General features: G+C 35.1%; 103 protein-coding genes, 2 pseudogenes and 1 riboswitch (1 of these 106 running past the window's edge). Of the genes and pseudogenes, 63 read left to right on the top strand and 42 right to left on the bottom strand.

The genetic code is table 11. The annotated features are described in order from the left end of the window. A protein-coding gene (locus tag K5S59_RS15740) for a hypothetical protein (RefSeq protein WP_088115963.1) crosses the window boundary here: on the bottom strand, positions 1-399 show its 5' portion. The gene continues 162 nt to the left of window position 1, outside the view; only the first 399 of its 561 coding nucleotides appear in the window; its start codon is at positions 397-399; the stop codon falls past the left edge of the window. A 279-nt stretch (positions 400-678) separates the two neighbouring features. Here K5S59_RS15740 and K5S59_RS15735 point away from each other — a divergent pair, with 279 nt between their 5' ends. Continuing rightward, entirely contained in the window at positions 679-1,557 is an 879-nt protein-coding gene (locus tag K5S59_RS15735; RefSeq protein WP_000713629.1) for a radical SAM/SPASM domain-containing protein, read from the top strand. 37 nt (positions 1,558-1,594) lie between these two features. Here the strand turns inward: K5S59_RS15735 and pepF are convergent, their stop codons facing one another. Together pepF and guaC are read right to left on the bottom strand one after the other, a co-directional pair. Continuing rightward, a complete protein-coding gene (gene pepF / locus K5S59_RS15730; protein ID WP_120451072.1) occupies positions 1,595-3,412 on the bottom strand; it encodes an oligoendopeptidase F in 1,818 nt (605 codons plus the stop codon). Between the two features lie 137 nt (positions 3,413-3,549). After that, a complete protein-coding gene (guaC, locus tag K5S59_RS15725) occupies positions 3,550-4,533 on the bottom strand; it encodes a GMP reductase (protein ID WP_000432444.1) in 984 nt (327 codons plus the stop codon). A gap of 240 nt (positions 4,534-4,773) precedes the next feature. Between guaC and K5S59_RS15720 the strand changes: the two genes are divergently transcribed. From K5S59_RS15720 to K5S59_RS15710, 3 genes are all read left to right on the top strand, one after another. Next, positions 4,774-5,805: an acyltransferase gene (locus K5S59_RS15720; RefSeq protein ID WP_000827022.1), complete on the top strand. Its 1,032-nt coding sequence runs from the start codon at positions 4,774-4,776 to the stop codon at positions 5,803-5,805. 187 nt (positions 5,806-5,992) lie between these two features. Next, positions 5,993-7,438, top strand: coding sequence for an ATP-dependent RNA helicase DbpA (gene dbpA, locus K5S59_RS15715; protein WP_000039363.1), 1,446 nt, complete (start codon positions 5,993-5,995; stop codon positions 7,436-7,438). A gap of 242 nt (positions 7,439-7,680) precedes the next feature. Further along, positions 7,681-8,919, top strand: coding sequence for a hypothetical protein (locus K5S59_RS15710; protein WP_001011937.1), 1,239 nt, complete (start codon positions 7,681-7,683; stop codon positions 8,917-8,919). A 192-nt stretch (positions 8,920-9,111) separates the two neighbouring features. Here K5S59_RS15710 and K5S59_RS15705 read toward each other — a convergent pair whose 3' ends face one another. Then, entirely contained in the window at positions 9,112-9,672 is a 561-nt protein-coding gene (locus K5S59_RS15705) for a DUF1836 domain-containing protein (RefSeq protein ID WP_098872831.1), read from the bottom strand. 164 nt (positions 9,673-9,836) lie between these two features. Between K5S59_RS15705 and trhA the strand changes: the two genes are divergently transcribed. Together trhA and galE are read left to right on the top strand one after the other, a co-directional pair. Then, positions 9,837-10,484: a PAQR family membrane homeostasis protein TrhA gene (gene trhA / locus K5S59_RS15700; protein WP_000995322.1), complete on the top strand. Its 648-nt coding sequence runs from the start codon at positions 9,837-9,839 to the stop codon at positions 10,482-10,484. A 168-nt stretch (positions 10,485-10,652) separates the two neighbouring features. Next, positions 10,653-11,669: a UDP-glucose 4-epimerase GalE gene (galE, locus tag K5S59_RS15695; RefSeq protein ID WP_098257952.1), complete on the top strand. Its 1,017-nt coding sequence runs from the start codon at positions 10,653-10,655 to the stop codon at positions 11,667-11,669. On the opposite strand, the pseudogene pelG reads toward galE, so the two are convergent. The 5 genes and pseudogenes from pelG to K5S59_RS15670 form a co-directional block, all read right to left on the bottom strand. Then, positions 11,658-13,165, bottom strand: a pseudogene (gene pelG / locus K5S59_RS15690) (exopolysaccharide Pel transporter PelG). The gene galE and the pseudogene pelG overlap by 12 nt on opposite strands. After that, on the bottom strand, positions 13,153-14,574 hold the full coding sequence (gene pelF, locus K5S59_RS15685; RefSeq protein WP_120451071.1) for a GT4 family glycosyltransferase PelF: 1,422 nt from the start codon (positions 14,572-14,574) through the stop codon (positions 13,153-13,155). The pseudogene pelG and the gene pelF overlap by 13 nt, the downstream one beginning before the upstream one ends. A gap of 3 nt (positions 14,575-14,577) precedes the next feature. Beyond that, positions 14,578-16,410 (bottom strand): DUF2194 domain-containing protein, encoded by a 1,833-nt coding sequence (locus K5S59_RS15680; RefSeq protein WP_120451070.1) that lies wholly within the window; start codon positions 16,408-16,410, stop codon positions 14,578-14,580. Continuing rightward, positions 16,394-17,314, bottom strand: a complete 921-nt coding sequence (locus tag K5S59_RS15675) for a tetratricopeptide repeat protein (RefSeq protein WP_000576663.1) — start codon at positions 17,312-17,314, stop codon at positions 16,394-16,396. Before K5S59_RS15675 ends, K5S59_RS15680 begins: the two co-directional genes overlap by 17 nt. Next, entirely contained in the window at positions 17,314-18,537 is a 1,224-nt protein-coding gene (locus K5S59_RS15670; RefSeq protein WP_120451069.1) for a GAF domain-containing protein, read from the bottom strand. Before K5S59_RS15670 ends, K5S59_RS15675 begins: the two co-directional genes overlap by 1 nt. 265 nt (positions 18,538-18,802) lie before the next feature. Between K5S59_RS15670 and K5S59_RS15665 the strand changes: the two genes are divergently transcribed. Continuing rightward, positions 18,803-19,621 (top strand): endo alpha-1,4 polygalactosaminidase, encoded by an 819-nt coding sequence (locus K5S59_RS15665; protein WP_120451068.1) that lies wholly within the window; start codon positions 18,803-18,805, stop codon positions 19,619-19,621. Positions 19,622-19,712: 91 nt separating this feature from the next. Here the strand turns inward: K5S59_RS15665 and K5S59_RS15660 are convergent, their stop codons facing one another. Then, positions 19,713-19,988: a hypothetical protein gene (locus K5S59_RS15660; protein ID WP_033656240.1), complete on the bottom strand. Its 276-nt coding sequence runs from the start codon at positions 19,986-19,988 to the stop codon at positions 19,713-19,715. A 426-nt stretch (positions 19,989-20,414) separates the two neighbouring features. Between K5S59_RS15660 and K5S59_RS15655 the strand changes: the two genes are divergently transcribed. After that, a complete protein-coding gene (locus K5S59_RS15655) occupies positions 20,415-21,005 on the top strand; it encodes an AmiS/UreI family transporter (protein WP_000542574.1) in 591 nt (196 codons plus the stop codon). Between the two features lie 99 nt (positions 21,006-21,104). Continuing rightward, positions 21,105-21,992, top strand: a complete 888-nt coding sequence (locus tag K5S59_RS15650) for an NAD-dependent epimerase/dehydratase family protein (RefSeq protein WP_120451067.1) — start codon at positions 21,105-21,107, stop codon at positions 21,990-21,992. An 88-nt stretch (positions 21,993-22,080) separates the two neighbouring features. Here K5S59_RS15650 and sodA read toward each other — a convergent pair whose 3' ends face one another. Continuing rightward, on the bottom strand, positions 22,081-22,707 hold the full coding sequence (gene sodA / locus K5S59_RS15645) for a superoxide dismutase [Mn] (protein ID WP_000094056.1): 627 nt from the start codon (positions 22,705-22,707) through the stop codon (positions 22,081-22,083). A 215-nt stretch (positions 22,708-22,922) separates the two neighbouring features. Between sodA and K5S59_RS15640 the strand changes: the two genes are divergently transcribed. Both K5S59_RS15640 and K5S59_RS15635 read left to right on the top strand, forming a co-directional pair. Next, on the top strand, positions 22,923-23,993 hold the full coding sequence (locus K5S59_RS15640) for a nitric oxide synthase oxygenase (protein WP_120451066.1): 1,071 nt from the start codon (positions 22,923-22,925) through the stop codon (positions 23,991-23,993). Positions 23,994-24,354: 361 nt separating this feature from the next. Then, a complete protein-coding gene (locus tag K5S59_RS15635) occupies positions 24,355-25,923 on the top strand; it encodes a BCCT family transporter (protein WP_098872833.1) in 1,569 nt (522 codons plus the stop codon). Positions 25,924-26,031: 108 nt separating this feature from the next. Here the strand turns inward: K5S59_RS15635 and K5S59_RS15630 are convergent, their stop codons facing one another. Then, entirely contained in the window at positions 26,032-27,330 is a 1,299-nt protein-coding gene (locus K5S59_RS15630; protein ID WP_120451065.1) for an MFS transporter, read from the bottom strand. A gap of 328 nt (positions 27,331-27,658) precedes the next feature. Between K5S59_RS15630 and lytS the strand changes: the two genes are divergently transcribed. From lytS to msrB, 6 genes are all read left to right on the top strand, one after another. After that, positions 27,659-29,428, top strand: coding sequence for a two-component system sensor histidine kinase LytS (gene lytS, locus K5S59_RS15625; RefSeq protein WP_098872834.1), 1,770 nt, complete (start codon positions 27,659-27,661; stop codon positions 29,426-29,428). Then, entirely contained in the window at positions 29,406-30,146 is a 741-nt protein-coding gene (locus K5S59_RS15620) for a LytR/AlgR family response regulator transcription factor (protein ID WP_000921825.1), read from the top strand. Before lytS ends, K5S59_RS15620 begins: the two co-directional genes overlap by 23 nt. Before the next feature lie 133 nt (positions 30,147-30,279). Then, positions 30,280-30,711, top strand: coding sequence for an antiholin-like murein hydrolase modulator LrgA (gene lrgA / locus K5S59_RS15615; protein ID WP_000104907.1), 432 nt, complete (start codon positions 30,280-30,282; stop codon positions 30,709-30,711). A 34-nt stretch (positions 30,712-30,745) separates the two neighbouring features. Beyond that, positions 30,746-31,438: an antiholin-like protein LrgB gene (lrgB, locus tag K5S59_RS15610; protein ID WP_000168869.1), complete on the top strand. Its 693-nt coding sequence runs from the start codon at positions 30,746-30,748 to the stop codon at positions 31,436-31,438. A gap of 327 nt (positions 31,439-31,765) precedes the next feature. Beyond that, positions 31,766-32,809 (top strand): AI-2E family transporter, encoded by a 1,044-nt coding sequence (locus tag K5S59_RS15605; protein WP_001165998.1) that lies wholly within the window; start codon positions 31,766-31,768, stop codon positions 32,807-32,809. A 91-nt stretch (positions 32,810-32,900) separates the two neighbouring features. Continuing rightward, entirely contained in the window at positions 32,901-33,866 is a 966-nt protein-coding gene (gene msrB, locus K5S59_RS15600) for a peptide-methionine (R)-S-oxide reductase MsrB (protein ID WP_000290149.1), read from the top strand. 25 nt (positions 33,867-33,891) lie between these two features. Here msrB and K5S59_RS15595 read toward each other — a convergent pair whose 3' ends face one another. Beyond that, positions 33,892-37,008: an efflux RND transporter permease subunit gene (locus K5S59_RS15595; RefSeq protein WP_001033506.1), complete on the bottom strand. Its 3,117-nt coding sequence runs from the start codon at positions 37,006-37,008 to the stop codon at positions 33,892-33,894. 290 nt (positions 37,009-37,298) lie between these two features. Here K5S59_RS15595 and K5S59_RS15590 point away from each other — a divergent pair, with 290 nt between their 5' ends. Next, positions 37,299-38,171 carry a TetR/AcrR family transcriptional regulator gene (locus tag K5S59_RS15590; protein ID WP_098872546.1) on the top strand — a complete coding sequence of 291 codons (873 nt, stop codon included), beginning with the start codon at positions 37,299-37,301 and terminating at the stop codon, positions 38,169-38,171. A 30-nt stretch (positions 38,172-38,201) separates the two neighbouring features. Here the strand turns inward: K5S59_RS15590 and K5S59_RS15585 are convergent, their stop codons facing one another. Together K5S59_RS15585 and K5S59_RS15580 are read right to left on the bottom strand one after the other, a co-directional pair. Continuing rightward, positions 38,202-39,173, bottom strand: coding sequence for a glycosyltransferase family 2 protein (locus K5S59_RS15585; protein ID WP_120451064.1), 972 nt, complete (start codon positions 39,171-39,173; stop codon positions 38,202-38,204). Positions 39,174-39,209: 36 nt separating this feature from the next. Continuing rightward, on the bottom strand, positions 39,210-39,593 hold the full coding sequence (locus tag K5S59_RS15580; RefSeq protein WP_000413277.1) for a GtrA family protein: 384 nt from the start codon (positions 39,591-39,593) through the stop codon (positions 39,210-39,212). A gap of 344 nt (positions 39,594-39,937) precedes the next feature. On the opposite strand from K5S59_RS15580, the gene K5S59_RS15575 reads away from it, so the two are divergent. Then, the gene (locus tag K5S59_RS15575) at positions 39,938-41,398 is read left to right on the top strand and encodes a glycosyltransferase family 39 protein (RefSeq protein ID WP_120451063.1); all 1,461 of its coding nucleotides are present in this window, start codon (positions 39,938-39,940) and stop codon (positions 41,396-41,398) included. 78 nt (positions 41,399-41,476) lie between these two features. On the opposite strand, the gene K5S59_RS15570 is transcribed toward K5S59_RS15575, so the two are convergent. The 5 genes from K5S59_RS15570 to K5S59_RS15550 all read right to left on the bottom strand — a co-directional run bounded on the left by K5S59_RS15570 (position 41,477) and on the right by K5S59_RS15550 (position 47,998). Next, the gene (locus K5S59_RS15570) at positions 41,477-42,940 is read right to left on the bottom strand and encodes an ArnT family glycosyltransferase (RefSeq protein WP_120451062.1); all 1,464 of its coding nucleotides are present in this window, start codon (positions 42,938-42,940) and stop codon (positions 41,477-41,479) included. 94 nt (positions 42,941-43,034) lie between these two features. After that, positions 43,035-44,588 (bottom strand): ABC-F family ATP-binding cassette domain-containing protein, encoded by a 1,554-nt coding sequence (locus tag K5S59_RS15565; RefSeq protein WP_000055399.1) that lies wholly within the window; start codon positions 44,586-44,588, stop codon positions 43,035-43,037. Positions 44,589-44,798: 210 nt separating this feature from the next. Beyond that, positions 44,799-45,620 carry a glycosyltransferase family 2 protein gene (locus K5S59_RS15560; RefSeq protein WP_120451061.1) on the bottom strand — a complete coding sequence of 274 codons (822 nt, stop codon included), beginning with the start codon at positions 45,618-45,620 and terminating at the stop codon, positions 44,799-44,801. A gap of 28 nt (positions 45,621-45,648) precedes the next feature. After that, positions 45,649-47,103, bottom strand: coding sequence for an oligosaccharide flippase family protein (locus K5S59_RS15555; RefSeq protein ID WP_120451060.1), 1,455 nt, complete (start codon positions 47,101-47,103; stop codon positions 45,649-45,651). 382 nt (positions 47,104-47,485) lie between these two features. Next, entirely contained in the window at positions 47,486-47,998 is a 513-nt protein-coding gene (locus K5S59_RS15550; protein ID WP_048560471.1) for an acyl-CoA thioesterase, read from the bottom strand. Between the two features lie 313 nt (positions 47,999-48,311). Here K5S59_RS15550 and K5S59_RS15545 point away from each other — a divergent pair, with 313 nt between their 5' ends. Continuing rightward, entirely contained in the window at positions 48,312-49,625 is a 1,314-nt protein-coding gene (locus tag K5S59_RS15545) for an ArnT family glycosyltransferase (protein WP_120451059.1), read from the top strand. Positions 49,626-49,718: 93 nt separating this feature from the next. Here K5S59_RS15545 and K5S59_RS30715 read toward each other — a convergent pair whose 3' ends face one another. From K5S59_RS30715 to K5S59_RS15535, 3 genes and pseudogenes are all read right to left on the bottom strand, one after another. Then, on the bottom strand, positions 49,719-50,525 hold the full coding sequence (locus K5S59_RS30715; RefSeq protein WP_483298343.1) for a methyl-accepting chemotaxis protein: 807 nt from the start codon (positions 50,523-50,525) through the stop codon (positions 49,719-49,721). Further along, positions 50,523-50,900: pseudogene (locus tag K5S59_RS30710) on the bottom strand (protoglobin family protein); the annotation flags it as partial. The pseudogene K5S59_RS30710 and the gene K5S59_RS30715, both read right to left, overlap by 3 nt. 250 nt (positions 50,901-51,150) lie before the next feature. Next, on the bottom strand, positions 51,151-51,783 hold the full coding sequence (locus K5S59_RS15535; protein ID WP_120451058.1) for a trimeric intracellular cation channel family protein: 633 nt from the start codon (positions 51,781-51,783) through the stop codon (positions 51,151-51,153). A 270-nt stretch (positions 51,784-52,053) separates the two neighbouring features. On the opposite strand from K5S59_RS15535, the gene K5S59_RS15530 reads away from it, so the two are divergent. The 8 genes from K5S59_RS15530 to K5S59_RS15495 all read left to right on the top strand — a co-directional run bounded on the left by K5S59_RS15530 (position 52,054) and on the right by K5S59_RS15495 (position 61,457). Then, on the top strand, positions 52,054-53,460 hold the full coding sequence (locus K5S59_RS15530) for an O-antigen ligase family protein (protein ID WP_000947788.1): 1,407 nt from the start codon (positions 52,054-52,056) through the stop codon (positions 53,458-53,460). Positions 53,461-53,537: 77 nt separating this feature from the next. After that, entirely contained in the window at positions 53,538-54,638 is a 1,101-nt protein-coding gene (locus tag K5S59_RS15525) for a glycosyltransferase family 4 protein (RefSeq protein ID WP_000865950.1), read from the top strand. A 15-nt stretch (positions 54,639-54,653) separates the two neighbouring features. Next, positions 54,654-55,394 (top strand): WecB/TagA/CpsF family glycosyltransferase, encoded by a 741-nt coding sequence (locus K5S59_RS15520; RefSeq protein ID WP_000453367.1) that lies wholly within the window; start codon positions 54,654-54,656, stop codon positions 55,392-55,394. Positions 55,395-55,685: 291 nt separating this feature from the next. Next, positions 55,686-56,885, top strand: coding sequence for an MFS transporter (locus tag K5S59_RS15515; RefSeq protein WP_000521100.1), 1,200 nt, complete (start codon positions 55,686-55,688; stop codon positions 56,883-56,885). Between the two features lie 261 nt (positions 56,886-57,146). Next, the gene (locus K5S59_RS15510) at positions 57,147-57,863 is read left to right on the top strand and encodes a LytR/AlgR family response regulator transcription factor (RefSeq protein WP_000698277.1); all 717 of its coding nucleotides are present in this window, start codon (positions 57,147-57,149) and stop codon (positions 57,861-57,863) included. Between the two features lie 121 nt (positions 57,864-57,984). Further along, positions 57,985-60,060, top strand: a complete 2,076-nt coding sequence (gene cstA / locus K5S59_RS15505) for a carbon starvation protein CstA (protein ID WP_000854301.1) — start codon at positions 57,985-57,987, stop codon at positions 60,058-60,060. Further along, entirely contained in the window at positions 60,053-60,256 is a 204-nt protein-coding gene (locus K5S59_RS15500) for a YbdD/YjiX family protein (RefSeq protein ID WP_000919823.1), read from the top strand. Before cstA ends, K5S59_RS15500 begins: the two co-directional genes overlap by 8 nt. A gap of 145 nt (positions 60,257-60,401) precedes the next feature. After that, the gene (locus K5S59_RS15495) at positions 60,402-61,457 is read left to right on the top strand and encodes a GGDEF domain-containing protein (protein ID WP_120451057.1); all 1,056 of its coding nucleotides are present in this window, start codon (positions 60,402-60,404) and stop codon (positions 61,455-61,457) included. Positions 61,458-61,537: 80 nt separating this feature from the next. Here the strand turns inward: K5S59_RS15495 and pdxK are convergent, their stop codons facing one another. After that, complete coding sequence (gene pdxK, locus K5S59_RS15490) at positions 61,538-62,362, bottom strand: pyridoxine/pyridoxal/pyridoxamine kinase (protein ID WP_000174251.1); 825 nt, start codon at positions 62,360-62,362, stop codon at positions 61,538-61,540. A gap of 134 nt (positions 62,363-62,496) precedes the next feature. On the opposite strand from pdxK, the gene K5S59_RS15485 reads away from it, so the two are divergent. The 3 genes from K5S59_RS15485 to K5S59_RS15475 all read left to right on the top strand — a co-directional run bounded on the left by K5S59_RS15485 (position 62,497) and on the right by K5S59_RS15475 (position 65,554). Then, positions 62,497-64,068 carry a GAF domain-containing sensor histidine kinase gene (locus K5S59_RS15485; protein WP_000485087.1) on the top strand — a complete coding sequence of 524 codons (1,572 nt, stop codon included), beginning with the start codon at positions 62,497-62,499 and terminating at the stop codon, positions 64,066-64,068. Positions 64,069-64,088: 20 nt separating this feature from the next. Next, positions 64,089-64,736 carry a response regulator gene (locus tag K5S59_RS15480; protein WP_000695795.1) on the top strand — a complete coding sequence of 216 codons (648 nt, stop codon included), beginning with the start codon at positions 64,089-64,091 and terminating at the stop codon, positions 64,734-64,736. 191 nt (positions 64,737-64,927) lie between these two features. Next, positions 64,928-65,554, top strand: coding sequence for an FMN-dependent NADH-azoreductase (locus K5S59_RS15475; RefSeq protein ID WP_000246739.1), 627 nt, complete (start codon positions 64,928-64,930; stop codon positions 65,552-65,554). 62 nt (positions 65,555-65,616) lie between these two features. Here K5S59_RS15475 and K5S59_RS15470 read toward each other — a convergent pair whose 3' ends face one another. Further along, positions 65,617-66,288 carry a transcriptional regulator YeiL gene (locus tag K5S59_RS15470; RefSeq protein WP_120451056.1) on the bottom strand — a complete coding sequence of 224 codons (672 nt, stop codon included), beginning with the start codon at positions 66,286-66,288 and terminating at the stop codon, positions 65,617-65,619. A gap of 106 nt (positions 66,289-66,394) precedes the next feature. Between K5S59_RS15470 and K5S59_RS15465 the strand changes: the two genes are divergently transcribed. Further along, complete coding sequence (locus K5S59_RS15465) at positions 66,395-67,090, top strand: YjjG family noncanonical pyrimidine nucleotidase (RefSeq protein ID WP_120451055.1); 696 nt, start codon at positions 66,395-66,397, stop codon at positions 67,088-67,090. A gap of 43 nt (positions 67,091-67,133) precedes the next feature. On the opposite strand, the gene K5S59_RS15460 is transcribed toward K5S59_RS15465, so the two are convergent. Then, positions 67,134-68,363, bottom strand: a complete 1,230-nt coding sequence (locus K5S59_RS15460) for a chloride channel protein (protein WP_120451054.1) — start codon at positions 68,361-68,363, stop codon at positions 67,134-67,136. Positions 68,364-68,677: 314 nt separating this feature from the next. Next, positions 68,678-68,782: riboswitch (SAM riboswitch) on the top strand. A gap of 95 nt (positions 68,783-68,877) precedes the next feature. Here K5S59_RS15460 and K5S59_RS15455 point away from each other — a divergent pair. The 3 genes from K5S59_RS15455 (at position 68,878) to K5S59_RS15445 (ending at position 72,502) form a co-directional block, all read left to right on the top strand. Continuing rightward, on the top strand, positions 68,878-70,179 hold the full coding sequence (locus K5S59_RS15455; RefSeq protein ID WP_120451053.1) for a bifunctional O-acetylhomoserine aminocarboxypropyltransferase/cysteine synthase: 1,302 nt from the start codon (positions 68,878-68,880) through the stop codon (positions 70,177-70,179). After that, positions 70,160-71,065: a homoserine O-acetyltransferase MetA gene (gene metA, locus K5S59_RS15450; protein ID WP_120451052.1), complete on the top strand. Its 906-nt coding sequence runs from the start codon at positions 70,160-70,162 to the stop codon at positions 71,063-71,065. The genes K5S59_RS15455 and metA overlap by 20 nt, the downstream gene beginning before the upstream one ends. A gap of 141 nt (positions 71,066-71,206) precedes the next feature. Further along, positions 71,207-72,502 (top strand): homoserine dehydrogenase, encoded by a 1,296-nt coding sequence (locus K5S59_RS15445; protein WP_000659102.1) that lies wholly within the window; start codon positions 71,207-71,209, stop codon positions 72,500-72,502. Positions 72,503-72,525: 23 nt separating this feature from the next. On the opposite strand, the gene K5S59_RS15440 is transcribed toward K5S59_RS15445, so the two are convergent. Continuing rightward, the gene (locus K5S59_RS15440) at positions 72,526-73,152 is read right to left on the bottom strand and encodes a YczE/YyaS/YitT family protein (protein ID WP_000943427.1); all 627 of its coding nucleotides are present in this window, start codon (positions 73,150-73,152) and stop codon (positions 72,526-72,528) included. 98 nt (positions 73,153-73,250) lie between these two features. On the opposite strand from K5S59_RS15440, the gene K5S59_RS15435 reads away from it, so the two are divergent. The 5 genes from K5S59_RS15435 to K5S59_RS15415 are packed head-to-tail and all read left to right on the top strand — an operon-like array spanning position 73,251 to position 77,716. Beyond that, the gene (locus K5S59_RS15435; RefSeq protein ID WP_000181972.1) at positions 73,251-74,228 is read left to right on the top strand and encodes a LacI family DNA-binding transcriptional regulator; all 978 of its coding nucleotides are present in this window, start codon (positions 73,251-73,253) and stop codon (positions 74,226-74,228) included. A 10-nt stretch (positions 74,229-74,238) separates the two neighbouring features. Then, positions 74,239-75,120, top strand: a complete 882-nt coding sequence (locus K5S59_RS15430) for an SGNH/GDSL hydrolase family protein (RefSeq protein ID WP_120451051.1) — start codon at positions 74,239-74,241, stop codon at positions 75,118-75,120. Next, positions 75,117-76,034 (top strand): ABC transporter ATP-binding protein, encoded by a 918-nt coding sequence (locus K5S59_RS15425; protein WP_000207735.1) that lies wholly within the window; start codon positions 75,117-75,119, stop codon positions 76,032-76,034. Before K5S59_RS15430 ends, K5S59_RS15425 begins: the two co-directional genes overlap by 4 nt. After that, positions 76,027-77,019, top strand: a complete 993-nt coding sequence (locus K5S59_RS15420; RefSeq protein ID WP_120451050.1) for an ABC transporter permease subunit — start codon at positions 76,027-76,029, stop codon at positions 77,017-77,019. Before K5S59_RS15425 ends, K5S59_RS15420 begins: the two co-directional genes overlap by 8 nt. Positions 77,020-77,038: 19 nt before the next feature. Beyond that, the gene (locus K5S59_RS15415; RefSeq protein ID WP_000786205.1) at positions 77,039-77,716 is read left to right on the top strand and encodes a uracil-DNA glycosylase; all 678 of its coding nucleotides are present in this window, start codon (positions 77,039-77,041) and stop codon (positions 77,714-77,716) included. Between the two features lie 42 nt (positions 77,717-77,758). Here the strand turns inward: K5S59_RS15415 and K5S59_RS15410 are convergent, their stop codons facing one another. From K5S59_RS15410 to K5S59_RS15400, 3 genes are all read right to left on the bottom strand, one after another. Then, positions 77,759-78,052, bottom strand: coding sequence for a DUF3817 domain-containing protein (locus K5S59_RS15410; protein ID WP_000953396.1), 294 nt, complete (start codon positions 78,050-78,052; stop codon positions 77,759-77,761). A 209-nt stretch (positions 78,053-78,261) separates the two neighbouring features. Then, positions 78,262-79,083 (bottom strand): Cof-type HAD-IIB family hydrolase, encoded by an 822-nt coding sequence (locus K5S59_RS15405; RefSeq protein WP_120451049.1) that lies wholly within the window; start codon positions 79,081-79,083, stop codon positions 78,262-78,264. Positions 79,084-79,472: 389 nt separating this feature from the next. Then, on the bottom strand, positions 79,473-80,756 hold the full coding sequence (locus K5S59_RS15400; RefSeq protein WP_220784063.1) for a purine/pyrimidine permease: 1,284 nt from the start codon (positions 80,754-80,756) through the stop codon (positions 79,473-79,475). A gap of 96 nt (positions 80,757-80,852) precedes the next feature. On the opposite strand from K5S59_RS15400, the gene K5S59_RS15395 reads away from it, so the two are divergent. From K5S59_RS15395 to K5S59_RS15385, 3 genes are all read left to right on the top strand, one after another. Further along, positions 80,853-81,845: a potassium channel family protein gene (locus K5S59_RS15395; RefSeq protein WP_000994003.1), complete on the top strand. Its 993-nt coding sequence runs from the start codon at positions 80,853-80,855 to the stop codon at positions 81,843-81,845. Between the two features lie 6 nt (positions 81,846-81,851). After that, a complete protein-coding gene (locus K5S59_RS15390; RefSeq protein ID WP_001167363.1) occupies positions 81,852-82,139 on the top strand; it encodes a YwdI family protein in 288 nt (95 codons plus the stop codon). A 63-nt stretch (positions 82,140-82,202) separates the two neighbouring features. Beyond that, positions 82,203-82,571: a DUF423 domain-containing protein gene (locus K5S59_RS15385; protein WP_000688322.1), complete on the top strand. Its 369-nt coding sequence runs from the start codon at positions 82,203-82,205 to the stop codon at positions 82,569-82,571. Between the two features lie 32 nt (positions 82,572-82,603). Here K5S59_RS15385 and gerQ read toward each other — a convergent pair whose 3' ends face one another. The 4 genes from gerQ to hemQ all read right to left on the bottom strand — a co-directional run bounded on the left by gerQ (position 82,604) and on the right by hemQ (position 86,029). Next, complete coding sequence (gene gerQ / locus K5S59_RS15380) at positions 82,604-83,032, bottom strand: spore coat protein GerQ (protein ID WP_000068635.1); 429 nt, start codon at positions 83,030-83,032, stop codon at positions 82,604-82,606. A 27-nt stretch (positions 83,033-83,059) separates the two neighbouring features. Continuing rightward, complete coding sequence (cwlJ, locus tag K5S59_RS15375; protein ID WP_000538171.1) at positions 83,060-83,482, bottom strand: cell wall hydrolase CwlJ; 423 nt, start codon at positions 83,480-83,482, stop codon at positions 83,060-83,062. Positions 83,483-83,657: 175 nt separating this feature from the next. Next, a complete protein-coding gene (locus tag K5S59_RS15370; protein ID WP_120451047.1) occupies positions 83,658-84,929 on the bottom strand; it encodes a serine hydrolase in 1,272 nt (423 codons plus the stop codon). Between the two features lie 356 nt (positions 84,930-85,285). Then, positions 85,286-86,029 (bottom strand): hydrogen peroxide-dependent heme synthase, encoded by a 744-nt coding sequence (gene hemQ / locus K5S59_RS15365; protein WP_001287591.1) that lies wholly within the window; start codon positions 86,027-86,029, stop codon positions 85,286-85,288. 280 nt (positions 86,030-86,309) lie between these two features. Between hemQ and pta the strand changes: the two genes are divergently transcribed. Continuing rightward, on the top strand, positions 86,310-87,281 hold the full coding sequence (gene pta, locus K5S59_RS15360; RefSeq protein ID WP_000067226.1) for a phosphate acetyltransferase: 972 nt from the start codon (positions 86,310-86,312) through the stop codon (positions 87,279-87,281). 48 nt (positions 87,282-87,329) lie between these two features. On the opposite strand, the gene lipL is transcribed toward pta, so the two are convergent. Both lipL and K5S59_RS15350 read right to left on the bottom strand, forming a co-directional pair. Beyond that, positions 87,330-88,175, bottom strand: coding sequence for an octanoyl-[GcvH]:protein N-octanoyltransferase (gene lipL, locus K5S59_RS15355; RefSeq protein ID WP_000071957.1), 846 nt, complete (start codon positions 88,173-88,175; stop codon positions 87,330-87,332). Positions 88,176-88,303: 128 nt separating this feature from the next. Further along, the gene (locus K5S59_RS15350; protein ID WP_000868363.1) at positions 88,304-88,996 is read right to left on the bottom strand and encodes an RsfA family transcriptional regulator; all 693 of its coding nucleotides are present in this window, start codon (positions 88,994-88,996) and stop codon (positions 88,304-88,306) included. A gap of 284 nt (positions 88,997-89,280) precedes the next feature. Here K5S59_RS15350 and K5S59_RS15345 point away from each other — a divergent pair, with 284 nt between their 5' ends. The 6 genes from K5S59_RS15345 to K5S59_RS15320 all read left to right on the top strand — a co-directional run bounded on the left by K5S59_RS15345 (position 89,281) and on the right by K5S59_RS15320 (position 95,306). Further along, positions 89,281-89,505, top strand: coding sequence for a YuzB family protein (locus K5S59_RS15345; protein ID WP_000526074.1), 225 nt, complete (start codon positions 89,281-89,283; stop codon positions 89,503-89,505). Positions 89,506-89,823: 318 nt separating this feature from the next. After that, positions 89,824-90,879, top strand: coding sequence for a FecCD family ABC transporter permease (locus tag K5S59_RS15340; protein ID WP_000388276.1), 1,056 nt, complete (start codon positions 89,824-89,826; stop codon positions 90,877-90,879). After that, positions 90,876-91,892 (top strand): FecCD family ABC transporter permease, encoded by a 1,017-nt coding sequence (locus K5S59_RS15335; protein ID WP_001260764.1) that lies wholly within the window; start codon positions 90,876-90,878, stop codon positions 91,890-91,892. Before K5S59_RS15340 ends, K5S59_RS15335 begins: the two co-directional genes overlap by 4 nt. 15 nt (positions 91,893-91,907) lie before the next feature. Beyond that, positions 91,908-92,720: an ABC transporter ATP-binding protein gene (locus K5S59_RS15330; protein WP_000212064.1), complete on the top strand. Its 813-nt coding sequence runs from the start codon at positions 91,908-91,910 to the stop codon at positions 92,718-92,720. Positions 92,721-92,909: 189 nt separating this feature from the next. Then, positions 92,910-93,854, top strand: a complete 945-nt coding sequence (locus tag K5S59_RS15325; RefSeq protein WP_120451040.1) for an ABC transporter substrate-binding protein — start codon at positions 92,910-92,912, stop codon at positions 93,852-93,854. A gap of 147 nt (positions 93,855-94,001) precedes the next feature. Continuing rightward, complete coding sequence (locus K5S59_RS15320; RefSeq protein ID WP_000262748.1) at positions 94,002-95,306, top strand: HD domain-containing protein; 1,305 nt, start codon at positions 94,002-94,004, stop codon at positions 95,304-95,306. Positions 95,307-95,345: 39 nt separating this feature from the next. On the opposite strand, the gene K5S59_RS15315 is transcribed toward K5S59_RS15320, so the two are convergent. Beyond that, on the bottom strand, positions 95,346-95,531 hold the full coding sequence (locus K5S59_RS15315; RefSeq protein ID WP_001147171.1) for a 2-hydroxymuconate tautomerase: 186 nt from the start codon (positions 95,529-95,531) through the stop codon (positions 95,346-95,348). Positions 95,532-95,643: 112 nt separating this feature from the next. Between K5S59_RS15315 and K5S59_RS15310 the strand changes: the two genes are divergently transcribed. Beyond that, on the top strand, positions 95,644-96,318 hold the full coding sequence (locus K5S59_RS15310; protein WP_000372449.1) for a site-2 protease family protein: 675 nt from the start codon (positions 95,644-95,646) through the stop codon (positions 96,316-96,318). A 25-nt stretch (positions 96,319-96,343) separates the two neighbouring features. Next, entirely contained in the window at positions 96,344-96,853 is a 510-nt protein-coding gene (locus tag K5S59_RS15305) for a YwhD family protein (protein ID WP_000136683.1), read from the top strand. Between the two features lie 34 nt (positions 96,854-96,887). On the opposite strand, the gene K5S59_RS15300 is transcribed toward K5S59_RS15305, so the two are convergent. Then, complete coding sequence (locus tag K5S59_RS15300; protein WP_000250890.1) at positions 96,888-98,939, bottom strand: transglycosylase domain-containing protein; 2,052 nt, start codon at positions 98,937-98,939, stop codon at positions 96,888-96,890. Positions 98,940-99,041: 102 nt separating this feature from the next. Beyond that, entirely contained in the window at positions 99,042-99,767 is a 726-nt protein-coding gene (locus K5S59_RS15295; RefSeq protein WP_001039755.1) for a glycerophosphodiester phosphodiesterase, read from the bottom strand. A gap of 152 nt (positions 99,768-99,919) precedes the next feature. Here K5S59_RS15295 and K5S59_RS15290 point away from each other — a divergent pair, with 152 nt between their 5' ends. The 4 genes from K5S59_RS15290 (at position 99,920) to speB (ending at position 103,601) form a co-directional block, all read left to right on the top strand. Further along, entirely contained in the window at positions 99,920-100,327 is a 408-nt protein-coding gene (locus tag K5S59_RS15290; protein WP_120451039.1) for a MerR family transcriptional regulator, read from the top strand. 5 nt (positions 100,328-100,332) lie between these two features. Continuing rightward, positions 100,333-101,496, top strand: a complete 1,164-nt coding sequence (locus K5S59_RS15285; protein WP_098238083.1) for an MFS transporter — start codon at positions 100,333-100,335, stop codon at positions 101,494-101,496. 186 nt (positions 101,497-101,682) lie between these two features. After that, positions 101,683-102,510 (top strand): polyamine aminopropyltransferase, encoded by an 828-nt coding sequence (gene speE, locus K5S59_RS15280; RefSeq protein ID WP_000424696.1) that lies wholly within the window; start codon positions 101,683-101,685, stop codon positions 102,508-102,510. Positions 102,511-102,728: 218 nt separating this feature from the next. After that, on the top strand, positions 102,729-103,601 hold the full coding sequence (gene speB / locus K5S59_RS15275; protein WP_001209823.1) for an agmatinase: 873 nt from the start codon (positions 102,729-102,731) through the stop codon (positions 103,599-103,601). Positions 103,602-103,973: 372 nt separating this feature from the next. Here speB and K5S59_RS15270 read toward each other — a convergent pair whose 3' ends face one another. Next, complete coding sequence (locus tag K5S59_RS15270; protein ID WP_000996305.1) at positions 103,974-105,011, bottom strand: PTS sugar transporter subunit IIC; 1,038 nt, start codon at positions 105,009-105,011, stop codon at positions 103,974-103,976. 234 nt (positions 105,012-105,245) lie between these two features. On the opposite strand from K5S59_RS15270, the gene K5S59_RS15265 reads away from it, so the two are divergent. Then, on the top strand, positions 105,246-105,608 hold the full coding sequence (locus K5S59_RS15265) for a YxeA family protein (protein WP_120451038.1): 363 nt from the start codon (positions 105,246-105,248) through the stop codon (positions 105,606-105,608). 25 nt (positions 105,609-105,633) lie between these two features. On the opposite strand, the gene K5S59_RS15260 is transcribed toward K5S59_RS15265, so the two are convergent. Beyond that, positions 105,634-106,620 (bottom strand): S66 family peptidase, encoded by a 987-nt coding sequence (locus tag K5S59_RS15260; RefSeq protein WP_120451037.1) that lies wholly within the window; start codon positions 106,618-106,620, stop codon positions 105,634-105,636. A 202-nt stretch (positions 106,621-106,822) separates the two neighbouring features. On the opposite strand from K5S59_RS15260, the gene K5S59_RS15255 reads away from it, so the two are divergent. The 5 genes from K5S59_RS15255 to K5S59_RS15235 all read left to right on the top strand — a co-directional run bounded on the left by K5S59_RS15255 (position 106,823) and on the right by K5S59_RS15235 (position 110,708). Further along, on the top strand, positions 106,823-107,260 hold the full coding sequence (locus K5S59_RS15255; protein ID WP_000414871.1) for a YwiB family protein: 438 nt from the start codon (positions 106,823-106,825) through the stop codon (positions 107,258-107,260). Continuing rightward, on the top strand, positions 107,260-108,930 hold the full coding sequence (argS, locus tag K5S59_RS15250) for an arginine--tRNA ligase (protein ID WP_001086441.1): 1,671 nt from the start codon (positions 107,260-107,262) through the stop codon (positions 108,928-108,930). The genes K5S59_RS15255 and argS overlap by 1 nt, the downstream gene beginning before the upstream one ends. A 294-nt stretch (positions 108,931-109,224) precedes the next feature. After that, the gene (locus K5S59_RS15245) at positions 109,225-109,752 is read left to right on the top strand and encodes an RNA polymerase sigma factor (RefSeq protein WP_098257990.1); all 528 of its coding nucleotides are present in this window, start codon (positions 109,225-109,227) and stop codon (positions 109,750-109,752) included. Continuing rightward, a complete protein-coding gene (locus K5S59_RS15240) occupies positions 109,739-110,053 on the top strand; it encodes a hypothetical protein (protein ID WP_000133817.1) in 315 nt (104 codons plus the stop codon). The genes K5S59_RS15245 and K5S59_RS15240 overlap by 14 nt, the downstream gene beginning before the upstream one ends. Continuing rightward, positions 110,037-110,708: an ABA4-like family protein gene (locus K5S59_RS15235; protein ID WP_120451036.1), complete on the top strand. Its 672-nt coding sequence runs from the start codon at positions 110,037-110,039 to the stop codon at positions 110,706-110,708. The genes K5S59_RS15240 and K5S59_RS15235 overlap by 17 nt, the downstream gene beginning before the upstream one ends. A gap of 25 nt (positions 110,709-110,733) precedes the next feature. On the opposite strand, the gene K5S59_RS15230 is transcribed toward K5S59_RS15235, so the two are convergent. Next, the gene (locus tag K5S59_RS15230; protein WP_120451035.1) at positions 110,734-111,108 is read right to left on the bottom strand and encodes a hypothetical protein; all 375 of its coding nucleotides are present in this window, start codon (positions 111,106-111,108) and stop codon (positions 110,734-110,736) included. Positions 111,109-112,798: 1,690 nt separating this feature from the next. Between K5S59_RS15230 and K5S59_RS15225 the strand changes: the two genes are divergently transcribed. Next, on the top strand, positions 112,799-115,343 hold a 2,545-nt coding region (locus tag K5S59_RS15225; RefSeq protein WP_220784062.1), incomplete at its 3' end, for a Cna B-type domain-containing protein.

Genomic DNA, 115,343 nt, shown 5'->3' with positions numbered 1-115,343 from the left:
TTGTCTGGCGATATTACCATAACTATTAATAAATTTATTTGCTATACATTTTCCAAAAGATGCAGCGCTCCTTTGGATTTCCTTATCGTACTTATTGTATTCACTATATCCAATTATTTCAGCGATATTAATTGCTGTTTGATCATTAGCAGAGATTTTTTCTTGTAAAAGTGCTGGATTGGTAATTTTATAGCCACTCTCTGTCAATTCCCCTACCTCTTCAAAGTAAAATCTAAGATCTTTTTCTACTTCAATAGCTAATTTATCCACTTCTTGTTGCTGTTCGTATGTAAGGTTATTGTCATTGTTGATAGATTCTTCTGCGGATGCTTGGAGAGAAAATGCGGTTGATACTAATAAAGTGATTGCTATAAATGATGAAAATACTTTTTTAAACACTAAAAAACACCTCTTTCGTTTTTATTTTTCAGCCCTATTAACCTTATTTTAACAGAAAAGTAAAAATATACAATATTTAATTACAATTAAAAAAATTAAAAATTAATTTAATTATATAAATGGATTATTTGTGTGTGGTTGCTTACTTTTTAAGTATAGTAAAACTGAAAAATGGTCAGTTTAAATTTATATTTAATAAGTATGTTTCTATTTCTAAAAAAGTATGCTGTAATATGAAGAGGAAAAAGTATAAGTAGTCATAGAAGTGAGGAGTTAAAGGTGAAGAAGTTTAAGAAATTTTACTTGGAGATTACGAGTGTATGTAATCTTGCGTGCAGCTTTTGTCCGCCGACGGAAAGACAGAAGCAATTCATTTCTGTGGAGGATTTTGCAAAAAGGTTAGACCAAATTAAACCACACACAGACTACATTTATTTGCACGTGAAGGGTGAGCCGTTGCTGCATCCAAAAATAGATCAATTGTTAGATTTAAGCCATGAAAAAGGGTTTAAAGTTAATATTACAACGAATGGAACGTTAATTAATAAGAGAAGGCATAGATTGTTAAATAAGCCTGCGTTAAGACAAATGAATTTTTCACTGCACAGTTTTGATGGACATCCAGGTTCGCAAGATAAAGAGGGTTATGTAAGAAGTATACTTTCCTTTATTAGAGAGGCGACAAGTCAATCGGATTTAATTGTTTCACTAAGGTTATGGAATTTAACTCAGGATAATAAAACGAATGCTGAAATCCAGAAAAATAGAGATTTATTATCCATCATTGAAAATGAGTTTGGTCTATCTTATCAAATCGAAGAGAAGCTTACACCAGGAAAAGGTATAAAAATTGCGGAACGTGTCTTTATTAATCAAGACTATGAATTCCAGTGGCCGGCATTACATGAAGAAGAGGATGATGGAAAAGGATTCTGTCATGGTCTTCGAAATCAAGCAGGTATTTTAGCGAACGGAACGGTTATTCCTTGTTGTTTAGATGGTGAGGGGATTATTAACCTTGGGAATATTAATAATGACTCATTTTCTAATATTATAGAAGGTGAAAGAGCAACAAACATTGTCGATGGATTTTCGAAAAGAGTTGCAGTCGAAGAGCTATGCAGAAAATGTGGATACCGTAAAAGATTTGGAAAATAAATATGAAACAAGCCCTCATAAAGCGAGGGCTTGTTTTTTATTCTTGATAAGAGTGTTCTAATTCATCAATTAAGGAGCCGACGTAAGAAACAGCTTTACGGATTGCATCTGGTTTTGACATATCTACTCCAGCATGTTTCATTAATTCAAGTGGTTTCATCGTACCACCAGCGCGAAGTACATCTAACCAGCGATCAACGGCAGGTTGCCCTTCCTCTTTAATCATTTGAGCTACCGCAGTAGATGCAGTGAGGCCTGCGGAATAGGTGTAAGAATATAAGCCCATATAATAATGAGGTTGACGCATCCAAGTTAAGCCAGCGCCTTCGTCAATTTCTACAGAATTTCCCCAGAATGTCGAAAGTACATTTGTTTTTATTTCAGTTAAAGTTGTAGCTGTAAGTGCTTCTCCTTCTTCTGCTAGCGTATATACTCTTCTTTGATATTCTCCCTCAAGTAAGTGAGTAACAAAGTTATGATAATATGTGCCGATTAGTTGCAGAATCACCCATCTACGCATTCTCTTATCGTCAGTCGTCGCTAATAAATGCTGGGCTAATAGTAATTCGTTCATCGTAGATGGTGCTTCGACAAAGTACATAGATGGACGTACATTCATAATACGTTGGTTTTTATTTGCTAAATAAAAATGACCAGCATGCCCAAATTCATGGGCTAATGTGAAGCATCCACGCATCGTATTTTGCCATGTAATTAAAATGTATGGATGAGAACCATATGGACTTGAACAAAATGCCCCTGTTGATTTCCCTACATTATCTGCAAGATCGACCCATCTCTCTTTAAATCCTTTTGCGATAATGGAACCATATTCATCGCCCAATACTTGTAAAGAGTCTTGAATGAGTTTTCCGGCTTCTTCGTATGTGATGCTTGGATTAAATTCGGGATCTAAAGGTGCATGTAAGTCGCAGAAAAGCATTTGATCGAGTCCTAATACTTTCTTTTTTAAATCTGCAAAACGACGCATATGAGGTGCTAATTCCTTGTATATAATATCAAGTTGATTGTCATACATTTCAAGTGGAACTTTTTGAGGTTCCAAAAGCATATGAGTAACAGATTCAAATTTGCGTAAACGAGAGAGTGTTACTTGTTTTTTTACTTCAGTCGCATATGTTGTTGCCACTGTATTTTTATATCGTTTCAAGGTGGAAACAAATGATGAGTACGCTTTTCTACGTATGTCTACGCTTGGAGAAAACTCATATTTACTTTCAAATAATGCAAATGATACAGGGAGTTCGTTTCCTTGTTCGTCTTGTATGGAGGTAAAATCCATGTCGGCTAATTTAGTCATACCATAAATTTTGTATGGAGAACTATGTACTTCGCCAAGTGCAGCAAGAGCTTCTTCTGTTTCAGGAGAGAGCGTGTGCGGCCTTTTTTGTAGGATGTCTAGTAATGATTTACGGAAAGGTTCGAGTTTTGTTTCTTTAGTTAAATATTTTTCAATTGTTCCTTCGTCAAATAAGAGGATTTCATTATGGATAAAGGATAATGCAGTATGCACTTTCGTCCATAAAGCAGCAATTTTGGAAGAGTTCGCTTGAATAACTGGATTTGTACGATCAGCAGATTCTTTTAAATTTGCATAGGAGTATAGTTTTGTTAATTTCATTAAAAGCTCTTCTTCTAAAAGTAGGCAATGTAATAAGGTAGTGGGGCTAGTGCGTAATTGTCCTTTAAACGCCTCAATTTTTTTTATATCGTCTGTTAATACACGTAATGCAGTTTCCCACTCTTTATCAGATTCGTATAAATCAGAGAGGTCCCATGTTAGTTCAGTAGGGACTTCTGCGCGAATATGGCGTTTCTCAATTATATTTTTCATTTGTTATATCCCCCTTATCATAAGTATCTAAAAACATGATACTAGAAAATTCAGTAAAATGAAAATATTTAACATTTCTATATATGAAAAAGAAGGACAAGCATAAAACTGCTTGTCCTTCGAGTTAAATTTAAAAATTAATATACTTTATCACCGTTGAAAATAGAGTTTTTCACGACTACATAATCTACAGTACGAATTGAGTCTAATTTTGTTCCACCAGCGTAAGAGATAGAAGATTGAAGATCTTGTTCCATTTCGATTAAAGTATCTTCTAAAGAACCTTTATGCTCAACGAACATTTTCTTACCTTCAACGTTTTTCTTCTCGCCTTTTTGGAATTCAGAAGCTGAACCGAAATACTCTTTATAAAGTTTGCCGTCTTTTTCGATTGTTTCCCCTGGAGACTCTTCATGACCAGCGAATAGAGAACCGATCATAACCATAGTCGCCCCAAATCGAATAGATTTAGCTACGTCGCCATGTGTACGAATACCACCGTCAGCGATAATTGGCTTACTTGCAGCTTTTGCACACCAGCGAAGTGCAGCTAGTTGCCAACCGCCAGTTCCAAAGCCTGTTTTAATTTTAGTAATACAAACTTTACCAGGTCCAATACCAACTTTTGTTGCGTCAGCACCAGCGTTTTCTAATTCTCTTACCGCTTCTGGAGTTCCAACGTTTCCAGCGATAACGAAGCTTTCTGGTAAATGCTTTTTAATATGTTGAATCATGTTGATTACCGCATTAGAATGTCCGTGCGCGATATCAATCGTGATGTACTCAGGTGTAAGTTGCTCAGCAGCTAATTGTTGTACGAATTCATATTCGTCCTCTTTTACACCAACGCTAATAGAAGCGATTAATCCACGTGATTGCATATCTCTAATAAATGAGATACGTTTCTCTGGTTGGAAACGATGCATGATATAGAAGTAATTGTTTTCAGCTAAATAAGTTGCGATTCTTTCATCAATAATCGTTTGCATATTAGCAGGTACGACAGGTAATTTAAATTTATGTTTACCTAAAGTGACAGTTGTATCACATTCAGAGCGGCTGTTCACAATACATTTTGCAGGAATTAATTGAATATCTTCATAGTCGAATACGTTTTCCATCATTTACACCCCTAAAATACGAATATTTTATCCAGTTTATTTAAAAATGTTCGTCCAAATGATAATTTACATTATTTTCACTCATAAGTCAAAGGTTTTCATGATTATATTTAAAAATTAAAATTTAGCCGCCTATGTTGTAAGTTCATATAACTAAAATGTGTTTAAACATAGCATTATTTGATGTAAAATTATGTTTGGAAAAGAAAAGTTAAATAGGTAAATTTAGGAGGGCTGTTAATGAAGCGCTTAGTATATATGGATTGGTTGCGTGTATTAGCAACAATCGCAGTGGTTACAATTCACGTTTCTGCTGGTTATGCTTCTATGCTAGATGCAAATAATGTATCACGCTGGATGGCTGGTAATCTATTTGAATCGATTTCACGTGCGAGTGTGCCGATTTTTGTAATGATTAGTGGAGCCTTATTGTTAAAAGGAACGAAAGATATTTCAGTCGGGGAATTTTTACAGAAGCGTGCAAGTAAAGTAATTATACCTTTTGTAGCTTGGAGTGCTATATTTTATGCATATGGAGCATATGCAGGATATTTCCCGGCATCTTTAAAGCAAGGGATAAAGCACTTTTTAACGGATACAATTGGGGGACATTTATGGTTCTTATACATGATTGTAGGTATATATTTAATTACACCTTTACTGAAGATATTTGTGAAGAACGCTAAAAAAAGAGAGATAGAATACTTTTTAATTTTATGGCTATATGCGTCTGTTGTAGTCAATTTAGTTAAATATTATTATCCTATCAACTTTAATATTGAATTATTTTACGTTACAAATTATGTAGGGTATTTCTTACTTGGTTATTACTTATCCAATTACGATATGACGAAAAAGTGGAGAAATATTTCTTACATTGGAGGACTTGTAGGATTTATTAGTACATTCTTTATTACATATTACTATACAGTAAAAGCAAATGGACAGTTAGAGCAGTTTTGGTACGGATATTTTGCGCCAGGCGTTGTACTAATGGCGATTGGATTATTTGTATTTTTCAAATATGCTTTCCAAAAATCAGAAAGAGAATTACCATTGTTATTCCGTTTTATAAATCAAGCAAGCCTTGGAATATATATTCTTCACTTCTTCTTATTAAATAACTTGTTGTACATGGTTTTCCCTAAGGTAAATGAGCGTGTGCATGCAATATTGGCAATACCTATTAATGTAACGATTACAATTGTTCTTAGTCTGGTAATTACGTTAGTATTGCAAAGAATACCAGTTGTGAAAAAATTGGTTCCGTAAAAATGAATACAGTATAGATAGGGCAGACTTATTATGAAGGCTGCCCTTTACTATTTTAAAATTATACTTAAATAAATTTAGGTTTAAACGAATTAAAAATAGTGGATTAATATAGTATCTTACTATAGTCTAAAGTGAGGTATGAAGAACAGAATAAGTTAAATATAAAATCAAATGAGGTTAATATATGAGTAAAAAAAGCTTTAGTAATTATGCATTAAGTAAAGAAGTAAGACGAGCACTTACTGGTTTAGGATATGAGCATCCAACAGAAGTGCAAGGAGAGGTTATTCCAGTTGCATTGCAAAAGAAGGACCTTGTTGTAAAGTCACAAACGGGAAGTGGAAAAACGGCTTCGTTCGGGATACCACTTTGTGAAATGGTAGAGTGGGAAGAGAATAAACCACAAGCACTAGTTTTAACACCAACGAGGGAACTTGCTGTTCAAGTGAAAGAAGATATTACGAATATAGGACGATTCAAAAGAATTAAAGCTGCTGCAATTTATGGTAAATCTCCATTCGCACGTCAAAAATTAGAGTTAAAGCAAAAGACGCATATTGTAGTAGGGACTCCAGGACGTGTGTTGGATCATATTGAAAAAGGGACCCTTTCTTTAGAACGATTGAAATATTTAGTGATTGATGAAGCAGATGAAATGCTAAATATGGGCTTTATCGATCAAGTAGAGGCAATTATTGATGAATTACCTACAAAAAGAATGACAATGCTATTTTCAGCAACCCTACCGAAAGATGTTGAAAAGTTATCACGTACATATATGAATGCACCAACTCATATTGAAATTAAAGCAGCTGGGATTACAACAGATAAAATTGAACATACCCTTTTTGAAGTAAGGGAAGAAGAAAAGCTTTCACTTCTTAAGGATATAACTATGATTGAAAATCCAGACAGTTGTATTATTTTTTGTCGTACACAAGAAAACGTAGACCATGTATATAGACAGCTAAAGCGAGTTAATTATCCTTGTGACAAAATACACGGTGGTATGGTACAGGAAGATCGTTTTGAAGTTATGGATGATTTTAGAAAAGGAAAGTTCCGTTATTTAGTAGCAACTGATGTAGCTGCGAGAGGAATTGATATTGATAATATTACACATGTTATTAATTACGATATTCCATTAGAAAAAGAAAGCTATGTACATCGTACAGGAAGAACGGGACGAGCTGGTAATAGTGGAAAAGCCATTACATTTATAACGCCTTATGAAAATAGATTTTTAGAAGAGATTGAGGAATATATCGGATTTGAAATTCCAAAGGAACTGGCACCTTCAAAAGAAGAAGTTATGAAAGGGAAAGCAATATTTGAAGAAAAGATATATGCTAAACCAATTATAAAGAAAGATAAAAGTGCAGACCTAAACAAAGGAATTATGAAATTGTACTTTAATGGCGGAAAGAAAAAGAAAATTAGGGCAGTAGATTTCGTTGGTACAATTGCTAAAATTCAAGGTGTTTCTGCTGATGATATAGGTATTATTACAATACAAGATAATGTTTCGTATGTTGAAATATTAAATGGAAAAGGACCACTTGTTTTAAAGGTTATGAGAAATACAACGATAAAAGGTAAACAATTAAAAGTTCATGAGGCAATTAAATAAATGAAAATATCCACTTTAAAGGTGGATATTTTTTTGGGTATTACTTATAGAGCAGACAATTTGAATGGACTTTAACTAATACGTGATTGACGATTGTTTTTTTTTGTGTTAGTATATCTATTTAATTTTTTTACCATTGAATGGAGAAATCGTTAATTCATTGAGGAGTATATTTTTATATAAGTAAATCAATTTCAATTTAATTGTTGTAAGCTATAAAAAGTAAGGACGGTGTTTATTAAATGAATTTTACTCAAGATAGGTGGAGTTTAAAATGGCTTCATTTTTATTTGATTGTAGTAGTTGTTGCATCTCTGTTATTACGTTTATATTTAGCATTTCATTTAGAAGGATATGAACGAGATCAACTATTTTTTGTGGATTGGATGAATACAGTAGGTAAATATGGACTAGGTGATGTGTATGCACATGGAGATTTAGTAAACTATCCGCCATTTTTCTTAGCTCTTTTAGGTATTTATGGAGGCATATTGTCATTTTTTAATACATATGTGGAAGTTGCAGGTGTTTTAATTCGAGTCCCATCCATTGTATTTGAAGTAGTAGCTATAATTATTTTTGCTATAGTTTCTAAAAGGATAAACAATTCGATTGTGAGAGCAGCATTAGTAACATTTTTTGCATTTAGTCCAGCCGTTATAGTGGATGGAACTATTTGGGGTCAAGTAGATATGCTACATAGTATATTGATGGTTAGTTCTATTTTATTACTAATGTCTAAGCCAACTTGGTCTGGTGCTATTTACGCTATAGCGTTACTGGCTAAATTTCAATCAATCGTAATTGCGCCTGTATTTGCTATGTATTTCTTAAAAATCATTTGGGAAAAAAAAGAAGGCAAGCAATTAACCAAATTTGTAATGGGGTTCTGTATTCCTTTATTAATATTCGGTTTGTATTTCGCAGCGCATGGAACATTTATCACGATGTTAAAACAAGCATATTTGAATGCGGTAGGTACGTTCCCAACGGTAACTGTATTTGCTATGAACATTTGGTATTACGCGATTGGTACGGATCCTAATACAGTGGATACTATTCAAATTTTACCACATATTACATTGAAGACAGTTGGATTAATACTCTTGTCTATTGCAGCGGCATTAACTTGTTTATATGTCTTTTTCCATCGTCATATGAATACGGCAGTTCTATTAAAAGCAGCGACTTTTATAAGCTTTGCGTTCTTTATGTTACCTACGCAAATGCATGAGAGATATGCTTTCCCAGCATTAGTATTTGTCATCTTTTTACTGCTATATGAAATGAAGTGGACAGGAATAGCTTTAGGATTAACGTTAACAATCTTTTTAAATATAGTAATGGTTCTGTATGCGGGCTCTAATACGAACATGGGAATGTTTATCGTTACTATTAATGTTTTTATTTTCTATGCTATGTGTAAATTATTAGTAAAAGAGTATTATGATCGCTTTGGATTACTAATAAAGAAACAATAAAAATTATAATTTTAAGGGGAGGTACATTTTGCTAATATGCAGAATGTGCTTTTTTCTATTGAAAATAGAAAAATAAACATGAGAGGATACTTAGAAAATATAATTTCTAAAATACTACAATCATTCGGATAGTTGAAGTGTATTCTAATAAATATAAAACGCTACCTGCTTTTAGGTAGCGTTTTATGGTTATTAGGCTTCTTCTAAATCATCAATCAACTTCTCAGCTAAGCGCCTATACATATTACTCATCGACACAAATGATGTTAGTAATAAAAATTTCTCTAGGTTCGGATCTTCTAAAGAAGAAATCTCACTTACTTCTGAAACACGGTTATTTACGTCTTGTGTAAAGCTTTCGACGTTGTTTTCGGTAAGAGAAAGATAATCTTTATATAGCGTATTTAATTCGAATGAATCATCGCTTAATAAGGATTCATTTATATTTTCTAAGGAGCTTTTTATGTCATTAATGGAAAGGGCCCCTTTTAATTGATAAATTAAGCTAATTAAAATCATATGATCTTTTGAGTATTTTTTATTTTTGATTGGAATAAACAGTTTCCCTTTTGCGTAATTGTTAATCATTGTTTTTGTTAGTACTTTTTCATCATCGGTTCTTGTTGTATCCGCATAAGTATTTTCAAATAGTTGGACAACCTGGTCTACATACAAGTCGACATTTGGAATATCCTCAAGTGTAATATTTTTTTCTAAATGTAATGCTTCAAGCAATTTGTTTATATTTTCCACGTGGAACCCCTCACTTTTATAACTTAGTGGAGCATAATGTTTAGTTTATCTCTAAATATGGTATTACGAAACAAATGAATTGTAAATGTTGACCTCTAATAATAATGCGTATATAATTACATGTAGTTATTAAAACTACATGTAATTATATGAGGGGTGTATATATGAATGCTTATATAAGAGAACCGGTTAATGCTTTTACCCACTTGGGAGGAGCCGTATTATCATTTATTGCATTATTAGCTATGCTTGTAAAAGTTTCTATTAAGACGCCATCTTTTGCGGCAATTACAGCTGTTATTTTGTTTGGCATCGGAATGATGGTTCTGTATACAGCATCAGCTGTATATCATAGTGTTGTAGCCAGTGAACGTGTTATTTATTTCTTTCGGAAGCTTGATCACTCTATGATCTTTATATTGATTGCAGGTACATATGCACCATTTTGTTTAATTACATTACATTCCGCAAACGGTTTATTATTATTTTGTTTAGTGTATGCAACGGCCATTTGTGGTATTGTTTTTAAAATGTTTTGGTTTAGTTGTCCGAGATGGTTATCAACAGCAATTTATATTACAATGGGCTGGTTAATTGTTCTGTTCTTTGCACCGTTAGCTGCTAACTTAAGTGCAGGAGGTATCGTGCTGCTAGTACTTGGAGGCATTCTTTATACGATTGGTGGATTTATTTATGGAACAAAGCCAAAATGGTTAGAGTTTAAACATATGGGGCATCATGAAATTTTTCACGTGTTCGTGTTATTGGGAAGCCTTGCCCACTTTTTAAGTGTATATTGTTACGTAATTTAATTAAAAAATGCCACATGATTTTAGTTATGTGGCATTTTTTAATTGTTTAAGTGGACTCCTGTATAGAATAAAATGTATGTTTCTGTGTTCACATAATAAACATATAACAAGGGATACATGGTATAATTTGGTTAATTCATATTAAAGATGATATGGGGGACTAAAATTATGGCAGTACTTGTAACAGGTGGAGCAGGATATATTGGTAGTCATACATGCGTAGAATTACTGAATAATGATTATGAAATTATTGTAGTAGATAATTTGTCAAACAGCTCAGTAGAGTCTATCAATCGAGTGAAAGAGTTAACAGGAAAAAAATTTAAGTTTTATAAAGAGGATCTTGTGAATTACGAGGCATTGAATAAAATTTTTGAGGAAAATACAATTGAAGCTGTCATTCACTTTGCAGGTTTAAAAGCTGTAGGAGAATCGGTAGCAAAGCCATTAACGTATTATCATAATAATATTATTAGCACATTAGTGTTATGTGAAGTGATGCAAAAGCGTAATGTGAAGAAGATGATTTTTAGTTCATCTGCAACGGTATATGGCATTCCAGAAACATCACCAATTACGGAAGAATTTCCATTAAGTGCAACAAATCCATATGGTCAAACGAAATTAATGATTGAACAGATGATGCGTGATGTAGCATTTGCAGATGAGGAATGGAGTATTGCACTACTTCGCTATTTCAATCCATTTGGTGCACATGAAAGTGGGCGTATTGGAGAAAATCCAAATGGAATTCCAAATAACTTAATGCCATATGTAACACAAGTAGCGGTAGGGAAATTAAAAGAATTAAGTGTATTTGGAAATGACTACCCAACAAAAGATGGAACGGGCGTCCGTGATTACATTCATGTTGTAGACTTAGCACAAGGTCACGTAAAAGCGCTAGAGAAAGTACTGAATACAACAGGAGTAGATGCTTATAATCTGGGCACAGGTACGGGGTATAGTGTAATAGAGATGATTGAAGCATTTGAAAAGGTTTCATGCAAAAAAGTTCCTTATAAAATTACGGAGCGTCGTCCTGGTGATGTGGCAGTATGTTTTGCGGATGCGTCGAAAGCGAAGCGTGAATTAGGCTGGGAAGCAAAACGTGGATTAGAAGAGATGTGTGCAGATTCTTGGAGATGGCAATCAAATAATAAAAATGGCTATTTAGAAGTTTAATATATAGATACAAAAATGACCTTTGCATAAGCAAAAGGTCATTTTTTTCTCTTTATGTTTATTAGCTAATTTGGTAAAAAAAGTTCGCTGCTTTATAGGAATATTTGACTGACAAAATGTATAATAATCAATATCTTTAATGTAAGTAAAGAGTCTAGAAATACCATATAGGAATGTAATAGAGGATCCAACTGCAAAACTAATGCCGTAACCATTGAATCCGAATGGAAGCAAGAGAAGGCTTAATAACAGGTTTGCAAAAAAGAAAATAGCTGATGTTCGAAATGCCCCTTTACGATCCTCAAAGTATAGGAGTAGTAACGTAATAACGAGCACCATTCCATTTGCATAAGCACCAACTATAGTTAGTTGCAGAATAGAGTAATTAAGTGTTGTGTTTCCAGACTGTGAACTAAAAATCCATATTATAAAAATAATAAGTAAAGAAAAAATACCTTGATTACGAAGTATACGTTCCATTTCCTGCTTTAAGACAAAGTTCATGGAATCTTTCAATTGTAAAAGCGTATTTAATGTTCCGCCATTATTTACCGAGCCGAAGAACTTTTTATATCTTTCATAAAATCTGGTTTCAATGGATACTACAAAGAAAATATAGGTTGGAATAATACTTAAATACGCCCAGAAAACAGAAGTATCATAGATTTGATGATAAATAAAGGTATCTTCAATATTTCCTCGCCCTTCTCCAAACCAAATAACAAAATTACATACCCAAATACCCACATTGTAAAATAGGCTTGACCAAAATAACTCTGGATATTTATCTAAATAAGAAAGAAAGGTAAATTGTTCAGTAGCATCACTATTTGGAAACATTCGTACAATAACGATACTTAACCATACTAGTGTAATGAAAGTACCGAGTGTAAAAGAAATTAAAAGCAATAGGGCAGAGCCATGTTCTAGCCCAAGTGTAGGATGCCAGTAAGCTATTAGTGCAATTCCGGATAGAGAAAAAATGGAGCCGATTAAAAATGCAAGGGCAATTGATTGATAATCTTTAGCTGCTGTTAAATAAATGGACTGAATCCAAATGATATTTAAAGCTAAAAATAAAAATAGCATCACGATTTTATAATACAAGGCCAATGGTGTAAAAAATGCAAACAAAAGCCATAACATAATAGCTAAAAAAAGTGTGATTTTCGTCATTCCTAAAAATGAAGAAAATACTTTATCAGCTTTTTGTTCGTATAAAAGGTCAGCTACATATCTAGTTACAATGAGCGCAATGCCCCGTATATAATTTGAGAAAAAATAAAGCAATATGAAATTGAAATAGTGAAAAGGCGCTGTTCTTCAATTGAAATAGAATGAAATAAACTTAAAATGTATCGAATAGCTGTTACTGCTAAAATAACGACTAACCAAGGACCAGCTGTAACAAATAACGAAAATCCATAAGCTTTTACCCTTGAAGAATAGTAGTCTTCTTGAAATAATTTTTGTAATCGAAATCCTATGCCTGCCATGTTTTTGCACCCCTTTCTGAATAAAGCTTACGATAACTATCAACAACACCTGATAATTGATAATATGCTTCAATACGATTACGCCCATTGTTTCCGAATTGATGAATGGATTCAGGGTGACGATAATACCATTCTAAGTGAGTGGCAACTTGTTCAGGAGATACAGGTGGTACAACAAAGCCACATTGGCCGTAAGGGTCTTCATCTTGTCCATAAATTAATTCTTTACAAGAACCAACATCTGTAACAACCCATGGTAATCCGGATGCCATTCCTTCTAACATAGCTAGTGGTTGTCCTTCAGATATACTAGTTAATACGAGAATATCCGTTTGTTTTAAGTAATCTTTAATATTTACTCTACCAGTCATTATTACATGCTCTTTTAATCCAAGTTGCTGAATTAAATCACGACATTCTTGAGCATACTCAGGTTCTTCTGTATCAGGACCTAATAAGTAGAATATAAATGGAATATCTTTTTCTAATAATAATTTAGCTGCATAAATCATTGTTTTTACATCTTTAATTGGGACAACTCGTATAATAGCAGAAATAATGAGTTTATCCGAATTATATTTTGGTTTACGTAGCCCTTTATAGTCAGATAAAGTAACGCCATTTGGAACAATTTTTAGTTTATGGGCCGGAGCGCCTAAGTCTTTTTGATATGCACTATTCCGGCCGAATAACGTAATTACATCTGTAGCTTGTTCATATGCTTGGTGAGATAAATGGTGGAAGAAAGAAACCCACCTTTTTTTGTATTCAATTGGTATCCACGTTGATTGGAGTATTTCCTCCTCACGTTCCCGCGAATAAATACCATGCTCTGTTAGAATAAATGGTATGTCAGACTTGGCACTAATTGCAGCCCCAAGGAGCCCACCATAACCTGTAGATACAGAATGAATAAGATCTAATTCAGGAAAATCAATTTGTAAAATTTGAATGATTGGTGTGAACATAGATCTCCACATCCAAAAGTAATTTAAGAAAGAACCACTACTTTCTTCATACAAATAACTTTTTTTCACTATTTCATAAAACTCACGACTTTCGAAGAAGGAATGCAGTGTTCCTAGCTTTTGCTTGTTTCCTAATATTTGTAATGCTGTTGTGTCGTTAGCTTGGAATGTAAACCATTTTTGGAGTGTTTGTACTTCATCGGTAGTTAAATTGGTTTTTACATGTTTTGAGTTATTTTCTAGTTGTAAGGGAATCATAATAATATCTTTTACATTACTAGGAATTTCATATTGATATTCCTCTTCTGTTTTTACTTGCGGTACGATCGCAAAAATGGTGAATTCATGTTCTTTAAATTGCTGGATGATCATTTGTACCCAGCTTGCTACTCCGCCACTGACAAAAGGATAACTTCCTTCAACGACTAAACCTATTCTCATCTGCTATGCTCCTTTAATTGGAATTGTAGCGTTGGCTTTTTTCAATATAACGCTATAAATTTGTGAATCTAGTTTTGTAACTGTACCGTATGGGAATGAACCGGTTTTCAATTTCTTTCCTTCTTCTACACGTATAATTGTTGCAGTATGGTTTGGTAACCCTTTATATGCAATATGAACAGCATCATCTTCATAAGAAACAGCTAAATCACCAGTTTGATAAATTTTCATGGAAGTAGTTGCTTCGCTTTGAGTCATACTTTTTATATAAGGATATCTTTCGCGTATTTCTTTAATTGTCGTTTTATAAGCTTTAAATAATTCTTCCCATGTTAGATTACCCGAGCGTTTTTCGTCAAGGATATCATCTGGATGGACGAAATGTGAGATAACCCCTAAATTTGCGGTAACATCAGCTAAAATAAATTGTTCTTCATCTGGGATAGCATAGCCACTCGTAATACGCGGGAAGTGATAAATGTTTTTGTTGTGTTCATCTGGTCCAAATTCTTGAATTAAACTGCCGTTACTTTTACTTCCCACATATAGAGAAGCAACCGTTTCCATAGTTGGAACCGCGTCGTTTAATGCACTTAATCCAGTTGTATTTATAATATTGGATGGTGGTACATAGGTTTTTAGTTTTTCGTTTGGAAAGAAGTTATACACGAGTTTTTGTAGAGCATCTAAGGAGCTCTCCATATCTTCTTTTGAATTCCATGGAACATATTCAAGTGCTTTATCTACTGGATCTGGTGGTAATAATAAAGGTTGATGGTTATAGCCATGAATACCGATTTCTCCACCGTGACTTAATAATTCTCTCCCAAATAATAAATATGTATTTCTATTTTTACCTGTGAAATCTTCAAAAGGTGGCGTTACTTTATTTTGGTATGTCCCAATTGCAACACCCGTATATTTAATATCAAGTTCTTCAGAGATATCCTTCATATTTTTCCACCAATGTTTTTTATAAAATTCTTCAACAGAAATTTTTTCTGTTGTTAAGTTTTTTAGTTCTCCACTTGGAATTGGAGATGGGAAGTCATCAATATACATAATCTCCGCTCCAAGTTGTGCTGTAGCGAAAGTCGGAAAAATAGTACCCAGTGATTGAACGAACATACCTCTACCTAATTTATCGTTCAATGCTGTTGTATTCCAATATAAAACTTTTCCTTCACCGTAGTCATTGGTCCAAAGGATGGGAGTATCTTCTGCCGTAATCCAAGTGTTAGTTGTATTCTCATCTAGCGTAATACTCATTGAGCTATGAGTAAACAATGGAGAAGAACTTGAGAGATCAGGGTAACCAGGGAATAAAACTTGTTCAAAATTTAATCCCTTTGCATCTGTGAATCCCTTTTTTTGGTTAATGCCAAATAGGGGGTTCCAGGAAGGATCTGAATCGAGCCGATTGGCAATAATAAGTTTTCCACCCAACTGTACAAAATTTTGGATATCGGCTTGTGGTAGTTGTGTCATTCCTTCACCTGTAATAATGATTCCTGTATAAGGAGAGGGAGTAAGTGTCTTAATTTCATTAGCTGTAATGTCTTTATAATGTAGGTGGGCATAGTCCATTGCCTTTTTTGTATGAAACGTAACTTGTTCCCCTAATTTATTATCCGTCGTTAAAACGTAGAATTGCATTTCTTGGCCATTTGGATTTACATTTTTCGCCGTTACTGTTTTAACGGCAGTTGTTTCCTTAGTTTTAGGAACAGAAAAAATTCTATAAAAATTATCTGTTCGATATATTAAGATAGATATAATTAGGAGAAGTAAAGTAATACTGATAATCCCAATATATATATTAATGCTCTTCTTCAATGTGTATGCCTCCAAACTGCTCTACAAATAACTGATACTTACGTGGTAGAATATGAACTTTTTTTGTAAATGTTAGATTATCAATTAATTTGTAAAGTTTGTCCCATAATTGTTGTTCGTAGTATAGTTCCAGTAATCCGACATAACCGTAATATGATTCAGGATTAAGGTGGATAAGGTGTGAAAATTGTTCTTCGGATTCTACATATTGTTTTTTGTATAGAAGTAGATTTCCAAGTTGGAAAGAGTAGAGCAATTCGTTAGGGAAAAATTCTATACTTTTTATAATGAAACTCATAAATTCATTAATTATATTTTCTTTTTGTTGATTAGAAAGTAGGCCACTTTCTATATACCTTAAGTAATTAGAAACCAATTCTTCTGCAATTTCGTTTTGGGGATGCTGCAGAAATTGTTTATTTAAGTATCCAATCTGTTTTTCATAACGTTCATTTAGTAAATTAATCGTAGTCGCAGCATAATGTACAGTTTCAGGATCTTTATGATGAATTGCTTCTTTCAATAATCCACCTTCATTAGAAATGGTAGAAGAACTTAATTGTACAATTAGTTGTTTATGTAACTCCGGTTTATCAATTTCTAATCCAGAGGAAAATGAAATAAGGTCCATATCTTGTTTAGCTGATTCCAAAATATCTTCATAATTATCAACTTGAAAGGAAACATAATCAGAATACTGTTGTAACCACTCTGTTTTGGAACGTTTTATATTAAGTAATAACATGATTACTGATACAATAAGCCCAAGAAGTGGAAACAGAAGAGAGACAATTAAGCAAAACTCAATAATTCCTTTTTTATTTTCTGTAATTAAACCTTTCGTAAATCGAAATAAGAGAAAAATTAAAATAGCATATATAATATAAAGAAGGAGGAAAATCATTAGAATATCACTCCTTCAGCAGTGAGCGCATTTTGTATACGGGTTTTAACTTGTAATAAAAACTTTTCTTCGGTACCAGGCAATAAAATCATGATTTTTTGATGGGTTGTGCTATAACTGAAGATATCAATATCACGTAAATGTGCTTTTAAGATTGAATTTATTACTTGTAAAGAATCTTGTGATGCATGGAACTCAAAATAGGAATATGGATATGATAATGTTTCGTAACGTTTTTGTTCGATTTTTAATAAATGTTCAAATTCGTCTTCATAGTAAATACTTGTTTTAGGGAATGTACGCTCTTCTTGACTAGATATCCAAATATTAGAAGCGTTTTGTAAACGGTCGCCCATCCAGCGTAAATACCATGTGAAAAGTTCGAATTGTTCAGAAGTGATTTTGGAGAATTCTATTTCATCTAAAATAATGATGTATTGTACATTATCTTGGAATAAGACAGGACCAACTAAAAGTGGTGCGTCTTGAGAATCTCCTTCTGTACGGAAAAACGGTCGATTATGAGCTAACGCATTTTTGATGACTGATGAAGAGTTCTTAACAAAAATTGATTGAGGTAAAGTGTTTTCACCAGTTTCAAATCTTAATTTAATGCGAAGAGACTGTTTATTGTTATCTATGTGATAGATACCAATTTTTTCCGCACCAAAATATGTTTTTAATACATTCATTCCTTCATCTAATACAATTTCAGGATGTGTATGATTTAAGGCTTTGAACATATGGTACATTTTAGATAAGTGATTGTTTGATTCAAGCACACGGGAACGAAGTGTAATACGTGTTTCATCCAATTGTTTAATAACATATTTTAGCTCTTTATTTTCAGATTTGAGTTCAGTATTTACCATATGTATATCTTCATAACGTTCTTTTTGTGAAGTACTCATTAATCCGCAATATAAACTAATCACAAGCAAGAAAATCCAACTTATCCAATCATCTGATGAATAAAAGTAAAGTAGTACATCATCGCCTTTATATATACCCCTTATAAAAATATAAATTATTGATTCTAGAAATGTGAAAAGTGCGATCGATATACCGTATCGGCTAGAAATAATTAATGTAATAAATAAAAGTATGAAATATTCATGTGTAGATGTAAAAAAATCGGTTAATATTGAGAGAACAAATAGAGCAATAAAGAGAATAGTAGGTTCAATTAATTTCATAAATAAATTGGATTGCTTATAGTGCATAAATAGACCCCTTCTTTCATTTACCAATTTAGCTCCGAGGAATAATACATGAAGTAAAATAAACAGGTATTTTAAAATATATATTTTCTGCAGAATACAAATTATTTTATCAATAGGGATATAGTAAATTCAAGAGAAATAAATTCTAAATTTTGTTAATTCATGTTGCTTTTGAGAAATTTCTATAAAATAGAGATATTTCACTAAATTTTCAAGGTATAAAAAGTGAAAAGATTACTATAGTAGTATAGGAGGTAATACAATTATGAGTTGGAAACGTTCCATCTGTTTTTTTTCTATATTTTCGTTTATTTTTTCTTCAAATACAGCAGCGCAAGTAAATGCTGTGAATCCAGTTTTGAAAAATGTAAAAAGCTATAAAATTTATTATGGCGAAGCAAATGAGCAAGTAATTAAAAGACTTTCGAAGTATGACATGGTTATTATCGAGCCTTATGCATTTACAAGGGAGCAAGTTCAACAATTAAAAAAATCAGGAACTGTGGTTCTCGGCTATGTTAGTGTTTTAGAATTAGAAGTTTGGCATAAATCACAAGTAATGGAGTCAGATTATTATTATAGAGACAGCGAAAAAATGAAAATTGAAAAGTGGGATACATATATTATGAATTTAGCTGACAATCATTACCGGAGTATTATCATTAACAAAGTAAAACAGCAAATTGTTGGGAAAGGTATAGATGGGGTATTTTTAGACACTGTTGGTGATATTGATGATTATTTTTATGATCAGGCAGTCTTACAAGAAAAGTTTAGATTGGCCTATGTAAATTTATTAAAGGAAATTAAAAGTGTTGATTCTAATTTATTACTTGTACAGAATTGGGGATTTGAAACGATTAAAAGCGCAGCTTTAAATTTTATTCATGGTGTACTATGGGAAGATTTTAATAAACAAGTTATTGCAGAAGATCAATGGAGCCAAGGTTGGATGCGTTATTTTAAAAAACAGGGCAATAAAATTGTAACGTTTACTGTAACTCCAGATGATATATCAAAAAAATATAGTACTATAAATGGATTTATTCCTACAATAAATCCAAATGACATTTATAATAATTAAAATAGTACTGAATATGTCCCCTGAGATCAATAATACTCTTTTTTCTAGAGTAGGAAAAAGAGTATTATTGATTTAGCAGTTATCAGATTTACTATGGATGATAATATGGACGCGTAATATTTTCATTAATTTTAACAAGTTGTTTATGATACACAGTATTACCTTCTTGGCTTGTATAAGGTGGTAAGCTTCGTCCGAAACAATTTGCAATAATATTGGAGTGAGGAGGATAAGAAATACGAATTTCATACAAATTAATAGCTTCATCTAAATTTACAATGTTTATTACTGCTGAAACTGTTGCAGGCTCTCTTGTTAATACACCTGTTGAAAGAATAACAGATTGATGTGGATAATGAAGAGGTATAAATATCAGAACTTTCTAATTTAATATGATTGTACAATATTCTATGTAAATCATTAATAGAGTAAGATAAGGAGAATGCGTTATTCTATCAATTTTTTATAGAGATAAAAAATGTAATATTGAATAATATTCCAATACTTGTATCATTGTTAAAGTACGTTTATAATCAAATAATCTTATTAGCCTTTTGATTGGATTACGTATTATTGAAAGCGTTTTTATTATGTGGTACATTTCGATTGACATCATTACTGTATGACATGTATGACATGGGTTTTTTTATTGTTTTTTAAGGTAGGAAGTCTGACTTATTTACAAAAAAACTTTGTATGTAGTTGTAAGTAAGAAGGAGAATAAGGAATAATATAACTTTTATAAGACGGGGAGGGTACAGTGTGAAAATGTAAGGTTTTCACATGAGGATATATGGGTTACGTAGGATTATTACTTTCGGGTGCAGCTTTATTTTTAAATAGTCTTGTTATATTAGGAAAAGCAGAGATGAAAAGTGCGGGTGTTTTTAATTTATTTGTGGGTGCACTACAAATTATTATTCCGTTCTATTTGATCATGATTTCTGACCAAAGCAATTGGACAGTGTATTCATATGCAGCTACTTTCTTATTTGGATTAACCTATTTATATGTAGGTGTTACCTTTATAAAAGGAATGGATAGTAGTGGTCTAGGATGGTTTTGTATGTGGGTAGCAATTATTGCTTTATTCTATATGGTTGTTTCATTTGTTCAATTCCACGATGTTGTTAATGCGTTAACATGGTTTATGTGGGCATTACTTTGGTATTTATTCTTTGTATTAAATACACAAAAGAAGAATATCAATCAATATCTTGGAAGAATTGCCTTCGTACAATCATGGGTAACATTGACGTTGCCTTCACTCTTTTATTTTATGGGAGTATGGGGAGAGGGATTCGTATATGAACTATGGGTTTATGTATCCGTAATTTCTATTTTATACTTCTGTTATTGTATTTATAAATATCGAGTACGTTAATATATTTTCTGTAGAAAAGCATGGAATCGTTAAACGAATTCCATGCTTTTTATATATTAGCATTTATAATAGAGAGGTAGTATTTTACAATTTATCAAAATGGGGATGATGAATTTGAAAAAAGTATTGGTGCTAGGGGGAACAAGATTTTTTGGTAAACATTTAGTAGAAGTGCTTTTGCAAGAGGGACACGATGTAACGATTGCGACGAGAGGGATTACAGAAGATCCTTTTGGAAGTGCAGTAAAAAGGCTGATTGTCGATAGAGAAGATGAAAAACAACTAGCAGAGCGTCTAGAAGATAAAAGTTATGATATCGTATACGATAATTTATGCTATAGCTCGAATGCAGCGAAGGTAATATGTGAAGTGTTACGAGGAAAAACGAAGAAATACGTTATGACATCTTCAATGGCTGTTTACGAGCCAGCAATAGGCTTGTTAGAAGAGAACTTTAATCCGTATGAGTATGCCGTTACGTATGGGGATAGGAAGAATTTTAATTATGGTGAAGGCAAGCGATTAGCTGAAGCTACTGTATTTCAACAAGCAACATTCCCAGTTGTTGCAGTGCGTTTTCCAGTTGTTATTGGAGAAAACGATTATACGAAAAGGTTACAATTTTACGTTGAACATATTGTGAAGCAAGGGCCTGTCGTAGTGAATCATTTAGATGGAGAGTTGTCGTTTATACATGAAGAAGAAGCAGGCCAATTTTTAGCTTGGTGCGGGGTGGAAAGTATAGAAGGGCCAATCAATGCTTGTAGTAATGGAGTAGTTTCTACTAGAGAAATCATTCATTTCATAGAAGAAAATACGGGAATAAAAGCACTCGTTCAAGAAGTAGGAGATAATGTAGCGCCTTACAATGAGGTAATTAATTGTACATTACACAATGGAAAAGCTAGTGAATTAGGATTCCCGTTCCGAGAGTTGAAAATAGACATAGAACAAGTATTACGTTATTACATACATACAATGAAATAATCATAAATCCCCCGGTGGCAATCCGGGGGATTCTGGAGGATTTCGACAATACTAATTTTACATTACCAAATTTACCTTATACGCACGACTAATGTTTTTGTGATTGAATCGCTTGTAAATACTTTTCGTTTACCCGGTCCCAGTTCACTGTATGCCACCAATTGGTAACAAATTCTGGACGCCGATTTTGATACTTTAAATAATAGGCGTGTTCCCATACATCGATAACGAGTAATGGAATTTTACCTTCTTGCAAAGGTGTATCTTGATTGGGTGTACTCATAACGGAAAGTTCCTCACCGTCCATAACAAGCCATCCATAGCCACTTCCAAAACGACTAACAGCTGCTTTGGAAAGTTGATCTTTTAAGTTGTCAAAGGTATTGAAATAATAATCAATTACTTTTGCAACGTCTCCATTAGGCTCACCGCCACCCCGCGGGCTCATTACTTCCCAAAAAAGACTATGACAATAGTGACCACCACCGTTATTTCTTACAGCTGTAACAATTTCATTTGGTAAAACGTCTAAATTACATAGTAACTCTTCTAAAGACTTATTATGTAATTCCGTATAGTTTTCTAAAGCGGCATTTAAGTTATTTACGTATGTCGCATGGTGCTTTCCATGATGAATGGAAAGCGTATTGCTATCGATATATGGCTCTAGTTCATCATAGTCATATGAAAGCTTTGGCAATTGAAATGAAGACATAACATTACCTCCTTTCTTTTTAAAAGTTGGTCTAGGTAAAAAAACTTTACCTGAGTCAAAAATACACCTATTTTTTATGTAAGTCAATAGTAATGTCTTTAATTTTCTGAAAAATATTACAATAAAAGTAACACTTCGACTTTCATTTGTGACTCGTATTCTTTTTGCTTATACTGTAAAGTAGAACGTTTTGTTGAAATAGAAGGAGATTGTTTATGAGTAAAACGAAACAATTAATAGAGGAAGCGAGTCAGTTTATTACGATTTGCTATAAAGAGCTTAATAAAGAGCAATTCATAGAAGAGCGTGTGAAAGAAATTCAAGTTGAGATAGAGAAGACGGGGACGTATGAGCATACATTCGAAGAACTTGTTCATGGATCGCGAATGGCATGGCGCAATAGTAATCGATGTATCGGAAGACTATTTTGGAGTAAGATGCACATATTAGATGCACGTGAAGTAAATGATGAGGAAGGCGTATATAATGCATTAATTCATCATGTTAAATATGCAACGAACGATGGGAAAGTGAAACCGACAATTACAATTTTTAAGCAGTATCAAGGTGAAGAAAATAATATACGAATTTATAATCACCAATTGATTCGGTATGCAGGATATAAAACAGAAATGGGAGTGATTGGTGACTCTCATTCCACTACGTTTACGGATTTGTGTCAGGAACTTGGATGGCAAGGAGAAGGTACGAATTTCGATGTATTGCCACTTGTATTTTCTGTTGATGGAAAAGAACCTGTATATAAAGAAATTCCTAAAAAAGAAGTGAAAGAGGTACCGATTGAACATCCAGAGTACCCAATCTCATCTTTAGGAACAAAATGGTATGGGGTTCCAATGATTTCAGATATGCGCTTAGAAATTGGCGGTATTTCTTATACAGCAGCTCCGTTCAATGGATGGTATATGGGAACGGAGATTGGGGCTCGTAACTTAGCGGATCATGATCGTTATAATTTACTGCCGGCTGTTGCGGAGATGATGGAGTTAGATACATCTAGAAACGGTACGTTATGGAAAGACAAGGCACTAATTGAGTTGAATATTGCTGTATTATATTCCTTCAAAAAACAAGGAGTTAGTATTGTAGATCATCATACAGCTGCACAACAATTTCAACAATTTGAGAAGCAAGAAGCATCATGTGGACGGGTTGTCACTGGCAATTGGGTGTGGCTCATTCCACCGTTGTCGCCAGCTACCACTCATATTTATCATAAACCGTATCCGAATGAAATTTTGAAGCCGAATTTCTTTCATAAATGATATTTAGTATAGTTTTTTTATGCAAAATATAATTTTTTTTAATTACTGTTACGTAGCAAATGGAAGCCTTTACTATCGGTTATTTTTGGAAGGGGCTTTTTGAACCAAGGAGTTCCTTATGTTATAATCAAATTTCTGTTTCGAAGACCTTATAGAAATATAAGGTCTTTTGTTTTGCTTTTTTATGTAATAGGAATAGAAATTTTCTTTTAAATAAGGGATTTAGCATATTTTTAGGGACAACATAAGTGTGTAGAAAATCGATGAATTATTATGCTTATATAATCATTATGTTTTGGGTGTAAATAATAAAACATAATAAAGTTGTTTTTTTAGATTGCTGAGGAAGGAGGAAGTGTAAATGAGAATGAAGAGTCGAAAAACAGATTGGCCTGTATTTCTTATTAGTGGTGGCTCACTTTTATTATTTGTAATTGCAGTTATTTTAAATAAAAGTTACGTAGAGGGAGTCATTAATAGAAGTTTTACAGCTTCGATTAAATATTTTGGTGCCTTTTGGCAGGTTTTATTAATTGGTACATTTATTGTAGCAATGTGTATGGCGTTTTCAAAATATGGGAGAGTTAAACTTGGGGGGCTAGAAAAACCTGAGATTAGTACGACAAAATGGCTCGCTATTATTATGTCTACATTACTTGCCGGAGGTGGCGTTTTTTGGGCAGCTGCAGAGCCGATGTACCATTTGATGACGGTGCCACCAATACATGAAGGTATAACTGCTGGAACGAAAGAAGCAGTAATGCCTGCTTTAGCACAAAGTTATATGCATTGGGGTTTCCTCGCTTGGACGATTTTAGGAACAATTAGTGCGGTAGTTATGATGTACGGACATTATCATAAAGGTATGCCATTAAAGCCTCGAACGCTTTTATATCCTATTTTTGGAGAGAAATTGCGAAAGAGTTGGCTTGGAACAACGATCGATGTGTTTGCAATTATTGCGGTAGCTGCAGGGACGATTGGTCCAATCGGATTTTTAGGACTACAAGCAAGTTATGGATTACAAGCATTGTTTGACATTCCTGATGTGTTTACTACTCAATTAGCCATTATTGTTTGTGTAGTAGCTGTTTCTACTATATCTGCGGTAACAGGAATTGATAAAGGGATTCAAATTATAAGTGATTTAAATGTTAGGTTAGCAGTTTTATTAATGGTATTCGTATTACTGTTTGGACCAGGTGGATTTATTATCGATTCATTTGTTTCTTCGTTTGGCTTTTATATAAATGAATTTATTCCAATGAGCACATATCGTGGTGATACAGGTTGGTTAGGATCGTGGACAATCTTTTTCTGGGGATGGTTTATTGGGTACGGACCGATGATGGCAATTTTAGTGAGCCGTATTTCAAGAGGAAGAACAATCCGAGAAATCATCGTTGCAATTGGAATTATTGCACCTATTATTACAACGTTTTGGTTTACTATACTAGGGGGATCAGGTGTGTTTTATGAGTTAATGAGTCCTGGTTCTATCTCGACCGCATTAAGTGAATCTGGTATGCCAGCGGCTATGATTGCAATTACAGAGCAACTGCCACTATCTAATATTATTGGACCTGCATTTCTTTTATTAACAATTTTATTTGTAGTGACAACAGGAGATTCAATGGCTTATTCAATTTCAATGGCAGTGACTGGAGATGGAGATCCTAGAATTAGCTTGCGAGTGTTTTGGTCGCTTATTATGGGAGCAGTTGCAGCGATTCTTTTATACATGGGTGAGGGAAGTATTAACGCCTTACAATCATTCATCGTAGTAACAGCTGTCCCAGTATCTATTCTGTTATTCCCAATGCTATGGCTAGCGCCTAAAGTTGCAGGAGAATTAGCGTTAAAACAAGGTATTGTAAAAGAAGAAGAGAAAACTTCCTTCTTGTTCCAAAAAGCTAGTAAATCAAAATAAAGAATTGTATTTATATAAAAAGAGGAAGCATTTCATTTGAGATGCTTCCTCTTTACTATTTATTTAACTACTTTTCTCGAAGGGGATAGTACTCTGTACAGTTTCAATCTATTCTAATACTTTATCTTTCGTTTCTGGGACACATAATAGCATTGTAACTAAACCGATTGGATAGATAATGAAGATGAGAGACAATGCTCCCATTAAGTTACCACCTGTAGCAAGTAATCCGATAATAACAGGTCCAAATCCAGCTAAACCACGTCCTGTACCGAAAATAAAGTTCTCTGCTGTCGATCGAGCTTCAGCAGGATAGTTTTCAGCTAAAACTGCTCCGAATCCTCCCATCATGCCATTTGCAAAGAATCCAAGCAATGCACTTCCCCATAACAATAAGGTTGAGTCTGTGAATAAGAAGAAGTAAATGAGACAGTATATAGTACCACCGACATAATAGATAGTAAAAGTTTTACGGCGACCAATTTTATCGGCTAGAATGCCAAAAGTTGCAATTCCAATTAGCATGCCGATCGTAGAGATGAACATCCAACCGCTCGCTTTTGCTAATGTGTAGTTATATTTATTCGCTAAAATAGTTGGCATCCACGTAAAAATTCCATAATATCCGAAGTTCTGGATAAATGACATAATAATAAGACCAATGGTTGTTATCGTTACTTTTTTATTGGCGAATAACTTTCGAAGTGGGAACTTTTTCATTTGCTTTAGTTGTTCTGCCTCAGTAGTTGTTAAATTACCTTCAGCTTCTTTTTGTAACAACTCTTTTTTGTATCGTTGTTTTTGTTCCCATATTTTCGGTTCACTTAAACTTTTGCGTACATAGACAGCTAGTAGAGCGGGAATGAGTCCAAATAAGAAAACAGCTCTCCATCCGAAATGCGGGACGATAAATGCTGGAAGGAGTGAAGCGACTAGTACGCCAAATTGCCATCCCAGTGCAACAACGGATGTCGCCTTAGCGCGCATTTCTTTAGACCATGTTTCAGTTACGATGGCCATCCCAATCCCGAATTCACCACCAACTCCCATTCCAACTAAAAAGCGAAGAATTAATAATTGCCAATAATCGGTTGCGAAATAAATAAGTGCTGTTGCTAGTGAGAATAGTAAGATTGTGAAGGCCATCGTACGGATACGCCCAAATAAATCAGCAATAAATCCAAATAAATAAGACCCAATTAGCATTCCTATTGTGGTAGCTAATGTTAAGTTTCCACCTTCAACAGGGCTTAAATGAAATTCTTTTAAAATGTAGACGAGCACGAAAGATAAGAGCAACATATCTAAACCTTCTGCTGCATACCCTAGCGCAGAACCAAACAATGTTTTATATCTTTTCTCTTTCGTCTCCTCTGTTGTTGATTGTACACCAGTAGTGACGTTCATCATTACTCCTCCTTATTTTCTTCTACAGTCGCTATGGAAGAATAACAAAAGGCCTTCTCACCTGATATGATGAGAAGGCCAAAAAGTCATACGTATTCCTAAAAAAGGACATACGTATAGTATATTCCGACTTCCTTCTCAACCTCACGGGGTTGGGTTAAAGGACTGTATTATATTACTTTATTTTTAGCACTCTTCTATTACATTGTCAAATAAAGAGAGCGTTATTATGTGTGAAATATTTCAAAAGATATTTCATTCTCCTTGACGCACACTTCATTATTTTCCCATAATAAAAATAACTCATATAAAAAGGAATGAATCACAGATGCTAAATTTAGTACTTATGATGATTGAACGTGTCGGACTTATTGTTATTTTAGGATTTTTACTTTCTCATATTAAAACGTTCAGGCGCCTTCTTCATAGACAAGATGGGTATGTAGATAAGCTTAAGCTTATTTGTATTTTTTCAGTGTTTACAATTGTAAGCAATTACACAGGAATTGAAATTACCGGGAATACAATTATGAAAGAAAATTGGCTACAAGGTGTTTCGTCATCTAGTACAATTGCGAATACACGTATTATGGGTGTTGGAATTAGTGGATTGCTTGGTGGTCCTATCGTCGGCATTGGAGTGGGATCGATTGCGGGTATTCACCGTTATATGCTTGGCGGGACGACAGCACTAAGTTGTGCAATTTCATCAATTTTAGCAGGTGTTATAACGGGGTATATTGGATACATTTTTAAAAAATATAATCGTGCAATTACGCCTAAATTTTCAGCGATTTTAAGTGTATTTATCGTTTCTTTAGAGATGATTATGATCCTATTAATCGTAGAGGATGGGATTAGTATCGTGAAAACAATTGCGATACCAATGATACTTGTAAATAGTTTCGGGAGTTTTATTTTACTTTCTATGATACAAGCTATTTTGCGCCAGGAAGAAAATGCGAAAGCCTTGCAAACGCATAAAGTATTACGAATTGCTGATAAAACATTACCATATTTTCGCCGCGGACTAACAGAAGATTCTTGTAAACATGTGGCACAAATTATTCACCGCTTTACGGGAACAGATGCGGTATCCTTAACAGATACAGAGAAAATATTAGCTCACGTTGGATTAGCATCAGATCACCATATTCCTTCACATAGTTTAATAACGGGTTTATCAAAATCAGTCTTAAAAACAGGGAAAATAATGAAAGCGAAATCACGTGAAAGTATTAATTGTCAGCAGGAAAGATGTCCATTACAAGCGGCAGTTGTTATTCCACTAACTTCACATGGGAATACGATAGGAACATTAAAACTTTATTTTAAAAACTCTAATCAATTAAGTCGTGTGGAAGAAGAGCTAGCGGAAGGGCTAGCGAAAATATTCTCTACACAGCTTGAGTTAGGTGAAGCAGAGTTACAAAGTAAGTTATTGCAAGATGCCGAAATAAAAGCATTACAAGCACAAATAAATCCGCATTTTTTATTTAATGCAATTAATACTGTATCGGCTTTATGTCGAACAGATGTAGAAAAAGCGAGAAAATTATTATTGCAGCTTAGCGTGTATTTTCGTTGTAATTTGCAAGGGGCACGCCAATTGCTTATCCCATTAGAACAAGAGTTAAATCATGTACATGCATATTTATCGTTAGAACAAGCGAGGTTTCCGAATAAGTATGAAGTGAAGATGTACGTTGAGGAAGAGTTAAAGACGACCTTAGTTCCACCATTTGTACTGCAGCTATTAGTTGAAAATGCATTGCGCCATGCTTTTCCGAAAAAGCAGCCAGTGTGCGAAGTTGAGGTACATGTGTTTGAAAAGGAGGGGATGGTGCATTTTGAAGTCCAAGATAATGGACAAGGAATTGAGGATGAACGTCTTGGACAATTAGGGAAAATGGTAGTTCCATCAAAGAAAGGGACTGGAACAGCTTTATATAATATTAATGAACGACTTATCGGGTTATTCGGGAAAGAGACAATGCTTCAAATTGAAAGTAAATTAGAGCAAGGGACAAAGTTCCTCTTTGTAATTCCGAAAAAAGTAGGGGAGGAAAAACGGAGTGTTAAAAGTATTGGTAGTTGATGATGAAATGTTAGCGCGTGATGAATTGAAATATTTATTAGAGCAAACGAAAGAAGTAGAGATAATTGGTGAGGCGGATTGTGTAGAGGATGCATTAGAGGAATTAATGAAAAATAAACCAGATATTGTTTTCCTAGACATTCAGTTATCTGATGATAACGGATTTGAAATTGCAAATATATTAAAGAAGATGAAAAATCCCCCTGCAATTGTGTTTGCTACTGCCTATGATCAATATGCGCTGCAAGCATTTGAAGTAGATGCGTTAGACTACATTTTAAAGCCATTTGATGAAGAACGTATCGTACAGACATTAAAGAAATATAAAAAGCAAAAACAAATAAAATTAGAAACGAAACAAGAAGTAAAGAGTGTAGATGTAACGACCGAGATGCATAAATTAGCATTACCAATTGAAGAATCGATTGTGCTTGTGAATATTGAAGATATTATATATGTAGGACTTGTGGACGGAAAAGTGACAGTAAAAACGACGAGAGAGACATATGTAACACACGATACACTTGTCATTTTGGAAAAGAAGTTGCCGCAAGCAAGTTTTATGCGTGTCCATCGTAGTTTTATTGCAAATATTAATCATATTACAGAAATACAACCATGGTTCAATTCTACATATAATTTAATTATGAAAGAAGGATCAAAAGTACCTGTTAGCCGTACATATGCAAAAGAACTCAAAAAGCTACTTCGTATTTAAGAAGTAGCTTTTTGTATTTCATCTGCCTATTTCTGTAATTAATTTTGTATATTTGACGTTCTGTTGTGTAAACGCTTACAGATTTATTTGTATCTTATACAATTAAGGTACCAAATCGAAAGAGGTGGCCAAAATGAGTACGAAAAAAGTATATAGTTTCTTATCACAAGCATTCATATTTTCAGCTATTATGTTAGTTTCTAATATTATTGCAACGCATTTACCAATTCCGATGCCTTCATCGGTGATCGGATTAGTCATTCTATTTAGCCTATTATGTTTGAAAGTTATTAAATTAGAACAAGTTGAATCACTTGGAACAGCTTTAACAGGTATTATCGGATTCCTTTTCGTCCCATCAGGTATTTCAGTTATTAATTCTCTCGGTGTAATGGGACAATATTTTGTACAAATTTTAACTGTAATTGTTGTAGCAACAATTATTTTACTCGCTGTAACAGGGTTATTTGCACAATTCATTTTAGGAAAAGATGACGAAGAAATAGAAGATACGAAAGAATTGAAAGTAGTAAATAAAGGACGCAAGCACGGAAAAGTTGCATAACCAATTTAGTATATATTGTTAGGAGGGAATGAACATGGCAAGCACAATGACTCCATATTTCGGAATCGTCGTTTCATTAATAGCATACGGAATCGGAACATTATTATTTAAGCATTCAAAAGGATTCTTCTTATTCACACCATTATTCGTAGCGATGGTGTTAGGGATTGTCTTTCTAAAAGTAGGTAATTTTACTTTTGAAGAATATAATACTGGCGGAAAAATGATTAGCTTCTTCTTAGAACCAGCAACAATCGCGTTTGCAATTCCATTATATAAACAAGTGGATAAGTTGAAAAAATATTGGTGGCAAATTTTATCGGCTATCGTAGTTGGGTCTATTTGTTCAGTAATTGTCGTGTTCATTGTTGCCAAAGCAATTGGTCTAGATACAGCGGTAATGAATTCCATGTTACCACAAGCAGCAACAACAGCAATCGCGTTACCGATCTCTGAAAGTATTGGTGGTATACCAGCAATTACATCGTTTGCAGTTATTTTTAACGCAGTTATTGTATACGCATTAGGAGCGTTATTCTTAAAAACATTTAGAGTAAAACATCCAATTGCAAAAGGTTTAGCACTTGGAACAGCAGGTCATGCATTAGGAGTGGCAGTAGGAATTGAAATGGGTGAAGTAGAGGCAGCTATGGCAAGTATTGCTGTAACAGTAGTGGGGGTTGTAACTGTAGTTGTCATACCGATGTTTATGCCATTCATTGGCTAGTAAAACTTACTTAAAAAAATGAGAAAAGCAAGCTATTTGTAGGACAGATTTCTACTGATAGCTTGCTTTTTATGTTACAGTAGTGGTAAGACCTATCTTAACGAAATGTAAGTTTCCTTAAATCTTCATTAATACTGTGTAGAATACGTTTTGAATTAGGTCATTGTATTGTAAAATAAGAAGTAAGCTACTATAGGATCTGCTAAGGGAGACATATAATAAGCTTATAAAAATCTTCATATGAATGAATAACTAAAAGTAGAAAAGAGAGAAAAATCTACTTATTAACGTTTTACTTTATAGGACAGGAGAGAGTACTCGTCGATTATGCAAATAAAAAACCTGTTTCAAAGCAAAGGATTTCAGAGGTTTCTCGTATTAGTAATACTTGCTCTCGTGTTATACGGGCTGCAAAGTATGTTGAATTTAATTTTAATTACGTTTATTCTCACGTATTTAATGGATCGATTCCAAAAGTTTATTTCTCGCAAATTAGATCATTTCATGCCCATTAACCGAAAAATTATTATAGCATTTCTATATGTCATGTTAATTGGTGGAATTGCTATTACGCTATTTAAATATTTACCGGTATTAACGATACAAATTTCACAATTGATTTATCAATTTAACGTATTTTTAAGAAACCCACCGGATAGTGAATTAATTAAGTATGCAGTGAATGCTGTCAATCATATGGAACTTTCGAAATATGTAGGACAAGGCGTTGACATTTTGTATAAATCGATTACGAATGTTGGGAAATTTGGCCTTCAAGTGTTACTTTCTTTAATATTAAGTTTATTTTTCTTATTGGAGAAGGCTCGTATTGTTGCTTTTACTGCAAAATTTAAAGAAAGCCGACTTGCAATTTTCTATACTGAAATTGAGTACTTCGGTAAGAAATTTGCACGTTCATTCGGAAAAGTAATCGAAGCACAATTTTTAATTGCAGTTGTTAACTGCGTTTTATCCGTTATTGCACTATGGATATTAGGATTCCCGCAATTATTAGGTTTAGCGTTAATGATTTTCTTACTCGGTTTAATTCCAGTAGCTGGGGTTATCATTTCGTTATTCCCGCTTTGTATGATTGCTTACAATATCGGCGGTATTATGTACGTTGTTTATATTTTAATTATCGTAACAGTAATTCATGCGCTTGAAAGTTACGTGTTAAATCCGAAGTTTATGTCGCAAAAAACAAACTTACCGATTTTCTATACGTTTATGGTATTAATCTTCTCAGAACACTTCTTAGGTGTATGGGGACTAATTATCGGTATTCCAATCTTCATTTTCTTATTAGATGTCTTAGATGTGACAAGTGATGAAATGGAGAATGACGCCAGAAAAAATAAGGTGAAGTAAAGAAAAAGCATCGATGTTCGATGCTTTTTCTTTTATAACATGATGTTTTTTATGCCATACTGTAAGCAGAAGATAGAATAGGGGTGAAAGAATGGCTGTAAATGAAAAGGTAGAGTTAGCTACATTTGCTGGAGGGTGCTTTTGGTGTATGGTTTCGCCGTTTGAAGAGATGGAAGGAATTATAGAGGTTGTTTCTGGCTATACGGGTGGTCGTAAAGAGAATCCAACGTATAAAGAGGTATGTTCGGAAACGACGGGACATTATGAGGCAGTACAAATTACATTTGACGCAAATAAAATGCCGTATGAGGAGTTATTAAATATATATTGGAGACAAATTGATCCGACTGATGTAGGTGGACAATTCCACGATCGCGGACAGTCTTACGAAACAGTGATTTTTTATCATAATGAAGAACAGCATAAAAAAGCAGAGGCTTCAAAAGAAGAGCTTGCAAAGAGCGGGCGTTTTTCAAAACCAATTGCGACAAAAATATTGCCAGCTACGCCGTTTTATCTGGCTGAGGAATATCACCAAGGATATCATAAGAAAAATACATTCCGCTACGAGTTATACCGTAAAGGCTCAGGGCGAGATGCTTTTATTAAACAACATTGGCCAAAAGATAATGATCATTTAAAAGAAAAACTAAATGAGATGCAATTTTATGTAACGCAGGAAAATGGAACGGAACCACCATTTCAAAATGAGTATTGGAATCATAAAGAAGAAGGTCTTTATGTAGACATCGTTTCAGGAGAACCGTTATTTACTTCTTTAGATAAGTTTGATAGCGGGTGTGGATGGCCTAGTTTTACGAAGCCAGTTATGTCAGCTAGTGTGAAAGAAAAAATGGATGTGAGTCATAATATGACGCGAACAGAAGTGAGAAGTAAGGAAGGAGATTCACATCTGGGGCACGTATTTCCAGACGGTCCAGGACCAGATGGCCTTCGTTACTGTATTAACTCCGCAGCTCTTCGATTTATTCCAAAAGAGGAATTAGAAAAAGAAGGATATGGTGATTTCCTAATCGTATTTGGGAATAAAAAATAACCTCGCAGTTTGCGAGGTTATTTTTTTATTTCACTTTTTTCTTTTTGAACTTGCTTACTACTTCATAAACGATTGGTACAATAAGAAGTGTTAGTAACGTTGAACTTGTTAATCCACCAATTACTGTTACACCAAGTCCTTTAGAAATTAAGCCGCTACCTTCAAATCCTAATGCAAGTGGGATAAGAGCACCGATTGTTGCAATTGCAGTCATTAAAATCGGGCGAAGGCGTGTTGCACCAGCTTCTAATAAAGCTTCACGTGTTGATAGACCTTCATTTTCTTTATGAATAACGCGGTCGATAAGCACGATTGCGTTTGTTACAACGATACCGATTAACATAAGCGCACCAATCATCGCAGAGACACTTAACGTTTCGCCCGAGATTAATAAGGCAACAAGAGCTCCGATAATTGTAAATGGTAGCGAGAATAAAATTGCGAATGGTGCAAGGGCACCGCCAAATGTAACGACAAGAACGAAGTATACGATGGCAATCGCAGCTAACATCGCTAAGCCAAGTTGCTTGAATGATTCTTCAATATCTTTTGTAACGCCGCCCATAGAAACATCTACGCCCGAAGGCAGATCCATTTTATCTACTTCTTTTTGAACAGCGGCGGATGCTTTTGAAACGTCATCAGATGTTAGTTTTGCGCTTACTTCCGCATAAACACGGCCATCGCGGTGTTTTACTGTATTCGAAGTTTCACCTTCTTTTACAGTCATAACATCTTTCACAGCCACTTCAGTACCAAGTGGTGTTGTAATTTTTCGATTTGTTAAGTCATCGATTGTTTCATAATTTTGTTTTTCAGCTTCTACATATACATTGACATCTTTACCGTCTTTTTTAATTGTTGTCAGAACAGGGCGATCATGTGGATTAGAAAGTCCCATTCCAATTTGCGCAGCCGTTAGACCCATTTTACTTAGTTTTTCTTGATCTGCGACTAAAGTGTACTCTGCGTACGTTTTTGCAATACTAGAGTCTACATCTTTTAAGTCTTTACTTTTCTTCATGATATTTTGAATATCTTTTACGACAGGCTTAATGTCTTCCGAGCTATCTCCGTAAACGTATAGTTTAATTTCATTACTACCGCCACTCGCTCCGAAATCTTGGTTTTTCCATTCGCCTTTTCCAGACATCTTCTGTAAATCTTTAACGACTTGCTCTTTCTCTTTTTCAAAGTTTTTTGTGTCGTTATCATATTGTACGAAGAACATTGCTTGATTTGATTGACCAGGGCTCATTGGATTTTCTCCACCTAATGAGAACTGAATTGTTTTCACGTCTTTATTATCTTGGAAATGCTTCTCAGCTTTCGTTGCAATTTTTTCAACATCTTCTAACGTTTGCCCTGGTTCAGGATTGTACGTTGTAATGATCATTTTTTCTTCTTCGGCTGGTAAGAAACTTACACCGATAATTGGCACTAGTGCAAGACTACCAACTAATAGAAGGACAGCGATACTTGATGTAATAATTTTATGATTTAAAGCCCATGCAAGTATGCGTTTATACCAGTTCGCTAATTTACTTGGTTTTTCTTCATGATGTACTTCTTTTTCCCTCATGCTCTCTTTCTTAAATAAAGAGTGAGCTAGCATCGGTACGATTGTAACTGCTACTAGTAACGATGCTAATAAAGCGAAGACGATAGTTAAGGCAAATGGTAAGAACATTTCACCAATCATACCTTTTACTAGTCCAAGCGGTAAGAATACAGCAATCGTTACAATGGTAGAAGACATAATTGGGATGAACATTTCCTTCGTAGCTTCACGAATTAAATCTTTTCCGCGTAGTTTCTCTTCTGATAACGACATTCGTCGGTAAATATTTTCAATAACAACAATGGAGTCATCAACAACGCGTCCAATAGCGACTGTCATTGCTCCAAGTGTCATAATGTTAAGCGTAATATCCATTTGTTTTATGACTAATACAGCAATTAATAAAGAAAGTGGTATGGAAACGACAGAGATTAATGTTGTTCGGATATTTCGTAAGAACAGCATAATAATAACAATCGCAAAGATAGCACCAAAAATGGCTTTGCTCAGCATTGTTTCTACTGATTTCTCAATCGGTGCACCTTGGTCAAATGTTGAAATAATCTCTAAGTCTTTATATTTTTTCTCAAGGTCTTTTACTTTATCTTTCACTGCATTTACAACATCAACTGTATTCGCGTCAGCAGCCTTTACAATTTGAATTCCAATTGCTTCTTTTCCATTTGTTCGAGAAATAGATTCTGCTTTTCCGACTTCCTTAATTTCAGCAATTTCGTCTAATGTAACTGTCGGAATCCCGTTCATAGCGGCTGGATTCATTTGTGGTGTTTGTGCACCGGCACCGGCGTTTTGACTACCTTGGCCGCTTGGTGATGAAGGAACAGCTGGGATTTTTAATTCTTTCAATGCTTTAATTGTTGTAATATTTCCATCTACAACAACTGATTTTTCTGTGTCTTTAAATGTATATAAGCCAAGTGGCAACGATACGTCCGATCCTTTAATTACATTTTTTACAGTATCTTCACTTAAACCTAATTCTTTCATCTTATCTGTCTTGAAGACAAGTTGTACTTCATCTACTTGTTGACCTGAAATTTGAACAGATGCAACACCATCAAGTCCTTTTAATCCTGGCACAACATTCTTCTCTACATTTTCAGTTAAGGTAGCTAAAGATTCATTTTTACTTGCTACGCTTAACGAAATAACTGGAAAGGCATTGAAGTTTACACGTGAAACTTTCGGATCCTTTACGCCTTCTGGCAGTTTCACATTTGCGAGAGCTTCTTTAATTTCTGTTTCAGCCTTTTCCATATTTTTATCAAAATCATATTCTACCTGAATAGAAGATGCGTTTTGAAAAGACGATGAACTAACAACGTTTACACCACTTAAGTTTTGCAGTTGCTCTTCCATCGGTTTTGAAATTTTGTCAGCTACTTCTTCTGGTGTAGCACCAGGATAAACCGTAGTTACTGTTACAACAGGTGTTGTAATATCAGGAATTGTTTCCAGCTTCATATTCAGCCCAGAATAAATACCTGCAATGGTAACAATAATGGTTAGTAGCCAAACTGCGAACTTATTTTTTAACGAGAAATTAATAATTTTGTTCATGTTTGCGCTCCCTTTGTATTGTATTGACCAACTGGTCAGTCTAATACATAATATAACTGACTGATTGGTCAGTCGTCAATGAAAAGGGATGGTATAATAAAGTGAAACTTTAATCAGTGGGGATTTTTTCATTCCACTGATTATTAGTTGAACCAATCGGGCTTTTACGGGCAGCCCGCTCCCCACCGAACTTCTTTGTTTGCGCTGAATTTTGAGGCGGGGGCTTACTGCCCGGCGAATAGCGGGATAAATTCATAATAAGATGCGAGATTAAATTTAGGAGAGAAAATATGAAAGAAAAAGAACGTTTAATTATAGAGATGGCTATGAAGTTATTTGCGACTAAGGGTGTAAATGCGACATCAGTACAGGAAATTGTGACTGCTTGTGGCATATCTAAGGGAGCTTTCTATTTATACTTTAAATCGAAAGAGGAGCTTTTATTAGCAACACTTCGATATTACTATGACAAGATTCAAAATAAAATGATGGATATTGAAAAAGAATCGTTATTACCGCGTGAAAAATTTGCAAAGCAATTGCATTGCCAGTTTAACGATATACAAAAGCATAAAGAATTTATTATTATGCACGCGAGAGAAAATGCTATACCTTTTAATAAAGAAGTAGAAGAGTTTATGATGCGGATGAAGTTAGAGTCTCATGCATTTTACCGGAATAGTTTACTGTCTATTTATGGTGAGAAGGTTATGCCTTATTTATTAGATTTAGTTATTATGGTAGAAGGCATATGCCGTGGATATTTAGAGTTAATTATTTTACAAGCGTCAGAAATTGACTTATCTTATGTTTCTGCTTTTATTTTGAAAAGAGTAGATGATTTAGTAGATGGATTGGTAGAATCTTCGGAAGAACCTGTGTTACATGAAGAAAAGCTGGGAGAATTCCTTTGCAAATCAGAGCTCATTAAGGAGCAGGTTAAGGAACACTTTTTAAAAGAAATTATCGTTTTTAAACGCACATTAGCTGATCAATTAGAAAATGAGGAATTGCTTGTTACATTAGATGTTTTGGAGGCAGAAATGAGATTGCAAAATCCAAGGATCCCGGTCATCCAAGGGATGTTATCTAATTTAGAGGTATATCAAAATTTAAAAGAATTTCGTTTGAGGCTTATGGGGTATTACAATATAAAAAGGTAACAATGATAGTTTTCATTGTTACCTTTATTATTATGCATTCACTTTTTCTTTTGTTTGTGTAGTCTCTTCTTGCTCGATATTGATTGTTTCTTTCACAATATAAATCGGACGGTTTTTACTCTCGTCATAAATACGAGCAATATATTGGCCAACGATTCCAAGACCAAGCAACTGAATACCGCTAAAGAATGTAATAGCGACCATAATAGATGCCCAACCTGTTTGTGTACCAGAGCCAATAATTTTCACAGTAATTGTATATAGTAAGACAATTATTGAAATAAGAACTGATAATAAGCCTAAAGTCATAACGATACGTAACGGTTTTGTTGAAAACGCAATAATGCCATCAGATGCAAATTTAATCATTTTCTTCAATGGATATTTTGTTTCACCAGCAAAGCGCTCATCGCGTTCATATTCAACGTACGTTTGGCGGAAGCCAACCCAAGACATCATCCCACGAATGAAACGATTGCGCTCAGTCATTTGATTGAAAACATCAGCTACTTTACGATCGATGATTCGGAAATCACCAGTATCTTTTGGGATATCGATATCAGACATGTAGTTTAAGAATTTATAGAAATATTTAGCTGTTAAAAGTTTAAACCAAGTTTCACCTTTACGTTGTTTACGTTTCGCATAAACAACTTCATATCCTTCTTCCCATTTTGCAATAAGTTCAGGAATAACTTCAGGTGGATCTTGTAAGTCTGCATCGATAATTACAATAGCGTCACCTTTTGCAGCAGCAATACCAGCTGTAACGGCTATTTGGTGTCCAAAATTACGTGCGAAATTGACGATTTTTGTACGGTGATCATTTGCTGCAATCTCAGATAAGATCTCCATTGTACGGTCTGTGCTACCGTCGTTTACAAAGACAAACTCGTAATTAATATCATTTTGAAGCATAACGGACTTTAAACGGTTATAACATTCCTGTGCTACTTCTTCCTCGAAGTACATAGGAACTACAACCGAAATTAATTTTTGCATGTTGTATCCTCCGTAGTTTTAATAAGTTGTTTAAGTTTAATTAGTAGCCTTTTCAGTTTGGTTGAATGTCCAAATTTTATTAAGGACAAAATTGATAACCATTCCGACACCAATTGCGAAAATCTGTGCAATTAACGCATTAAGGGTAAGTTTATCTACTAATATAAATAAACATAATGTATTAAAAGCAAATACAATTAAATTTACAGTTAGAAATTTAAAGAACATTGACGTGCTTTTATTATTAGGTTTAAACACCCAATTTTTATTCCAATAGTAGCTATTGGCAACACCAATTGAATAGGCAATGGTATTCGCAATAAGGTAGTTCAACCCAAATTTTAATAATATCCAAAAGCTAATAATTGTAATGAGCGTATTAAAGATTCCTACTAAACCAAACTTTAAGAGTTTCTCCATAATAGTATCCTCATCTTTATAAAATATATAAATAAAACAGGAAATGTAGAAAGGTTATTCGTACATAACAAATACTTATTATAGCATATTTTATGCTGAAACGTTATTTATTTTGATTAGAGTGATTTTTTGAGTAATTAGAAAAAATGGGTATTATATACAAAATATAGATAAATATATGATATGCTTTACGTACCACCGACAATTAAAAAGTATAGTGCGAACAAAAATAACATGTGTATTTTTGGTTTTGTGGTAAAAATGAATAGTCCTAAATTTTCATTATGTTTTTGTAATGGAGATAACGTTATTCTTAATACTAATCTTTAAAGGAGTAAATTGTTTTGAAATTATTTTTTAAAGGCATGTCTAATTTTTCTACACGTGCGGTATATGTTATATACGTTTTTTTTACTTTAGCATTACTTATTAATTATTTTTCAGATACTCAAAAGTATAATTATGTAACATTATTAGTGGGTGTTTTATTATTATCTATAGTGGGAAGTTTTATCCTTAGAAAAAGTTCGCTGTATCTAGAAAAATTAAGTGAAAAAAAATGCTTTTTTGTTTTAGTAATCGTTTGTTTTGCATTCAAATTAGCATGGGTGCTTAGGTACCAAATTCAACCATTGGTTGATTATGCTACATTTTATTATACTGCAGAAGCACTAAGTGAAAACTTTGTCATTGATAATAGATACATCGCATTATTTCCACATATTTTTGGATATGCTTCGTTTTTAAGTATTTTCATGAAAATCTTTGGATCTAGTTATATGATACCACCTATTTTAAATGTTATTTTAACTACAATATCAATGGGGTTAATATATGCTATATCTAGAAAAATTGGTGGGGTTAAAACGGCAATAACAGCAAGTGTTTTATGGATAGCGTTACCTTCTCAAACGATTTATAATATGTTTGCAATGTCAGAACCGCTCTATTGTACAGTACTGTTGTTGATTTGGCTTATTATGATAATGACTCATGAAAAAATCGCCAATATAAATATAAAACGATTACTTGTTTATTCCGTTTTAATAGCAGCCTTACTTGCATTTATGAATATGGTGCGACCAATTGCAGCAGTTCCAATTATTGCTCTATTGATATGGTTTTTTATTATAGATACAAAGCATGTAGGGAATAAAAAAATATGGCTAAATAAGATAACGTATGTAGGAGTTATTGTTGTAGGATACCTTATTTTTTCTTCCGCAATAAATCAGTATATAACAGTACGTTTAGGTGAAGAGATAGCGTCAACCCCAGGGTATAACATTTATGTAGGATTTAATGAAGAAAGCTCGGGGAAATGGAATCGACCCGATGCTGAACTATTGTTTCATTATAGTAATAAACCAGGATGGAATGCGAATGATGCTCAACAGAAAATGCTAGAAGAAGCAAAAGAGAGGATAAAAAATGATAATATTGATTTTGTGAAATTATTCTCCAATAAATTCTTTGAGCTTTTAGGTGAGGATAGTGCAGCAGTTTCTTATGCTGATCCTGCATTAGATCATATAGTACGATATACAGTAGCATCTAATATGTTTTATTACTTCTTAATTGTTACTTCATTAGTAGGTGTATTGGTGGCTATTAAAAATAAAAACAAATCGTCTCTATTTATTATTTGCTTATACGCGATAGGATTAACAATGGCACAGTTGTTAGTAGAAGTGGCATCAAGATATCATTATTCAGCCACCATTTCAATGATCATTTTGGCTGCATTTGGTATAAATCATGCTTACAATAAAAAAGAAAATATAGATATACATGAAAAGGCATGAGCTCGGTATTGCACCGGTCTCATGCCTTTTTAGTTCATTTTAATGTGTTTTGATGATTAACTTTTCACTGGTTCAAGTTTAGTTTTGTGCTTTGGAGGTTTTTCTGTTTGGTATAAATCGATAGCATAAATATAGTCCATAACTTTGAATGATTGTAAAGCTAGGAATGATAAAGTATCGATATCTTGTTTGGTATTCAATTAAGAAGTGAACAGTTACATAACCAATTATTAATAGTAAAAATATTGTGTAATGCGTGTTGTTTTGCTTAGTCAATATGAGATAAAGAAGTGCTAGCGTACCAAATAGCATAGCTGTCATATACATATACTTTTCATATTTCATAAGGTCGTTTTGTAAAGTAATCATATTATTATCTGTGTTCCCCAGTGTTAGTAGACTCCATGATGGGGCGGAGTCGTAATCTGCCCACATGAGCGTGAACTTATCACCGAATAAAGATAAAACCTTCTGTGGATCAGCTAGTCGCTCTTGAATCAGTTTCTTTTCAGCTGCTTTTCGTTCTTCACCAATCTCAAAGGACATCATATATTCTGCATCTGCTGTAGAGTAACCACCTTTTGTTTCATGATTAAGTCCTACTGTGAATTTCCAGAGAGGGTCACGGTTGGATAGTGGGTATTGTGTAATTCCGGCAGATATAAATGAATAACTTATAATGTAATGAACAAGGTAAAATACGATGAAAATCCCACAAAGTTTTTTAATAGAAGTGAAAATATCTCGTTTCGATTTCCCTAACATACCGTGTAAAAAGAAATAAATAGTTACTGCAATTAGGATTATGCCACCAAGTGGGCGCATGATGTCTCCTAAAGAAAGAGAGATCCCTATAAAAATCCACATATATTTATGACTTAAGCCTTTTGTAATTAATAAATAAAACCCAAGATAAAATAGGAATGTGGCAAGGTGTTGATTTGTTAGGACTGAGCTTAATACAATACTTGGGATATATAATGCATATATTAATCCCGCCACGCGTCCAGTCCACTCATTAAATATGTGAGAAGTTATTTTGTAAACTAATAATGTTGTTCCTGTGCAATATAACACATTTAAGAACTTTAGAAAGAAAGTCCCCTCACCGAATAAATTAATAATTAAAGCTTGATACATTGTAAATCCAAGCTGATAAACCCAAGAAGTATAATATATACTTTGAGCAAAACTAAAATCTCCTTTAGTTGCTTGTACGGCTCCATTGTACATCATAGCAAAATCTGATTCGATAGGAGTTTGGATATTAAGAAACCAGATGAATCGAATAGAGAAGGCTAAAATGATAAGTGCAATAGTAAATATTAGTTTTGACATATATTTATTGGTAATATAGCCAATGAGTATAAATAGAAGGCCTATTAAAATGATGCTTGGGATTATAATAAGTAAACGAGTGTCGGCCTGTGCTCTAACCACGGATACTGAGTCCCATGTAATAGCTGCAGAAATAATTAGACATAGCACTAATAAGCATTTCACAAAAAATGTATTGAGTTTTAGAAAAAATGTACTTTGCATTATATATAAAAACTCCTTATCAAACCTTATGGTATTTTAAAACGAAATCCCTTTACACGCTAAATAGCAGTGTAAAGGGATGTTTTTTAGGGGATTAAGAATTTTCTTGGGCCCATTTTTCTACATCCCAAGTTTTTGTTATCCAATCTTCATAAAAGTCTGGTTCGTGACATACAAGAAGAATTGTTCCTTTGTATGCTTTCATCGCTTTTTTCAGCTCATCTTTTGCTGTAACATCAAGGTGGTTTGTTGGCTCATCAAAGAGTAGCCAGTTACTTTCTTCGCCCATTAGTTTACATAAACGAACTTTTGCTTGTTCGCCACCGCTTAATTGATTCAGTGGACGAGAGATATGTTCGTTTTTTAAACCGCATTTCGCTAACATTGCACGTACTTGATGTTGGTCTAAGCTAGGGAATGTATTCCAAACATCATCAATTGGTGTTACATTATCAGCTTTTACTTCTTGCTCGAAGTAGGATGGGTTTAAGAAGTCACCAAGACTTGTTTTTCCGCTTAATGGTTTAATTTTACCTAAAATCGTTTTTAATAGTGTTGACTTACCGACACCATTACATCCAACAATTGCAATTTTTTCACCGCGTTCAATTGTCATTGTTAATTTCGGTAATAATGGATGTGTATATCCAATCTCTACATTTTCTCCTTCAAAGACGAATCGACTACTTGCACGACTTTCTTTAAATGAGAATTCAGGTTTAATTGCTGTTTCAGGACGATCGATACGTTCCATACGATCGAGTTGTTTTTGACGACTCTTTGCACGACCTGTCGTTGAGTAACGAGCCTTATTTTTCGCAATAAAATCTTCTTGTTTTTTAATAAACTCTTTTTGTTTTTCGTAAGCATTAATATGCTGATTTTTATTAATTTCCGCTAGTTCTAGGAATTTTTCATATGTCGCTGTATAACGCGTCATTTTTGTAAACTCTAGATGGAAAATAACATCGACACATTTATTCATAAATTCCGTATCATGGGAAATTAATAGGAATGCATGTGGATATTCTTTTAAATAATTTGTTAACCAATGAATATGTTCAACGTCTAAATAGTTGGTAGGTTCATCTAATAGTAATACTTCTGGTTGTTCAAGTAGTAATTTTGCAAGTAATACTTTTGTACGTTGTCCACCACTTAACGCCGCAACATCACGATCTAGGCCAATTGCGTCGATTCCAAGACCACGTGCTGCTTCTTCAATTTTCATATCTAATAAATAGAAGCCACCTGCTTCAAGGGCATCTTGAATTTCTGCCATTTGCTCAAGAAGTTCCTCTAATTCTTCCGGTGTAGCAGTTCCCATTTTTTCTGTAACTTCATTTAAAGCTTTTTCTTTTTCAAATAAAGGTAAAAACGCATCTGCTAATACGTCACGAATCGTGCGACCGGGTGTTAAAATGGTATGTTGGTCTAAGTAACCATAATTTGTACCAGGTGTCCATTCTACACGACCTTCGTCATGGATAAGCTGACCAGTAATTATATTCATAAATGTTGATTTACCAACACCGTTTGCTCCAACTAATCCAACATGTTCTCCTGCGAGTAAGCGCATAGATACATCTTTAAATAATGTACGATCACCAAATGTATGACCTAATTTTTCAACAGTTAATAAGCTCATAATGTCCTCCGTTCATTTCTAAATAGTGTCTTGAATCATGATACTAAATTCTTTGATATAATGCTATCATTTCAAAAATATATAATGTAATTGACCAGCGGGGGATGCGATTATAAAAGAATAATGGGTTATTTTTCAAGAAATAAGCGATGCAAGAGAAATAAAAAAACAAGATGTAACCATTTAATAAAAGTGGTTACATCTTGTTTTTTATTTTAAATATCCACGAACAATACCGCGTAAGCGATTTGCGTGGAATTTACGCTTATCATTAGAAATGTTTTGTGTCATACGGAATGATGCGGCAGCGACAGCACGTAAGAAATAGGGGAATCCATAGTGTAAGCGAATAACCCTACCAAAACCACCAGCATAAGAAATAGCACGTTTTAATGATTGTTCATTAATAATTTCCTCTTTTACAGGATGGTATACGAACAGATCTTTTCTAAATAAACCAGTATAATTTTGTTTCATACCACGTAGTACAAAGTCAGTTTCTTCACCAGCTCCATAAATCGTTCCAGAACCAACACCTAAATCTTCATCAAATGTACCTACATCTCGTACAAATTGTTTTGTGAAGAATAGTGTGAAAGAAGGTCCCATGAATCCATATTTATTATTTAAAATAATATCTGAATTCGGTGCGTGTATTAAAGAACCTGTCCCTTCCACATTTGTAGTGTTTGTTGAGATGAAATGAACATCTTTATTAGAGTTGAAAGTTTCTAATATACTCTCTAAAACATTTGTTTCATAAATACAATCATCATCTGGAAAAGCGATGAAATCACCATCTGCTACTTTTAAGCCTGCATTTCGAGCTCTCGATAGACCTTTAATAGGTGTGTAAATGTAATTAATAGAAAATTTATCTTTATATGCATCAAATAAATCAGAGATTGGCGTATCATTTTGATCTACTACGATAAGTTCAAAGTTTTTGTAAGTTTGTTGTTCAAGTGATTTTAGTAAGTCAAGAATATCATCACGTCTGCCACAAGTAGCCATGATTAAAGAAAATTTCAAGTTTAACAGCTCCTTTTAGAGATTGCGTTTAAGCTTTTTTGAATCGTGCTAATATCTTTTCAAGTAGTGAAAAGAGAATTTCATCCTTTGTTATAAAGAGGATAAGAGCATATGTTAATCCACACGTCATTATTACTAGGATAACTTGTAGTATTTGTCCAGATACGAGCATATCAATAACGAATGCTATCGGGACAAATGTTAGTGAATAAAATAGATATTTAAGTTTTTGTATATCGAATAACGTATAATTCACTTTTAATTTCTTTTTCACATAAATATATTCAAATGTGATTAAGAAACAATTCGCAATTGTTGTTGTGAAAATTGCGGTTGTTGGTGTAAGTACATGGAAGTATATTAGTGCAATATTGGATGCTAAGTTGATAAATCCACAAATGAATAAAAATCGCACTAAAATGCTTTCTTTCTTTTTCACATAAATAATTTGATTCGATAAAATGGACTCAATACCGACTGTAATCATATAGAAGGCGAAAACAATTAATGTATTACCAGCCGCAGCAAATTGTTGTCCACCGTAAATAACAACAGCTCCATGAGCAATGAGCATTAAACCAATTGAGGCAGGGAATAGGGTAATGAAATATACTTTTGAAATTTTGTTTAATAATGATTCGTATTCTATTTCAGATGCGTTCCCTGATAAGTAAGACAGTCTTGGAACGGTTACTTGTACAACACTTAACATAAGTGTATTAATAATCATCATAATTTGAAAAGCCATTACGTAATATGCAACTTCTTCTTTTCCAACATATACCCCTAAAACAAGACGATCTAATTGAGTATATAAAATATTAGCATTTGAAAAAATCAAGACTAATAGTAACGGTTTCAAATGAGGAATAATCGTTAAGTCGGAAAAATCAAATTTCACTTGGCGTTTCACATATATAAAGCTAATAGAGTGGTTTAAAAATGTCGATAATACTAATAAACCAGCATATGTTTTGTAATCGTCGACCCCATGAATGAAAGAGAAAAGAAGTACGACATAGATTAATCGAACGATAACTGTTTTTTTAGTGATGAAGTCATAATTTTCATATGCTTCATTGAACCATTCCACATAAAACATATTAGATATAAAGTTAAAACCGAAAATAAGAAGAACAGGAAATAGACTTTCATGTCCGTATCCAATATAACTAAAGAGCACAAAGCCTGATAAAGCCAAAATACTAGTTGTGAAATTAATTACATAGAGACTTGTAAATAATTTAGAAACTTTCTTTTTATCGTTTTTAATTAAGCTAATTTCACGTAAACCATATTGATATACACCAAATACGGCGAACACGAAGAAGTAATTGAAAAAAGTTTCAGCAAGATTAACGGTTCCGATTGAATTTGCTCCTAACGTTCGATATGCGTAAGGACCAACTAAAATTGGAAGTATAATATTAAACGTGTTGAGCAGTATTTTATAAAAAATATTTGAAGCAATTGATTTCTGCATAATTTCACCTTTCCATTAAAATAATCCAGTTTCATTAAAATACTTGCTATGTCATAGTAAGGTTTTTTTACTAGAGTTAATTCTCTCAATATAATGAAGTGTAAGGTGTTTTCTACACGATTTACAAATCCTTAAATTGTTTTGTTGACCACCCGTATAAGTGTACCCTACATAAACTTTGTAAATCAACTGTTGATGGCATAGAACCCTATTATAAATGGGGTTTTATTCATTAAAAAAGCTAAGGCTGAGCAGGTATGTATAAAATATTACATAATATGTGTGAAAAGGGGTAATGGTTGTATGAAGGTGTGGAATTGCTTATAAAAATGAGCGAATACATGATAGGTATTCGCTCAGAAGATGTTTTAATGGTGACGGTCTATATACTCCAAGGCTTACTTAAAGTTAGAACTTCAGCCATTTCTTTGCTTTTTACACGCCCTTTTTTTCTATTTTCTGCACGCTCAGAACCAGTTGTGTGTAGCCAATGTTCTTCTTCAGTTTCCGGTAGTACTTGTGGAACAGATGAAGGTTTTCCATCTTTTAATGCAACGAATGTAATGAAACATGTTGCAGCTATTCTACGTTCGCCTGCTAATAAATTCTCTGCAATTACTTTTACGAACACTTCCATTGAAGATTTTCCTGTATAACATACGAATGCTTCGTAACAAACAGAATCTGCTTGGTGAATGGGAGTTAAAAAATCAACCGAATCGATAGATGCTGTTACGCAATGTTTACGGCTATGTCTTGCAGCTGCAATTGAAGCGATACTATCAATTTCTGCTAATAATTTTCCTCCGAAAAGTGTTTGATGATTATTTAAATCATTCGGAAAAACACGTGTTGTTTTAATTGCTTTGGATTCTCGCATGAATTTCTTTTCCATATGGTCAGCCCCTATTTTCTGTTTTCAATCAGAATGACATGTATTGTAAGTGGAGTACAAATAAAAATCGATAGATATTTAATGAAGTAAAGTAAAGAATTCCAGAAGAGGGTTAGTAAAACTTCTGTATTTGTATTCATGTAACTGAAAGAAAATTTATTACTATATAAAGTGTAGTGTAAAAGAGGATTCGCTTACATTGCAAGTGAAAAAATCAGGACCCTGTATTTGTCATAGAAATTCCCTATCAGCTGTGTACCTATTCATGATAGAATCGTTTTGTTATGAATGGAAGTAGAGGTGCAATGGACATATGAATCATATACAAACAAATTTTTCGTCTTTTTTCAGTAAAATAATGATTGGTGCGATGCTCGCATTTTTTGTTTATAGTTGTTGGTCAGCGTTTGAAACAAGTAAACAATTTTTTGGCGACAGTACAACAAGTGTAACAATCGTATTGGTCATTTTTGTTATTCTCATGCTGTTAGTGGCATCGATTTTACAGTATCGTTTTACAGATAAACAATTTCTTGTTTTCCTTATAAGTACATCTATAATTGTGAGACTTAGCATGGTTCTATTTGTAGATGTTCCGATAATTGGCGATATGAAAGCTATGTTTGAGTCTGCAAAGCAGATTGCAATCGGTAATAACGTAGAGAACATAGCGCAGTTACCTTTTATTATTTATGAATCAATTATTATTCGTGTATTTGGTGATACAGTATTTGCATTGCAGTTATTCAATATTTTATTTTGCACAGGGACTGCATTTTTCATTTATCGTATTGCAGCAATGATTTTTGGAGAAGAATGCGGCCGTATTGCTTCTGTATTTTACGCTTTATATATTCCGAATATATTTATGAGTTCCTTATTAACATCAGAATCGCTCGCGATATTTTTATTTTATTTGGCTTGCTACATACTTTTATATAAAGGTTTAGATCATCCTTATATGTGGGTACTTTCAGCAATTTTATTTGCATGCAGTAATATGATTTTCCCAATGGGATTATTTCTTCCTATTTTTATTGCTGTATATGTGTTGTTAATTGAATTCTTTCAATCAGCAATGAAGCAAAAAGTACTATTAAAGATGATAGGGATACTTATTCTATTTTATAGTGCCCATTTTGGTGTGAGTTATGGAATTCAAACGATGGGAATGTCACAATATACAATTTCAAATGAGACGTATGTACAATCTGTTTTAATTGGAAAAAGTAAAAATGAGGAAAAAATAACAAAGAACCAAAGCGTAACAGAGCATATTGATCAAAGGCTAAAAGAGATTGAAGAAGAAAGATTTAAACTTTTAAAGCCAGTAATTAATCAATTCTCAGGTGAGGGAATACATTCTATTCTATTTAAATGTGAAAAACTTATATATATAGCGGTAACGTTATTTATGTCTATAGCTTTATTACACTTTCTTATTAAGAAACAACAAAACGAAGGGTATATGTTGTTCGTTTTGTTAATTAGCGGATACGTATTGTTAAGGCTCTTCCAAGTAGATATGGCATATTACAACCTTATGGTGCCAGCTTTGTTTATTTTACAAAGCTTTGGTGTTTATATGAGTTATGTGTATTGTCAAAAAATATTCTTCAGAAAATAAAAAGAATCCAGTTTGGATTCTTTTTTGTATGAATGGAAGATGAGGAATAAGAGTCAGCAGAGATGAAGAACCTCTACTGACATAAGCTTCACCCTATCGATTCAGTTCTAGTTGTAAACTATCAGCTGTTAGAGCCATTTTTGAGGAATCGTCTTGAATTCCTTTCATTACTTGTGAAATGGTTTCTAGCTCATTTTCAATTTTTTTATTCTGTTCTTTCGAGTTAGACATGTCTTTTACAATCTCCTGGAAGTATTGATCTGTTGCAGACATACTATCCGTTCCTTCAGATACGAGGGAGCTAATCTGTTTCACTGAAGAAGAGACACGAATAATTTGTTCATTTGTTTTTTCAACGAGCTTCGTAACGTTGAATATAGATTCTTTCGTTTGCTCCGATAACTTTCGAATCTCTCCAGCTACAACAGAAAAACCTTTGCCAAATTCCCCAGCACGCGCAGATTCAATTGCAGCGTTTAGTGCGAGCAAATTTGTTTGCTCTGCAATTGATTTGACAATATCTATAATCTCGTTAATTTTGTTAGAAATGTCGAGAAGTTCATGAGTATCTGTAATAATCGTTTCCATGTTTGTTTGAATGTATTCCATTCGTTTATTTTGCTGATTTAATTGTTCTTTCCCTTTATTCGCTTTTTCTTCTGATGTTGTAGCTAATGATGTACCTGTTTTGGCAATTTCTACAATAGTTTCAGATTTAGTGGTTAACTGTTGAATAGAAGCGCTCGTTTTTTCAGATACAGATGCTAATTCTGTTGCAATATGTGTAATGGTCATAGTTGTTAGTTCTTTTTCTTTTTCATGCTCTTTTTGTATTCTTTCATATTCAGATTCATAAGCTGCAATAACGAGTTCTTGTTCAAGGGTGAACAATTTGTTTATTACGTTTATAGAATAAGAGAAATCATCAATTGTTGTAATTTTTGTTTGCAAAATCTTCATGATAGAGCGGAATAATTCTTGATAAGCGGCTGTATACCATTTTCTATGTAAACCAATTTGTACATGTCTTTTGGCAATTCTAACGCGTTGTTCAATAAAATCTTCATGCATATCTCCGCTGAATAACTCTTTTATATGTGTTTTTAAAGTTTGCTTTAGTTTTGGAATAGAGCTATAACGTTCAATAATAGTAGTTAAATTAGGCTGCTTTGTAATATTTGCATAGAATTTTTCCGTGATCCAATCAATTTCTTCATAAATAAAGGGCTGTAGTACCTTTACGATTTGTAAATCTTCTTTTGAAATATGCAGCATATCCATTTGAATTTTTAGTTCAGAATTAGTAGGCACGTTAAAAGTGATTTGTTGATCCTTACTTAATTCAAGTATACTGGTGTTTGTTTTATTTGTATGTTTTTTAAAAACCCCAAGCATCGTTCTTCCCCCTGTGTATAAAGCGTTTTCATTTTTTAGTTCTAATATAATTATATATTTTTATATACAATTACTCTATATTAGTGTGTAGAATAGTATATAAATTAAGAGAATTCTATGCAGAATTCTCTTAATGGCCTTTATTAATTTTAGCATGTGTTTTAAAGAAAACTGGGAAATGTACATTATATATTACAGTGACAACACGAATAATGAATGTTACTAATAAACAGACATAGAAGGCTAATACGTGTGCCCCCATTGCATATGTGATTAGGAAACTAATTGCTCCTAAAATAGAAGCGATTGCGTAAATCTCTTTTCGGAATACGTAGGGGATATCTTGAGCACAAATGTCACGCAAAATACCGCCGCCAATACCTGTAATGACTCCCATTGAAACAACTAAAAATGAGGCGTCAACATGATGTGACATTGCCGCATTTGCACCAATAGCTGTAAAAACACCTAAGCCAACAGCATCAGAAAGCATAATGACGACTTGCAGTTTATTGATACGCTCAAAAAACATACAAGTAAATAATGCTGATAATACACTTACGAAAAAGTAAATGGGTTTAACAAATGCGACAGGAGGCAGGTTACCGATCATAATATCACGCAAAATACCGCCGCCGAGCGCTGTAGCTACAGCTAAACAAAGGACACCGAATAAATCTAAATCTTTTTTTAAACCAACTAATGTACCAGAAATAGCAGCGGCGATAATGCCAAGAAACGTAAATATGTCGATTAATAACATTGCTGTAATCCCTTCCTCCTAAAGATGTTCCAGAGAAAAAATATACACTAAAGTTATGTAAATAACAATGCATTTTCTTTACATGTAGAAAAAAAGAAAAAATGAGGAAAGAAAGCGCTTGAAAATGCAAATGTGCTTTTTTCTATAAGGTAAGGTTGGGGAGAAATGTGAGACGTTTAATTAAAAAATATATGTTATAATAAATATTTGAGATAAGAAAAAATATTAACAGTATAGATTGAAATTAGGTAATAGTTATGGAGGTTCTAGATGTTAAGCGAAAATAGTAAAAGTAATAAATTTGAAAATTTCCTATTAATCTTTATTTTGTTGCAACCAATTTTAGATTTGCTCACGGCATTCTGTATAATGGTTTTAAAAATTGATACGACCATTGGAGTTATTACACGCTTATTCGTTATGTTCCTAAGCGGAATATATATTTTAATTCAAACGAAGAAACAAGGAAATATAAAATATATATTGTATATAATTTTAGTAGGAATAGTCTTCACCATCGGATTGGTAAATAATAAACTTACAAAAGATCCTATGGTACTTTCAGAGGAAATTAAATTTATAGCAAAAGCATTATATCCGTTTGTTATGCTTACTTGTTATGTGTTTGTATTTAAGTCTTTAAAAGAAAAAAGCCATTCAAATTCAAAAATGCGTGACTATATTACGTATGCATCGCTAATTATAGGGGTAGTCATGGTAGCTTCGATTACTACTGGAACAGATTATAATAGTTATGAATGGGTAAAGTTAGGATCACGCGGCTGGTTTTATGCAGGTAACGAGCTAGGATCTATTTTAGCCATCATGTGTCCAATTGTTATTTTGTATTCAATTGAAAAAACAAAAAGTATAGGTAAAGCGTACTATTGGATTCCTTCCATTTTAGTTGTTTATTCATTATTTGCAATTGGGACAAAGGTTGGCGTAGGAGCAATCTTTGGATCAATGGCTATCGCAGTTGTTATGTGCTTTATTCAAGCATTTACACAGCGTAAAGATGGAAAGAAACATGCCTATTTATTAAATGGTTTCCTTGCAATAACTGTATTAGTAGGCATATTGGCATATACACCTTTTTCACCATTTATGAAAAATATGGGATTCCATTTCCAATTAATTGAACAAGAACAGAGTGCGAAAAAGGAAGAGAAAAAGAAGGAGGAAGCTAAAGAGCACAAACCTCCTGTGACAGAGCAAGAAAAAGAGAAAGAGAAAGCAAAAGAAAAAGTAGCAGAGAAAAAAGAAGAAACGCAAGCTCTTATTTTTAGTGGGCGTCAATTATTTGAACAGATGTATAAAGATTTCTATAATGAAGCCCCAATGTCTCAAAAATTATTAGGGATGGGTTATGCTGGTAACTATAAAGAACAGCCGAAATTAATTGAACGTGACTTCCACGATTGGTTCTATTCTTTCGGAATCATAGGGTTCGTTTTACTTGTAATTCCATTCTTATACTTCGGTATTAAATTTATTGCATGTATATTTACTAAATTTAAACAAATCTTCACAGTGAAATATGCAATGGTGATTGCAGCGATACTTCTAGGATTAGGTATCTCATTTATGGCTGGTCATATTTTAATTGCACCTGGAGTGAGTTTCTACTTAGTATTAATCATGGCATATTTAATAGTTGACTTGGAAATTGAATGATAGAAAAATAAAAGCTAGCATATGTTAGCTTTTATTTTGTTATAGTAAATAAAAAGAAAAAATGGGGGATGTAAGAAATGAAAGTGTTGCATATGAATGCTGGTGCAGAAGAAGGTGGGGGAAAAACACATATTATTTCACTTTTATCTCAATTTTCAAAGGAAGAAGTGGAATTAATGGTATTTGAAGAAGGTGCGATTGCTAGAGAGGCGAGAAACCTTGGTATTCAAGTGCATGTTTTTACCCAATCATCTCGGTACGACCTATCAATTCTTTCAAAAATAAAAGCATTTATTAATGAAAATCAATTTGACATTGTGCATACACATGGCGCACGAGCAAATTTCTATCTCTCCCTCTTGAAAAAAGGTATAAAAGCGAAATGGATAATGACTGTCCACAGTGATCCAACTTTGGATTTTATGAAGAGGGGATTAAAAGGATGGGTATTTACAAAGTTAAATTTACGTTCTTTCAGGAAGGTAGATTTATTCTTTGCAATTACGGAAAACTTTAAGAGAAACATAATAAAACTAGGTGTACCAGAAGAGAAAATTTGTACGGTTTATAATGGAATTGAGTATGATAGTACTCCAGCAAAACCTTATGATAAGAGTGAATTTGGCATCGATGAAGGAGTATTTACAGCCATTCAAGTAGCGCGTCTTCATCCTGTTAAAGGTCATGATATTTTATTTGAAGCATTACAAAAAATTAAGATTCCAAATATAAAGGTGCTTTTGCTTGGTGATGGTCCTATAGAAGCAGAATTAAAAGAGATGGTGAAACAAAAGGGCTTAGAGGATAAGGTGATGTTTCTAGGTTTTCGTACAGATTCAAAAGAATTATATGCATCTGCACACATTAATTTGTTAACCTCTTATAGCGAAAGCTTCCCTCTTGTTTTATTAGAAGCGGCTAATCAGCGCTTAACATCTATTGCAACAAATGTAGGTGATATGAAAAAGTTAATAGTTGATGATACGTATGGATGGATTGTACCGATTGGTGATGCAGATTCGTTAGCAAACGCGTTAGAAAATGCTTATGAGAAATGGTTGAATGGTGAATTAGAAGCGATGGGAAATCGTTTATATAATCACGCATCTACTCATTTTTCGCTAAAGAATTTGTATGAAGATACTTATAATGCATATAAAAAACTTTTACTGAAATAGAGAGGATAGTTAATCATGGAAGTAAAAACGGTTGATATTCTAGGTGTTCCCTTTTCTACAATGACAATGGATGAAACGATTCAATATTTGAAGGGACAACTAGAATTGGAGCGAACTCATACTTTTCAGGTCGTAACAGCGAATCCTGAAATTGTTATGTGTGCAAAAAAGGATGAGTCATTCCATAAAACATTATTAAATACAGATTTAATTACACCTGATGGTATTGGAGTTGTAAAAGCAAGTGGTATGTTAGGTACACCTGTAAAGGAACGTGTAGCAGGTTTTGATTTAATGTGTAATTTATTTGCCAAGTTATCAGAGGAGAATAAACCTGTATCTGTTTTCTTACTTGGTGCAAAACCGCATGTTGTACAAGCTGCAGCAGATCATTTAACGAAGACGTATTCAGCTGTATCTATTGTGGGTATACAAGATGGGTATTTTAAACAAGAAGAAGAAGAGAATATCGTTTCTCGTATTCAAGAAGCAAAACCAGATTTATTACTTGTCGCACTGGGTTTTCCGAGACAAGAGAACTTTATCCAAACTAATAAGCATCGTTTAGAAACGAAGATGGCTGTTGGAGTGGGCGGAAGTTTAGACGTATGGGCTGGAGAGGTAAAACGTGCACCGAAATGGATTCAAACGATTAACTTAGAGTGGTTTTATAGATTATGTAGTAACCCAACGCGCTGGCGTCGTCAGTTAGTATTAGCGGAATTTTTAAAAGAAGTAATGCGTTCGAAAAAGTAGCGGAATATCGCTACTTTTTTATTTGGCCATTTTTAATAAAGAGAGGTTTTGTTCATCCGCCACTGATTGTTAGTTCTCACTAATCGGACGTTTAATGGCAGTTGGTCTTCAATTTAACCTCTTTGCTTCAGCTGAATTTTGAGGTGGAAGTCTTACAGCCCTCAAATAGTGTGATAAGTATTTTACTTTTGGGGAATGATGAAGGAGAATTTTTTGAACGAAAGTATTTTACTTATACAATTCACACATGTAAAATGATGTGTAAAGACAGCTGTGTAAGGAGGACTTCTTATGGGCAAGGTGAAAGAAATTTCGAAGCGGAAGCTACTTGGTATAGCAGGGCTTGGGTGGTTATTTGATGCAATGGATGTTGGAATGCTTTCATTTGTAATGGTAGCATTGCAAAAAGATTGGGGATTAAGTACGCAGGAAATGGGCTGGATAGGCAGCATTAATTCAATTGGTATGGCAGTCGGAGCGCTCGTTTTTGGAATACTATCAGATAAAATAGGGCGGAAATCAGTCTTTATTATTACATTATTACTATTTTCTATCGGTAGTGGTTTAACTGCTTTAACGACGACACTTGCGATGTTCCTTGTGTTACGATTTTTAATTGGTATGGGGCTTGGTGGAGAGCTTCCAGTTGCTTCTACATTAGTATCAGAGAGCGTTGAAGCACATGAACGCGGCAAAATAGTTGTGCTATTAGAAAGCTTTTGGGCAGGTGGATGGCTAATTGCAGCTCTTATCTCGTATTTTGTAATTCCGAAATATGGTTGGGAAGTTGCAATGGTATTGAGCGCGGTTCCGGCACTATATGCTTTATATTTAAGATGGAATTTACCAGATTCTCCGAGATTCCAAAAGGTTGAAAAAAGGCCGTCCATTATTGAAAATATAAAGTCAGTTTGGTCTGGGGAATATCGTAAGGCCACAATTATGTTATGGATTCTATGGTTTTGTGTTGTCTTTTCCTATTATGGAATGTTCCTTTGGTTACCTAGTGTAATGGTATTAAAAGGATTTAGTTTAATAAAAAGTTTCCAGTACGTACTTATTATGACGTTAGCTCAATTGCCAGGATATTTCACGGCCGCTTGGTTTATTGAACGACTTGGTCGTAAGTTTGTTTTAGTTACGTATTTAATCGGTACAGCGTGTAGTGCTTATTTGTTTGGTGTGGCGGAGTCATTAACAGTATTAATCATAGCAGGCATGTTACTATCCTTCTTTAATTTAGGTGCTTGGGGTGCATTATATGCTTATACACCGGAACAGTATCCAACGGCTATTCGTGGTACAGGTGCAGGGATGGCAGCGGCATTCGGTCGTATTGGTGGTATTCTTGGGCCGCTATTAGTAGGATATTTAGTTGCTTCACAGGCTTCTTTATCACTAATATTTACGATTTTCTGTGGATCAATTTTAATTGGCGTAGTTGCTGTAATTGTACTTGGGCAAGAAACGAAGCAGCGAGAATTAGTATAGGGTGAGGGGTTTATCTATCACTGATTATTAGCCAGCACCAATTGTGTTTTTGGGGCAGTAAAACTCCGCCTGCATTTCTTCGCATTCAGTGAGTTTTACTACCTACAAATAATGGAATAAAAGGGCAGGGGGAACCGTCGTGGTTTCCTTTTTTCTGTTTTTTTAGATAAATAATGGTATAGTAAGAAAAAGGGAATGTTTCTTATAAAAGCGAATGTATACAACAGGACATATGGACAAAAGAATTAGGTGGTTGAAGAAATGAAAATTTTACTGATCATGGAAGAAGTAGATGAGCGAAGAAGTTTAGCTGAAAAATTCACTGAAAATATAAAGAATGTAGAATGTTTTGAAGCGAATACAGGAACAGAATCATTATTTATCATGAAAAAGCATACACCAGATTTTGTTTTCTTGAATTCAAAATTACTAGATGGAACTGGTTTTGAATATGCGAGTTTATTACGGGAAGTAAATTGTTATACGAAATTGATTTTTATGGGTGAAGATATAGAAGAGTCGATTACGGCATTTCGTTTTCAAGCATTCTATTATTTACTACGCCCATTTCGTGAGGAAGATTTGCAATTCCTTTTATATAGAATGTGTAAAGAGCAAGGCGAGAAAGCAAAGAGTTATTTGCGAAAACTACCGATAGAAGGTCAAGAGGGGATTAGATATATTTTCCCTGAAGATATTGTATATATAAGCAAAAATAAGGAAAACAAAACGGTTTCAATTTATACAACGAATAATCAGTATATTTCAACATATACACTTCAGGAGCTGGAAAATAAGTTAAATACATATGATTTTTTACGCGTACATAAAAGTTATTTAATTAATATGTCATATGTACAAGAACTAAAACCTTATTATAATGGCACATATAATCTGTATTTAGATAAATATGATGAGCAACCGATTCCAGTTAGTCGTAATTACGTGAAACGACTTCGAAATAAAATTGAATTATAGCAGATAATGCGAAATTTTTAACATGATAAACTAAAAATCCTTCATGATAGGGAGGATTCAAATTAAATATTCAGAAAATTTAGTACAATCCCACTAAGCAATAGTATTGGGGGGATTGTATGTGAAAACATTGAAGTCGATTTTACTTTGGGGAGTTATTGCAGCAGTAGGAGCAGGTGCTTTTGGTGTAATAGCTTTATCACAAGGTGAAACTATTAATGCCGTGTGGCTCTTAGTAGCTGCGGTATGTGTATATGCAGTTGCTTATCGCTTTTATAGTAGATTTATAGCGAGAAAGGTATTCGGTTTAGATAATAATCGGCAAACGCCAGCCCATACATTAAACGATGGAAAAGATTATGTTCCGACAAATAAGTGGGTATTATTTGGACATCATTTTGCAGCTATTGCTGGGGCAGGCCCTTTAGTAGGACCGATTTTGGCGGCACAAATGGGGTATTTACCAGGGACAATATGGATTATTGTTGGGGTAGTTGTCGCTGGGGCTGTGCAAGATTTTGTAATTTTATTTGCTTCAATGAGACGGAATGGTAAATCTTTAGGGGAAATGATTAAAGATGAGATTGGTCCTGTTACAGGGCTTATTGCAATGATAGGTATTTTAGGCATTATGATTATTTTATTAGCGGTATTAGCATTAGTAGTAGTAAAGGCACTTGTAGGAAGTCCTTGGGGAATGTTTACGATAGCAGCAACAATTCCTATCGCTATTTTAATGGGAGTGTACATGCGCTACATTAGGCCTGGCCGGGTTGGTGAAGGATCAGTAATCGGAATTATTCTACTTATACTGTCTCTTATTGGAGGACAGTATGTGGCAGAACATCCAACGCTTGCAAGTATGTTCACGTTTAGTGGTGAAACGATTGCTATTATGCTTATTGTATATGGATTTATCGCATCGGCATTACCAGTTTGGATGCTATTAGCACCACGTGATTATTTAAGCACATTTTTAAAAGTCGGAACAATTGTTGGATTAGCAATAGGTATTTTAATTGTAGCACCAGATTTACAAATGCCAGCAGTTTCGAAATTTATCGATGGAACAGGTCCTGTTTTCTCTGGAAACTTATTCCCATTCTTATTTATTACAATTGCTTGTGGTGCGGTGTCTGGATTCCATGCTCTCGTTTCATCAGGCACGACACCAAAAATGATTGAACAAGAGGGACACGCACAGCCGATCGGTTATGGGGCAATGTTAATGGAGTCATTTGTAGCGGCGATGGCGATGATTGCAGCTTGTGTATTAACACCAGGAACTTATTTTGCGATTAATAGTCCCGCAGCACTTATCGGTACGGATGTCTCGCAGGCAGCTCAAGTTATTTCTTCATGGGGATTTGCTATTACACCAAATGAACTAAAAGATCTCGCTGTAAACGTTGGAGAGCAAACGATTTTATCACGTACAGGTGGCGCACCAACGTTAGCGATAGGTATGGCATATATTTTCTCACAAGTAATAGGTGGAACGGCCATGATGGCCTTTTGGTATCATTTTGCGATCCTCTTTGAAGCGCTATTCATTTTAACAACGATTGATGCTGGAACGCGTGTAGGCCGATTTATGATTCAAGATATTTTAGGGCATGTATATAAGCCATTTGGGAAAACGGATTCTACATTAGCGAATGTAATAGCTACAACATTATGTGTATTAGGATGGGGTTATTTCTTATACCAAGGGGTAGTAGATCCGCTTGGTGGAATTAATACATTATGGCCACTCTTCGGTATTGCAAACCAAATGTTAGCAGGTATTGCATTATTACTTGGAACGACCATTTTGTTCAAAATGGGGAAAAAGGCATATGTTTGGGTGACACTTATTCCAACTGTCGGATTGCTTATTGTAACGATGACGGCGGGTTATCAAAAGCTATTTCATGAAAATCCTAAAATAGGATTTCTATCTCATGCAAAGGTGTTTCAAGGAGCATTAGATGAGGGGAAAGTGTTAGCACCAGCTAAAAACGTCGCTCAAATGAAGCAAATTATTTTCAATGATTATATTGATGCAGCGCTTTGCGGGATTTTTATGATAGTTGTAATTGCTGTATTAATTTCTGCAATTCGAATTTGGATTCAAGTATTAAGAAATAAGCCAATGCCGCTAAAAGAGGCACCATATATACCTAGAGACGAAAGTGAGTCGAGGAACTATGCTTAAACGATTACGACAAGTATGGGGACAAAGAAAACACTTTATTAGTTTACTTGTTGGGGTACCAAGCTATGAAACATATGTAGAGCATATGAAAAAGCATCATCCAGAGGAAGAAGTTTTATGCCAAAAACAGTTTTTTGCAGAAGCGCAAGAAGCTAGGTTTAACGCAAAGGGTGGGAAGATATCACGGTGTTGTTAATAAAAAGGGCGAATTCTCGCCCTTTTTATTTTTTGCTGTTTCACGTGGAACAGCAAAAAATAAATAAAAAGCTTTGGGAATTATAGGTATCTCGTATACAATAAAATAAGGAAAGGGATAGATAGAAAAGTAGGGAGATTATTTTATGTTCAGGGATTTATTTGTAAACACAACAATTATTCTTTCCTTTATTTTTGTTGGAGGTCAGATTTTAAGAGATAGGCCGTTAAAAGAAGAGTTTTCTCTTTGGCAGAAATGTGTAGTAGGTATGCTTACTGGAATATTAAGTGTACTATTGATGCATTTTGGTGTACATATTGAGGATATTATGTTGGATCTACGTTATTTGGCTGTTATTTTAGCAATTATAATCGGAGGTCCGATAGCTAGTAGTATAACAGTTACTATTATTTTAATTACCCGATTATTTTTTACCGAGTACTCTTTAGCCTCTGAATTGGCTTGTTATAGTATTGTATTAATAGGTGTTGGAGTTGTTTTTATTTGGCGGATGAAAGCTTCTATATTTACAAGATGGATCTGGTTTAATGTATATAGTTTATCTGTTTTAGTAGTGCCACTTTCTATTTTATTTAAGGATATGTCTATCGTATCATTATATGTAGTTTGTAGTGGTGTTGCAGCATATATCACATTTATAAGCGCAAATTATGTATTGCAATCCAATGAGTTATTTCAAACGATGAAGCAATATGCAACGATAGATGCGCTGACAGGTTTAGGAAACGTAAGACAGTTTGATTTAGAAATGAATCGTCATATTGGGAGTAAGCGTATGAAAAATGATTCACTTTGTTTACTACTTATAGATATTGATCACTTTAATTGTGTAAATGATACGTTTGGGCATCCTGCAGGAGACGAAGTGTTAAAACAAATGGGATGTATTTTAAGAGAAATTTCACCGTTTCCAGACTTTTCCTTTCGGAAGGGTGGAGAGGAGTTCGCACTTTTGATACCAAAGAAGGGATTAGCTTATGGAATGCGTACAGGGGAACAAGTTCGCACAGCTGTTGAAAACCATCCATTTCAATTGTTAAATGGAACAAAAATAAAAATTACAGTTTCAGTAGGTATTTCAGTGTATGAAGAATCACCAGAGCAATTTATTCAAGCTGCTGATGATGCATTATATTACTCCAAAAGAAATGGTAGAAATCAAGTTAGTTCTGCATCTTAAAGATAAGATGACCAGAAGATCTTATAAAAAAACCCACAGAGAGGGAATATATAAACTCTGTGGTTTTTTTTATTTATAGATTAGACAAGTTCTTTTGATGCAACGAATTTACGATATGCACCGTGATGTGTTGGGCCTACGTATTCGTTGATCTTGAATGAATAACGGATAGCAGCTGTAATAAACTCTTTCGCAGTTTTTACTGCTTCTTTCACAGGTTTTCCTTTTGCAAGTTCTGCTGTAATTGCAGCAGAATATGTACAACCTGCGCCGTGTGTATTTGTTGTATCGATTTTTTCTGATTCTAAAAGATCGAATGTTTCTCCATCATATAGGACGTCGATTGCAGTTTCCGTACCAAGCTTGCTACCGCCTTTAATTAGGACGTATTTCGCACCTAAAGCGTGGATTTTTTTCGCCGCTTCTTTCATGTCTTCAAGAGAATTAATCTTTACGCCACTTAGTTGGTAAGCTTCAAATAAGTTTGGTGTTACAACTAATGCCTTTGGAACAAGAACGTCACGTAAGCAATCGTTCGTTTCAGGATGTAATGCTTCATCAGCACCTTTACATACCATAACTGGATCAACTACTACATTTTTGAAATTATGTTTTTCGATTGTTTCTGCAACCATTTCAATAATTTCTACTGATCCCAGCATACCTGTTTTTAAAGCATCTACGCCAACACCTTCAATTGTTGTTTCTAACTGTGGTTTTAATGTAGAAGCCGGGATTGGGAATACGTTATGTGCCCAACCGTTATGTGGATCCATCGTTACGATTGTCGTAAGAGATGTCATTCCGTATACACCAAGTTCTTGGAATGTTTTTAAATCTGCTTGTATACCAGCACCGCCACTTGTGTCAGAACCAGCGATAGTAAGTGCTTTATTTAATGTCATTATGAAAGCCCCCTCAAGTGATATAATGAAAACTATGTTTTCACCATTATATCAATGTTACGAATAAGTACAAAGTGAAAAGTAGATGATTTATTTTAGGAGCTATTGAAAATCTTGTATGTAGGAGACGAATTATGTTTCAAGAGAATCGTACAAATGAATTAGTTATATTAAAAGAGATTGCAGAGACGTTGAACACTTCAAATGATACATATCATGTGCTGCAAGCTGTGTTGGAAAAACTATTGAATGTAACGGGTTTAACGACAGGATGGATATTTCTTGCGGATGAAAATGGTAGATATACAAAATTAATTGATTATCAATTACCAGAGGGATTGAGATTTGAAAATAAACGACCGATGTGTGAGGGGAATTGCTGGTGTTTACACCGATTTGTGGAAGGTAAACTAGAGAAAGCCGTTAATATTATTGAATGTAAGAGAATTAATAATGCGATTGAATATAACTGGGGAGATACAGAAGGGATTGTGCATCATGCGACAGTGCCGCTAAAAGCAGGGGGAGATGAATTTGGCGTATTAAATGTGGCTAGCCCAGGTAAAACGTATTTTTCTGAAGAAGAATTAGTGTTATTACAATCAGTTGCTTTCCAAATTGGAACAGCATTAAAACGTACAAAATTGTATGAGAATGAAAAGAGAAGGGCTCATTATTATGTAAAGTTAGAACGTTTTATTCAAGCTTTAAGGACGATTCATAAATTTAATGCATTGCCTGAGGAGATTGTAAAACAAATAGGGAAGTTATTTCTATGGGAGCAAGTTGTATTTTTTATTAGAGAAGAAAATGAGCTTGCTGTAAGAGCTTCGTATAAGATAGATGAGTTGCAAGAGGATTTGAAGTCAGCGGCACAGGAAGCGCTAAAAAAAGAAGAACCTGTTTTGTTAAAGAGTCAGGTTGGGAATATCGTACATCCTAATCGTGCAGTTATTGCCATTCCCATACATATTCAAAATCATATGTTTGGCGTATTAAGTGTAAGTTCGAATAATGGAGAATTTGATATAAATACGATAGATGTAGTACAGGCGTTAGCAAACCATATATCTTTAATGATAGAGAACTTAAGGTTAAACGAAAAGCGCCGAGAACTTGTACGAATGGAAGAACGTAATCGTTTAGCAAGAGATTTGCATGATTCTGTTTCACAAAAGTTGTTTTCATTAACTTTTATGACGAAAGGCGCCGAAGCTGTCTTAAAGGGGAAAAACGAAAAGGTAGATCAGTCTTTGCATGAGATACGTGAGTTATCGCAAGGTGCCTTAAAAGAAATGAGGACGTTAATTTGGCAACTACGTCCAGCAGGATTAGAGAAAGGACTATTACCAGCTTTAAAACAATATGGCGAAAGTTTGGGATTGAGAATTCGGGAACAAGTTACAGGTGTTCGTGATTTGCCGCGCGTAGTAGAGGAAGCACTATGGCGAATTGGACAAGAGGCTTTAAATAACGTAAGTAAACATGCGAATGTCAGAGAAGCAACGATTTATTTCAAAGTGACGGAGAAGAATGTATCATTAGAAATAGTCGATCAAGGAAACGGCTTTGTAGAAAAGGATATAAAAGAGAAGAAATCACTTGGTATGACTACTATGCGCGAAAGAGTAGAATTAGTTGGTGGAACAATTAAAATTATAAGTGATAAGAAAAGAACAAGTGTAAAAGTAAACGTACCATTATGATGTGAAAATGAGGGAAGTTCGTGAAAATAAAAGTATTGTTAGTTGATGATCATACAGTCGTTTTAAAGGGATTAGCATTTTTCTTAAGTACACAGGAAGATTTAGCGTTAGTTGGAGAAGCAAATAACGGGAAAGAAGCATTAGTGAAAGTAGGGGAGACAAATCCTGATGTGGTGCTAATGGATTTATATATGCCCGAAATGGATGGTGTCGAGGCAACGACGTGCATCAAAAAAGAATATCCAAATGTGAAAGTAATTGTATTAACCAGCTTTTCTGATCAGGCGCATGTTTTACCGGCGTTAAGGGCGGGAGCAAGCGGCTATATTTTAAAAGATGTAGAACCGGATCAGCTTGTTGAAGCTATTCGAAGCGCATATAAAGGTAATATTCAATTACATCCGGATATAGCAAATACTCTTCTCTCTCAAACATTACCCGTGGAAGAAAAGGAAGAAGAATCTTCTATTCAAGTGGATGTGCTAACGGCGAGAGAAAATGAAGTGTTGCAGCTATTAGCGAAAGGAATGAGTAATAAAGAGATCGCATCTGTTTTAGTTATTACAGAAAAAACGGTAAAAGCTCATGTAAGTAGTATTTTGAGTAAGTTGAATTTATCTGATCGCACGCAAGCGGCATTATATGCAGTTAAAAATGGAATTGTATAAGACAAAAGTCGTAAGACCTAGTTCGCCTTTAGAAGGTGGACTTTTTTTATGGAAAAATACGTCTATGTGAGGACGAAATTGTATTGATATAAAGATAAAATATGTTTGTAAGCAACAAAACAACAATTACAAGGGATACCTTTTTTGAAAGCATATAACAACAGAAGAGTGTGTATTAGGAGGAAGAAATAATGGCAACAGTTTTATTTGTAAAAGCAAACAACCGCCCAGCGGAACAAGCAGTTAGTGTAAAATTATACGAGGCATTTTTAGCAAACTATAAAGAAGCAAATCCAAATGATACAGTAGTAGAACTTGATTTATATAAAGAAGAATTACCATATGTAGGCGTAGATATGATTAATGGTACATTCAAAGCAGGTAAAGGATTTGATTTAACTGAAGAGGAAGCAAAAGCAGTAGCAGTTGCTGATAAGTATTTAAATCAATTTTTAGAAGCTGATAAAGTTGTTTTCGGTTTCCCATTATGGAACTTAACAATCCCAGCAGTATTGCACACATATATTGATTATTTAAACCGAGCTGGAAAAACGTTTAAATATACGCCAGAAGGTCCAGTTGGTCTAATTGGAGATAAGAAGATTGCATTATTAAACGCGCGCGGTGGTGTGTATTCTGAAGGTCCAGCAGCTGAAGTAGAAATGGCTGTTAAATATGTAGCAAGCATGATGGGCTTCTTCGGTGCAACAAACATGGAAACAGTAGTTATTGAAGGACATAATCAATTCCCAGATAAAGCAGAAGAGATTATTACAGCGGGTCTTGAAGAAGCAGCTAAAGTAGCAAGCAAATTTTAATTGAAAATAGAATCGTCACTCGAAAAAAGCAGCATTAACGTATAAACGTTAATGCTGCTTTTTTATATTTTAAGTTCGCCAGCCAGTCTTTCCAATTGCATTCGATCTTGTATATAATAGGTTCTTCCGTCTTTTTTTAAGTAATTTTGCTGGCAAAACTGGTTTAATACATATAAGAGGTGACGGTAGCTGACATTTAAATATTCCGAAGCCTCGGTATGCTTTTCTATATAACTGTTATTCTGTTCTGTTAATAGAATAAACGCTGCTAATCGATTTTCGAACGGATAACTATTGTTTTTGGCGTAACTTTCTGTTCGGGTAATTGTTTTTTCGCCGATAAATTTGCATAGTTTCTGTAGAAAGATAGCATCTTGCAATAAAAGATGCTGACAATCTTTAAGAGGGAGCGCCAAGCAAATACAATCTTCAATCACTTCCACCGTTTTCGTAACGGATTCTACGCCGATTAACCCTAATTCCCCAATGAACGAAGGTGCTTGAATAAAGTTAATTAAGGAAATCCTCCCATTTTTGTGACTCATATATATTTTCGCTTTCCCGGAAATTAAGTAATAAAGATAAGGAACATCAACGCCTTCATTACATATCCTTTCTTTCTTTTGAAAGGAATGTAGTTCAGCATATGGTAAGACATCAAAAGAAAAAAGAGTATGGAAGTTGTAAGTTTGCACGTAATGAGAGATTTCTTCGCTATTTTTGCTGACTTTCATATTTTCACCTCCTGTTTAGTATGAGATATCTCCTATTATTTTTACAAGAAAGAATGATACGATTTATGTAAATTTATTTTTGTAGAAAAGAGAGTGTGAGGGGTTTATGAAAAAATATAAAACACTGCTATTTGATGTAGATGATACATTGTTAGATTTTCAGAAGGCGGAGAAAATGGCATTACGTATGCTGTTTGAAGAGAACGGTATCCCTCTAACTAGTGAGGTGCAAGGGCGGTATAAAAAAATTAATAAAAGTCTTTGGGATGCTTTTGAAGAAGGTAAAATAAACCGTGATGAAGTCGTAAATACACGGTTTTCAATTTTGTTTAAAGAATACGGGGAAGAAGTAGATGGGATATTATTCGAAAATAATTATCGTAGCTACTTAGAAGAAGGAGACCAACTTATGCAAGGTGCGTTTGAATTTATAAATCGAATTCACAGTGAGTATGATTTATATATAGTGACAAACGGTATTTCTAAGACGCAAGATAAACGTTTACGTAATGCAGGATTACACGCCTTGTTTCAAGATATTTTTGTTTCAGAAGATACAGGATTCCAAAAGCCGATGAAAGAGTATTTTGATTATGTTTTCGAACGAATTCCTAATTTTGCTCCTGAAGAAGGGCTCATTATTGGAGATTCGTTAAGTGCTGATATGAAAGGTGGATATGTAGCCGGAATTGATACTTGTTGGTTTAATCCAGAAAAGAAATTAAATGATAGCGGGATTGTGCCGACATATGAAGTGGGAAATTTTGAAGATTTATACGCACTATTGAAGCAACGTGTGTAATAAAAATAGGCAGTGGAAGTTTTGTCCCTACTGCCTATTTTTATTAGCTTGTAGCTTCGTTATTTTTAGGAAGTGGAAATGCATTACCAATCGCTGCCGCTCCAAGCATCGGTAATAGTAAATTGAGCGGGAAAAACATGAGTAATAGTAATGTTATTGCAATTGGTTTTCTTAATGCATAGCTTGAAATTGCTGTTGTGACGATGGCTACCGAAGCAATTGGATCTATAGGGATAATGGACGCTATAGCATATCCGATACTAGATCCAGCAAATATAATTGGGAAAATGTGTCCACCGCGCCAACCTGTATTTAAACAAACGGCAGTAATACATAATTTTAAAACTCCTGAAAGAAGTAATACCCAGAAGGATAAGTGGGTCCATTCCACGACTAAATCTTTTAATTGGTGTTCTCCTGAAAATAACGTGTACGGGAGGAAAGTTCCTGTAATTCCTAATAAAATACCACCGATAATACCAAGTGATAGTTTGTATTCTTTTAAGGGATGGATTAATTTCTCTAATGTGAACTCTAATTTGAAATAAAAGAATCCAACTATAGCACCAATACTGGCAAGTGGGAGAAAGGCAATCCATTCATTAAGAGAAAGAGAACCTTTTCCGAAATCAACGATAAAGGATCCGCGATTATCGAATTTACTAAGTAATAAATAAATGGAAAAACCAGCGAAAGTAGTAGCTAAATATACAATTGCTTTTTTTCCTTTAGAAAATTCGTTAATTTGGTCACCCTCATTTTCATTTGGAGCTAAATAACCGAATAGCGGCGCGTTAAAAATTACACTTAAAGTAGCGCCAATTCCAATCTCTGTTAGTTCATTCATTCCTTTTAAGGCGAATGTAAAGCGATCCCCTACCCATGTACAAAGTCCACCGATAATTCCAACAAGTGCTGCTTCGGGACCTAAGCTAGCACCAAATATTAAAACGATAATTGCAGTTAAAGTAGCTTTATGTACAAAACGGTATTCAATTCTACCTGTTTTTTTATATTCACCCATTACTTCCGGCATAAGACGTGGATATGTGCCGAAGTATTTTTGTGTTAAACCAACGAGAATACCACCGATAGTTGTTACACAAATAGTGTAATACGGGGGAGAAGAGAAGATTGTAGGTAAGTATCCCCAAATAAAGTGAATGCCGATATTTATTGTAACTAAAAATAGCCAGACTGTTGCTCCTACTATAGAGCCTAAAAGAATGCCGTATAGGACGAGTATATAGTGCATGTCCTTTGTGTTTGTCATGTTATACCTCCGTTATGTAAGTGTTAATGTCGAAAGAATTAAATATGCTCCTGTGAAATGAATATGTATAGTATCTTTTTGAGGGGTTGGTTTATTCAATATATTGAGGTATCGTGAGAATTTGAAATCTATACGGTTAAACCACTTATTTAATTTTATATAGTAATCGTGGGTTTTAAAAGGTCTTTTTCAAATGGATATGGAATATATTTCTTTTGTTATGCATGTCAAATTCTTTGTGGTTAATTTAGAACATTCAGAAAAACTGATTGACATTAGGAAATTATTGCTATAAAATCAACGGTAATTGCATAGTCTTATCAAGAAAAGGTGGAGGGACAGGCCCGATGAAACCTTGGCAACAGCCGTATAACGGAATTGTGCCAAATCCTGCAGGTAATAATCCTGAAAGATAAGAAAGAGCCTTTAGAGCGTGTTTTCAAACTGCTCCTTTCTTGTTTTCAGGAAAGGAGCAGTTTTTTTTATTTTGTATAAGAAGAAAGGAGAATGAGAGATGGGAGAATCATGGGGAAAAGGAACAATTTGTGTGCAAGGTGGCTATACGCCAAAGAATGGTGAACCGCGTGTTTTACCGCTTTATCAAAGTACAACGTATAAATACGATACTTCGGATGATTTAGCGGCCTTATTTAACTTAGAGGCAGAAGGATATATATACACGCGTATTGGAAATCCTACTTTAGCTGCATTTGAGCAAAAGCTAGCGGATTTAGAGGGTGGTGTAGGAGCTGTTGCAACGGCTTCTGGCCAGGCTGCTATTATGCTTGCTGTTTTAAATATTTGTAGTAGTGGAGACCACTTGCTTTGTTCTTCCACAGTTTATGGCGGGACGTTTAATTTATTTGGAGTGAGTTTGCGTAAGCTTGGTATTGATGTTACGTTCTTTAATCCGAATTTAACTGCTGATGAAATTGTGGCCCTTGCTAATGATAAGACGAAACTTGTTTATGCAGAATCGTTAGGAAATCCAGCAATGAACGTTTTAAATTTCAAAGAGTTTTCAGATGCAGCGAAAGAGTTAGAAGTACCTTTTATCGTGGATAATACATTAGCAACTCCTTATTTATGCCAAGCATTCGAGCACGGGGCAAATATTATCGTTCATTCTACGACGAAATATATCGATGGTCATGCAAGCTCTTTAGGCGGCATTGTCATTGATGGAGGGAACTTCGATTGGACAAATGGGAAATATCCTGAACTTGTTGAACCGGATCCAAGTTATCACGGCGTAAGTTACGTTCAAAATTTTGGTGCAGCAGCTTATATTGTGAAGGCGCGTGTTCAATTATTAAGAGACTACGGAAACTGTATGAGCCCATTCAATGCGTATATTAGCAATATCGGCTTAGAAACGTTGCATTTACGAATGGAGCGTCATAGTGAAAATGCCCTAGCAGTTGCTAAGTGGCTTGCTAACCATGAACGTATTGAATGGGTGAATTATCCGGGATTAGATAGCAATGAAAATTACTCGTTAGCACAAAAGTATTTGAAAAAAGGTGCTAGTGGTGTTTTAACATTCGGTATTAAGGGAGGACTAGAAGCAGCGAAAGAATTTATCGCAAATGTAAAACTAGCAACTCTCGTAACGCATGTAGCTGATGCACGAACTTGCGTTATACATCCTGCTAGCACAACGCATAGACAATTAAGTGCAGAAGATCAGCGTTTAGCTGGCGTTACATCAGATTTAATTCGTTTATCAGTTGGTATAGAAGATGTTTCTGATATTATTGCAGATTTAGAAGCAGCGCTAGTCGGAGGCAAAGAACATGCCGATCATAATTCATAAAGATTTACCGGCTCGCAAAGTGTTGCAGAAAGAAAATATTTTTGTAATGACGAAGGAGCGAGCAGAAACACAAGATATCCGGGCATTGAAAATTGCTATATTAAATTTAATGCCTACAAAGCAAGAAACAGAGGCGCAATTACTTCGTTTAATTGGCAACACACCGTTGCAATTAGATGTTCATTTACTTCACATGGAATCACATTTGTCCCGTAATGTAGCACAGGACCATTTAACGAGTTTCTATAAAACATTCCGTGATATTGAGAATGAGAAATTTGATGGACTTATTATTACAGGAGCACCAGTTGAAACTCTTTCTTTTGAAGAGGTAGATTATTGGGAAGAGCTTAAACATATTATGGAGTATTCAAAAAAGAATGTAACATCTACGCTTCATATTTGCTGGGGGGCACAGGCTGGTTTATATCATCATTATGGCGTTCCAAAGTATCCGCTTAAGGAAAAAATGTTCGGTGTATTTGAACATGAAGTCCGTGAGCAACATGTGAAATTGTTACAAGGGTTTGATGAATTGTTTTTTGCCCCGCATTCTCGTCATACAGAAGTAAGAGAGAGTGATATTAGAGAGGTGAAAGAATTAACATTATTAGCAAACTCTGAGGAAGCGGGTGTTCACCTTGTTATTGGGCAAGAAGGAAGGCAAGTGTTTGCGCTCGGGCATAGTGAATATAGTTGTGATACGTTAAAAGAAGAATACGAACGAGACCGCGACAAAGGGTTAAATATTGATGTGCCGAAAAATTATTTTAAGCATAATAGCCCAAATGAGAAACCGCTTGTAAGGTGGAGAAGTCATGGGAATCTATTATTCTCTAATTGGCTGAATTATTACGTGTATCAAGAAACCCCTTATGTATTATAAAAAAAGATTGTGTAACACGTGGCAACGTTTTCTTTGTAAAGATTAACTTATATTTTTCCGAATGTTCAAAAAACATTGTTTTTCAGATTTTTTACTCATATAATTTCATCTAAACACAATTTTTGAGGGGTGGACAGTATTATGAAGGAAATTCAAGTTGGCTTATTAGGTCTTGGGACAGTTGGTAGCGGTGTAGTTCGTATTATTACAGATCATCAAGAGCGACTCATACACCAAGTAGGTTGTCCTGTGAAAGTAACGAAAGTACTAGTACAAAATATTGAAAAAGAGAGAGAAGTAGAGGTACCTTCTACTCTATTAACACAAGATGCAAATGAAATTTTAGATAATCCAAATATTGACGTTGTCATCGAAGTGATGGGTGGCATTGATGATGCAAAAGCATATATTTTGCAAGCTTTACAAAGTGGGAAGCATGTTGTAACTGCCAATAAAGATTTAATGGCGTTACATGGGGCGGAACTCTTGGCAGTAGCAAAAGATAATAAAGCAGACCTGTTTTATGAAGCAAGTGTAGCCGGAGGGATCCCGATTTTACGAAGTATCGTAGAAGGACTTTCTTCAGATCTTATTACGAAAGTAATGGGAATTGTAAATGGAACGACAAATTTTATTTTGACGAAAATGTCAGATGAAGGGAGAGCATATAACGACGTGTTAAAAGAAGCCCAACAACTTGGATTTGCAGAAGCAGATCCAACATCAGATGTGGAAGGTTTAGATGCAGCAAGAAAAATGACGATTTTGGCTACCCTTGGTTTCTCTACAAATGTAGAGCTTGGAGATGTGAAAGTAAAAGGAATTACTTCTATTACAGAAGAAGATATTGAATACAGTAAGAGTTTAGGCTACACGATTAAATTAATTGGTCTTGCGAAGCGAGATGGTGAAAAATTAGAAGTTACAGTTGAACCAACGTTACTTCCAAATACACATCCCCTTGCGGCCGTACAAAACGAATATAACGCTGTATATGTGTACGGTGAAGCGGTTGGAGAAACGATGTTTTATGGGCCAGGTGCAGGAAGTTTACCAACAGCGACAGCTGTCGTTTCAGATTTAGTAGCTGTCATGCAAAATATTCGATTAGGTGTAAACGGAAATAGTGCGGTATCCCCGCAGTATAAAAAGGTATTAAAAGAGCCAGACGAAATTGTTGTGAAGAAATTTTTAAGACTTCATGTAAAAGATGAAATTGGTGTATTTGCAAAAATTACTTCATTGTTCTCTGAGCGTGGTGTTAGCTTTGAAAAGATTATTCAAATGCCACTTGAAGAGAAAGGAAAAGCTGAAATTGTAATTGTAACGCATCGTGCATCTCTTGCTGATTATGATTATATTCTACATACGTTGCAAGGGTATGAAGAAATAGATTGTTTGAAAGCAAATTACCGAATTGAAGGAGATGCAAAGTAGCATCTCCTCTAATAAAAAACCTATTAAGCGGCCTGCTTAATAGGTTTTTTTCTATTTAAAATCTGCGTACCAACTTGAATAAATGCTTGGATAATCCAGCCTGTTGTAAAAGATAAGATGATTGTTCCAAAATAGATAGGTCCATTTAATAGGAAGCTTAATGTTAAAAATAAAAACGCTAACGAAATTTCTGTTCTTCTAAATGTCCACTTCTTTTTCTCAGCAACCGTTAAAACGAAAGCTTCCTGAGGTGCTGCGCAAAGGTTGGTAGAGACGTAAAGACCAATCCCAGCTCCAATGAATAGATTTCCACAAATAAGTGTTATATATTTTGGAAGAGAACGGATAGCGTCCATAATAGTTGTAATGGAACCAATCCAATCAACAAAAAGAGAAATAAGAACCATCGTTACAATTGTACCGATCGTAATTTGTTTTTTATTCCAAAAGAGTACAATAAGAGTAAAAGCAAAATTAATCATGAAAATCCAAAAACCGATACTTATCCCGAAATTTTGATATAGTGCAATAAAGAAGGAATCATAAGGGCTAAGTCCAAAGGAAGTAATTGTTGTCATCATATTAATACCGATGGCGAGAGTGAGTAGACCGCCAATGAAAAATATATATTCTAATTTGAATCGAAGCATAGTTGTATATCCTTTCAAAATGTATTTGCTAGGAAAGGATATATTGTGGAAAGCTTACCAGGTCAAGGGAGAATTTTTGCAGAGAAGGGGAAAATGAGATGACGAATATAAGAAAGATTGCTGAACTTGCTGGGGTATCTGTTTCAACTGTTTCACGTGTACTGAATAATCATCCATATGTGAATGAACAGAAACGAAAAGAAATTTTAGCAATTATAGAAGAGTTAAATTATACGCAAAATGTGAATGCAATTCATTTAGTGAAAGGAAAAACGAATGTCATTGGCGTGTTATTACCGCACGTAAATGATCAATATTATAGTGCTATTATCGAGGGAATATCAAAGGAAACAGCAAAGAATAATTATAATATGATGCTTTGTCAGACGAATTATAGTGAGGAAAGAGAACTAGAAATTTTGAATATGTTAAAAATGAAAAAGCTTGATGGGGTTATTATATGCTCCCGAGCAAATAGTAAGGAAAAGCTTGAAGAATATACGAAATTTGGTCCAATTGTTATGTGTGAAGAAATAGACTCGAATTCCATTTCGAGTGTGCATATTGATTACTATAAAGTCTTTTCGCGCGGGATGAAGAGCTTAATAGATGCCGGACATACAAATATTGGATATTGCATTGGGAGAAGTAATAGCATTAATAGTCAGAGAAGAAAACAAGCATATGAGGATTCGCTTCAACAGATTGCTGTAACACCGATAGAGGCCTGGAAGTTTAAAGGCTGTTTTACAGTGGAAGATGGGCGTAATGTGATTAGGGAATGGGCCCATATGTCAGTAAAACCAACAGCGTTTCTTGTATCTTGCAACCATATTGCAGCTGGAATGGTAACGGAAGCGAAAAAACAAGGCATTCGTATTCCAGAAGATATTACGATTATCGGTTGTGATGATCAAGATGTGGCAGATATTTTAGGCATTACGACGATTTCATATTGTAGTAAAAATGTTGGCGCAACGGCATTTGAATTATTATATGAAAAGATTAATGATGAGAAAATAGATGTAAAGCACGTAGAGTTATTGTCAGAATTAGTACATAGGGAAACAACATAATAGATAAGGTGTGAAAATCGCTTTTCAAAATTGCGTTTGGTATAATTATGGACAATCTATGAGGGCTAAAAGGGGTTTTGATATGAGATCAAAAGTAGTAAAAGTAATTCTACTCATTACAATTGCATCTTTCTGTTTATTTGCATATGGCTTTGTTTCAGGTGTAAATGATGTGTTAAATCCGAAAGCTTCAAATTTAATTAAAAAGACTGATGTAGTGGCAAAAGAGAAAAAGAAAACGGGAACGTTACAAATCGTTAGTCTAGGTGATTCATTAACACGCGGTGTTGGTGATAAAGAAGGAATTGGCTATATTGGACGGATGAAAGAAGATTTACAAAAAGATTATAAGCAAAAGGTTGCTTTAACTAACTTAGCTGTTAGTGGTGCAAAAATGCCTGACTTATTAAAACAAATGGAGAGTAGTGGCGCTCAATATTCAATTAAGCAAGCAGATGTAATCGTTTTAACGATAGGAGGAAATGATTTATTTCCAGGTTGGGAATCGCTCGGAAAAATAGATTTGGAAACATACCGTCCTGATACAGAAACATTCCAGAATGAAGCGAAGAAAATTATAGAGGGAATTCGTAAGTTAAATACAGATAGCCCTATTTTTTGGCTTGGTTTATACAATCCTTTTGAAGATGTGGAAGATTTAAAAGGGTCTTCAAATATTGTTGTAGACTGGAATGCATCTTTAGAAAAATTAGCGCTAAATGATAAAAATGTTTATATTACACCGACATTTGATTTATTCCAAAACCGCGGGAAAGATTTATTATACTCCGATCATTTCCATCCGAATGAAGTAGGGTATACATATATGGCAGACCGAGTAGTTCAAAATGTTGCGAGTAAATTAAAACTAGAACAAGGAGGGGTAAAATGACGACGATACTTTCTGTACGAGACGTGAAGAAGGTAATTGGAAAGAAGACTATTGTAGAGAATATTTCCTTCGATGTAAAACAAGGAGAAGTGTTTGGCTTCCTAGGACCGAATGGCGCCGGAAAAACAACTACCATTCGAATGTTAGTTGGGTTGATTAAAGAAACAGAAGGTACAATTTCTATCGGTGGTTATTCTATTAAGGAAAATTTCAGAGAAGCGATGCGTCAAATTGGGAGTATCGTTGAAAACCCAGAACTGTATACATATTTAACGGGATGGGAAAATTTAAAACAATTTGCCCGTATGCTAGGTGATATATCAGATGAACGTATTATTGAAATTGCTCAAATGGTTCATTTAGATGAAAGAATTCACGATAAAGTAAAAACGTACTCACTTGGTATGAAACAGCGCCTTGGCATTGCGCAAGCGCTTCTTGGAAATCCAAAATTGCTCATTTTAGATGAGCCAACAAATGGTTTAGACCCAGCTGGAATTAGAGAACTTAGGGAATTTATACATAAGCTTGTGAAAGAAGAAAATATGAGTGTGTTTATTTCAAGTCACTTGCTAAGCGAAGTACAAATGATATGCGATCGGGTTGCGATTATTCATAAAGGAAAAATGATAACAGTTGCCAAGGTTGAAGAGTTAATTAAAACAGCAAGTGATCGTGTAGAATGGATTGTTACACCAATTTCTAAGGCGAAAGATATGCTAGAAGATGCTGAGGAAGTAAGAGAAGTAAGTATAGAAGGTCATCGATTATTATGCCGCATGGATATCACATCTATAAGTAATTGGAATAAATATTTTGTAGAAAACGGGATAGATGTGCATAGTGTTAAAGAGCTTGTATTTACGCTAGAAGATTTATTTATTGAACTCACAAGGGGTGAGCAGCATGCGTGAATTTGCGAATCTAGTTTTAAATGAATCGGAGAAAATTTATCGTAAGAAACGTATTTTTGTTGTCATGCTTATTTTAGCAATTTTAATCCCGCTTTTTGTGTATGCGCAGTATCGTGAAGTAGAAACGACACAAAAAAGGCTAGGTACAACGGATTGGAAAGTTTCGCTGCAACAACAAATTGTTGATTCTCAAAACCGCTTGAACAATTCTAGACTACCAGAAGAATGGCGGGATTGGCTGAAGGTAAGAGTGGAGCAGCAACAATACTATTTAGATCATGATATTAACCCGATGGCACCGGGCGCACCGACTTTTGTAAGGGCGTTTATTGAGCAAGGAATTACATTGTTTATTCCGCTTCTTGTCATGATTGTTGCTATTGATATTGTTTCAGGAGAACGAAGTGATGGAACGATGAAGATGCTACTTACGCGGCCGATTCGGCGCTGGAAAATACTCCTTAGTAAGTACATGACGATGTTATTTTTCATTTCACTCATACTGCTACTTGTCGGTCTGTTTGCTTACGTATTATCTGGGCTTGTATTTGGGTACTCAGGATGGAATTTGCCTGTTTTAACTGGTTTTGTTATTGATAAGGAAACGTTAAATACGAATTTTGTACATCTTATTCCGCAGTGGCAATATATCTTGATGGCATATGGATTAGCTTGGTTTGTTGCTATCGTTGTCGGAACTATATCATTTATGGTTTCTGTTTTAATTCGAAATACACCAGCTGGTATGGGAGTTATGTTAGCTGCATTAATTGCAGGTGGTATTTTAAGTTCATTCGCAACATCGTGGGAAGGTGCGAAATATATTTTTAGTGTGAATTTATCATTAACAGATTATCTATCAGGAAAATTACCTGCATTACAAGGGTTATCGATGGGGTTTTCTTTAATGAATTTAACTGTTTGGGCAGTTGTGTCCCTTATTATTTCGTTTGTAGTATTTACAAAGCAGGATATGGTGAATTAATTGGACGGGAAGTGAAAGTATGAAAAATGCTTTGAAAAATGATTGGGGTTCCTTATTGGCACCAGAATTTGAGAAAGAATATTATCACAAGCTGGCTGATTTTTTGAAAGAAGAGTACAGCACACATGTTGTGTATCCAAAGCTAGAAAATATTTTTAGCGCTCTAGAGTATACAAGTTATGAAAATACAAAGGTCGTTATTTTAGGGCAAGATCCATACCACGGACCGGATCAAGCACATGGTTTAAGCTTTTCGGTACAACCTGGTATTAAAACACCACCGTCATTGCTAAATATGTATAAAGAACTTCGAGATGAATATGGCTATGAAATCCCGAATAACGGTTATTTAGTAAAGTGGGCAGAGCAAGGGGTTTTATTATTAAATACTGTATTAACGGTTCGTCAAGGTGAGGCGAATTCTCATAAAGGGAAAGGATGGGAGCATTTCACAGATCGCGTAATTGAGCTATTAAATGAGCGTGAAAAGCCAGTTATTTTTATATTGTGGGGACGTCATGCACAGGCGAAGAAAAAGTTAATTACGAATACGAAGCACCATATTATCGAATCTGTACATCCAAGCCCACTATCAGCAAGACGTGGTTTCTTTGGGAGTAAACCATATTCTAAAGTGAATACGATTTTAGCTAATATGGGCGAAAGAGAAATTGATTGGGAAATACCAAATTTATAACGTAGAAAAGGTAGTTAACAGTCGTTAACTACCTTTTTATTATTATTGTTGTTCGTTCTTTAATTTTGCATCTAGTACAAACGTACCGAATGGGATAACTGATGAAACGAATGCTCCAAGTGCCCATAAAATTGATTTACGGTGTACGATTGTTACTTGAATTACCGCAAAGATGAATAGAATAAATAAAACACCATGAGCCATGCCTGTAATTTTAACGGCTGTAGCAAATCCTGCAAAATATTTTAATGGCATTGCTACAAATAATAGTAGTAGGAAAGAAATCCCCTCAACAAGTCCAATTGCTCTTAATCGTCCGATTGGTGTAGATAACATGAAGTAGCCTCCTTTAACGTATGCTTGTATATAGTAAATTTGTATTCTTTTTCAAAATAAAATAGTCTATTTTGTTTCATTATATACAAAAAGAAAGTTTACACTACGAGAATAGTGCAAAGTTCAAAATATAGTCACAAAAGCGTGTTAATTTAAATAAAAACCTATTTGAAGTGTTTGACTTCAAATAGGTTTTGTGAATGAAAATATTAAACAAGTACTTCGTTTTTTAATACAAATTTCTCTACGACTTTTGCAACGCCATCGTTCATGTTTGTATCTGTTATGTAGTTTGCAATTTCTTTAATATCATCAGGTGCATTGCCCATTGCAACACCAAGCCCAGCGAATTCAATCATCGCTTGGTCGTTATAGCTATCGCCCATTGCGATCACTTCTTCGCGCTTAATGCCAAGTTTTTGAATTAGTTGGTTTAAGCTCGTTCCTTTTGTAACACCAGCTTCAGTAAATTCTAAGAAGAATGGTTTAGAACGCATAACGCTTAATTGGCCTTCTAGTTGTTTTTGTAGTTTTGATTCTACCGTTTGTAAATGTTCTGGATTTTCTACCATCAATACTTTTACAACTGGTTGTTGTACAGATTCTTTCAGGTTATTTACTTCTACGATTGGCATACTCGTAATTTGACCTTCAATTTCTGTATAAGAGTTGTTTTTTTCAGTGATAATATCGTCTCCAATGTATGTGTGAATCCATACATTTTCTTCTTTACTAATATCATATAGACTGTGAACGATTTCAGGGGATAACGTACTACTGAATAACTCTTCATCTGTTTTACAGTTAATAATTTTTGCGCCATTAAAGGAAAGAATGAAGCTACCGTACTCTTCTAAATGTAATTCTTTTGCAATTGCACGCATTGCGAATGTTGGACGCCCAGAAGCAAGTACAACTTTTACACCTTGTTCTTGTGCAGTCATTAGAGCCTCTTTCGTACGAGGTGAAATGGTATGGTCGTCACGTAATAAAGTATCATCTAAATCTAAAACAATCATTTTATAAGTCATATTGAAAATTCCTCTCTTTGTTGAAATAGAAATAAAGTTGTATGAAGATATTGGGGAATATATAGTAAGACATCGAACTTCTTTATCCCACATTAACGTGCAGTAAGACCCCCACCTCAAAATTCAGCGAAAGCAAAGAAGTTAGGTGGGGGATCAACTGCCCGTAAAAGTCCGATTGGTGAAGGCTAATAATCAGTGGGGGATGAACAAAACCCCCACTGATTAAAGTTTCACTTTATGTGAAGTTAGGAAAAGCTCTATATTGTTAGTATAAATTACCATAAGCATGTTGCCTATTATAATTTATACCGCTAACGCCTGATTAGCTTTCACTTTATCATTATCGTAACAACTCTAAAGATAGAGTGCAATAATGGAAGTTTTCCAATTTACGATGGTTGTTTTTCTGTTGAACGTGAAAATAGTATTTCAAGCAAAATTGCCATTACAGATCCAAGAACGAGACCGTTACTTAAAAATGATGCTAGAAATGGTGGGAGCGTAGAAAATGCCCCTGCTGGAACAAACATAACCCCGACTCCTGTAAAGATTGAAAGACCTGCTACTTTAAATAATTGTTCTTTATTCTGCACCGTTTCGTATTCGCGAAAAGCAAGACCAATCATGCTTGCAAATACAGGGTAAATGGCAGCATATCCAACTGCGACAGGTATCGCTGCAAAGAATGAAGTAATCTTTGGGAATATACTAACGAGAATAATAAAGCTTGATCCTAACATAAATGGGAGACGTTTATAAATATTAGTCGTTGCAATAAAGCCTGCTGATCCAGAAATAGCGACAGGTCCAATAGCTGAAAAAAGACCTCCTAGCAATTGGTTGATTCCTGTTATAATACCGGCTTGTTTGAAACAATCTGATGTAGCATGCTCTTCATATTTAGAAACAACCTTTTGTACAACGCGAATGCTTGCTAACATATTTGTTAGAAGTAATAGTGTAACGAAAACGACCGTAATGGCCATGTTCCACTCAATACGAGGCATTCCGAAAACAAATAGAGACGGAAAACGGATTATATCTGTCACAGGCGTTACTGGATTAGATAATCCGAAGCATGCGAATAATATCCAGCCGCAGACGATACTGAAAAGAACAGAATATTGCCCAATAATAGGTAGCTTCATGATGAAAAAGGATAGTAAAATAACAATGAGTGAAAGAATAAATACGTCAGCTTGTACTTCTGTATGTTGCCCATCAAGGACGAACATTCCCTTTAAGAAGGATCCGCTAAGTTGCGCGACAAGAAGAAATAAATATGTTCCAATGACTGTCGGTGTAAAATAGCGAACTAGTTTATCGATGAGTCCAAAAACGCTAAGAATAATACAAATGATTCCGCTTAATAGGAAGGCGTACTGAAGGACCTTAAGTGTTTCATTGCTGGATCCAAATAATACGACACCTAAACTTGCATAAAGGGAGAAAATCCCCCACCAAAGCCCTGCAGGACCTTCTTGAATAGGAAGTTTATGCCCAAATATAGCTTGCAGTAGGCCAGCGAAACCAAGAACAAATAATGTTCTTTGTACGAATGCAATAGCTTCAACGCCATCGAGACCATAACTAGTTGCGACGCTAATTGGTACGATAAGGCTCCCAGCTAAAATAAATAGCGCCCATTGTAAGGCGGAAAGAAATGTTTTCATTATATCAACCTCTTTCATAGATTCCGTATCTAGTATATATGTATTTCATTTCCACTGGCAAAGATTTGTAGATAGAGAAAAGAGTTGAAACATGATATGAATGCACGTAAGCAGCTATGGATAGCAGTTATATGTATGACTTTTGTTGTAATTCTCGGAACATTAGGATTTATGACGATTGAAGAGATTAGTTTGTTTCAAGCATTTTGGATGACGATGATTACTGTATTAACTGTTGGATACGGAGATGCCGTTCCTGAAACACAGGCAGGGAAAGTTTTTGCGCTTCTTATCATACCTGTTGGCGTTGGTATTGTTACGTATGCAATTGGTGTAGTGGCAGCTATGATTATTGAAGGGAATTTATTTCATGCAGTACGGAGGAAGAAGATGGATAAACAAATAGCACAGTTACAAAATCATATTATTGTATGTGGTTGTGGTAGAGTAGGGCTTCAAGTTGTACATGAATTGCAAGAAAAGAAAATTCCATTTGTCGTTGTCGATAAAGATGAAAGCATATTAGAGAAGGAAAAACTTTTGTACGTACACGGAGATGCAACGGAAGACCAAGTGTTACATCATGCTGGAATTTCGAAGGCAGCTGGTTTAGTTGCCATCGTAGCAAATGATGCTGAAAATGTATTTATTACATTAACGGCAAGAGGATTAAACGATGCAATTAAAATTGTGGCAAGAGCAGAAAAACCAGAAACTGAAGACAAACTAAAGAGGGCTGGGGCAAATAAGGTGATTAATCCATCTAGCATGGCAGGAATTCATATTGCAAAAGGTATTGCGAATCCGCTAACAGTTCATTATATTGATACAGTACTGTATGGCGTGGAGCAGTCATTTGTAATTGAAGAGATTGCAGTCGGCGAGGGTTCTATTTTAGCTAATAAATCGTTACTAGAGAGTGATGTGAGAAATCAATTTGATGTAACAATTTTAGCGATTTTGAGAAATGGGAATGTTATACATAATCCAACGGGGCAGGAAAAACTACAAGAACATGATATGATAATAGTGTTTGGTTCAGTAGAGAAGCTGGGACAATTTGAGAAAGAACTACAAAGTAAGAGGTGACAAGGAATGCAAATATCGAGCGATAAGATTTTAAATAAAATGGTGAATGAAATTGCAAAGGCAAAAAGCAGTGAAGGGCAACAATCAAAAGAGCATGTATTAGTTGTGCGTGCTTTATGCGATTTACTATTAGATGAGCAGGTTGAATCTTCTACTTATAGAGAGCCGCAAATTCAATCACAAGTAATTGGATCACAGCCTATAACAACCGTTCAACCGGTTATGCCAGTTTCTGGAGAGCCTGTGTATATAAAAGAAGAAGGTGCAAATGGTAATTCATTATTTGATTTTTAAGGATTAAATCGTTTGGATTATATGTGAAAATTGCTTATGATAAAAATAAAAAGGGGAATTAAGATGAAAATTTTCTTTTTACTAGGTTGTATTGCGGCAGGGCTATCTGTTGCTTTAGGGGCTTTTGGAGCACACGGTTTAGAAAATAAAGTTTCTGCAAAAATGTTAGAAGTTTGGAAAACAGGTGTTACATATCAAATGTTTCATGCAGGTGGACTATTCGTAGTTGCTTTATTGATGGATAAAATTCAATCATCACTTTTAACTACTGCTGGCTGGCTTATGGTAGCTGGAATTATTATGTTTTCAGGCAGTTTGTATGCATTAAGTACGACAGGTATTAAGTTCTTTGGCCCAATTACACCCCTTGGTGGCGTAGCGTTTATTGTGGCATGGATCTTAGTCGGAACTGCAGTTGTAAAAGGCTTATAAAAAAACAAAAGCTGGCATATGCCAGCTTTTTTTTATGGTCTTGGAGCATAAGTTGCTTGTTGACTAGGTAAATACATAATTTCTTCTGGGAATTCTACATAATCTAAGTAAATCATTAGTAGTAAAAAACGTTTCCCCGATTGCGGTTCACTAATAACGATGTGATCACGTCCAGCTGCCTCAATAATACCTGTATAAGATTGTGTACCGAGTGAACTACCACGCTCATAAGTCATTACTACGGTTGCTTGCTTGCCTTTGTTCAAGCGAAGAATATTTTCAATATACGACTGTTCTAATGGTAACATGCCTTGAGAGACGGCATATTGAGCTTGCGCAGCTTGTTGTTGCATCGCTTGCTGTTGTTGCTGTTGCTGTGGGGTCATTTGTTGCTGTTGTGCATAAGTTCCAGATGGTTGATAAAAACCTGTTCCATAATACGGGTTTTGTTGCTGTGCCATTCAAAAATCCCTCCTCGTTTTCATTCCTTAATATACGCTAGGGCAATCCCCGGCAGATGGTTGGAAGAAGCAGTGCTTTTTAAAACGTCCAGAGTTTTGTTGGTCATACCAAGTTGGTGGGCAAGGACCTTCAGGTCTAAAAAACCATAAGGCGAAATTTGCAGGCCAAAAACGTTGTCCTTGAATCGTTCGCCTTGCTAATGCGATATCTTGCTCTCTTGCGCGTTGATAAAAATACCCTTTTTGCGTTGCCTCAAAACCGCCAGGATTTTGATAAACCATTTGACGTAAATTCCTTATTTTTTTAAAATCTAAACAATTTCCGCGGACACGATTTACCCCAACGTTTCCGACCATCAACATCCCCTGTTGTCCTTCTCCTTCGGCTTCAGCACGCATCAGTCTAGCTAATAACTTTACATCTCCTTCGTTATAAGCAATAACGCCCATTATGTGTCACCTCTCTTTTTGGAATACCTTGTGGAAAGAGGTTTATCTCTAGATGAAGTGTGTAACAATTACTAGTTCATACGTATGAGAAAAAGGAATCAGATATGACAACCAAACGAAGTTTTACATTGAGAATGGAAAATAAAAAAAGCTAGCGTGAGCTAGCTTTTCATCATTAAAAAACTTTAGACCATAAATTTGAGAAGAAATCACCAATAGAGCGCGTTGTTAACACAAACCAATTTGCTTTTTCAACTTCTTCTGTCGTTTTTGCGGTAACTTTCATATTTTTACTACCGTCTAAGAAACCATATTTATCAGTTGATTCTAAAGTAATCGATCCTACATTGGCATCTTTCTTAACAGGAGCAACTAAATGTCCATCTTCAGCGAGGGATTTATCTACTTCATTCCCAATTTTATAAGGGTCTTTACTACCTTTTTTCGCAATTACTGTTATTTCTTTTTCCGGTGTAACAGTGACTTGGTCTTCTTTCCCTTTTACTACAGAGATTGTGTTGTGTTTATCCACTTTTAGTTTTTGTTTTTCGAAATTATTAAATCCGTATTCAATTAATTCACGAGATTCAGTGAAACGCTCGTCCATTGATTTTGTTTTTATAATTACTGAAATGAGGCGTAAGTCACCACGTTTTGCTGTAATAGTGAATCCGTATCCAGCGGTATCAGAACTACCAGTTTTTAAACCATCTGCTCCTTCATAAGAGAAAGCGGCACCTGGCAACATCCAGTTCCAGTTTTCCATACGAATTGGTTTCGGATGATTATCTGGGAAGTTTCTAAATCTTTGTTTTGTATCCTCTAGCATTTCTGGATACTTTGTAATCATTGCTTTTGAAAGCATACCCATATCGCGAGCTGACATGGAATTTTCTCCATTCGGATCAGTTCCCTCAGGGTGTTTTCCTTTTAAGTCAGCGTTATTTAACCCAGTAGCGTTTACAAATTTATATTTCTTTAACCCTAGTTTTTTTGCATGTTCATTTGCAAGATTTAAGAAATTTTTCTCACTTCCTGCAAGAAGTTCTGCTAAGGCAATACTAGATCCGTTTGCAGAGAAGATAACGATAGAATGATATAGTTCTCTTACAGTGTATTGACGTCCTTTTTCAAATGGAACGTTAGAGAATTCATTATTACGTGAAACTTCATAAGCGTAATCAGAAATGTTTACCTTTGTATCCCAAGTGATTTTTCCTTCTTTAATTGCTTCTAACACGGCATAAACAACAATTAATTTTGACATACTAGCGATAGCTAGTAATTCATCTGGATTTTGTTCATGCAGTATTTTTCCTGTATCTGCATCAAATAAAAGTGCAGCAGCTGCCTCAATGTGTATTTTTTCTTCCGCATGGGATGTTGTTACTCCTAAGGAAGAAATTGACAATAAAAACAATAGTAAAATAGACAAGATTTTCTTCATATAGATTATCACCTTCGCATCGTTATTAGCATGTAGCTCGTACCATTTTAGCATAAATTTGGATATAGAAAGGTTACAATTTTGTAAGGAATTTGAAAGGGATTTGTCGATTTTTGTTCAAATTTGCGGAGAAAAGAAGTTTTTTGAAGAGAAATATAGAAGGTAATAAAAAAAGGAACGAATTTCGTTCCTTTTTCACGATTTACCCCGCTATTTGCCGGGCAGTAAGATCCCCACCTCAAAATTAAGCGAAAGCAAGGAGGTTAGGTGGGCGATCAACGGCCCGTAAAAGCCCGGTTGGTGAAGGCTAATAATCAGTGGGGATGAACAAAATCCCCACTGATTAAAGTTTCACTTTATATGTGTAAAAATTTCTCTACCTTTTCGTTTGGTAAAATGTTTCCAACGAAAAATGTTCCGAATTCACCATAACGAGCACTTACTTCATCGAAGCGCATTTCATATATAAGTTTTTTAAATTGAAGAACATCGTCAGCGAATAATGTTACGCCCCACTCAAAATCGTCGAATCCAACAGATCCTGAAATAACTTGGCGTACTTTACCTGCGTACTGGCGACCGATTTTACTATGACTGTACATCATTTTTTTACGTTCTTCCATAGGAAGCATGTACCAGTTGTCCTCACCTTGGCGACGCTTGTCCATTGGGTAGAAGCAAATGTGATTTGCTTTTGGTAGTTCGGGATATAAGCGAGCTAAGATTTGTGGGTTTTGATATGGATCTTCATCAGCTGGAAGGTAGTTGCTTAGTTCAACAACAGATACGTAAGAGTATGCAGGGACCATATATTCAGCTAATGTTGTTTTATTCAATTCTGTCTCAATTTCGTTTAACTCTTCCATTGTTGGACGTAAAATCATAAGCATAATATCAGCTTTTTGGCCAACAACTGTATACATTGCATGACTGCCTTTTTTCGCACTAGCTACTTCGTTCCATTTTTCAACGACATTTAAAAATTCAGACACAGCTTGTCCGCGTTCGTCGCTAGATAATGTTTTCCATGCAGCCCAATCAATAGAACGTAAATCATGTAAACAATACCAGCCATCTAACGTTGTTGTTGCTTCACTCATTCTATTCACCTCAGTTAATGATAGTTTTACACGTTAACTATAGCATATATAGTTTTAAAATCATCTATATAAAGCTTTGGCGCATAAAATTGTCACATTTAATTTTATTTGAAAATAGGAGGAGATAAGGCTTAAAGGGGCGTTATTTCTAGGCTGAATTTTATGAAAATATAATCATTTTCATTTTATCTATTTTTTGGGAGCTATAAGTTTAAAATAGAGAGGAAAAGCAGTATTCTTAAAGATAGAGTTTTTTTAACATAAGTAGGAGGGTTTATTCGTGAGCAACTTATTTACAACAGTAAAAGAAAAAGTTCAAGGAAAAGGCATTTCTATCGTACTTCCTGAAGGAACTGATGAAAGAATTTTAGGCGCTGCAGAGCGTTTAGCAAAAGAAGAGTTAGTACAACCAATCTTAGTTGGTAATAAAGAAGAAATTAGCGCAAAGGCTGCTAGCATGAATTTAACATTAGCGGGCGTTGATATTTATGACCCAGCTACATACGAAGAAATGGATGCAATGGTAGCATCTTTCGTTGAACGCCGTAAAGGTAAAGCAACTGAAGAAGACGCTCGAAAAATCCTTAAAGACGAAAACTACTTCGGTACAATGCTTGTATACATGGGTAAAGCACACGGCTTAGTAAGTGGTGCAGCTCACTCTACAGCTGATACAGTTCGTCCAGCACTTCAAATCATTAAAACAAAACCAGGCGTTACAAAAACTTCTGGCGTATTCATCATGGTACGTGAAGAAGAAAAATATGTATTCGCTGATTGTGCAATTAACATTGCACCAAACAGCCAAGATTTAGCTGAAATTGGTATCGAGAGTGCGAAAACTGCTGAACTATTCGGTATTGATCCACGCGTTGCTATGTTAAGCTTCTCTACAAAAGGTTCTGCGAAATCTCCAGAAACAGAAAAGGTTGTAGAAGCAACTCGCATTGCAAAAGAAATGGCTCCAGAATTAACTTTAGATGGAGAATTCCAATTCGATGCTGCATTCGTACCATCTGTAGCTGAGAAAAAAGCTCCAGGTTCTACAATTAAAGGTGATGCTAACGTATTCGTATTCCCAAGCTTAGAAGCTGGTAATATTGGCTACAAAATCGCTCAACGTTTAGGTAACTTCGAAGCAGTAGGACCAATCTTACAAGGTTTAAACATGCCTGTAAATGATCTATCTCGTGGATGTAACGAAGAAGAAGTGTACAAGTTAGCTTTAATTACAGCTGCTCAAGCACTTTAATTCTATAATGAATTGAAATAAAGACCGTCGCTATTATAGCGACGGTCTTTATTTTTCTAAGCCAAGTGCTTTATTGTTACGATCAATAATACGTTGTAAATTCGTCTCATATAAAGGTACTTCATCTATTGTTAATTGAGATGGTGTTAACTTTGGAGCGAATTGCTGCAATGTTTTTAAAAGGCGCATCATTAAATCTTGTACTGTAATGGTTTCACCAAGTAATTCTGAAAGTGAAGCCATCGTGCTCGGTACAATTTCAGGATACGTAAAGCGTGTTTCTTCTCCTTGAATGGCTAGGTTGTAGAAATCACGAACGAGTGCGGCACGTTCAGAGCCACTTCCTGTAGCGCATAGATAAATTTGGACAGCGACACCGCCGCGAATACGGCGCTGCGAAATGCCAGCGAATTTTTGATCGCGAATACTTAAATCGTAGCTACCAGGACAGTAAGAACCAACAATTTCTTTTGCTTCGATTGTAACATCGTAATCCTTTAACATTTCCTGAATTAAATGCCACATTGTATCGTATCCAAGGTCAATATCGATACCTTTTTCCGTCTCTTGGAATAAAAGCGATACGTTTAAAACACCTTCATCCAGCACGACTGCAAGTCCACCGGAATTACGAACGATAACATTGAAGTTGTTTTCCTTTAAAAAGGAAATACCTTCTTCTAAGTGTGGTAGGCGTGAATCTTGAATGCCAAGAACAATTGTATTGTGATGAACCCAAGAACGCATTGTTGCAGCTGATTGACCATTTCCAATGCTTGTGCACAGTGTGTCATCCATTGCGAATGACTGCAATGCATGGAATGTTGGTCCCAAACTAGACTGATCTACAATACGCCACTCTGGCTGAGATAAAATGGAACGGGAATTGCTCATATAACTAACCCCTTATCTTTAAAATGACAATCTCTATTATAGCAAAAAATGAAGAAGGGGGGTTCTCGCATATAAAGGGAAAGTTTAAAGATGAAAGACTAAAAAAGGATGCATTACATGCATCCTTTCTATTCTGCAATTTTTTCTAAATTACCGTTTCGATCCATTCGGAAAGATGTTTGAGAACGTTCTTCGTCATCCATGACTGCCAACTTACGAGCTCGGTTCATAATATTCATAAGTGTTTCGTAATCTTCTTGTACAGTATGAGATTGTTTTTCTAATTTTTCTAGTTTCTTTTCTAGTTCTTCATTTCGAAGGATTTGTGATTTGATTTCTTGTTTCAATCTCGTATTCTCGTTTTCAAGGGCTGTCACTTTTATATTGGAAGATCCGACTGTTTGTAAAAAATAAATAACATCTTGCATTGTCATAGAGCCCTTTGCAGCAGGAACCGTAGATTCTTGATATGGAATAGCTTCTTTATATTGTACAATTGCTTCCTCTTGTACAAATTCTTCATAATCAGTTATCGCCTCTGAAGCTGGTGGTGTATAAAGTAAACGTTTTTTCGCTTGTTCACCGCTTGCAGCACGCATTTTATCTTTACGATGTTTTTTTGCTAGTTGAAGAGCTTGTTCATAACTATAGCGAACAACAGCATTCCAACGGAAACCACAGGCAGCCGATGTACGATTTAATTGATCACCCACTTCTTCAAATGCATTTAATTGAGTACTTCCTTCTCGAACGTGACGAAGTACAGTTTCAGCAAGTAATAAATCATCCTCATCCGTCCAAGCATCTTGTCTTACTTTCATAGATTCAACTCCCTTTCTTTTTATGAACTTCCTATTTTTATAATGGGCAAAAAAATGAGCTTTTATACAAAGCTTTTAAAAATATGGTAGATTTCGATGAAAGGTATAAATTTTGCCAAGAATGACGGAAACTTCTGTAGGAGAACATATAAATATGTAGCATTATATGAGGAAAGAGCTTTATAGGGAAACTTGCAACGAGCTTCAAAGAGCGGTAAAATACCATTTAGTGTTTATTTTTAAATGTACTTGTGAAAAGTTTAAAATAGAGGAAGTGTTATATAATGGGAAACGAATTTCGTGTGTGTGATGATTGTCAGGCAACGAACGTTAAAACGTTGATTCCGAAGCTAAAAAAAGTAGATTCATGTGCAACGATTGAAGTTGCATGTCAGTCTTACTGTGGTCCTGGTCGTAAAAAATCATTCGCATTTGTAAATAATCGTCCAGTTGCGGCGCCAACAGAAGACGAATTAATTGTAAAAATTGAAGCAAAGTTAAAGAAGTAAGAACAAGAAGAGTGAACAGATTACTCTTCTTTTTTTATGCCCAAAAGAGGAAGCGTTTATTCTGTGGAAGCTTAATTGATGATAATAATAGTTAATGACAGATAGGCATTATCTATTTATTAAAGTCTCAACCTATATGAATTTGTATTTCAAAATAATGGTTGACAGTCTTTTGAAGCGATAGGTAGAATAGAAGTTGTCTGATTCTGAGAATCATTATCAGGAAAAGGACGATTCATTTAATTTTTTTATTACTATTTGAGAATAAATTTCATTTCAATAAATTAAATATATGTTGTTGGTTAGGATGGTTGAGGGATGGAAGCGAGCGCAAGGAGTATAGAACAGCAAGATGTGAATGTTAAAGAGATTAAGAGCAGGCCGCTCATTGCTTCTATTATTTTAGTAGCAGGTACAATTTTGTTAGCTTTAAGCATGGCATTGTCTATTTCGTTTGGTGCTGCAGATATTAGTTTAAAGACTGTATGGCAAGCTGTATTTCAGTTTGACGGTTCTATTACGCATCATAACGTAATTCAAGAACTTCGCATGCCTAGAGCAATAGGGGGCGTAGTAGCAGGTGCCTTTTTAGCGGTATCAGGTGCAATTATGCAAGGTATGACGCGAAATCCACTTGCTTCTCCATCGTTAATGGGGATTACAGATGGGGCTGTATTTGGAATTGCGATTATGTATGCATTCTTCCCTAATTCACCTTATTTAATGTTCGTTATCGCATCTTTTATTGGTGCTGCGTTTGGAGCGAGCATTGTATATGGAATTGGATCTTCTTCACCAGGTGGATTAACACCTGTGAAATTAGCTTTAGCAGGTGCAGCAATTAGTGCTTTATTAGGGGCCATTTCATCTGGAATTGCGCTATATTTCAACCTTGCCCAAGAGGTGAGTATGTGGAATGCAGGCGGAGTTGCTGGCGTGAAATGGGAAAGTATTAATATGTTAGTACCGATTGGTCTAGTTTGTCTCTTTATTGCAATTATGATGTCGAGGTATATTACAATTTTAAGCTTCGGTGAAGAAATTGCGATAGGACTTGGTCAAAATACGACGCTAATTAAATTTATCGGAACAGTACTTGTTCTTGTGTTAACAGGTTCTGCAGTTTCTATGGCAGGATCAGTTGGGTTTGTTGGCCTTGTAATCCCGCATATGACTCGTTTCCTTGTAGGCTCAGATTATAGATGGGTTATTCCATGTTCTGCGGTCTTAGGTGGACTATTAATTGAATGTGCAGATATGTTATCTCGCGTTATTAATCCGCCGTTTGAAACGCCAATTGGAGCAATTACGGCACTAATTGGAGTTCCATTCTTCCTCTACTTAGCACGTAACGAAGGGAGAGGGAAAATGTGAGGACAAGTGTCTTAACAAAAAAGAACGTTTCTATTTTAACAATTTTAGTAGGATTAATCGTTACTGTATTTTTAGTGAGTTTAAATACAGGGACATTTAAAATACCACCAATGGATGTATTAAGATCATTGGTTGGGCTTGGGGCTGAAGATCAGTCTGTTATTTTATTTGAATTCCGTATGCCACGTATGGTTATTGCTATATTAGTCGGATCTGCTTTAGCAATGTCAGGTGCAATTTTGCAAGGGTTATCACGAAATCCACTTGCTGATCCAGGTATTATCGGTATTAACGCTGGAGCGGGATTAACAGTTGTTATATTCGTTTACTTTTTCTTCGGGAAAGTTGGGACTGGTACATTTTTATCTGTATTTATCCTTCCATTCTTCGCGTTAGTTGGTGCGATATTAGCAGCAGTTATTATTTATTTACTAGCATGGAAAGACGGCGTTTCATCAACGAGATTAATACTTGTTGGTATCGCTGTTGCAGCCGGGTTTGGTGCTGTTAGTTTAATTTTTTCTATGAAGATGACATCTAACGATTTCCGTTTTGCTACGATTTGGTTAGCAGGAAGTTTGTGGGGCACAGATTGGAAGTTCGTGCTAAGTGTACTTCCGTGGATGGTTATTTTCTTGCCACTTGCAATTAGTAAGGCGCACATATTAAATGTAATGAACCTAGGCGACTCCACAGCTGTTGGCCTTGGTGTAAATGTAGAAAAAGAAAGACGTAAATTATTATTTATTGCAGTTTGTTTAGCTGGTGCATCTGTTGCTGTTGCCGGAGGAATTGGTTTTATCGGTTTAATGGCTCCGCATTTAGCGAGGCGCCTTGTTGGTGGTAAACATCAAATTATGCTTCCTACCGCTGCACTAATAGGGACGTTTTTACTTTTATTCGCAGACGTAATTTCAAGAAGCGTGTTAACAACTTCAGAAATACCGGTCGGTCTTGTTATTTCTGTAATTGGTGCACCGTATTTTATATACTTACTTATGAGGACAAAATAAAGGGAGGCTTTTTGTATGGCAACTTTAGCAGTTGATGCGGTATCTGTTGGCTATAATGAAGGGTTAATTATTGATGGATTAACAGTTGAAATTCCGGAAGGGAAAATTACAACAATTATTGGACCAAATGGTTGTGGAAAGTCCACATTATTAAAAACGGCTTCTCGTATTTTAAAGGCGAAAAAAGGTACTGTTTATCTTGACGGAAAAGCAATTGAGAAACAACCAACGAAAGAAATCGCAAAGAAAATGGCGATTTTACCACAAACTGCAGAAGTGCCAACAGGTCTTACTGTGTTTGAACTCGTTTCATACGGACGTTTTCCTCATCAAAAAGGATTTGGAACATTGAAAGAAGAGGATTATCGCTACATTCATTGGGCACTTGAAGTGACGGGAATGACAGAATTCGCAAATCGTCCAGCAGAGGCGTTATCAGGTGGACAACGTCAACGCGTATGGATTGCGATGGCTCTTGCACAAGGAACAGAATTACTTGTATTAGATGAACCGACAACGTACTTAGATATGGCACATCAATTAGAAGTATTAAACTTATTGAAAAAGTTAAATGAAGAAGAGGGTAGAACGATTGTTATGGTTATCCATGACTTAAACCATGCTTCTCGTTTCTCAGATCATATGATTGCATTAAAAGCAGGTAAGTTAATGAAGCAAGGAACGCCAGATGAAGTGATGACGAGTGAAACACTTCGCAGTGTATTTGAGATTGAAGCTCAAATCGTTCCGTGTCCAGTAAACTGTAAACCAATTTGTTTAACATATGATTTAGCGATGATTAGTAATCAATTGCGTAAAAAAGCATAAGTAGATCCCCCTCGTAAAGAGGGGGGCTTCTAATGGACGTTGAGCTTCTTATTAGTAAATAGGAAGTTGAACACCCGTTAGAACGGGGCATAAGCAACAATTAATCAATATATATTTATTAATTGTTAATCTTGTTTCTTATAGTTCACTGTAACTTATAAGAGAAATACAGCTAGAAGGAGTGGGAACATGAAGAATTTTAAAATGGCGTTATTAGCAATGGTACTAGTCGTTACTTCTGTACTATTTGCAGCTTGTTCTAACAAAGAAGAGAAGAAAGCAGATGCGAAGGATGCGAAGACTGAAGAGCGCACTGTACAACATGCAAAAGGGGAAATTAAAATTCCTGCAAATCCAAAGAAAATTGCTGACCTTAGTGGTTCAACAGAAGAATTGTTAATTTTTGGTATGAAACCAATTATTACTGCTAATACATCTCAAGAAAAAATTGATGCACATATTGAAAAGAAATTAAAAGACGTGAAACCAGTTGGTTCTGCTTGGGGCGATAAAATTAACATCGAAGCAGTAGCTGCTGCAAAACCAGACTTAATTCTTGTAAACAATCGTCAAGAAAAGATCTATGATCAATTATCTAAAATTGCACCAACAGTTATGTTAAAAACTCCATTAGACCAATGGCGTCCAAAATTCGAAGAAGTAGGTCAAATCTTCGGTAAAGAGAAAGAAACAAAAGAATGGTTCAAACAGTATGAAGAAAAAGCAAGCAAATTACATGACAAAATCGTTGCGAAAACTGGCGATGCAACATTCATGAAAATGGCTGCATATCCAAATGCTTTCCGTATATACGGTGACTACGGTTACGGTAGCGTAATCTTTAATGACTTGAAATTACCAGCAGTTAAAGGTACACCAACGGATAAACCATTAGTACAAGTACAAAAAGAAGCTTTAATCGATTACAACCCAGATTACTTATTCGTATTTACAACTGGTGACGGTTCTCAGCGTCTAAAAGAATTCCAAGAAGAATCAATTTGGAAAAACATGAACGCTGTTAAAAATAACCACGTATTTACAATTAAAAACGAAGACTTAAACAAAGGTTACTTCCCTCTAGGTAAAGAAATGATCTTAGATGAAGTTGCTGAATTCGTTTTAGGTAAATAATGTATAAAGAAAAAATCACTTTTACTTCGGTAAAAGTGATTTTTTCTTTATACAAGGGCAATTAATATAGTCTTTCATTTCTTTCTGTTTCCTATTTCGTTTATAATATATAGTAAGAATGCAGTAAAGAAAGGGGGATGTCGGAAGGTGGTATATTTAAACGACAAACTCAGCGAAACAAAAGTGTTTAAAGACCCGGTACATAAATATGTGCACGTGCGCGATCGTGTTATTTGGGATTTAATCGGAACGAAAGAATTTCAACGCTTGCGCCGTATTAAGCAGCTTGGAACGACATTTTTTACATTTCACGGTGCAGAGCATAGTCGCTTTACTCATTCGTTAGGTGTATATGAAATTATTCGTCGTATGATTGATGATGTGTTTGATGGCAGACCGAACTGGAATGCTGAAGATAGATTGTTATGTTTATGTGCGTCCTTACTTCATGATGTCGGTCACGGCCCATTTTCTCATTCGTTTGAAAAGGTATTTTCATTAGATCATGAGAAATTTACGCAAAAAATTATCGTTGGAGACACGGAAATTAACCGTGTATTAAGCCGCGTGGATAAAGACTTTCCGCAAAAGGTGGCCGATGTAATCGCAAAAACATCTACTAATAAATTAGCGATTAGTATGATTTCCAGTCAAATTGATGCAGATCGTATGGACTATTTATTAAGAGATGCGTATTTCACTGGCGTAAAGTATGGAAACTTTGATATGGAACGTATACTACGTGTCATGCGTCCGTATGGGAATCAAGTAGTCATTAAAAATAGTGGTATGCATGCTGTTGAGCATTATATTATGAGTCGTTATCAAATGTATTGGCAAGTATATTTCCACCCGGTAACGCGCAGTGCCGAAGTTATTTTAACGAAGATTTTACACCGTGCAAAATCATTGCACGAGAAGTATTACACATTTAAAAATCATCCGGTTCATTTCTATTCTTTATTTGAAGAAGAAGTAACAGTAGAGGATTATTTAAAGTTAGACGAGAACGTTATGTATTATTACTTCCAAGTATGGCAGGACGAGGAAGATCCAATTTTAAGTGATTTATGCCGCCGTTTTATGAATCGAAACCTATTTAAATATGTAGAGTTTACAGATAAGCACGGTTTAGATAATTGGATGGAATTAAGTAGCTTATTCAAAAAGATTGGACTTGATCCAGAATACTATTTAGTAGTTGATTCAACATCAGACTTACCGTATGACTTTTACCGTGCTGGTGAGGAAGAAGAGCGTCTGCCAATCTTACTTCTTATGCCAAATGGAGAGCTTAGAGAGCTTTCACGTGAATCGGATATTGTTGAGGCAATTACTGGTAAGAAGAGAAGGGATCAAAAACTATTCTACCCGCATGATTTAATCTATGAAGATGGAAGAAAAGGAAAATATAAAGAGAGAATCATCGAGTTACTAGAAGGAAAAAAATAAGAAGCAGCTAAGAGCTGCTTCTTATGAAAGAACTTGAAATTATTTGTCGCTTAAGCGTTTTCCGCCAACTGCATAATGGTTTTTAGACATTTCTTCGATGAAAACAACGATGTTTTCTTCAGGAGCACCAGTTGTTTCGCTTACTGCTGCTGTTACTTTCTCAGCAAGAGCTTTCTTTTGTTCCTCTGTGCGTCCTTCTAGCATTTTCACTGTTACGTATGGCATATATAATCGCTCCTTTTATGTAAGTTACACTCTTATTATAGCGGATTATAGGGAAGAACAATCGAAAAAACAAATATTTTCTTTTTTTGACATATTGAAGAGGAGATGAAGCATGGATCAGTTATTTAGATATCCGTTGCACCAAATTCCGTTGGTAGCAATGGCCATTATTATTGCATTATCAGTGCATGAATTTGCGCATGCATATGTTGCATATAAATTTGGAGACGATACAGCAAAGAAGCAAGGCCGTTTAACATTATCACCGATGGCGCACTTAGATCCTATTGGGATGATCGCTGTATTAATTCTTGGTTTTGGTTGGGCAAGACCTGTTCCTGTTAACCCATATAACTTTAAAAGGCCACGTCTTGCAGGAATATTAGTTTCAATTGCAGGCCCAATTAGTAACTTAATTCTAAGTGCAATTGGTTTAATTATTTGGTATAGCCTATTAACATTTGGTGTATTAGATTCAATTCCATTTGCAGTAGCAGATACATTGGCTCAATTCTTCCGAATTTTTATTATGCTTAATATCGTGTTACTTGTATTTAACTTATTGCCAATTCCGCCACTTGATGGGTATCGAGTTGTGGAAGATCTAGCACCAACAAATATTCGTGCGAAAATGACACAGTATGAAAAGTATGGAGCAATAGCGCTATTAATTCTTGTTATTACACCGCTTAGCAATTATACAATTCAACCTATTTTTAATGTTGTCATTCCATATGTATTTGTATTTTTAGACAGTATCATTTCGCCTATTTTTGGCCTTTTATAATCATTAAGTGAGGAGGAATTTACATATGACAGAGAAAAAGAAAAAAATCGGTTTTAATATCGTGAAAAATGATTCAACAGATGGACATGGTGGTTTTGGTGTTGGAGCATTAAGTCTAGAAAATATTTCACCCGTATTTGTCGATGTACTAGAGAAAACAGCATTTGTTGATATCGGTGCAATGCATGCACGTAGTACAGTCGAAAAAGGTATTAAGTTTTTAACAAATAAAGATGAAGTTCCAAACGGAAAACCATTTTGGCTTGTATGGGTAACGATTGAAAGAACTGCGACAGGTGCTTATTATGCAGGTGTAACAGCTTGTGAAATGACAGTTGACCGTGAAATTCGCCGCGGATATAAATCACTTCCAGAGCACGTAAACAAAATGGATAAATCAATGAAGCGTCACATTATGGTTGACCATATGGATGAATCATCTAAAAAAGTACTTGGTACGTTCTTGAAAGAACATAATGAAGCGATTTGGAACGAATCTAGTGAAGAATTGCGCCGCGCATTATTAAGTGAATAAAAAATAGCTGACGGATGCCCGTCAGCTATTTTTTTTACCAAGGAAGATATTTTTTCCACCAACTTGTTTTTTTCTTTTCCTCAGTTGTCTTTTCAAATTCTTCTTTATCATCAACATGATCCATACAATATTCAGTTGGTTCTGTACCTTTTGCAAAATACATTTTAACTGAAATTGGACAGTTCTTTGTAGCGATTTTTCCGTTTTCAGGGTTAATATCGACTGCAACGACGTCACTTGGTTGTTTAAAATCTTTTTTAGGTTGTCCATCTAATCCTTTTTCCATCGTATCGGTCCATATTCTTTTTGCATATCCTTGTTCTGCTACATTTGAAATCGATTTAGGTTGATCGTATCCAACCCATACACCCGTTACGATTTGTGGGGTAAATCCAATCATCCAACTATCTGTTTCAGTAGAACCAGATTTTCCGGCATATGTTCTTGATAGTTTTGATAACATCGATTGACCAGTTACAGCAGCATAACTGCTTAGTTTTTTATTAAACATACCCGTCATCATTTCTTCCATCACAAACGTTTTGCTCTTATCAAGAACTTGCTTACTTTCTAAATGAGCATCGTATAACATATTGCCTTCATGGTCCATAATGCGGCGAATAAACACTGGTTTTACTTCTTTTCCACCGTTTGCGAACATGCTATAAGCGTTAACCATTTCAATTGGTTTTACAGGAGATGTACCGAGAGCAAGAGACGGAACATCTTTTAATGCGGTAGTAATACCGAATTGCTTCGCTGTTTTTGTAAGAATATCTTCGCCTAAAAATAAATTGGTCTTCACGGCATATACGTTATCAGAGACCGCAAGAGCTTGCGCCATTGTTACAAAATCGTCTGCATAATAGTCTTTATAGTTTTTCGGTTTATACTTTGAAACACCGTCACCTAAAGTGAACACGGTGTATTCGCTTTTTAAGCGCGTAGCAGGGGTGAATCCTCGTTCTAATGCCGCGTAATACAGGAATGGCTTAAACGTAGATCCAGGCTGGCGAGCGGCTTGTGTAGCCCTGTTAAATTGACTTGTATTATAATCAGTTCCACCAACAAGGGCAGCTACTTCACCTGTTTTTGGATTCATAGAGACGAGCGCAGTTTGTATGTTTGTTGTGTCAGGTATATGATCTTTTACAGCTTGCTCTGCGACCGATTGTAATTTAGGGTCTAGCGTTGTATAAATACGTAAACCACCTTTTTGTAAGGCTTGTTCATCCAATCCGATATCACGAAGAAGAGAAGCTTGTACAGCATCTTGGAAATAAGGCGCGATCTCTGCCACTTTTTTCGTATCTAATGAGGCAAAGGTTAATGGCTCTTTCTTCGCTGCCGCAGCTTGTTTCTTCGTAATATAACCTTGTTCTACCATTTCGTCTAATATGAGAGATTGTCGTCCTTTCGCACGATCCTCTTTTAAAAAGGGAGAGTAGACACTAGGTCCTTTCGGGATACCTGCGAGCATACTAGCTTCCGCTAATGTTAATTCTTTTGCTGTTTTATCGAAATATAGACGAGACGCAGCTTCGATTCCGTAAGCACCATGCCCGTAATAAATTGTATTTAAATATCCTTCTAAAATATGATTTTTATTATAGTTCACTTCAAGGCGAATTGTGTACATCGCTTCTAATAGTTTACGTTTCCACGTTTTATCATGATCTAAGTATAGGTTACGAGCATACTGTTGTGTAATCGTACTAGCACCTTGGACCTTTGCCATCGCTTTTAAATCGGCAACAATAGCACCAGCAATACGTTTCATATCAAAGCCATGATGTTTGTAAAATCGTTGATCTTCGATAGAAAGTGTCGCCTCTTTTACATAAGGAGAAATTTCATTGAGAGATACATTGTAACGTTTTTGCATTTCATTACTTTGTCCGATAACACTGTCATCATTAGCGTAAAAGACACTTGTTTGTGGGACAGCAACAGGAGGAGGTCCCATAATTTTTGCAACTATAATAATAACAAAAAAGGAAAAAACGAAAAAAAGAACAGAAGAAAACATTACGGTGAAGAAAAGACGTTTATATTTTTTAAGTTTCGGATTCATAGTTTGAACCATCTTTTTCAGCCCCTCAATACTAATACAAACATTATTGTATTAGTATTGAGGGTTTTCGGTTATTTTAAACAATGAAATTTCGAAAACAAAAAGCTCCTTCAATTAAGAAAGGAGCTCAAAGGCACGTGCTGGCCAATCGGTAATAATGACATCTACGCCATAGTCAATCATAGTTTGTAAATCTTTGTATTCGTTAATCGTATAAGGGCGGAAAACGTACCCTTGATCTTGTGCAAATTGAATAAATTCCTTTGTTAGTAATTGAAAGTTTGGATGTAAACCAGTTGCTTCTCTATTTTTTGCTTCAGCGATAGGATCAGCAAGTGGTGTATCATATAAAATTGCTCTTGGAATTTCAGGAGCTATTTCTGCTAGTAATGAAACAGAATCGTGGTTAAACGATGAGAATACAATTTGATTAGATAGATGATATTCACGAACGAGAGCGACAACTTTTTCTTCAATGTTTGGATAGTGAATGACATCTGTTTTTAACTCAATGTTGAGCTGTAACTTTGTTGTAGATAGCCAAATGAATACCTCGCGTAACGTTGGGATTTTTGCTTCATGGAAAGAAGGGTCTTTATGGCTGCCGGCATCTAAAGCCTGTAATTCCGCTACCGTTTTTTCAGAAACAAGACCTATGCCATTTGTTGTACGATCTACTGTTTCATCATGAATCACGACAAGTTCACCATCTTTTGATAGGTGGACATCAAGTTCAATTCCATGAGCACCAATACGTTCTGCTTCTTGGAAGGCAATCATTGTATTTTCTGGATGTGTTCCTTTTACCCCGCGATGAGCGAAAATAAGTGGTTTATTCATACGGAAATCTCCTTATCGTTTCTTTTCTTTCATTATGAAACTGCTTTTGGAAAAATACAATTGAATAGGATAAACATTTACAAAAGTCTAACAGTTGCACAAAAGTTAACGTTAACGTAAAATGTAATAATCGAGTGAAGGGAGGAATAAACATGTATAAAATTGATGAAGTCACAAAGCAAGTTGGTTTAACAAAACGTACACTTCGTTATTATGAGGAAATTGGTTTAATTCATCCCCCTGAACGTAGTGAGGGGAACATTCGCCTGTATACAGACGAGGACATCGCCAGAATTAAAGGGATTGTGGAAGCGAAAGAAGTGCTAGGGATTACGCTTCAAGAAATGCAACATTTCTTATCATTAAAAGAAAGAATGGAGCAAAGAAGAAATAGTGAGAATCCTCGTGACCGCGAAGTGATTCAAGAAATTAAAGAGATGCTTGAAAAACAAGTGCAAACGCTAGACGAGAAAATGGAGCAAATGCAACGTGTAAAGGCAGAACTTGAAGATAGCTTACATCGTGCAGTGACATTTTTAGATAGCACAAAAGGAGAATGATCAAAATGGAGAGCAAACAAAAACTAGGGAGATTGATTACAGTGGTGGCTACCTTCCTTGCCTTTTCGGGTATAGGGGTAGTCGATCCAATCTTACCAAGCATTGCTGAGCAAATTGGTGCATCTCATTGGCAAGTAGAGATGTTATTTACAGCATATATTTTAACGATGGCAATTATGATGTTACCAGCTGGAGTATTCGCCTCGAGATTTGGTGATAAACGAATGATGACGATTGGTCTTGCAATTGTGACTGTATTTGCGTTTATATGCGGTATATCGCAAACGATTGCCCAATTATCTCTTTTCCGCGCAGGATGGGGATTAGGAAATGCAATGTTCTTCGCAACGGCGATGACACTATTGATTGCATTAAGTAAAGAAGTTCATGAAGCAGTAGGATTATATGAAGCAGCTATCGGTTTAGGGATGGCAGGCGGACCGTTATTAGGCGGGATATTAGGTGGACATTCTTGGCGTTACCCATTTTTTGCGACGAGTATTTTAATTTTCTTAGCATTTATTTTAGTTTTCTTTTTTGTAAAAGAACCGGAGCGAAAAGTTAAGCGTAAAGCGGCAGGCGTGGGAGAATTACTTAACCTGGTGAAGTATAAACCGTTTATGCAAGGTGCAATTTCAGGAATGTTATACTACTACGGATTTTTCGTTGTATTAGCATATTCACCACTTATTATGCATTTATCTGCTATTCAATTAGGATTCGTATTTTGCGGATGGGGATTAGCGTTAGCTTACGGTTCTGCAATTTTGGCTCACAAGTTAGAAGGGAAATATGAGCCAAAAGCATTGTTGAAAGGTAGTTTACTCGTATTTGCGCTTTTCTTAATCGCACTATTCTTTGTGAAAATTATGTGGTTACAAATTGTATTAATTGTTCTATCAGGATTAGCATCCGGATTAAATAATGCATTATTTACAAGTTATGTAATGGATATTTCACCTTATGAAAGATCTGTTACATCAGGTGTTTATAACTTCGTTCGTTGGTTAGGTGGCGCAATTGCTCCAATCTTATCAGGAATCATCGGTCACACTGTTTCACCACAAAGTCCGTTTTTAGTCGGTGGAATTGTTGTATTAGTTGGTTGCGTAATGATTTTAATTCCGGTTCGAAATCCGGTAGAAGTAGAGACAAAAACCCTTTCTTAAGAAAGGGTTTTCTTTCCTATTACAGGGTAATCCTTTTTCATATATATGTTAGAACCCTCTGACTAAAATATATTTTCGGTATTTTTGTACTTTTAGCTATACTTTTTGGATGTTTTGTTTTATTTTTGTTAGGGGACATTAATGATGTCCCTATTATAAATTTGCATTGAGAGGCGTGATTGTACGATGGAACTATGGTTCACTGAAAAACAAACAAAACATTTTGGGATTACGGCGCGTATTAACCGCACATTACATACGGAGCAAACAGAATTCCAAAAACTTGATATGGTTGAAACAGAAGAGTTCGGAAACATGCTTATTTTAGACGGCATGGTTATGACAACAGAAAAAGATGAGTTCGTTTATCATGAAATGGTAGCGCACGTACCTTTATTTACACATCCAAACCCTGAAAACGTATTAGTTGTAGGTGGTGGCGATGGTGGTGTTATTCGTGAAGTGTTAAAACACCCAAGCGTAAAGAAAGCAACTCTTGTTGAAATCGATGGAAAAGTAATTGAGTACTCTAAACAATACTTACCATCAATTGCAGGCGCATTAGATAATGAGCGTGTAGAAGTAAAAGTAGGAGACGGTTTCCTACACATCGCAGAAAGCGAAAATGAATATGATGTAATTATGGTAGATTCTACTGAGCCAGTAGGACCAGCAGTAAACTTATTTACAAAAGGTTTCTACGCTGGAATCTCTAAAGCGTTAAAAGAAGACGGTATTTTCGTTGCACAAACGGACAACCCTTGGTTCACACCAGAACTAATTACAACTGTGTTTAAAGACGTAAAAGAGATCTTCCCAATTACTCGTTTATACACAGCGAATATTCCAACTTACCCAAGTGGTCTGTGGACGTTCACAATTGGATCTAAAAAACATGATCCATTAGAAGTAAGTGAAGAGCGTTTCCACGAAATCGAAACGAAATACTACACAAAAGAATTACACAATGCAGCATTCGCATTACCGAAATTTGTTGGCGATTTAATTAAGTAAGGGAATCGTATTGAACAAATAAAGTGTAAGTAGCTCATTTAAGGTGTTTGTCCAGAAGACTTGAACATGCTAGCTACGTACACTCCTGTAAAGAAAATCGTCTTCTTGTTATGAAACAGAAGACACCGGTAAATCGAGAAAGAGGAGCAATGCGCTCCAAATTTGAGAAATAATGAAAGGTTGGGATACCTTAAGTTCCACATAAGGAGGAAAAGAGTATGCGTTTTGATGAAGCTTATTCAGGTAAAGTATTTATTAAAAGTCATCCAAGTTTTGAAGAGTCAGAGGCAGTTATTTACGGGATGCCAATGGATTGGACAGTAAGCTACCGTCCAGGTTCTCGTTTTGGCCCTGCACGTATTCGTGAAGTATCAATCGGTCTTGAAGAATATAGCCCATATTTAGATCGTGAACTAGAAGAGGTAAAATATTTTGATGCGGGTGATATTCCATTACCATTTGGAAATCCACAGCGTAGCATAGACATGATTGAAGAGTATGTATCAAAACTTTTAGATGCCGATAAGTTTCCACTAGGTCTCGGCGGTGAGCACTTAGTGTCTTGGCCAATTTTTAAGGCAATGGCAAAAAAATATCCGGATTTAGCAATCATCCATATGGATGCCCATACTGATTTACGTGAATCGTATGAAGGGGAGCCTTTATCCCACTCTACACCTATTCGTAAAGTGTGCGATTTAATTGGTCCGGAAAACGTATATTCTTTCGGTATTCGTTCTGGAATGAAGGAAGAATTCGAATGGGCAAAAGAAGTAGGTATGAACTTATATAAATTTGACGTATTAGAACCGTTAAAAGAAGTATTACCGAAACTTGCAGGACGCCCAGTTTATGTCACAATCGACATTGACGTATTAGACCCAGCTCACGCTCCAGGAACAGGAACGTTAGAAGCTGGAGGTATCACATCTAAAGAATTATTAGATTCCATCGTGGCAATTGCAAATTCAAATATAAATGTAGTTGGAGCAGACTTAGTAGAAGTAGCTCCTGTCTACGACCATAGTGACCAAACACCAGTCGCAGCAAGCAAATTCGTGCGGGAAATGCTGCTCGGTTGGGTAAAATAAAAGCGGAAGCGGCTCGCTCAGAATGTGAGGGGGATGGAGCTTCAGACGTAGAGGCGTTTTTTGCCTCGAAGGAAGAAGCGAAGCCACCGATCATTCTAGCCGCTGCAGCTAGATAAAGTAAAAGTGAAGCCGACTGTTTAGACCCAGTGACTAAGGTTCTTTCCTGCAAAAGATGCTTTTTACCTTTTGGCAGGGAAGGTTCTTAGACGCAAGGGTCTAGGAGATGTAACTGGATAGAAGTAAAAGCGGAAGCGGCTTGCTCAGAATCGCAGGTCATGGAATGCTCGACAGAGAGTGTGAAATGGCTGGAGATTCTAGCTGCCATAGCTGCATAAAAAAAAGAGCCTCCTATATGAATAGGGGACTCTTTTTTTATGCAACTTTCTCTTCTGAAGTAATGCCGCGAATTTCATCAGCAGAACGAATTGGATATTTGCGGAATATGATTGATCCGATATATCCAACAATCGTGGTAACGATTCCACATAATACAGCAGCAATTGTTACTTTTACAACGTCATTAAATCCGAATAAGACAAGAAGTCCTGGGATTGGTGATGCTGTTCCTGGCGCATTATTAACGAGCTGGAACAGAGATGTAATAATACCAGCAAGTGCACCGCCAACGAAGTTTGTCGCATAAATTGGAATTGGATTTGCTGAAACAACATCGGCTTGTGTTAAAGGCTCGATTGCTACAGCGATTGTGTCTTTCTTTGAGCAAATTTTTAGTCGCTTAAAGAAAATAAAGTTCATCGGGGCTGAGGCTGCTACGGCAAGACTACCAATTGCCATTGGTAAACCTGTTAATCCAAGCATTGCAGTTAGTGCCATAGAGCTTAATGGAGAGGTAGAAATAACTGTTATTAATCCACCAAGCATAATACCCATAATGATTGGACTTTCTGTAGTTGCAACTGAAATCATAGAACCGATTTTACCGAGTGTTGCGTTCACGAGCGGATCCATAAGCATGGCCATTCCGCGCGAAATTGGTGCAGCAATAAATAAAATTGCTAAAAATTCTACACCAGCTGGTAATTTCTTTTCGAGAAATTTCACGACGAAAGCGCAAATGTATCCAGCGAAAAATCCTGGTAAAATACCGAATCCACTAGTAGCGATACCGATTAAAACAGCATATACGGGTGAAACACCGATTGCTAGTGCGACTAAAATTGCCGCTGCGACACCGCTCATACTACCAGAAGCTTCTCCTACTGATTGTAAAAAGTCATTATGAAACATTTCTCCACCGATATAACGGTGAAATGCTTCAATAAGAAAACTTGCGATTGCTGCATTAGCTAAAGCACCCATTGCTTTCATGCCGTAAGGAGCACGGTAACTAAAAAGTGTAAATAGACAAAGTACAACAAGTAATAGTGCTAAACCTTGCAAGATAGCCATTTGAAAACTGTCTCCTTTGATTTTTGTAATAAAAATTCGTATCATTCAATAATAATATAAAAGTTTGTTAAACGGAAAAATTTTTTGATGGGAATTTGCTATAAAGGGAAAAACTCTTACAATAATGTAAGGAAAGTGTAAGGCGTTTCGATAGAGTATAGTATGTTGTTTTTCGTATAATACATGTATAGACATAAGATTAGTGAGAAAGAAGTGCAAACAGGAGGCGCATTTATGAAATTGGTAATTAAAGTTTTAGCTGTGTTCGCCATTATTTTGGGGGGAACAGCATATTATTTAAACACAAAAACAGAAGGTGTACATGCTTTTGTAGACAACTTCTTTTCAAATAAAGAAATACAAGATTATTATGCGGTTGTAGATAAAGGTGAGAAAAAAGATGGTGAATACTTGTATACATTTAAAGGGTATACAGAAGACGGAAAGTTACAAGTTGTGAAAAGAATGATGAACCGTGAATTGCATACGGGGGCATTTGTAAAAATTTATGCAAAAGGTATGCAAGGAAAAGGATGGGCTGAAATCTCAAAAGAATTAATTCCGCAAAAAGCGTTGGAAAAAATAGAAAAACCATAAAAGGAGCGACTTATTCGCTCCTTTTTTAGTACGTTAAAATGGTGATAGATGTCTTTTCTTTGTTAGAAATGATTTTTGCACGTCCACCAATTGGGAAAGTGAAAATCGGGGTTGTATGCCCGAAACTTGCGTTTGCAATGATAGGGATATGTGCAAGTTCAGGTTTTGAAGCGATCATTTCTTGAATGTCTTCTATCGTACATTCTGCACCTTTTTGCATCTTTCCTATAACGATGCCCTTTACGCACTCAAAATCTGGCTGCTGCATAAGGGAATGTAAATAACGATCAAAAGTTTTAAGGGTAGCTGTTCCAGTTAAACTATCCTCTTCAAGAAATAAAATTTTATCCTGTAAATTTGGCATATACGGTGTACCTTGTAGTAAATTCAATGTGCTCATATTACCACCGATAATCTCTCCAGTTGCTTCGCCTTCGTGAATTGAAACATATCCTTCATTTTTAATGAATTCTCGATTTTCCTGATTAATGTACCAAGAATCATCGCTCCATGTTTCAGATGGCAGGACTTCAATAGGCTCATTAGAAGTTAAGCATTTTAAAAAGTAATCGTTCGTATACTCAAGTCCTTTCTCCATTCCAAATGAAGAGAAATGGGGTCCTGAATATGTAACGAGTCCTGTTTTTGCGTAGATGGCATTATTTAAAGCGGTAATATCAGAATAGCCACAGAAAAATTTCGGATTTTCTCGAATTAAATTATAATTGAGATGTTTCAATAAACCATTAGAGTTGTATCCGCCAAGTGTCGTTAAAATGGCTTTTACATTCGGGTCTCTAAATGCTTCGTGGAGGTCTTGAATGCGTGAAGAAATGGAAGAGGAAGCAAATCGATCGATCTCATCAGCATATGTTGAGAATGTAACTTGAAAGCCCATGTCAGTTAATCTTTTTATAGCAAGCTCTTGGTTCGTATTTGAGACAATACTTAAACTACAAGATGGTGAAATAACTCTAATTTCATCACCTTTTTTCAATTTTGTTGGTAGCACATAATTCACCTCTTTAAATGAAAGAATATTTAGATTTAAAAAATATTTTATCATATGAAATAAGGTGAAGGTGAATTATTTTTTGAAAAGGAGTTTTCCTGATTTTTCAGCAGACAGACAGAGGTTTTTTTTGATATGATAGGAAAAGTGATTTATTATATACATTATTTAATATCTATAACATGTGAAGGGTGTGCAAGACGTGGAGAAACAACTTGCAGGCTTGCCGGTACACGTTCATTTCGTAACAGAAATCCGTGAAGGGGCGAGGAAGGAAACCGTTGCTTTTGAAGCAAATGGTCAATACTATGTAAAAGGTCAAGGTACATATGTAACATTCCAAGAGCCGAACGAACAGGGCGAAGTGAAAACAATTATTAAAATTCAAGGTGAACAAGTTCTCATTATGCGTTCAGGTGCTGTTTCAATGCGTCAAACGCATGTGAAAGGTGAATGGACAACTGGTACGTATACGAGCGAACTTGGTACGTTTGCATTGCAAACGAAAACTGATAACGTTCTTTTTAAATGGTCGGATGAAAAGAAAAAAGGACAACTTTTCTTAACGTACGCATTGCTTCTAAGTGAACAAGAAGCTGGCAGATATACAATTACACTTAATTTGAAGGAGGCAAAATAATGAATTCTTTAGAACAAGTAAAAGGATTAATTAAAGAAGAAATTCAAGCTGCTGTATTAAAGGCGGAATTAGCGACAGAAGAACAGATTCCAAACGTTGTATTAGAATCCCCAAAAGATAAAACAAATGGTGATTTCTCTACAAATATGGCAATGCAACTTGCACGCGTTGCGAAAAAAGCACCTCGTATGATTGCAGAAGAATTAGTTGCAAACTTCGATAAAGCAAAAGCTTCTATTGAAAAAATTGAAATCGCAGGTCCTGGTTTCATTAACTTCTATATGGATAATAGCTACTTAACAGACTTAATCCCAACAATCGTTAACGCTGGCGAAGCTTATGGTGAAACGAATACTGGTAAAGGTGAAAAAGTACAAATTGAGTTCGTCTCTGCGAACCCAACAGGTGACCTTCACTTAGGACATGCACGTGGTGCGGCAGTAGGTGACACTCTATGTAACGTATTAGCAAAAGCAGGTTACGATGTATCTCGTGAGTACTACATTAATGACGCTGGTAACCAAATTCATAACTTAGCTCTTTCTGTTGAAGCTCGTTACATGCAAGCTTTAGGCCTAGAGAAAGAAATGCCAGAAGACGGATACCATGGTGCGGACATCATTGGAATCGGTAAGCTTTTAGCTGAAGAATTTGGTGATCGTTATGCAAAAGCTGATGCAGAAGAAAGCTATGAGTTTTATCGTTCATACGGTTTAAAATATGAGTTAGCAAAACTTCAAAAAGACTTAGAAAGCTTCCGTGTTAAATTCGATGTATGGTTCTCAGAAACATCATTATACAAAAACGGAAAAATCGATGCTGCACTTGCAGTATTAAAAGAGCGTGATGAGATCTTTGAAGAAGGCGGTGCAACTTGGTTCCGTTCTATGACTTACGGTGACGACAAAAACCGTGTATTAATTAAAAACGACGGTTCTTACACATACTTAACGCCAGATATCGCTTACCACCGTGATAAATTAGAGCGTGGTTTCGATAAGTTAATCAATATTTGGGGTGCTGACCACCACGGTTACATTCCTCGTATGAAAGCTGCTATTCAAGCACTTGGTTACGATAAAGAAACACTTGAAGTAGAAATCATCCAAATGGTACAACTGTACCAAAATGGTGAAAAAATGAAGATGAGTAAGCGTACAGGTAAAGCAGTTACACTTCGTGAGCTTATGGAAGAAGTAGGCGTGGACGCAATGCGTTACTTCTTCGCAATGCGTAGCGGTGATTCTCATTTAGACTTTGATATGGACTTAGCTGTATCAAAATCTAATGAAAACCCAGTATACTATGCACAATATGCTCATGCTCGCGTATGCAGTATCCTTCGTCAAGGTGAAGAGTTAGGATTAGCTACAGGCGGAGACGTGAATTACAAGCTTGTTACTTCTGAGAAAGAAGTAGAGTTACTGAAAAAACTTGGTGAATTCCCAGCTGTAGTTGCGGATGCAGCGCAAAAACGTCTGCCACACCGCATTACAAGCTATGCATTTGAATTAGCAGCAGCATTACACAGCTTCTACAATGCAGAAAAAGTATTAAACCAAGATAACTTAGAATTAAGTAAAGCTCGCTACGAGTTAATGAAAGCAGTACGCACTACACTTCAAAACGCATTAGCAATCGTAGGAGTATCTGCACCAGAAAAAATGTAATAAAGAAAAGCGGAGCCGACTGTTTAGTCCCGAAGGCTAAGGTTCTTTCCCACAGAAGATGCATTTTATCTTCTCGTGGGGAAGGTTCTTAGACGGAAGGGGCTAGGAGGCAGAGCTAGACATAAAGAAAAGCGGAAGCGACTCGTTCAGAATAAGAGCCGATTTTTCGCTTTTAGTAAAAGGCAATCACACGATGTTGTGATTGCCTTTTTATATGGAGATAATAAAAAAATAAAATTTTATCAAACAAAAGGAGAATTTGCGTCGTCTTATATAAATGACAGGAGGTTTAAGATGGAAGAAAAGGTAGAAGAATTAATTGATATATATAAGCAGCAAATATATTCCTTATGCTATAAATTAGCAAAGACGAAAGAAGATGCGGAAGATATTTTTCAAGAGACTTGGATAAAAGTTTTTTCCTCTAGGCACCAGCTTTCTTGCGTGGAAAATTATAAAAAATGGATTACTACAATTTGTGTTCGTACGTTTTATGACTTTTATCGTAAGAAGAAAAGGTTGAAAGATCGCGTATTGGATTTGTTTCATAAAGAGGGTGATGGAGAAATCGATTTCGCAGATGAAGTGAATATATCAGAAGAATTTATTCGAAAAGTGGAAGCGGGAATGATACGGGAAGTTATACAGTTATTGAATGAAAAATATAAAACCGTGCTCGTACTCTACTATTATGAACAATACTCTTATAAAGAAATGAGCGAAATATTAAATATACCGATTGGTACGGTGAAATACCGCCTTAATTATGCGAAGAAGCAAATGCGGGAACATCTGGAGGGGTTCGTTTATGACGGAAGATAAGTTTGATCAGAAGATAAAAAGTAGCTTAGCGGGAGAAATGGTTCCTAGCGCAGAGCTGTTAAATAAAACAAAAGATGGTGTGCGAAAAGCTCGGAAATTAGAGAAAAGATGGTTTGTTTGTATACATGTTACTTGGATTGTCTTATTAACAATTATGGTAGAACAGTTTGTTGTTCATTTAGATAATAAAAAAACTATCATAATAGCACTTGTTATAGTGATGCACTTATACATTCCTATATATATTGTCATACAGTCATTTTTAAAGAAGGAGTATAAATTACATGATAGAGTTCACTAATCCATTTGTAGTATTTAAGATAGCTGGGATTACAATGCTTTTGACTTTTATAGCACTTTTAGTATGTGTAGCATCATGGGTGTATACAGATGCAAAAACGCGTGGAATAAGTAAGTGGTGGAGTGTTATAGCGATTGTATTGCCATTTTTTATTGGAGTTTTGTTATATATGATACGAAGAAGTAACAAGAAAATAGAAGGAGAACATACAATGAAGGCTATGAAAAAACAAAAGATAACATTAGTTGTCATATTTGCAAGTGCGATGTTTGTATTGCTGAGCGGCTTTGCTTTCGTTCAAACGTTAGATGATATGTGGAAAGCGGGTGAAATATATTTAGAAAGTGAGAAGCAAGGAGAGACAAGTTATGAAGCAAAATTCTCATCATGGGATATTGCTGGGAAAGATATTGAAATTCAGTACGAGAAGGATACAGAAGTGACATTTTCTTATGAGACAGACGCAAAACGTGGGAATTTATGCTTTAGCTTGTTTGAAAGGCAAGGAGAAGGTATAAGAGAGTTAAAAGAGATCTGTGAATCGAAAAAAGGTACTTTCAAAGCTACATTGAAAGCGAATGAAAAGTATGTATTTAGTATAAGTGGTTTAATGGTGAAAGATGGTTTTGTAAAAGTGAATTGGGAAACAAAATAAAGGCCCTTGGGAAGGGCCCTTTATTTTATCGAATTGTATACGTAACCGAAAAGCTAACAGGACTATAGTAAACATAAGGTGCATGAAATTGAACGTACATATTCCCATCTGTTTTTGCAGTGAAAATTCGGCCGTACCCATCAGAATAACGTCCAATAAGGTTATGATTTGAGTCATAAACACTGTAACTAGGAGTTTTGCTATTAGGTTGAATTGTTAACTCTTGTCCCTTTTGAAGGAAAACAGGTTCTTGTTCAGAACTACTTCCAGTTTGCAAAGAATAAAATTTTGTAAAGCTTTGTTCTTGAACGGCAGCAGCGACCTTTGTTTCTGGAATAAACGCGGTAGCACCAGTAATTCCTGCTAAAGTTAACGCACCGGCTAAAATCATTTTTTTCATAGTAGAAAAAGCCTCCTTATTAGTTGTAATTATTCTTGTTACAGTTAATATTGTATATGATAATGAATAGGAGGAAATATGCTTTTATGCATATATGTATTTTCTCAATAAAATGTCACCACTTTAAAGTGGGTGATTTTTACTATAACTAATTGTTTTTTCTTTTGGACTGACAAAACAAGACGGATAAAGACTTTATTATATGTTTTTTTATTTTAATAATTTATATTGAGAAATAGAAAAGTAAAACCTGAATTATTTGCATATTTTTAATGAGGATACAGATGTTATTACTTTTAAAAGAAAGGTGGGTTTTTCTGAAAAACATAAATATATAATGCTTTGTAAATTAAGGAGAATTCTATGAGGGTGGTGAATCTTAGCCAGAATATGATATGTAAAATAGGATAATCGATTAACCTAAAGACGCCTTATAATAATGAAGTGAAAATGGGGAAAAACAATTAACTATTGATTTTTGGTAACAATTCTAGAATAATAGACTATGGAAAAAATTTGTTGTTTTTTGGGGGAATTACGAAAAAAGGCATGTCTGTATTATTTATTGATGAAAAGCTAATAGGGAATGTTGTAATTGCTTTAAATCATGTTATTACAATCAAGGTAAGTGTACTTAAATTTATAATCTACCTAACAACTTAGTAGGTAATCTTCAAAACTTCTTATTTATTTAAAGAGTTAGGGATTTTGTGCTAATCAACTTGGTTTTTTAGATTCGATAAAAATAATGAGGCGATATACACCTCTTATTTTTGATTTAACATCGCTTATACTTATATATTAATACATAAATATATATAAGTATATATAAATATTTTATTATTTGTAAAGAAATTAAAAATTTTTAGCGGATAGATAATATGTAGGTTTATTTTAATTTTTTAGCATAGCTCTAGAATCAGATCCATCAGGAGAAACCCTTTTTCTCGACACCCATTTATATACTCCAAAAATGAAAAAACTGATTCCCGTATTTCTGCAAAATTCACCTGAAATCAGTTGAAAATCAAAAACGTTTTTAGTTACCCCAAAACTTGTTCCACTTTATTCAGATTTGGAGAATATTTCTTTTATCTTCATAGACAAACAATACTTCGTTCGTAATATTTTAACTCGCTCCACATTTATAAGCTTTTTTGCTGGTATGCTGAATGCGACTATGATCCGTAATTTTCGTTATTTTTTCAGGACGATAAGTATGGAAGTTGATAGGATGCATATTTGCTGTGAAGTAGTTAGTCTATATTTGCCCGCACTAAAATCTTTTACAAATAGAATAATCATTTTATAATCCCTAAGGCACAAAAAGAAAAATGGTTGTCATGAGTTTCGTCTGGAATGCATTTTAAATCATTTTTTCCTGATTTTAAATGTATACCAGTATCTGTCGTTTATATGTATTTATTATTTAAACTTCTTTATCAAAGTTTATCTATGTTCCTATTAAAAAATATAGGTCAAAAGTACATAATTGTAGGCGTGTTGAAAATGTTAGATAGAATTATAAAAAATCAAATTTCAAGTTGTTAAGTAGTAGTGAAGGAGGGAAGAAATCATAGTAGCTATTAAAAATACGCAGGTGAAATAGTTGGATAACAGAATTTTCGTCATAACATGTTTGTGCCAGAAACTATTTATATTTCAAATTATGAGGAGGCTAACATAGAGTATGTATTTAAAAAGAATAACTTCGATTTTTTCGATTATAATGATTTTTATGTTTACTATAGGCCAGAGTCTTTTACCTATAGTAGCAAATGCACAAGAACTAAACACAGCAGGACTTGTGGATAGTTTTAAGATTGATAAAACAGATCTTTATATCGGACAACAGACTAAAGTCACTGTAAACTTCAGTGAAAAAGATGGTCTTAAGCTGAAGGCTGGAGACACACTAACATTAACACTGCCTCCAGAATTAAAAGGATTAGATACAGAGTTTCTATTAGATGACTATGGTACTTGTAAAGTCACTGCAGGTACTGTGGTATGTACATTTAATGATAAAGTGAGTACACATCAAAATATTAAAGGGTATTTAAACTTTTTCGTGGAAGCTGCCAATGTAGGAACGGATGAAAAGACAACGATTGAAACCAATTTAGGTACAAATGTAGATAAGCAATCTGTAACAATTACCGGTCCAACAAGCGGTGGTGGTACAGATCCTGGAAAGGGTCCGTTTTTTTATAAAACTGGTGATATGAGAGGTAAGCCAGGTGAGGTACGTTGGTTTTTAAATATAAACTTAAATAAAGAAGATTTAAGTCGTGATATTGTTGTGACTGATAATTTACAGGAAGGTCAAACACTTAATAAGGATAGTTTCTATATAAGTATAGATGATCATCTAGGTCGTCGATCTTTAACGCTACAAGAGCTTGAAAAGCAAGGTTACGGAACAATTACCTTTACCGGAGACAGATCATTTAAAGTTGTGCTTAATAAGGATAAAGCACGTCTTGCCTCCTTTACGATTGGTTATACATCTACTATAACGGAAGCTGGGAAGAAGCAAGATTTTTTTAAGAATGATTATACGATTGATTACCAAGTTCTAAATGAAAAACAAGTTACTGAATCGGGTACTCACCCAGTCGAAAATATGACAGCTGGCGGCGGTGCTGAAGGTAACGTGGTTCCAAGAGGAACGCTAAAAATTGTGAAGCATATTGAAGGGGATGAAGAAAAAGTAATCCCAAATGTTTCGTTTGAGTTGTATAAAGAGTCTGGTGAAAAAGTTGGAGATGTATATAAAACAGATGAAAAAGGGGTAATTGAAATCCCTAATTTACAACCAGGTAAATATTATGTGCAAGAAATTTCAGCTCCAGACTATGTTGATTTCGATCCTAAAGCAAAAGTGATTTTTGAAGTTAAATCAGATGCTATAAACGGAATTAAACTACCGATTTCGAATAAAGTGAAAACTACATCTATTGCAGGGACGAAGACGTGGAAAGGCGATAATGAGAAAAATCGTCCAAGTTCAATCAAAGTAGAATTACTACAAAATGGGAAAGTAGTAGACACGAAAGAAGTAACAGCGGCAGATGGTTGGAAATACAAATTTGACAACCTAGCAGCCTATGATGCAAATGGAGTAGCGTACAAGTATGAAGTAAAAGAACAACCGATAGATGGATACACAACAGAAGTAAATGGTTATGACATTACAAATACAAAAGTGATACAAACAACCAAAGTAGAAGGAACGAAGACATGGAAAGACGATAACGCAACAGATCGTCCGGAAATGATTAAAGTAGACCTTTTACAAAATGGTACAGTGATTGCGACGCAAGAAGTAAGCAAAGCAACAGGCTGGAAATATGAATTCAAAGATTTAGTAGCGTATGATGAAAATGGAGTAGCGTACAAGTATGAAGTGAAGGAACAGCCAGTAGCGGGATACCAATCTGACGTACACGGTTATGACATCACAAATACAAAAGTAGGCGAAACAAAAGTAGAAGGAACAAAAACGTGGAACGATAATAACGCAACAGATCGTCCAAGCTCGATTAAAGTAGACTTACTACAAAACGGTAAAGTAGTAGATACAAAAGAAGTAACAGCAGAAACAAACTGGAAGTATACGTTTGAAAATCTCCAAGCATACGATGAAAATGGAGTAGCGTACAAGTATGAAGTGAAAGAACAGCCAGTACCAGGATATGAATCCAAAGTAAGTGGTACTGACATCACAAATACAAAAGTAGGTCAAACAAAAGTAGAAGGAACGAAGACATGGAAGGACGATAACGCAACAGACCGTCCGGAAATGATTAAAGTAGACCTTTTACAAAATGGTACAGTGATTGCGACGCAAGAAGTAAGCAAAGCAACAGGCTGGAAATATGAATTCAAAGGTTTAGCAGCGTATGATGAAAATGGAGTAGCGTACAAGTATGAAGTGAAAGAACAAGCAGTACCAGGATATGAATCCAAAGTAAATGGTACTGACATCACAAATACAAAAGTAGGCGAAACAAAAGTAGAAGGAACGAAAACATGGAAAGACGATAACGCAACAGATCGTCCGGAAATGATCAAAGTAGATCTTTTACAAAACGGTAAAGTAGTAGATACAAAAGAAGTAACAGCGGCAACAGAATGGAAGTACACATTTGAAAATCTCCAAGCATATGATGCAGACGGAGCAGCATATAAGTATGAAGTGAAAGAACAAGCAGTACCAGGATATGAATCCA

This window comes from Bacillus sp. BML-BC051, from assembly GCF_019656175.1.
Lineage (GTDB): Bacteria > Bacillota > Bacilli > Bacillales > Bacillaceae_G > Bacillus_A > Bacillus_A mobilis.
The sequence above is the reverse complement of the archived record's forward strand: the minus strand, read 5'-3'. Positions and strand labels throughout refer to the sequence as shown.

Coding starts and splice junctions, on each gene's coding strand:
- K5S59_RS15585 (WP_120451064.1), bottom strand. CDS start 39,173: ATGCAAAAATTAATTTCGGTTGTAGTTCCTATGTACTTCGAGGAAGAA.
- K5S59_RS15525 (WP_000865950.1), top strand. CDS start 53,538: ATGAAAGTGTTGCATATGAATGCTGGTGCAGAAGAAGGTGGGGGAAAA.
- K5S59_RS15635 (WP_098872833.1), top strand. CDS start 24,355: ATGAGAATGAAGAGTCGAAAAACAGATTGGCCTGTATTTCTTATTAGT.
- K5S59_RS15290 (WP_120451039.1), top strand. CDS start 99,920: ATGTATAAAATTGATGAAGTCACAAAGCAAGTTGGTTTAACAAAACGT.
- speE (WP_000424696.1), top strand. CDS start 101,683: ATGGAACTATGGTTCACTGAAAAACAAACAAAACATTTTGGGATTACG.
- K5S59_RS15455 (WP_120451053.1), top strand. CDS start 68,878: ATGGGAGAATCATGGGGAAAAGGAACAATTTGTGTGCAAGGTGGCTAT.
- speB (WP_001209823.1), top strand. CDS start 102,729: ATGCGTTTTGATGAAGCTTATTCAGGTAAAGTATTTATTAAAAGTCAT.
- K5S59_RS15345 (WP_000526074.1), top strand. CDS start 89,281: ATGGGAAACGAATTTCGTGTGTGTGATGATTGTCAGGCAACGAACGTT.
- K5S59_RS15395 (WP_000994003.1), top strand. CDS start 80,853: ATGAATGCACGTAAGCAGCTATGGATAGCAGTTATATGTATGACTTTT.
- K5S59_RS15315 (WP_001147171.1), bottom strand. CDS start 95,531: ATGCCATACGTAACAGTGAAAATGCTAGAAGGACGCACAGAGGAACAA.
- lipL (WP_000071957.1), bottom strand. CDS start 88,175: ATGAGCAATTCCCGTTCCATTTTATCTCAGCCAGAGTGGCGTATTGTA.
- K5S59_RS15530 (WP_000947788.1), top strand. CDS start 52,054: ATGTTAAGCGAAAATAGTAAAAGTAATAAATTTGAAAATTTCCTATTA.
- K5S59_RS15675 (WP_000576663.1), bottom strand. CDS start 17,314: ATGATTTTCCTCCTTCTTTATATTATATATGCTATTTTAATTTTTCTC.
- gerQ (WP_000068635.1), bottom strand. CDS start 83,032: ATGGCACAGCAACAAAACCCGTATTATGGAACAGGTTTTTATCAACCA.
- K5S59_RS15285 (WP_098238083.1), top strand. CDS start 100,333: ATGGAGAGCAAACAAAAACTAGGGAGATTGATTACAGTGGTGGCTACC.
- K5S59_RS15535 (WP_120451058.1), bottom strand. CDS start 51,783: ATGTTATTAATCGACATATTTACGTTTCTTGGCATTATCGCCGCTGCT.
- msrB (WP_000290149.1), top strand. CDS start 32,901: ATGGCTGTAAATGAAAAGGTAGAGTTAGCTACATTTGCTGGAGGGTGC.
- pelF (WP_120451071.1), bottom strand. CDS start 14,574: ATGAGAATAGGTTTAGTCGTTGAAGGAAGTTATCCTTTTGTCAGTGGC.
- K5S59_RS15310 (WP_000372449.1), top strand. CDS start 95,644: ATGGATCAGTTATTTAGATATCCGTTGCACCAAATTCCGTTGGTAGCA.
- K5S59_RS15370 (WP_120451047.1), bottom strand. CDS start 84,929: ATGAAGAAAATCTTGTCTATTTTACTATTGTTTTTATTGTCAATTTCT.
- K5S59_RS15495 (WP_120451057.1), top strand. CDS start 60,402: ATGTTCAGGGATTTATTTGTAAACACAACAATTATTCTTTCCTTTATT.
- sodA (WP_000094056.1), bottom strand. CDS start 22,707: ATGTCTTCATTTCAATTGCCAAAGCTTTCATATGACTATGATGAACTA.
- K5S59_RS15665 (WP_120451068.1), top strand. CDS start 18,803: ATGAGTTGGAAACGTTCCATCTGTTTTTTTTCTATATTTTCGTTTATT.
- K5S59_RS15580 (WP_000413277.1), bottom strand. CDS start 39,593: ATGGAGAAACTCTTAAAGTTTGGTTTAGTAGGAATCTTTAATACGCTC.
- K5S59_RS15510 (WP_000698277.1), top strand. CDS start 57,147: ATGAAAATTTTACTGATCATGGAAGAAGTAGATGAGCGAAGAAGTTTA.
- K5S59_RS15295 (WP_001039755.1), bottom strand. CDS start 99,767: ATGAATAAACCACTTATTTTCGCTCATCGCGGGGTAAAAGGAACACAT.
- K5S59_RS15545 (WP_120451059.1), top strand. CDS start 48,312: ATGAATCATATACAAACAAATTTTTCGTCTTTTTTCAGTAAAATAATG.
- K5S59_RS15515 (WP_000521100.1), top strand. CDS start 55,686: ATGGGCAAGGTGAAAGAAATTTCGAAGCGGAAGCTACTTGGTATAGCA.
- K5S59_RS15460 (WP_120451054.1), bottom strand. CDS start 68,363: ATGACAAACACAAAGGACATGCACTATATACTCGTCCTATACGGCATT.
- K5S59_RS15410 (WP_000953396.1), bottom strand. CDS start 78,052: ATGTTATCTACACCAATCGGACGATTAAGAGCAATTGGACTTGTTGAG.
- K5S59_RS15440 (WP_000943427.1), bottom strand. CDS start 73,152: ATGCTTCGATTCAAATTAGAATATATATTTTTCATTGGCGGTCTACTC.
- lrgA (WP_000104907.1), top strand. CDS start 30,280: ATGAGTACGAAAAAAGTATATAGTTTCTTATCACAAGCATTCATATTT.
- K5S59_RS15500 (WP_000919823.1), top strand. CDS start 60,053: ATGCTTAAACGATTACGACAAGTATGGGGACAAAGAAAACACTTTATT.
- K5S59_RS15435 (WP_000181972.1), top strand. CDS start 73,251: ATGACGAATATAAGAAAGATTGCTGAACTTGCTGGGGTATCTGTTTCA.
- K5S59_RS15270 (WP_000996305.1), bottom strand. CDS start 105,011: ATGGCTATCTTGCAAGGTTTAGCACTATTACTTGTTGTACTTTGTCTA.
- K5S59_RS15390 (WP_001167363.1), top strand. CDS start 81,852: ATGCAAATATCGAGCGATAAGATTTTAAATAAAATGGTGAATGAAATT.
- K5S59_RS15465 (WP_120451055.1), top strand. CDS start 66,395: ATGAAAAAATATAAAACACTGCTATTTGATGTAGATGATACATTGTTA.
- K5S59_RS15710 (WP_001011937.1), top strand. CDS start 7,681: ATGAATTTTACTCAAGATAGGTGGAGTTTAAAATGGCTTCATTTTTAT.
- K5S59_RS15650 (WP_120451067.1), top strand. CDS start 21,105: ATGGGGATGATGAATTTGAAAAAAGTATTGGTGCTAGGGGGAACAAGA.
- K5S59_RS15485 (WP_000485087.1), top strand. CDS start 62,497: ATGTTTCAAGAGAATCGTACAAATGAATTAGTTATATTAAAAGAGATT.
- trhA (WP_000995322.1), top strand. CDS start 9,837: ATGAATGCTTATATAAGAGAACCGGTTAATGCTTTTACCCACTTGGGA.
- galE (WP_098257952.1), top strand. CDS start 10,653: ATGGCAGTACTTGTAACAGGTGGAGCAGGATATATTGGTAGTCATACA.
- hemQ (WP_001287591.1), bottom strand. CDS start 86,029: ATGAGTGAAGCAACAACAACGTTAGATGGCTGGTATTGTTTACATGAT.
- K5S59_RS15340 (WP_000388276.1), top strand. CDS start 89,824: ATGGAAGCGAGCGCAAGGAGTATAGAACAGCAAGATGTGAATGTTAAA.
- pepF (WP_120451072.1), bottom strand. CDS start 3,412: ATGAAAAATATAATTGAGAAACGCCATATTCGCGCAGAAGTCCCTACT.
- metA (WP_120451052.1), top strand. CDS start 70,160: ATGCCGATCATAATTCATAAAGATTTACCGGCTCGCAAAGTGTTGCAG.
- K5S59_RS15415 (WP_000786205.1), top strand. CDS start 77,039: ATGAAAAATGCTTTGAAAAATGATTGGGGTTCCTTATTGGCACCAGAA.
- K5S59_RS15305 (WP_000136683.1), top strand. CDS start 96,344: ATGACAGAGAAAAAGAAAAAAATCGGTTTTAATATCGTGAAAAATGAT.
- K5S59_RS15595 (WP_001033506.1), bottom strand. CDS start 37,008: ATGAACAAAATTATTAATTTCTCGTTAAAAAATAAGTTCGCAGTTTGG.
- K5S59_RS15605 (WP_001165998.1), top strand. CDS start 31,766: ATGCAAATAAAAAACCTGTTTCAAAGCAAAGGATTTCAGAGGTTTCTC.
- K5S59_RS15265 (WP_120451038.1), top strand. CDS start 105,246: ATGAAATTGGTAATTAAAGTTTTAGCTGTGTTCGCCATTATTTTGGGG.
- K5S59_RS15475 (WP_000246739.1), top strand. CDS start 64,928: ATGGCAACAGTTTTATTTGTAAAAGCAAACAACCGCCCAGCGGAACAA.
- K5S59_RS15445 (WP_000659102.1), top strand. CDS start 71,207: ATGAAGGAAATTCAAGTTGGCTTATTAGGTCTTGGGACAGTTGGTAGC.
- K5S59_RS15555 (WP_120451060.1), bottom strand. CDS start 47,103: ATGCAGAAATCAATTGCTTCAAATATTTTTTATAAAATACTGCTCAAC.
- K5S59_RS15565 (WP_000055399.1), bottom strand. CDS start 44,588: ATGAGCTTATTAACTGTTGAAAAATTAGGTCATACATTTGGTGATCGT.
- K5S59_RS15720 (WP_000827022.1), top strand. CDS start 4,774: ATGAAGCGCTTAGTATATATGGATTGGTTGCGTGTATTAGCAACAATC.
- K5S59_RS15350 (WP_000868363.1), bottom strand. CDS start 88,996: ATGAAAGTAAGACAAGATGCTTGGACGGATGAGGATGATTTATTACTT.
- K5S59_RS15630 (WP_120451065.1), bottom strand. CDS start 27,330: ATGAACGTCACTACTGGTGTACAATCAACAACAGAGGAGACGAAAGAG.
- K5S59_RS15550 (WP_048560471.1), bottom strand. CDS start 47,998: ATGGAAAAGAAATTCATGCGAGAATCCAAAGCAATTAAAACAACACGT.
- K5S59_RS15655 (WP_000542574.1), top strand. CDS start 20,415: ATGGGTTACGTAGGATTATTACTTTCGGGTGCAGCTTTATTTTTAAAT.
- K5S59_RS15670 (WP_120451069.1), bottom strand. CDS start 18,537: ATGCACTATAAGCAATCCAATTTATTTATGAAATTAATTGAACCTACT.
- pdxK (WP_000174251.1), bottom strand. CDS start 62,362: ATGACATTAAATAAAGCACTTACTATCGCTGGTTCTGACACAAGTGGC.
- K5S59_RS15405 (WP_120451049.1), bottom strand. CDS start 79,083: ATGACTTATAAAATGATTGTTTTAGATTTAGATGATACTTTATTACGT.
- K5S59_RS15230 (WP_120451035.1), bottom strand. CDS start 111,108: ATGAAAAAAATGATTTTAGCCGGTGCGTTAACTTTAGCAGGAATTACT.
- K5S59_RS15425 (WP_000207735.1), top strand. CDS start 75,117: ATGACGACGATACTTTCTGTACGAGACGTGAAGAAGGTAATTGGAAAG.
- K5S59_RS15590 (WP_098872546.1), top strand. CDS start 37,299: ATGAAAGAAAAAGAACGTTTAATTATAGAGATGGCTATGAAGTTATTT.
- argS (WP_001086441.1), top strand. CDS start 107,260: ATGAATTCTTTAGAACAAGTAAAAGGATTAATTAAAGAAGAAATTCAA.
- K5S59_RS15400 (WP_220784063.1), bottom strand. CDS start 80,756: ATGAAAACATTTCTTTCCGCCTTACAATGGGCGCTATTTATTTTAGCT.
- guaC (WP_000432444.1), bottom strand. CDS start 4,533: ATGGAAAACGTATTCGACTATGAAGATATTCAATTAATTCCTGCAAAA.
- lrgB (WP_000168869.1), top strand. CDS start 30,746: ATGGCAAGCACAATGACTCCATATTTCGGAATCGTCGTTTCATTAATA.
- dbpA (WP_000039363.1), top strand. CDS start 5,993: ATGAGTAAAAAAAGCTTTAGTAATTATGCATTAAGTAAAGAAGTAAGA.
- K5S59_RS15470 (WP_120451056.1), bottom strand. CDS start 66,288: ATGAAAGTCAGCAAAAATAGCGAAGAAATCTCTCATTACGTGCAAACT.
- K5S59_RS15420 (WP_120451050.1), top strand. CDS start 76,027: ATGCGTGAATTTGCGAATCTAGTTTTAAATGAATCGGAGAAAATTTAT.
- K5S59_RS15570 (WP_120451062.1), bottom strand. CDS start 42,940: ATGCAAAGTACATTTTTTCTAAAACTCAATACATTTTTTGTGAAATGC.
- K5S59_RS15245 (WP_098257990.1), top strand. CDS start 109,225: ATGGAAGAAAAGGTAGAAGAATTAATTGATATATATAAGCAGCAAATA.
- K5S59_RS15330 (WP_000212064.1), top strand. CDS start 91,908: ATGGCAACTTTAGCAGTTGATGCGGTATCTGTTGGCTATAATGAAGGG.
- lytS (WP_098872834.1), top strand. CDS start 27,659: ATGCTAAATTTAGTACTTATGATGATTGAACGTGTCGGACTTATTGTT.
- K5S59_RS15325 (WP_120451040.1), top strand. CDS start 92,910: ATGAAGAATTTTAAAATGGCGTTATTAGCAATGGTACTAGTCGTTACT.
- cwlJ (WP_000538171.1), bottom strand. CDS start 83,482: ATGGGCGTTATTGCTTATAACGAAGGAGATGTAAAGTTATTAGCTAGA.
- K5S59_RS15300 (WP_000250890.1), bottom strand. CDS start 98,939: ATGGTTCAAACTATGAATCCGAAACTTAAAAAATATAAACGTCTTTTC.
- K5S59_RS15385 (WP_000688322.1), top strand. CDS start 82,203: ATGAAAATTTTCTTTTTACTAGGTTGTATTGCGGCAGGGCTATCTGTT.
- K5S59_RS15235 (WP_120451036.1), top strand. CDS start 110,037: ATGATAGAGTTCACTAATCCATTTGTAGTATTTAAGATAGCTGGGATT.
- K5S59_RS15240 (WP_000133817.1), top strand. CDS start 109,739: ATGACGGAAGATAAGTTTGATCAGAAGATAAAAAGTAGCTTAGCGGGA.
- K5S59_RS15520 (WP_000453367.1), top strand. CDS start 54,654: ATGGAAGTAAAAACGGTTGATATTCTAGGTGTTCCCTTTTCTACAATG.
- K5S59_RS15640 (WP_120451066.1), top strand. CDS start 22,923: ATGAGTAAAACGAAACAATTAATAGAGGAAGCGAGTCAGTTTATTACG.